Origin of the sequence: Roseibium salinum (assembly GCF_026240905.1) — a bacterium.
GTDB lineage: Bacteria > Pseudomonadota > Alphaproteobacteria > Rhizobiales > Stappiaceae > Roseibium > Roseibium salinum.
Genome location: NZ_JAPEVI010000002.1, coordinates 288,358 through 400,506, shown reverse-complemented (window position 1 = coordinate 400,506; position 112,149 = coordinate 288,358). Strand labels below are relative to the sequence as shown.

Genomic DNA, 112,149 nt, shown 5'->3' with positions numbered 1-112,149 from the left:
TGCGGTGATCTCGCGCACGAGATCGACCTTGCCGGTTCCGTCCTTGAAGCCGATGAGGTTGGGGCAGTCATCGGCGAGCCGCTGGAGCGTCTGCGTTTTGAGGACGCTGTTGTCCCTGTTGTAGACGATGACGCCAAGCCCCGTTGCCTCGCAGACCGCCTTGACATGCCGGTAGAGCCCTTCCTGAGGGCCGGTGATCAGGTAGTGGGGCAGCAGCAACAATCCGTCCGCTCCGGCCTTTTCTGCCCGAGCCGCAATTTCCTTCGCAATCTCGGTGCCGTAGCCGCAGCCGGAAATGATCGGGGTTGTACCGGAAGCCTCTTTCGCCGCCTGGACGACATTGCCGACTTCCTCCGGCAGCAGCGAGAAGAACTCGCCCGTTCCGCCGGCCGCGAACAGGGCCGCGGCGTCGTACTGCGAGAGCCATGCCACGTGCTTCTGATAGCTGGCGCGATTGAACGAGCCGTCCGGATGAAAATGCGTCACCGGAAACGACAGAAGACCCGAGGAGATTACGCCTTTGAGTTGCTCAGGAGTCATACCCACACCCTTGTTGTTGTCCGATGGTGATACGACACCTCATATGATGATGTCAATAATTCATCATACAACTTTTCACTGCCTGTCGGACTGCTGTAACCAGCCGGAAAGCCGCAGAGTGTCGCACACGCTCGCCATTGAGGAGGGTTGCGGAAGTTTGACGGGGGTAAAATGAATCTGCTAGAGATCATACAAATTGTGCCCACGCCAGCAACGTGGGCAGCAGCGTGCAGGGATTGTGAGACCGGGCGTGGAATCAAGCAGGAAGACGTTGGCATCAACCGTGTGCGAGAAACTGCGCACGCAGATCGAAGAGGGCAAATACGCCGTTGGCGACCGGCTTCCCAGCGAAGCGCGCCTGACCGAGGAATTCTCCGTGAGCCGCACCGTGATCCGCGAGGCGGTTGCCACGTTGCGCGCCGACGGTCTGCTGGATTCGCGCCAGGGTGCCGGCGTCTTCGTGCTTGCGCCGGCGGAAAAGACGCCGCTGCCGTTTCAGAACGTCGAGCCGGCCCGCATTTCCTCGATGATCGAGATGCTCGAACTGCGTACGGCCGTGGAAACCGAGGCTGCGGCCCTTGCCGCGCGCAGACGGTCGCCGGCCCAGCTCGAAACCCTCTTCGAGACCTTGCACACGCTGCAGGAGCTGTTTGCAAAGGGCGAATCCAGTCCGCAGGCCGATTTCGATCTGCACATGGCAATTGCCGATGCCACCAACAATCCCCGTTTCCGGGAGTTCCTCGAACTGGTAGGCCCGGGCATTATCCCGCGGCGGGCGCTCGCTACCACGTCCGGAGGCCCTGAACTGAAGGCCTATGTCGCCATACTCGATCGGGAACACGGGGATATCGTGCAGGCGATCGCCGACGGCAATGCGGACGAAGCGCGTGAGGCCATGCGAAACCATCTTCTGGGCAGCCAGGCCCGCTATCGGGCGCTTCTGCGCCGGACGACCGCCGGAGCCGGTAAAGGCAGGGCCGCCATGTCAGGCCCGTCGGGCTGAATGTTCGGAGGCGGACTTCATCCATGCTGTGCAAAAATTTCTGTAGGTGAGGACTGCATTGGCACGCATGCGCGCCAAGCCTACCGGAAAACGCGCTATTTCCTTGCCAAAAAACGTTCCAGTTCGGCTGGAGGTCGTATATAAGCTTCTGAAACTATTTTCATTAGGCGGCGATCATCGGCCGCTTCGGCGCTGCGCGCAATTGCTGTTTGGGAGTTAAGTGATATGCCGCAAAATCGCAAGGTCGGCATCAAGGATGTGGCTCGCAGGGCGGAGGTCGCCAATTCCACGGTATCGCATGTCCTCAATGGCACGGCATCGATTTCGGCGGAAGTCCGGGCGCGCGTTCTGGAAGCGGCCAAGGAACTTGGCTATCTGGCCGATCGCAAGGCCAAGGCGACCATTTCGGCCTTCGGGACGGTCCTGCTGGCGGTGACCGACGATGCCTTGCCGGAGAACGAGACCAACCTGTTCTCATGGACGATACTGAATGCGCTGTCGCGCGACTGCGAGCGCCGCGGCGTCAAGCTCGTGCCCCACTCGGAAACCGGAAACCTAAGCGCTGCAAACGTGATCTCGGCAGCGGAGAAAGCCAGGGCGGACGGCATCATCATCATCAATGACGACCGCGGGGATTTTCTCGCCGGCATCAGCGCGTCGGGGCTTCCGGCGGTCCTTGTCAACGGCGAGGATCAGGAGATGCGCATTGACAGCGTCTCGCCGGGCAACCGCTTCGCGGCGCAATTGGCCACCAATTGGCTGATCTCGCGGGGCCACCGGAAAATCCTGCACCTCACCTGGGACGGGCGAACGACGATCCGCCGGCGCCAGGACGGCTTCTGGGATGCCTTCCGCGCGCATAACTTGCCTCTGGAGGATGCGCCGGTGCTGCATGTTGGTGGCTATGAGCCGCGCTATGGCGAAGAGGCTGTCCGGTTATGGCTCCAACAGAACGGCGGCCTGGGCGGCGTGACGGCGCTGTTCTGCGCGGCGGACAATCTGGCGATCGGCGCCATGCGGGCGCTTGCCGCCGAAGGTCATGCGATTCCCGAGGACGTGTCGGTCATCGGCTTCGACGGCGTCGCTCTCGGCGACCTGGTCAATCCGCCCCTGACGACGGTGAAGGTGCCGCTGGAGCAGATGGGTCCGGCTGCCCTCAGCCTTCTCGAGCAGCGGATCGTGGCCAATGACAGCGAGCGGGTCGCCTATCGGCTCGAACTCGGCTGCGGTGTCGTGGAGCGCGAAAGTGTTTCGACGCTGTCCTGACGGTGCATATGGCCGTCATTTGAAAATATTTTCATTTCTCTCGCGGCTTTATCAAGCTGTGGCAGTCGTATAGTCTCACTTTGAGCGCCGCGATCATGAAAATAAATTCATCATACAGGCGCGAGGGCCGGGAAAAGGCCCTTCCATGCCACGGGACCTGTCATGCGACGTCTGAAGAAACTTGATCATCTGCTGGGTGAACTGCGCGCGCGCATCTTTGAGCCATTGCCGGATCCCGTGTCGCTCGAGTTCCGCCGTGCCCGGCCGGACGAGCGGGCCCAGGTCGTTGCCGAGGCGCGGGGCGATTGGCAGGCTGCCGGCCCCGATCTGCTGTGGGGCGAGCCGGGAGGCTATTTCTGGTTTGCCGGGCCAGCGCTGACGCCGCCCGAGGCGGAGGGCCGGCGTCTCTTTTTGCACATCGACGCCCAGTTCGGCAGCACGATGGGGCGTTCTGACCCGCAATGCTTGGTTCGCGTCGACGGCCGGATCGCGCAGGGCGCCGACGGCAATCACCGCGAACTGCTGCTGTCCGAAAATGCGGTGCCCGGACGGCGCTACGATATCCTGATTGAGGCCGGAACGATTGAAAACCGCCGGCAGGCCGGCTTCGGATGCCGTTTGATGCTGCATGACCCGCTGGCCGAGCACGTCTATTACGATCTTAGAGTGCCGCTCGACGTCGCCCGCCTGCTGCCCGAGGACGATCCCCGCCGGCAGTTCATCGTGAACCGGGTCGATGCGGCGCTGAAGAGCATCGACTTCCGCCCCGGCAATCCGGAGCGGTTCGCCGCCACTTTGCAAGGCGCCGCAACGATCGCGGCCGAAATCTATGCGGCCGAGGATTTTTCCGAAAAGCCGACAATCACGGTCACCGGCCACACGCATATCGATGTCGCCTGGCTGTGGCGCATTCGCGAGACGCGGCAGAAGATGGCCCGCTCCATGGCGACGGCCCTGGCGCTGATGGATCAGTATCCCGACTACCGTTTCATGTACAACCAGGGTGTCCTGCTCGACTATCTGGCCGATGACTATCCCGAGCTCTTCGACCGGTTGCGCGACAAGGTGACGAGCGGCGAATTCGAGATCGAAGGCGCGCTGTGGCTGGAGCCGGATGCCAACATCACCGGCGCGGAATCGCTGGTCCGGCACATACTCCACGGTGTCGCCTATCACGAGGAAACCTTCGGGATCCGGCCGCGCATCCTGTGGTTGCCTGACACGTTCGGCTATTCGGCCGCGCTGCCGCAGCTGATGAAGCTGGCCGGCATCGATGTCTTCGTCACGCACAAGCTCAGCTGGAACGACACCAACCGCATGCCCTACGACACGTTTTTCTGGCAGGGAATCGACGGGACCAAGCTTGCGTCCTATTTCCTCACCACCCAGCCTTACGCGTCAGGCGGTATCGGGACCACCTACTGCCCGGATCTGAAGCCGACCCATGTGATGGGGACCTGGCGCCGCTACGGCCAGCAGGCCCTCAACCGCGACCTGTTCCTGGTCTATGGCCACGGCGACGGCGGCGGCGGGCCGACGCGGGAGATGCTGGAAAACATCCGGCGTATGGAAAAGGGCATTCCGGGCTGTCCGGCGGTCGTTCACGACCACATGCGCCCCTTCTTCGAGCGGCTTTTGGCGCGCATGGAACGGGAGGCGGACCGGTATCCGGTCTGGTCGGGCGAGCTCTACCTGGAATTCCACCGCGGCACGTTGACGTCCGTTGCCAAGAACAAGCGCAACAACCGGCTGGCGGAACAGGCCCTGCGGGAACTGGAAGCGCTGGCCTGCCTTGCCATGACGCGTTGCGGCCATGCCTATCCAGCGGAGCGCCTTCATGAGCTCTGGCGTATCGCCTTGCTCCATCAGTTTCACGACATTCTGCCGGGCACATCGATCGGCGCGGTCTTCGATGACAGCGATCGGGACTATGAGAGGTTCTTCAAAGGGGTGGCAGAGCTGAAGCAGGAGTTGGCGGCCGCAATCGCCGGCGGCAATGGCCGCCTGCTGTTCAATATCCTCGGCCGGCCGCGAAGGGGCCTCGTGAGCCTCGAAGGAAGCGATGCCAAAAACCTTCTCTATCGTGGCGAGGCAATTCCGACGCAGGCCATTTGCCGCGCCGACGGGACGATCGAACAGACCGCACCCGTAAAGGATCTGCCGGCCATGGGCGGATACGTCGTGGCGCTGGAGGACGGCGATGCCGCCATCGGCACCGGTGGTCTGTCCGTTTCCGAAACCCGTCTGGAGAACGGGCTGCTGGCCGTCGCATTCGATGGCAAGGGACGGATCACCTCGATCTTCGACAAGCGCAACGGCCGCGAGGCGGTCGTGCCGGGCGACAAGGCGAACCGGCTGCAGGCTTTTCGCGACATGCCGCCGCAATTCGATGCCTGGGACATCGACGAAGGCTTCGAGGATCAGAGCTGGGACATCGATCGGCTCGTTTCGGCAAGGGTGGTCGAAACCGGCCCTTACCGCGCGGCCGTCCGGTTCGAGTGGCGCTATGAAAGCTCGACGATCGTCCAGGTGATTTCTCTGGAGGCGGAGAGCGCAAGGGTCGAGGTCGACAGTTTCATCGACTGGCGCGAACAACACACCCTGGTCAAGGCTGCCTTTCCGGTCAACGTGCTGGCCCGCGAAACGACCGCGGAAATCCAGTTCGGTCACGTCACGCGCCCGAAACACAGGAATACCTCCTGGGATCAGGCCAGGTTCGAGACCGTGATGCATCGCTGGGTCGACAAGTCGGAGCCAGGGTTCGGCGTCGCCCTGCTGAACGATTGCAAATACGGCTACGACTGGAAGGAAAACGCGCTCCGGCTGACGCTGCTCCGCTCGCCCACTTATCCCTGGCCTGAAGCCGATCAGGGCGAGCACCGTTTCCGCTATGCCATTCTTGTCCATCACGGCCTGCACGAGGGGGAAGGCGTTCCGGCGGCCGCAGAGGAATTCAATCTGCCGCTCCGTCTTCTCGCCGCGGGGGAGAAACCGGATTCGCCGCCCCGGGAGATCGAGCCCCTCGTGTCGCTCGACGGAGAGGGCGTGACGATCGAAGCCGTGAAAAAGGCCGAGACCGGCAACGATGTCATCATCAGGTTGTGGGAGACCCACGGGCGGCAGTCCGAAAGCGTCCTTCGCCTGCCGAGCGGGTTTGAAAGGGCGGAAGAGACCGATCTTCTGGAGCGCAGCCCGGTGGCCCTTTCGGTCACTGACGGGCGACTTCCCTTGACCTTCAAGCCCTTCGAAATTCGCACGATCAGGATCGGAGCCTAAGCCGGAATGTCACAAGCACCCAGGGAATTTCACCACACCATTTCCGAATTTCCGGGAGGGGAGAAATCCTTCGTTGAAATTCCGTTCCAGGCGGGGCCGGATACCGAACGTATTGAGGTGTCGTACCTCTTTCCGGCCGGCAGCGGCGGCAGTGTCATCGACATCGGCCTGGCGCACAAGGGCGTAATGCGCGGCTGGACCGGCGCGGAATATGGTCATGTCACCGTTGCGCGGGACTGGGCGACGCCGGGCTATCATCCGGGGGAATTGGAGGGCAAATGGGACGTCGTCCTCGGCATCGTCAAGATCGGCCCGGACTGCCGGGTCGACGTCACGATCCGCGTCGTTTCCCGCCAGGCACGCTGGCTGAGCGGCGACATTCACAGCCACACGGAACACTCCGACGGCGGCGTCCCCGTGGCCGACGCGGTCCACCGGGCAAGGGTGTCCCGTCTCGACTTCGTGGCGCTGACGGACCACAACACCACCACGCAGAACTGGGTGAAGCTGGACGACCCGGGATTGCTGGTCATTCCAGGCATGGAGCTCACCAGCTACTACGGCCATACAAACTTCCTGGGTCTCAAGGACCCGGTTGCCGACTGGCGCTGCACGTCTCCCGGGGAGGTTGCGACCAAGATGGCAGAGGCCCGGGAAAAGGGCGCGACCATCGTCATAAATCATCCCTTTCAGCGCTCTGCGGGCGGACGCTGGCAGAGCGGTTACGATCTTGCCTTCGATGCGATCGAGATCTGGAACGGAAACTGGTCCGAGCTCAACCAGGATGCGCTGGACATGTGGCAGCGGATGCTCTCGGCCGGACAGGTCGTCCCGGCCACGGGCGGCAGCGATTTCCATTTGAAGAACAGGCGCAGGCACGGCCGGCCGTGCAACCGGCTCTACGCCGCCGGCTACAGCGTTGCCGACGTGCTCTCGGCTCTGAAGGCCGGGCGGAACGTGATCAGCTTCGCGCCGCAGGAAGTGCAGGCCGAGCCTGTGGACCGCGACGGGCCGATATTCGGCGACACGCTCGCCGTAGGCTCGCCCATTGCCGTCCGTTTCGCCGGACTGGGCCCAGGCGACGACATTCGCCTGATCACCGAAAAGGGCGTTGTCGAGACATGGCCGGTCGGAGGGCAGGACACCATGCAGATCGACAAGCGCCTCGAAGGCCGCTTTGCGCGTTTCGAGGTCTGGAACGGCCCCGTGCCGAAGCTGTTCACCAACCCCTTCTACGGCAGGTAGGCGCCGACATCTCCGGGGCAGTCGGAAAGTCTGCTCCTTTTCGGGCTCGGCGGGATTTTTCCGTGCAAATTTTCATGTCCGTCGCCGCCGGTCAGGTGATCCGTTGTGCAATCTATGAAAATATTTTCTTGTTGCACGGCTCTAAAAAATGGCGCATTTGTGTAGCTATTGTGTTTGGTAAGACGAAGGTAATGAAAAGTTTTTCAAAAATGATCGATATTGTGAAGAGTTGGAAGACGATGAAATAATTTCACAAAAGGCATTTACGAGGGGGAGTGGGCGGCTGCCGATAGAAAAGCGGCCGAAGCGCCCGAAGCGAAACGGAGGAGAGAAGAAACATGAAAAAGACATTGCTTGCCGCCCTTGCCCTTGGGCTGATGGCGACGACATCGGCTTACGCCTTCCAGGAAGCGCCGATGCTGGCTGAACTGGTCGAAAAAGGCGAGCTGCCGCCGGTCGATGAACGGCTACCGGACAACCCGACCGTCGTCGAAGCGATCGAAGTCGGTGAATATGGCGGCACCTGGCAGCGCGCATTCAAGGGGCCCGGCGACCGCTGGGGGCCAACCAAGCTCATGGAAGAGCGGGTTCTGAAATTCGCCGCCGGCCCGGATGGCGAAGTGAAGCTGGTTCCGAGCTACATCGAAAGCTATTCGGTCAACGACGACTTTACCGAGTTCACCTTCACGCTCTTGGAGGGGCTGAAATGGTCCGACGGTGAGCCGGTAACCACGGAGGACGTGTCCTTCTGGTACAACGATATCTTCCTCAACGAGGCGCTGACGCCGACCTTCGAAACCACTCTGGCGCCCGGCGGCAACCCGTTGACCGTCGAGGTCAAGGACGAGCGGACCTTCACCGTAAAGTTCGAGCAGCCCTATGTCTATTTCCTGGAGATTCTCGCCCAGGACTCGACGGTCGGCCCGAGCCTGGACCGCCCGTCCTTCATCCAGCCGGCGCATTACCTGAAAAAGTACAACGACCACTATGCGTCCGAAGAAGAGCTGGCAGCGCTTTCCAAGGAGCACGGCGTCGAAAAATGGACGGACCTGTGGGGATCCAAGGGACCGATCGCCGCGTGGTGGCAGAATGAGGAGCTGCCGGTCATCACGGCATGGAAGATCCAGGGCGGCGTGACCGGCAATACCGTGACCATGGTCCGCAACCCCTACTATTTCGCCGTCGACCAGGAAGGCAATCAGCTGCCCTATATCGACAAGATCGAACACCGCCTGTTCGAAGCGCAGGACGCGTTCAACCTGATGATCGTTCAGGGCCAGATCGACATGCAGATGCGTTACGTGACCAGTAACGACTTCACCTTCTACATGGAGAACGCGGAAAAGTCGGGCTACACGGTCAGTAATTGGAAGAGCGCCAACGTCTGGTCGCTGGTTCCCAACCTGAACGTCACCGACGACGTGCTGCGGGGGCTGTTCGAAAACGCCGATGTGCGCAAGGCGCTGTCGATTGCCGTCGACCGCGAGCTTCTCAACGAACTGGCGTTCTCCGGTCTTGGCGAACCGCGCAGCACATCTCCGGTTTCCGGTTCGCCCTATTACAGCGAGGAACTGGAGGCGCACTGGACCGACTACGATCCGGAAGCGGCCAATGCACTGCTGGATTCGGCCGGCCTCGGCGAGCGTGACGGCGACGGCTATCGCCTGCGCCCGGATGGCAAGCGCCTGCAGCTTGTTGTCGAAACCGATCAGGACGCCTATGCCAACCTGCTTGAACTCCTGGCCGACAACTACCGCGACGTCGGCATCGAGCTGCTGCCGCGCGTGATCGACCGGACCCAGTGGGACGACAACCGCGAAAACAACAATTTCGAGGTTCAGCTCATCCCGTTCGACCGTCTGACGGTCATTCCTGCCGACCCGCGCCGCATGATGGGCGAAAACAACTTCGCCGCCCAGTATTACATCTGGCACGAAACCGGGGGTAAATCCGGCATGGAGCCGCCGGCCGATCACCCGATCCGCAAGGTCTGGGCCAGCTGGGGAAAGGCTTCCGTCGCCAAGACGCGTGAAGAAGCCGATGCGGCCACCAACGAAATGATCGCGGAATTCGTCAAGAATGGCTGGGTCATCGGCCTGGTGGGCGAAGTCGCCACGCCGGTCATCGTGAAGAACAACTTCCGCAACTTGCCTGAAGGCCTCGTCGAGGACAACATCACCCGTGGTGTCGGTCTCGCCCGCCCGCAGCAGATGTGGATCAAGCAGTAATTCACGTCGGATACTATCCGGAATGGCGGGCGTCGCCATTCCGGACCCTTTGACCGGTTACGAGTTCAAGCCACATGCTCAACTTCGTTGTCAGGCGTATGTTGTGGGCGATACCCACGCTCGTCGCCGTTTCGTTCATCTCCTTCATCATCATCCAGTTGCCGCCGGGCGACTACGTCACGGCGATGGTTGCGGAAATGCGCAATCAGGGGGAATACGTCACCGCGGCGCAGGAAGCGATCATGCGCGAGGAATTCGGGCTCAATGACCCCATGCTGGTGCAGTATTGGCGCTGGATCTCGAAGATCATTCTCCATGGCGACTTCGGCCATTCGTTCCACTGGAAGGCACCGGTCTCGGACCTGATCTGGGGACGTCTCGGCCTGACGCTGACGCTGTCCATGCTGTCGCTGGTCTTTACCTGGATCATCGCCATCCCGGTAGGGGTCTATTCCGCGACGCGCCAGTATTCGATGTTCGACTACCTGTTCACGGTGTTCGGGTTCCTGGGCAAGGGGATCCCGGATTTCCTCCTGGCGCTCGTCCTGATGTGGATCGGCTTCGCCTGGATGCATATCGATGTCGGTGGTCTGTTTTCGCCGCAATTCGAGGGGCGGCCCTGGTCACTGGCCAAGGTGTGGAACCTCATGACCCATATCTGGATCCCGCTTGTCGTCCTGGCGACGGGCGGTGCCGCCGGCCTGATCCGCGTCATGCGCGCCAACATGCTCGACGAGCTCGGCAAACCCTATGTCGAGACCGCCTATGCACAGGGCCTGAGCGAACGGCAGGTCGTCTGGGGCTATCCCGTTCGGGTCGCTCTCAATCCGTTCATCTCGACCGTGGGCTGGGCGCTGCCGGCGCTCTTTTCGGGCGACATCGTCACCGCCGTGGTGCTCAACCTTCCGACCACCGGTCCGCTTCTGCTTCAGGCGCTGAAGATGCAGGACATGTATCTGGCCGGCAGTTTCATCCTGATCCTGAGCGTGTTCACCGTCGTCGGCACATTGCTGTCCGACCTGCTTCTGGCGTGGTCCGACCCGCGCATCCGCTATTCCTAAGGCCAACTGATGACTGACCAAGTTGCTGAAATCGGCGTTGTCCAGGAGACCAAGGCAGAGGAACTGTACGCGGCCAGGCCCGCGCAGCTGATCTGGTGGCGTTTCAGGAAGCACAAGCTCGCCGTCGTCTCGCTCGCCTTCCTGATCTTCGCCTATACCGTCGCGATTTTCGCCGAAATCGTCGCCCCTTACCGGCCGGATTCCATCGAGCGTCTGCAAACCTTCGTTCCGCCGCGCGGTATCCATTTCATCCATGAGGGCGAGATCCAGCGGCCCTTCATCTATGGGCTGAAGCGCACACGCGACCTGAAGACCGCCCGTGTCACCTATGTAGCCGATACGAGCAAGATCCTGCCCATCCAGTTTTTCGTCCGCGGCGAGAGCTACAAATTCTGGGGCCTTTGGAAGAGCGATCTGCATCTCTTCGGCGTCGATGCGAAGCGCGACAAGATCACCCTGCTCGGAACAGATGCGCTTGGGCGCGATCTCCTGTCCCGGCTCATCTACGGAGCCCGCGTCACCCTCTCGGCCGGTATCGTCGGGGTCGTCTTCGCCTTCGTGCTGGGGCTCTTCTTCGGATCGATTTCCGGCTATTACGGCGGCTATATCGACGTCGCGATACAGCGGCTGATGGAGTTCATCCGATCGGTGCCCACCATCCCGCTCTGGATGGGGCTCGCGGCCGCCCTGCCCATCGCCTGGGATCCGCTGTTCGTCTATGTGCTGATTACCATCATCCTGGCCCTGATCGGCTGGACCCACCTGGCACGCGTCGTCCGCGGCAGGTTCTTCGCCCTCAAGACCGAGGACTATGTTCTGGCCGCCCGTCTTGCCGGGGCCAGTCAGTTTCGGATCATCACCAAGCACATGCTGCCGGCCATGACGAGCTACATCATCGCGGCCATGACGCTGGCCATCCCGGAAATGATCCTCGGCGAAACCGCACTGTCCTTCCTGGGCCTCGGCCTGCGCCCGCCCGTGGTGAGTTGGGGCGTGCTGCTGCAGGACGCCCAAAGCCTGCGCGCCATTTCGCTGGCGCCCTGGCTGCTGCTGCCGGGTGTTGCCGTGGTGATGGTGGTTCTTGCATTCAACTTCCTCGGTGACGGCCTGCGCGATGCAGCCGATCCGTACGGGCATTAAGGGCGGGGTCAGCAATGTTAAACAAGGTTCAGACCATGCCCACCGAGCGCCTCCTGGAGCTACAGGACGTCAATGTGCATTTCGGCATGCGCGAAGGCACGGTGAAGGCCGTCAACGGCGTCTCCTATCACGTGAACCGCGGCGAGGTGCTCGGCATTGTCGGCGAAAGCGGGTCCGGCAAGTCGGTGGCGGTGCGCTCGATCATGCGGCTCCTGCCGAAAAACACGTGCCTGTCCGAAGGCTCGATCCGGTTCAATCCGCAAAAGGGCAGGGAAGTCGAGATTTCCGCGCTGAAGTCCAACAGCCGCAAGATGCGCGAGCTTCGCGGCGACACCATCGGAATGATCTTCCAGGAACCGATGACGGCTCTTTCTCCGGTTCATTCGATCGGCACGCAGATCATGCGCACGGTCATGCTGCACCGCAGATGCGGTAAGGCCGAAGCAAGGGTCCGCGCGATCGAGCTTCTGAAGAAGGTGCACCTGCCGCGGCCGGACGAGATCGTCGACAGCTATCCGCACCAGCTGTCGGGCGGCATGCGACAGCGGGCCATGATCGCACTTGCGCTGTCCTGCGATCCGGAACTCCTGATCGCGGACGAGCCGACGACGGCGCTCGACGTCACCACCGAGGCGCAGATCCTCGACCTGCTTAGGGAGCTTCAGGCCGAGACGGGCATGTCGATCATCTTCATCACCCACAATTTCGGCGTCGTCGCCGATATCGCAGACCGTGTGGCGGTGATGTATCTCGGGCGGATCGTGGAGACCGGGACGGTCGACGAGATCTTCTTCAATCCGCAGCATCCCTATACCCGCGCCCTGCTGCAGTCCGTGCCGCGGCTCGGGCAGGCGCCGGTGCGCCGGCTGCGTGTCATTCCGGGCATGGTGCCCGATCCCTTCAACGTCCCGAAAGGCTGCTCCTTCAATCCACGCTGCTCCTACGCGGTGAGGGGCAGATGCGATGTCGAGACGCCAGACCTCGTGCGCTTTTCCGACGAGCAGACGGCCCGCTGCCTGTTCGCCGGCCAGCTTCCCGGGGAGGGCCTGGTATGACGGTGATGGATATGAGCTCCCCAATGCCGGACGACGTGCTGGTTTCCGTGCGGGAGCTGAAAAAATACTTCCCCATCAGCCGAGGCTGGCTGCAGCGTCAGGTCGGCGAGGTCAAGGCGGTCGATGATCTTTCGTTTGATATCAGAAAGGGTGAGACGTTCGGGCTGGTCGGCGAAAGCGGCTCCGGCAAGTCCACGGTTGCCCGGCTGATCCTGCGCGCCTACACGCTCACCGGCGGTTCCATCCGCTTCCGCCGCGCCGACGGCTCGATCGACGACATTTCGGACCTGGACGAAGCGGCCCTCAGGCCCGTCCGACGCGAAATGCAGATGATCTTCCAGGATCCCTATTCATCGCTTGATCCGCGCATGACGCTACTCGATCTCGTCGGCGAACCGCTGGTGATCCATGGCGTCGGCACCAGGGCGGAGATCCGCGACCGGGTGGCGGAGCTCCTCGGGCTGGTCGGCCTGCGCCCGGAATATGTCATGCGCTACCCGCATGCCTTTTCCGGTGGCCAGCGCCAGCGTATCGGCATCGCAAGGGCGCTGGCGCTCAATCCGAGCTTCATTGCCGCGGACGAGGCCGTCTCGGCCCTCGATGTGTCCGTCGCCGCGCAGAACATCAATCTGCTGCAGGACCTGCAGGAGAAATTCGGCCTGACCTACATGTTCATCACCCACGATCTGGGCATGGTCGAACATATCTCGGACCGCATCGGGGTGATGTATGTCGGGCGCATGGTGGAACTCGGCGAGACCGAGGAAATCTTCCGCAAGCCCTATCACCCCTATACGGAAGCGCTGCTTTCCGCCGTGCCGCAGCCCGATCCGCGCCGCCGGCAGGATGGCAAGCGCATCATCCTGAAGGGCGAGATCGCCGATCCGGCCAATCCGCCGAAGGGCTGCGCCTTTCACCCGCGCTGTCCTTACGCCACCGATATCTGCAGCCAGGAAATCCCGGCGCTGCGCAAGCTCCACGGGCGGCAGGTCCGCTGCCATCATGCGGAAAAGCTCGACCTGAAGGGAGTGGCAGACTGATGTTCGGTGCGACACTTTCCGGCAGGCTGGAAGAACTGCGTTCGGCGGGAGCCGATGCCCATCTGGACCTGGCGCGCCGGCACATGCCCCTCTTGCAGCTGGATGCAGCAGAGCCCTATCCGCCGCTGGCCATGGGCTATACCGTTTTCGAGACGCCGGGCCAGTCTCCGTCCTCGAAATTTCAGGTGATGCCGCGCGGCGGTCCCGCGATCGAATACGCGGTCTGGTACGACTGGGACATCCAGCACATGTACGATCTCGAACATGTCTGGGTCTATCTGGATGCCGCGGGCGAGGTCAGCAGGGTCGAGGCCTCGCGTCACGGAAAACGCCTCGAAATGACGGTCGACGGCGGTCCTTGCCGTCTTCAGGGCGGCCGTCCGGTACTCTTTCCCGAAGCCGGCAAACACGCCCACTGGGCCGACGGCGCGGAAATGAAGCTGAAGGCCGGCACGGTGCTTTCGGCCATGTGCAACGAACTTGCCGCCTTCGAAGGCGTTCATCTCGGCAATTTCTTCTGCGAAAGCGGCCAGATCAGCCCGACGGCGTTCGACCACCGGCTTGCCAAACTGAAGATGAAGGCCGACGCCTTCATTCCGTCCTTCGCATTCGATCGCTCCGGCGACGAAGGCGAGGGGATTGCCCTCGTTCCCTGGCCGCAGCTCGATCGCTGGATTCCGTCGCGGGTCAACCGCCTGATCGCGGAGCTTCCCCTCAAGGTGCCGCATATCCGGGCCGTTCTCTTCGACTGCGGCGACACGATTGCCGATGAGGCGACCGAAATCAAACTGCCGGGCACAGAAGTGGTCGTGGAGGCGGATTTCATCCCGGGGGCCAAGGACATGGTGCAGCGGGTTCACCGTGCCGGATACCGCATGGCGCTCGTCGCCGACGGTCCGCGCGCAACGTTCGAGAACATCCTGAAGCCCGCCGACCTCTGGGACCTCTTCGAGGCGCATGTCATCTCCGGCGAAGTCGGTGAACTGAAACCGTCGCCGAAGATGTTTTCCGCCGCCATGGAAGTTCTCGGTCTTGGCCGCGCCGATGCCGGCCGGGTCGTCATGATCGGCAACAACCTGTCGCGCGACATCAAGGGCGCCAACGATTCCGGTCTCATCAGCGTGTTCTTTGGCTGGTCGCGGCGGCGTACGCACGAGATTGCCGATGCCAGCGAAGTGCCGGACCACGTCATCTACACGCCGTCCGATTTCCTGCCGCTACTGACCGTAATCGAAGAGGAGATGGTCAGGGCGACCCGCATGCGCGAGGGCCTGCCGGGAGACGGCGCATGAGGGCTGATGCCGCCGCATTGAAAAACACCGGTGCCGGCCGTCCGGCCCATCAGGTCAAACGTTTTGAACCCGTTTTAAAAAGAGTGTTGCCATGAAGAACACCGGCGATATTTCCCGGCTCCTGTCCAGCGTGTCCCTCGGCCTTGCGCGCTTGAAAGGCATGAACGAGACCGCGCCGCTTGCCGGCGGACGTTTCACCATTCAATTCGATGAATGGGACTGGGAAGTCGGCGTCGGCCTCTATGGCCTGCTGCGCTACGCCGAGCTTTCCGGAGACGAGGACCTGATCGCCTCGATCGCCGCCTGGTATGACTGGCAGATCGAGCGCGGACTGCCGCCGCGCCAGGTCAATTCAACCTCTCCCATGCTGGCCCTGTCGATCCTCATCGATCATGTCGACCGTCCGGACTGGCAGGCCCTGGTTCAGGATTGGGCGGACTGGCTGGTGAGCGGGCTGGCAAAGACCGAGGACGGCGGGTTCCAGCACGTGGTCAAGGAGCGCATGAATGACGGCGAGCTCTGGGACGACACGCTGTTCATGACCTGCCTCTTTCTGGCCCGCGCCGGCAAGCGGTTCAACCGGGCGGACTGGATCGACGAGGCGGTTCACCAGTTCCTGGTCCATACCCGCTATCTGGGCGATCCCGTCAGCGGGCTTTGGTATCACGGCTGGACCTTCAACGGCCGGCACAATTTCGCAAAGGCTTTCTGGGCGCGCGGAAACTCGTGGATCACGGTCGCGGTTCCCGAACTGATCGCGCTCGTCGGCGACGCCATGCCGCCCTTCGCCAAGCGGTTCCTGCAATCCGTGCTGCGCTCCCAGGTGTCCGCGCTCGAAACGCTCCAGCGCGACGACGGCATCTTCTTCACGCTGCTCGATGACAGCCAGTCGCCGGTGGAGACATCCGCCACGGCCGGCTTTGCCTACGGGATCCTGAGGGCAATCGATATCGGCCTGCTTCCGGAGAAGTATCGCCCGATCGCCGACAAGGCGTTTCAGGCGGTGATCGCGCGGATCGGGGAGGACGGCATCGTGCTCGAGGTCTCCGACGGCACGCCGATGGGACATGACCTCGACTTCTATCGAAGGATCCCCAACGTGCCGGCCCCCTACGGTCAGGCCCTGGTCATGCTGCTCCTGGTCGAGACGCTCTCGGGCCGGAAGAAGATGGAGCGCCTCAGGAGCACAAGGATGGCCGGGGCCGAATAGGCGCGATGCCGTCCGTGGCCGCGGCGATACCTCCGGATACTGGCGACCTGCCGTGCCACAACCGCCCGTCATCCTGGACAAGCGCAGCATCAGCTGCGCGCAGATCCCGGATCCAGACATATTTCGCGTCGCAGACGCGTCTTCTGCTCCTTCTCACCCGGTTAACGGGGCGGGTAGGGGGTGATTGAAAGAAGCGCTCGCGGTCGCTCGCCCTGATTTCTGGATCCCGGATCTGCGTTCGGCTACGCCTCACTTGTCCAGGATGACGGGCGGCGGCTCGGGGCGTCACAAATAGGTCCGCTGCTCGATGGGCGTTTCGCGGATCTTGGTCAGGAGCATGTCCAGGAGCGCGCTTTCCGCACGGTTCGTCTTGGCCTTGGGGTTCCAGACCACGTGCACCGCGATTTCCGGCAGGTTCTCATAGGGCGGCAGTTGCCACAGAAGGCCGTCCCGGACATCCCGCTTGACCACGTGTGCGGGCAGCGGCCCGACGCCGAGCCCGGCGATGATCATGCGCCGGACTTCTTCCAGGTTCGCGGAGGTGCCGACCACGCGGTCTTCCAGATCCGCCTCCGCACGCATCAGTGTCACCGGCCTCAGGGCATCTTCCAGCCGGTCGGTGACGAAACTGACCGCCGACTGTCCGGCAAGATCCGCCTTTGTCAGTCCCGTCCTGCCGAACAGCGGGTGAGGCGGGCCGCAGAACAGGCCGAAGAACTCTCGGAACAGGCGCAGATATTCCAGCTTCGGATTGCGGTCGCGCACCAGGCAGACGGCCATTGAGGCACGGCGGGCCGTCACCGCTTCCAGGGCATCCTTGCTGGCGGAAACGTTGATGGAAAGCGTTGCCGCAGGATGCCGTTCGTGAAATTCGCGCAAGGTGTCGTCGAAGAGCGGACTGACCACGTGGCTGGCCATGGCAATCTCGACATGGCCGCGCACCTCGTCGGTGACGTCGCGCATCAGCGTGCCGAGCCTGAGGATGGCGCCCTGTATCTCGATAGCTTCCCTGAAGAGAAGATCGCCGGCTTCCGTCAGTTCGAACTGCCCGGGCTTGCGGTGGATCAGCTTGCGGCCGAGCCGGTCCTCGAGCCGTTTGAGCGCGCTGGAGACCGTCGGTTGCTTGAGGCGCAGCTTGTCGGCCGCGCGTGTGACACTGCCGGATTGCGCGAGCACGATGAAGGTTCTGAGCAGGTTCCAGTCCAGCTCACGGGCCAGGCGTTCGGCCTGGATCGGGCGGAGCGTCTCGATCATAGGTTTCATCTATACTTACAATTCCGATTATCTATTTGATCAATGAAGGCGCGCCTGTAACTGTGAAGTCAAGCAATTTTGCCAAGGCTTTCGGCGGGGGGAAGTGCATGAGCGTCGAAGCGCGAGAACGACGGCAACCGTGGATCCTGTTGTCACCTGCCTTGACGGCGGTGGGACTGCTGCTCTTCGTGCCGCTGCTGTTCATCGTCGTCTATTCGTTCTGGCTGCGCACCGCATCCGGCGCCGATCAGGTCGGCTTTTATCTCGACAACTGGAATGAAGCGCTGACCGACCCGTTTTACCGGGACATCCTGCTCAGCACGCTCAGGATCGCCGCGATCACCACCTTCGCCTGCGCGCTCATGGGATATCCGGCCGCCTATTTCATCGCCCGTTCGCGCGGCAACAAGGCGCTGCTGCTCCTTCTGCTGATGCTGCCGTTCTGGATCAGCTACATCATCCGTACCATGTCGTGGATCAACATTCTGGGCGTCTCCGGCGTCATCAACTGGGTGCTTCTCAATCTCGGCATCGTCTCCGAGCCGGTGCAGATGCTCTACAATGAGCCGACGGTCATTCTCGGCCTCGTGCACTTCCTGCTGCCCTTCATGGTGCTGAACGTCTATGTCGCCCTTGAAGGCATCGACGTGTCGCTGGAAGATGCCGCCTGCTCGCTTGGCTCGACCCGCTGGCAGGCCTTCCGCGAAGTCACGCTGCCGCTGTCCCTGCCGGGCCTTGCCGCAGGCGGCCTGCTCTGTTTCGTCCTGAGCGCGGGAACCTACATCACGCCGCTGGTGCTTGGCGGTCCGACCGACGCAATGTTCGCCAATCTCGTCTTCGAGGCGATCATCACGCAGCTCAACTGGCCGCTCGGCTCGGCACTCTCCCTCATGCTGCTCGCCGTCCTGGGCACGCTGGTGCTGATCTACAATCACTACCTCGGCATGGGCCAACTGATGAAGGGATTGGGCTGATGGGATGGTCGCTGATCCGGGCTTATACGATGCTCGTCTACCTGTTCATGTTCCTGCCCGTGGCCGTTGTCGTGCTTCTCAGCTTCAACGCAAGTCAGTTCGGCAGCTTTCCGATGACCGGCTTTTCCTTCCGCTGGTTCGTCGAGCTGGCCCAGAACGAAGCGATCCTGAGGGCGTTCCGGACCTCGATCCTGCTCGGCGCACTGACGGCGGTGATCTCCACCACGCTCGGCGTTCTGGCGAGCCTCGCGCTGGTGCGCTACAACGTGCCCGGCCGCAACATGATCTCCACGCTGCTGATCGCGCCCATCCTGGTGCCCGAAGTGGTTCTGGCGGTCGCCCTGCTGCTGTTCCTGAATTTCCTCTCCATCAACAAGAGCTTCTTCCTCCTGCTGATGGGGCACGTGATCTTCACGCTGCCCTTCGTCATCCTCGTGGTTCAGGCCCGCCTCGTCGGCATAAGGCGCGACTATGAGGAAGCCGCCCGCAGTCTCGGGGCCAGCCCGTCCCAGACGTTCCTGCAGATCACCCTGCCGCTTCTGGCGCCGGCCGTCTTCGCGGGAATGCTGTTCGCCTTCACCATCAGCTTCGACGACATTACGGGCACCTTGTTCTGGAAGCCGGGCGGGGTGGAAACCGTGCCGACCCAGATCTTCGCCATGCTGCGCAATTCCATCTCTCCGGAAATCAATGCGCTTGGCACCGTGATGATCTTTCTCACCGTCGGATTGCCGCTTCTGGGACTGGCAATCGCCCGGCGGATGGCCATGCAGCGCGGCGGATAGAACCGCGCGACCAAAGCAAGAAGACCTGAAAAAACAACCAGAGTGGACAGAAAAATGGACAACACGAAACGCTACGAACGCTTGCGCGAACGCTATCTGAACGGCGATCTCGACCGCCGCAAGTTCCTTGGTCTGATCGGGGCCGCCGGCCTCGCCTATGGCGTCCAGACGCCCTTTGCCCGCCAGGCACTGGCGGCGGTGGAGGAAGTCCGGTTCGACGGCTGGGGCGGCGTCGTTTCCGAAGCCTTCCGCAAGCACGCATTCGATCCCTATACGGAAAAGACGGGCATCAAGGTCGTCGACGGTACGTTCGGCGGCGGCGACGAGTATCTGTCGCGCGTGAAGGCCAGCCAGGAAGGCGAATACAACATCGCACACCTTTCCGGCGTTTTCGATTACGCGCGCTACGTCAATCTCGGACTGAATTCCACCCTCAACGAGGAAAACATTCCGAACCTTCAATACGTCATCCCCAAGCTCACCGACGTGTTTCGCAACGTGACCGACGGCAAGCTTTCCTGCGTGCCCTACGACTACGGCACCACGGGCATTGCCTATAACCGGAAGCATATCTCCGACGAGGAAGCCAAGGAGAAGGGGGCAAAGCTCCTGATCGATGAAGCCTACAAGGGCAAGATCGGCGGCTGGTCCGACTGGCGCACCCGCGTCTGGTACGCCTCCCTGCAGACGGATCAGGACCCCAACGGCGCCACCGACATGGATGCAGTCTGGGATGCCGTGCGCACCAACCGCGATCTTCTCCTGAAATACTGGCAGTCGGGCGCCGAACTGATGAGCCTGCTTGCCGAAGAGGAGATCTACGTCACGGAAGGCTGGTCCGGCCGCATCTACGCTCTGCAGGAACAGGGCCACGACATCGGCTATATCGATCCGCCGAATGGCTTCGGCTGGCAGGAATGCCTGTTCGTCATCAAGGGTTCGCCCATGGCGGCCTGCGAGGAACTGCTCAACTTCATGCTTGCCCCTGAAACCTCCATTGCGGTTGCCGAAGGTCAGAACTATCCGCCGGCGCTCGACCCGACCAAGGTGGATCTCGGCGAGAAGATCCCGACGCTGCCGGCCTTCGACCCGACCGGCAAGCTGGACGGCCTGACCTTCGCCGATCCGAAATACTGGAACTCTCACGAACAGGAATGGTCGAAGACCTTCGGCCGGATCCAGAAGGGCTACTGAGCCGGTATGACACCTGACCTGCCGCCGGTGAGCGGCGGCAGGTCCCCCTTCAGGCTATTCGGAGAATTGGCGTGAGCGCAGTTTCCCTCACCAGTATCGTCAAGAAGTTCGGCGGCTTCACCGCCGTTCACCGGATGAACATGGAGATTCCGGACGGCAGTTTCGTGACGCTGCTCGGCCCCTCCGGATGCGGTAAGACGACGACCCTCAGGATGATTGCGGGCCTCATCGACCCTACCGAGGGCGACATCACCATCAAGGGCCAGCGCATCAACGACGTGCCGATCCACAAGCGCAATCTCGGTCTGGTGTTTCAGAACTATGCGCTGTTCCCGCACAAGACGATCGCCGAAAACGTCGCCTTCGGACTGAAATACCGCAACCTTTCGAGGGCGGATGCGGAACAGAAGGTCAAGGACGCGCTGGAACTCGTGCAGCTTCCCGACGTCGGCGGCCGCTACCCGAAGCAGCTTTCCGGCGGCCAGCAGCAGCGCATCGCCCTGGCCCGCGCGATCGTCATCGAGCCGGACGTGCTTCTTCTCGACGAGCCGCTGTCCGCGCTGGATGCCAACCTTCGCGAAGACATGCGGGTGGAACTCAAGCGTATTCAGCACCGGATCGGCATCACCACGGTCTTCGTCACCCACGACCAGTCCGAGGCGCTCGCCATGTCCGACCAGGTTGTCGTCATGTCCAACGGGCGCGTGGAGCAGGTCGGGACACCGGAAGAAGTTTACAACACACCCGCCAGCGAGTTCGTGTCACGGTTCCTCGGGATCTCGAACATCCTCGCCGCCACCTGCAGGAACATCGACGGTAGCGGACTGGAGCTCGAACTTCCCGCCTTCGGCCGGATCACCGTGCCGAAGGAGCGCGCGCCGAATGTCGGCAGTACGGGGCCGGCGCAACTGGTCATCCGTGCCGAAAAACTGCTGCTGACGGAGAAATCCGCGCCGGCGGACGAACGGGTAGCGATGGACGGCGTCGTTGAGGCGGTCGACTATCAGGGCCAGGCTGCGCGGTATTTCGTGCGTATCGGTGATCATCACCTTCAGGTACTCAACATGATCGACCAGTATCCGTTTCAGGAAGGTGCCGAGGTTTCGGTGCGCTTCCGTCCGCGCGACTGCGCGGCCCTGCCGGGAGCAACCGCATGAGCCGGCCGGAAACCTCCCATCTTTTCTACCAGTCCCGGCAGCGCCGGCCGATGCTCGATCAGGCCCGGGGCGTCTATATGTGGGACGTCGACGGCAAGCGGTACCTGGACGGATCGTCCGGCGCCATGGTCTGCAATATCGGCCATTCCAACCCGCGCGTCCTGGGCGCCATGCGCAAGCAGATGGATAAGGCGACCTTCGGCTACCGGCTGCATTTCGAGACCGAGCCGGCCGAGTTTCTGGCCGCCAAGACCGCTTCCCTGGCGCCTGAGGGACTGGATAAGGTCTTCTTCGTTTCCGGCGGGTCCGAGGCGGTCGAAAGCGCCATCAAGCTGGCGCGCCAGAACGCGATCGCGATCGGCGAGGCTGGCCGCTACAAGGTTATTTCCAGGGATCCCAGCTATCACGGCTGCACGCTCGGCGCCCTGGCGCTGACCGGCTATGCGCCGCTGGCCGATCCGTTCGAACCGATGATGCGCGTGATGCCGAAAATCCCGGCGCCGCGCGCCTATCTCGACGGTCTTGACCCGGACGACGAGGCGACCGGCCGCCATTACGCCGACATGCTGGAGCAAAAGATCCTGGCGGAAGACCCCGAAACGGTCCTTGCCTTCATCGTCGAGCCGATCGGCGGCGCCTCCACCGGCGCGCTGGTGCCGCCCAGGGGCTATATGCGGCGCATCCGCGAGATCTGCAGCAGGTACGGCATCCTGCTGATCCACGACGAAGTCATGTCCGGCGGCGGGCGGACCGGCCGGTTCTTTGCCGCCGAGCACTGGGATGTCGATCCCGACATTCTCGTGATCTCCAAGGGTTTTGCCGCCGGTTACGCGCCGCTCGGGGCCATGGTGGCCCACAAGGATATCGTCGCCAACGTCCTGGACGCGGGCGGCTTCCTGCACGGTTTCACCTATGCGGGCAATCCGCTCGCCTGCGCCGCCGGTCTTGCGGTCGTGGAGGAAATCGAGCGGGAGGGACTGATCCGGAACGCCGCCGACACGGGCGCGCTTCTAAAGAGCGAGCTCAACAAGCTGATGGACCGCTATTCCATCATCGGCGACGTGCGCGGCGAAGGCCTGCTTCTGGCCTTCGAACTGGTCGAGGACCGGGCGACACAGCAGCCTCTTGCGAAGGAGCTCAATGCCTTCAACGAGCTGGTCGACATCGCCTATGAAAACGGCCTCATCATCTATTCGCGTCGCACCCGTGGCGGCCACAGCGGCGACCACTTCCTCATCGCGCCGCCGATGATTTCGACCGCGGACCACGTGGGGGAAATCATCGAGGGTCTGGACCTTTCCCTCCGCCAGTTTCTCGACAGGATTTCGCAGCAACGAGCCAGGGCCAGTTAATCAGTTCAAATGTCAGAAAAAATCATCATAACCTGTGCGATCACCGGCTCCATTCACACGCCCACCATGTCGCCCCACCTGCCGGTAACGGCCGCGGAAATCACCGGGCAGTCCATCGGCGCGGCCGAGGCCGGCGCGGCGATCCTGCATCTGCATGCCCGCAACCCGGCAACCGGGCAGCCCTCCGCCAGGGCGGAGGACTTCATGGCGTTTCTCCCGGACATCAAGGCTGGATGTGGCGCGGTGCTCAACCTCACCACCGGCGGCAGCGCCGTCATGAGCCTGGAGGAACGCCTCGACGGGCCGTTGAAGGCGGAACCGGAAATGTGCTCGCTCAACATGGGCACGATGAATTTCGCCCTTTACCCGCTCGCCGACCGCTATGACACCTGGTTGCATGACTGGGAGCGGCCGTTTCTGCAAGATTCCGACGACCTGGTGTTCAAGAACACACCCCGTGACATCGCACAGGTTCTGGTGCGGATGGGCCGGGAACGCGGCGCGCGTTTCGAATTCGAGTGCTACGAAGTCGGCCACCTCTACATGCTGCGCCACTTCGCCGACCGGGGCCTGATCGAGCCGCCTTATTTCATCCAGTTCGTCTTCGGCGTCCTGGGCGGCATCGGCGCCGATCCGGAAAATTTCCATCACATGAAGCGGATGGCCGACAAGTTGTTCGGCGACGATTACCTCTTCTCCGTGCTGGCCGCCGGGCGTCAGCAGATCCCCTTTGCGACCATGGCCGCCAGCATGGGCGGCCATGTGCGGGTGGGACTGGAGGACAATCTCTATATCGCCAAGGGCGAACTGGCCCGGTCGAACGCCGAGCAGGTCGGCAAGATCCGGAGAATTGCGGAAGAACTCGGCCGCCGGATTGCCTCGCCCGACGATGCCCGGCAAATGCTCGGCCTCAAGGGCGCGGACAAGACGGCGTTCTGACGATGAGCGGCATTCGGATCAAACGGGCGGAGCGTGCGGACGCCGAAAGGCTCCACGAGGCCCTGACGCAGCTCTCACGGGAGCTGGGCGACACGCATGTGGCCAGCCTGGACGACATCCTGCGCCACGGCTTTTCGGACAGTCCCGCCTTTTTCGCCCTTGTCGCATCCCGGCAAGGCGACGGCCGGACCCTCGGCGTGTTGCTGGCCTCTCCCGTCTTTTCGACGACACGCGGCGGCGCGGGACTTTATGTGTCGGATCTCTGGGTGGCAGGGGAGGCGCGCGGGGCGAGCCTCGGCGAGCGGCTGCTGGCGGCCGCTCCCGATCATGCCCCGAAGAGCTGGACCGTCACCTTCCTGAAGCTTGCCGTCTATCAGGACAATCCCCGGGCACGCGGGTTCTACGAGCGGCTGGGATTCCGGCCCCGCGAAGGCGAGACCGTCTTCGACCTCGAGGAACCAGAGCTGCAAAATTTGAGGAAACGCTCATGAGAGCCATTCTTGACGATCGCCAGCGGGCGCATGATCCCAAGCACTTCATGGCCAACGGCGCCCGTCTGGCCAATCCGGAACAGCCCCGGCGGATCGAGGTCCTCAAGGCCGGCGCGGAAGCGGCCGGTTGCCGCTTCGAGGCACCGCAGGATCACGGCCTCGGTCCGATCGCGGCGCTGCATTCGGCCGAATACCTGGTCTTCCTGCAGACCATTCACGAACGCTGGAGCCGCATAGAGGGGGCCTCTGACGAGGTCATCCCGAACATTCATCCGGACCGGCGCACGGCAAGCTATCCGCGCTCCGCCGTCGGCCAGGCGGGCTTCCATCAGGCCGATACGAGCTGTCCGATCGCGGCGGGCACCTGGCAGGCCGCCTACTGGTCCGCACAGAGCGCCATCGAGGGCGCGGATCTGCTTTCCTCGGGCGAACAGGCCGCCTACGTGCTTTCCCGGCCGCCCGGCCACCATGCCTTCGCGGACCTCGCCGGTGGGTTCTGCTTCCTGAACAATTCGGGCATTGCGGCGGAGCGGCTGCTGCGGGCCGGAAAACGTCCCGCCATCCTCGATGTCGATGTCCATCACGGCAACGGCACGCAAGGCATCTTCTACGAGCGCGCCGACGTCCTGACGGTCTCGCTGCACGCCGACCCGGAGCGGTTCTATCCGTTCTTCTGGGGACACGGGGCTGAGCGCGGCGAGGGGGCCGGGCGCGGCTGCAATCTCAATCTGCCTTTGGCGAGGGGAACGGGCGACGACGACTATCTGAACACCCTGCGGACCGCCTTCGAGCATATCCGCGCCTTCGGCACCGACGTCCTGATCGTCGCCCTCGGCCTCGACGCATATGAAAAGGATCCTCTGAAGGGCCTGGCCGTCACCACGCCCGGCTTCAACCGGATCGGATCCGCCATCGCGAAACTCGGTCTGCCGACATTGCTTGTTCAGGAAGGCGGCTATCTCTCCGACGAACTCGGCCAGAACCTCACCAGCTTCTTGAGAGGGTTTCAGGACGCATGACCGGGACATCCGACTTCCTGATCGTCGGCGGCGGCATAGCCGGTGCCGGTGCCGCTGCGAGACTGGCGCCGGACGCCAGCGTCACGGTGCTGGAAATGGAGGACGCACTCGGCCGTCACGCCACCGGCCGGTCCGCCGCCATCTATATCCGCAACTACGGCAACGCCACTTTGCGGGCTCTGAATGCGGCCTCCGAACCGGTTCTCACGAGCCCGGAAGGGATCTGCGAGGAAAGCCTGCTGTCGCCGCGCGGCGAAATGCTGATCGCCACCGAGGACGAGCTGGACGACTTCAACAAGTACCTCAACGGCGCGGAAGGCATGGAGATGCTGACGGCAGACCAGGCCGTTGCCCTGTTCCCGCTCTTGAAAAAGGAGGGCATCGCCGCAGCGGCAATCGAGCGGGAGGCCCAGGATATCGATGTCGACCGTCTGCTACAGGGTTTTGCGCGCCTGGCCAGGCGTCACGGAGCCCGCTTCGTGATCAACGCGCCCGCGCAGCGCATCAGCCGGTCCGCCGGGGTCTGGCGCGTCGAAACGCCGAACGGCGTCTTTGAAGCCCCGGTGCTCATCAACGCGGCCGGAGCCTGGGCCGATCAGATCGCCGGGCTTGCGGGGGTGGCGAGGAGCGGCCTGGTTCCCATGCGCCGGTCCGCCGCGATCATTCCGCCTCCCGATGGCGTCGACGTAAGCGGCTGGCCGCTGGTTGCCAGCGCATCGGACGGCTGGTACGCCAAGCCCGACGCGGGCAAGCTGATGGTATCTCCGGCCGATGAAGACCCGGTCGAACCCCATGATGCCTGGGTCGACGACATGGTTCTGGCCGAGGGGCTCCACCGGTTTGAACAGGCCGTCACCATGGCGGTGACGCGGGTGGAGCGCAGTTGGGCGGGGCTTCGCAGCTTTGTGCCGGACCGGACGCCGGTGGTCGGCTATGCACTGGATTCGGATGGCTTTTTCTGGCTTGCCGGGCAAGGCGGCTACGGCGTACAAACGGCGCCGGCCCTGTCCCGGCTCGTTGCGGATCTCTGTTTCGATCGTCCGTCCGAGCTCCCCGAAAACGTGGTCGAAGCCCTCAATCCGGCCCGCCTGTTCTAAGCGGGCCTTCCTCCATTGAAAGGAAACACGAACATGTCCGACATCAAGCGGCTGGAAATCGGTCCGCGCATGAGCCAGGCGGTCATCCATGGCGGTCTCGTCTGGCTTGCCGGTCAGGTCGGCAATGCGGGCGACAGCGTTGCCGATCAGACCCGGACCATCCTGGAGCGGGTCGACGCCTTGCTCGCCCAAGCCGGCAGCGACAAGTCCCGGATCCTCCAGACGACCATCTGGCTGGACGACATGAAGGATTTCGCCGAGATGAACGCCGTCTGGGATGCCTGGGTGGACCCGTCCAACCCGCCGGCCCGTGCCACCGGAGAATCCAAACTGGCGACGCCGGAATACAAGGTCGAGATCATCGTCGTCGCGGCGGTGAGCTGATCCACGGCCGAAATTTTACGACTTCTCGTGAATTTTAACGGGGAATAAACACGCCTGACGTAGGATCAACCGCTGGTTCCGGGGCACTTGTCGTGCTGCCGACCAAACCGGGTTGGGCCTGCCGATGCAGTTGGATATCTTCACCTTGCTTCTGATCCTTGGAACAGGGTGCATCTTTCTCGGCATGGTTCTGCTGCTGGCCTGGCTGCAGAACCGTTCCGAGGACGGGCTGCTGTGGTGGAGCGTCAGCCTGTTCCTGCGCACGCCGGCCTTCGCGCTCATCCTGTTGCGCGAAAGAATTCCGGACTGGCTGTCGATCGACGTCGCGCTTGCCCTGCTGCTTCTGGGAGCGGGGGTCTCCTGGGCTGCCGCGCGGCGCCAATCCTGCCGGCCCGTCAACCTGGTCGCCGTCGCCGCCCCGGCGGTGCTCTGGCTGATGGCAGGCCGGTTTCCCGAAATCCATTCCAGCCTTGGCAACCGCGTAGCATTCGTCTCCGCGGAGCTTTCCGTCTGTGCGCTGGCAATTGCCTGGGAATTCCGCCGCCAGTCCCGCACCATGGGCCGGTTGCGTGCCGCCATGGCGGCGGTGTTTCTCCTCTCCGGCCTCGTTCATGCCGCCCGCGCGGTCTATGCGGCGGTTCACCCGATACCGGAGATGTTGCCGGACATCGGCAACCTTGTGGCCTCCTCCTTGTATGTTTATCTGCTGATCCTTTTCGCCGGCGGCGTCATTGCGGTCAGCTTCTATTGGGAGCAGCTGGTGAGCTCCCTCAAATACGAGGCTGACTACGATTCCCTGACCAATGTGCTCAACCGCCGGGCTTTCGAGGCGCGGGCGGAGAATCTGCTTCGTCCCGGCGCGCGCCGTCAGGCGCCGATCGCCTTGCTGGTGTTCGATCTGGATCACTTCAAGTCGGTCAACGATCGCTTCGGCCATTCAGGCGGCGACACGGTGCTTTGCGGGTTCTGCGCGCTCGTCCAGGGCCAACTGCGCAATGTGGACCTGTTCGCCCGGATCGGCGGCGAGGAATTCGCGGCGCTGCTACCGAACGTCGGTCGTCAGGAATCGGGCCGCGTCGCCGAGCAATTGCGCCGGGCCGTGGCGGAACTTCAAATCGACCGCCCCGGCGGCCCGGTATCGGTCACGGTCAGCATCGGCGTCGCTGTCGCCGATACCGCGGGTGTCCGCCTCGATGAACTGATGACCCGTGCCGACGCAGCCCTCTATGATGCCAAGACCAGGGGGCGGAACCGGGTGCGCAGCGCCGGACAGGCTCGCGCAGATCAGGCATCCTTCCCGCCACCGGGTGCCCGCCGCGCCGAACAACTGGCCGGATGATCCTGAGGTTGGAGGGACGCCAGGTTGATGGTGCGTCAATCCGAACAGACGCCGGCCGCGCATGGTGCCCGGCTTTCCCGGGATCAGTCAGTGTCCGAAAGCCCCATCTCTGAGGCTCACCAGGTAGCTGTCGTTGCCGATCTGGCCGCCTTTCAACGCGATTTCCAGCGGATGTCCTCCAGACCTGTGTGCCGTACAGACAGGCGAGCCCGGCGTCTCGGGGATGGCATGGCGAAGTGTGAGGGCGAATATGTCCAGTTCCTCAAGGGCATGGCTGGACGTATCGCCGCCGGCTACCGCGACTCGTTCCAGGTCGTGTTCGAGCGTCAGTCTCGCGAGCAGGCGTCCAAGGGTCTTGCCGACCCGGTCCGTGGAAAGCGAGCCACTGGCCTGTGATGAATCCGCCGCGCCCTTAGCTGTATAAAGTATCGGGCTTTGACCCGTCTTGAGAGCAGCCGATGCGCGTTCAAGGACGCTTTGGCATTCCTCGTCCAAGCCTATCCCGCCGGCAAGCGCTGCAAAATCCACCTTGATGCCGCAGAAACCATTATTCATCGCATGTTCGATCTGACGGCCGGTCGTTGGCGAACAGCTTCCCGATACGACGGCGATGCGAGGCTGCGAGCCCAGGGGCGCGGCTGGTTGCACTTTAGAAGAAACCAGTCCTTGTTTGCGCCAGGCGCTCAGGAGAGCATATTCCACTCCTGATGAGCCGGCGACAAACGGACCAAGGATTTCTCTTTTCTCGTCAAGCATGTCTCCCGCTGCTTGTTGAGAGCCGGTATCGAATACATCGATCAGGACGCTAGCCTGAGGGTCTGCGAACTTGAGGCACGGTTCTCCCGCCAGATGGTCTGCCATGTCTTCCGGCGTCAGGCAGGTGACGGGTAAACGCGTCTGCCGGCCGAGATGCGAAACGAGATCCGCTTCATCCATGGGCGTCGCCGGATGTCTGCTCATCACCGGATGTTTGTCGATCCGGTAGACGCGATCCTGGTAGGCGGCAAATAAGGTGCCGAAATAGGTGTACCGGCGCAGTTGCGGAGCTCCGACGACAATCGTCCCATGACGTTGATTGAAGGTGGCCAGTCCTATTTCAAGTGCTCTGCCGATCGACCCCTTGTGCGGAGCGCTGTCGAAGGTCGAACAGACCTTGTAGTGGCAGAAACGCGCGTCGAGCGCCCTTAGCCAGGCGAAGATTTCCGGTAGATGGTCCGACATCCACTCCGGCGACTGGCTGCGGCTCGTTCCGGCCAGGCCGATCGCCCTGCACTGCCGGAACTGCCGCCGCTGGTCATCGTTGGGAACGCACGTGAAGAGCACGGTTTCGACACCGCCGGTGGCCAGGGCTTCCATGACGTCGGTCGAGCCGGTGAAATCGTCGCCGTAATAGGAAAGAAGCATATCGGCGGTCATCGTTTTCCCTGCGGTTCGTCCGGCGCGCGGAAGTGCGACAGCGCTTCGGCAAGCTCTTTATGGTCCAGCGCATATTCGTCCGCCGGAATGCCACTTGCGGCAGCCTCCGCGGCCTGCCTGAGACTGGCCACGCCACCGGCCACGCCACCCGGATGACCCATGATCCCGCCGCCGGCGCAATATATGAAATCCGTGTGGCCGATGGCGGCGAGGGACGGCGCCATCTGGACGGCAGTCTGACCGGAGGAAAACACCGGCATTGCCTGATAGCCATGAGTGGCGGATATCGGCTGGCCGAGCGACCTGGCACTCTGCACGACGGTTTCGTCGGTCTCGGTGAACTTGTTCGAAAGTCCGTTGACGTGCAGATGATCGGCACCGGCAAGGCGCCATAATTTCTGCCAGACGGGGAAGTTTATGCCGATGTCGGGCGATCTCGAATAGATCCCCCAGCCATTGCGGTGGCAGTGAAGCGGCAGCCGGACGTGACTGCGTATCGCCGAGAGGCCGGCAAGCCCCAGGGAGAAAAGGCTCACCATGACGCACGTCCCGCCGGCGCTTTCGACGAGGTCGGCGTTGCGCCGCATCTCGTCGAGCTCGCCGGTGATGTTGAAAGCGTACATGACTTTCCTGCCGGTACGCTCGGCGTGCCTGTTGATGACACGCATGACTTCCCGTACCCGTTCCTCGAACGGGCAGTGCGGACCGTTCGCCTGCAGTTCATCGTCCTTGATGAAGTCGATCCCTCCTTCAATCAGTTGGTCGACCAGGGCCGCGGTGTCGTCGGGGGAGAGCCCGACACTCGGCTTGATGATCGTGCCGATCATGGGCCGATCGTTCACGCCGGCGAGCTGCAGAGTGCCGCCCGGCCCGTAAGCGGGACCGGGATAAGTGTCTGCGAAAGCCTCCGGAAGTTGGATGTCCGTGAGACGAAGAGCCGATATCTCGGCCAGTTCAAAAAGGTTGCCCGCAACGGTTGCCAACAGGTTCGGGAGGGATGGTCCGATGTTCTCGATCGGCCAGGACAGAACGATTTCCCCCTCTCGTAGATATCGGCACTGATCCTGCAGGGCAGGGACGGGGTTGGGCTGCGGCCTTTTTCGACGATTCGCTCCACACGGGCACCCGAGCGCTCGCGCAGGAGATCCGTTTCGCCAGGTAATTTCAGAAACGTTCCCGACGACTGTTCACCGGCGATGACTTGTGCGGCCCGTTCAAGCCCGACGGGCGTCTCCACGTCATAGCTCGCCACTATCCTCCCCATTCTGTCCCCTCTATCGGCTGCGGTTCGAGTGAAGTAGTAATATCAGCTTATCATACCAGTTGACAATATGATTTGCATATGAATTTATACCGACAACAAAACCGGAGGACACATGAAAATCGCACTCATCGGCGCGGGAGGAAAAATGGGGGTGCGTCTCTCCCGCAATCTCAAAGGCTCCCGTTATGACGTTGCGCACGTCGAAGTAAGCACCGTCGGCAGAAATCGGCTCAAGTCGGAAGTCGGTGCGGACTGTGTCGACCTGGACGAGGCCTTGAACGGCTCCCGCGCGGTTATTCTGGCGGTCCCGGATACGGCAATCGGCAACGTTTCCCGTGCCATCATCGACAAGCTCGCGCCGGGAACGATCATGATCGCCCTTGACGCGGCTGCACCGTTTGCAGGGCATTTTCCCGAACGGGACGACGTGACGTATTTCGTCACACACCCTTGCCATCCGCCGATCTTCAACGACGAAACCGAACTGCCTTCCAAACGCGATTATTTTGGCGGAATTGCCGCGAAGCAGGCGATCGTCAGCGCGCTGATGCAGGGTCCGGAAGACGATTTTGAAATCGGCGAGGAAATCGCAAAGACCATTTTCCAGCCGATCCTTCGGTCGCACCGCGTCACCGTCGAGCAGATGGCTCTTCTGGAGCCCGGACTGTCCGAGACGGTCTGCGCAACACTGCTCGTGGTCATGAAAGAGGCAATGGACGAAGTCGTGCGCCAGGGCGTCGATCGCCAGGCCGCGCGGGATTTTCTGCTTGGGCATCTGAACATTCTCGGTGCTGTCGTGATGGAAGAGATCGACGGCGTCTTCTCGGATGCCTGCAACAAGGCGATCAGCAACGGAAAAACACGCCTGATGCGTGACGACTGGATCGGAGTGTTCAGCCCGGAGGAAATCAAGGAAAGCATCCGGCAGATCACCTGATCAGACCGCCTGCGTTCGATTTGGCGCGGGCGGAACTGGCGGACCGGGAACTCAGGAGGGGCTTTTCGGTACCGGAAACGGGAACACAGTTAGAACTTGGGAGGACAATATGAAATTTACCCGCAGAATCCTGCTCGCCGGGGCCGCTCTTGCGGTCACCCTCGCCGCGCCTGCATCGGCATCCGCTGCCGACCTGATTGCAATCATCACGCCGTCTCATGACAATCCCTTCTTCAAGGCCGAAGCCGAGGGTGCCCAGAAGCGGGCCGAGGAACTTGGCTATGACACCCTTGTGCTGGTCCACGACGATGATCCGAACAAGCAGAGTGAGCTGTTCGATACGGCGATCGCGCGCGGAGCGAAGGCCATTATTCTCGACAATGCCGGGGCGGATGCCACGGTCGCGCCGGTACGCCGGGCAAAGGAAGCCGGTATCCCGTCATTTCTGATCGATCGGGAAATCAAGGAAACCGGGATTGCGGTGTCTCAGATCGTCTCGAACAACTATCAGGGCGCTCAGCTTGGTGCCGAGGAGTTTGTCCGTCTGATGGGGGAAGAGGGCAAATACGCTGAACTCCTGGGACGCGAGGCCGATACGAATGCCGGTATCCGCTCCGCCGGCTATCACGACGTGATCGACCAGTACCCGGATCTTAAAATGGTTGCCCAACAGTCTGCGAACTGGAGCCAGACAGAAGCCTACGAGAAAATGGAGACCATCCTGCAGGCCAACCCGGAGATCAAGGGAGTCATCTCCGGAAACGACACCATGGCCATGGGAGCCTGGTCCGCTCTGAAAGCCGCGGGACGGACCGATGTCATCGTCGTCGGTTTCGACGGCAGCAACGATGTCCGCGACTCGATCCTCGAGGGCGGCATCAAGGCAACGGTTCTCCAGCCGGCTTACCGTCAGGCTGAACTCGCCGTGGAGCAGGCCGATCAGTACCTGAAGACCGGTTCCACGGGCCAGGAGGAGAAGCAGTTGATGGACTGCATCCTGATAACCTCCGCCAATGCCGGCGATCTGGAAACCTTTTCCCTGAAATAAATGGACTGCCCCGCCGCGCCGGTTCGCCGCCGCGGCGGGGACGCTTCCCTCACATGCCCGGATCCCTGCGGCCCTTCGCCGGCCGCATTGCCGGGGGTGAACGTTATTCAGGAGGTTTCACAGTGATACGCGGCTCCACTCCGCCAATTTGCCTGGCCATGATTGCGGCCGTCGGCCTTGGCGGATGCAAACTGGAAAAGAACGACATCGTTGCGCAGGAGCAGGGACAGAAGGTTGTCTCCAGTCAGCCGGGCGGTGACATGAACACGCTTGTGGCGGAGATCTGGGAGAGCCAGGTCGTGCCCCACCTTGAGCAAACCGCGACGGACATGAAGACGCTCGCCGCCGCGATCAAGAAGGATCTGCAGGCCGCCGGAGAGGCACAAGGGTACCGGCCGACCAGCGAGGGCAGCCCGTGGAACTTTGCCGCAAGGATGAACGGCAGGATCGTGGCCGCAAAGACGGACACCCGGGCAGCCACCGCCGATGTGGATGTGAACGGGGACGGGGAAGCGGATGTGACCTTGCAGCTTGGCCCGGTCATCCGCGGCACCGCGCTCAGGGACATACTGCCATTCGTCGACTTTTCCTCCTTTACCGATCAGATCGAGTTTGCTCACCTGTCGCGCGCCCTGAACGCGCGCGCCTATGAGGCCGCGCTCGAGGACCTTCCGCGCGATAACCTCGTGGGGCAGAAGGTGCGGGCGACAGGAGCCTTCACCGTCCGCGGTGACGGGCCGCCCTTCCTGGTAACGCCCATTTCAGTCGAGGTCGGCGAGCAATGACCGCGCCCAGTCACAAGATCGGATTGTCCGTGCGGGGCGCAACGAAGGTCTATCCCGGCACCCGGGCGCTGAAGGAGGTCGATTTCGATGTCCACCTGGGGGCCGTCAATGTGCTCGTCGGCGAGAATGGTGCAGGCAAATCGACGCTGATGAAGGTGATCGCCGGCGTGGAGCAACTGACATCGGGCGAGATCCTGATGGATGGCCAGAGCGTGTCCTTTCCCGATACCCGCGCCGCAGCAGCCCATGGCATCGGCATCGTGTTTCAGGAACTGAACCTGTTTCCCAACATGACCGTCGCCGACAACATTTTCATTGGCCGGGAGAAAACCCGTGCCAGCATCGACATTGCCGCCCAGGATCAGAAGAAGGAGGCCGCCGACCTGCTGAAGCGGCTGGAACACGATATTTCCCCCGATGCGCTGGTGTCCGACCTGCGCATAGGTGAACAGCAGATCGTCGAGATTGCCAGGGCGCTTGCCCAGGATGCCCGTATCCTGATCATGGACGAGCCGACTTCGGCACTGAGCGCGGCGGAAGTCGAAATACTTTTCAGGGTGATCGACGACTTGAAGAAGCGCGGCGTCGGGATCGTCTACATTTCGCATCGGCTGGAAGAATTGATCCGCATTGGCGACTACATCACGGTCCTGAGGGACGGAATGCGCACGGGTGCGCGGTCGATGGAGGGAGTCGATGTCGCCTGGATCGTGCAGAACATGATCGGCGCGGCGACGAAGGATTTTGCAAAATCGGTCGAGCACGAATTCGGCGACGAGGTCTTCCGAAGCGAAGATGTTTGCCTTGTCGGCAAGACCGGCAAGTTTGTCGTCGATCACGTCTCGCTTTCCCTGCGCGCCGGCGAGATTGTCGGCATTTACGGCCTTATGGGCGCCGGACGTTCCGAATTCTTCGAATGCATCATGGCGCAACATCCTGGTTGCAGCGGCTCGTTCTTTGTCGAGGGCAAGCGTCTCGATGAGCCGGACGTTGCGGGGCGGATTTCCCGGGGGCTTGCGCTCATTCCCGAAGACCGCAAGACGGAAGGGCTCGTGCAGATCCTACCCGTTCGGGAAAACATGTCGCTCTCGAGCCTGACGAAATTCGTGAAAGGCATCCATCTCAGCCTCAGGCAGGAGCGGGAAACGGTCGGCAAGTTCGTGCGGGATCTCACCATCAAGATCGCGAGCATGGAAAACCCCGTCAGTTCCTTGTCCGGAGGCAACCAGCAGAAGGTGGTCATCGGCAAGGCGCTGATGACGTCGCCGAAGGTGCTTCTGATGGACGAACCCAGCCGCGGCATCGATATCGGCGCCAAGGCGGAAGTCTTCCGCACCATGCGCCGGCTGGCGGCCGACGGGCTGGGCATTCTCTTCGTCACCTCGGATCTTGAAGAGGTCATGTCGCTGTCCGACCGAATTATCGTCATGTCCAACGGACGCATCACCGGCGAGTTCGACGGAACCGACGCGACTGAAGAACAAATCATCGCGGCATCGGCGATCGGCCATGCACCGACCGGGAAAACCGGTTACACGAATGGGAGGAAACAAGGATGAGTTCGATCGCCGCCACGCAGAGCCAGACAGTGTCACAAGGACAGCCACTGGTCCTGCTGTTGCTGAAGCTGAGGACCTTCATCGCGTTGATCGCCGTTTTTGCGTTCTTCTCGATCGCTGCGCCAAATTTCCTGAGCACCGCCAATTTCGTGATCATGTCGAAACACGTGGCGCTGAACGCATTTCTGGCCATTGGCATGACATTCGTCATTATCACGGGCGGTATTGACCTGTCGGTGGGCTCGATTGTCGGATTGTGCGGCATGGTCGCCGGCTGGCTGATCCTGAACGGCGTCGATCTGGGGATCGGCTATTCTCTCTACTTCAACATTTTCGAGATCATTCTCATCACGCTGGCGGTCGGTGTTCTCGTCGGAGCGATCAATGGAGCGCTGATCACGCGTCTCAACGTGGCTCCTTTCATTGCGACACTCGGCACGCTCTATGTCGCGCGCGGCCTGGCATTGCTGTCCTCGGAGGGGGCAACCTTTCCAAACCTCGTCGGGAATGAGGCTTACGGGTCCACCGGTTTCTATCTGCTTGGCGCGGGAACCGTTCTGGGCATACCCATTTCCATCTGGCTCCTGATCGCCGTCGGGCTGACAGCCGCCTATATTGCCGGCCGCACTCCCCTTGGGCGACATATCTATGCTGTCGGAGGCAATGAAAGGGCCGCGGCCTTGTCAGGGGTCAAGGTCAAGCGGGTCAAGATGTTCGTCTACATGTTTTCGGGTTTCTGCGCGGCGATTGTCGGTCTCGTGATCTCCTCGCAGCTTGTGGCCTCACATCCGGCCACCGGAGAAACCTTTGAACTGAATGCCATTGCCGCGGCCGTTCTGGGCGGAACATCTATGTCCGGCGGACGCGGACGCATCGGCGGCACGATCATCGGGGCCTTCGTTATCGGTGTTCTGTCGGACGGCCTGGTGATGATGGGTGTGAGCTCATTCTGGCAAACCGTCATAAAAGGGCTCGTGATCATCGCAGCAGTCGTGGTCGACCAGGCACAGCAGCGGCTTCAGGCGCGGGTCGCTCTGCAACAGCAGACTGCGGCCGGTTAAAGTGCTTCAACGGCAAAGGAGACTTGGATGAAAAAGGGAGCGCTGATCGGTTGCGGTTTCTTCGCTCAGAACCACATGCACGCCTGGGCGGCGGTTGAGGGCGCCGACATGATCGCCCTTTGCGACCGGGACGAGGGCCGGCTGAGAGAAACGGCGGAACGCTTCGGCATCGAGCGGACCTATACGGATGCGGCCGAGTTGTTCAAAGCGGAGCAATTGGATTTCGCCGACATCGCGACAACCGTCCAGACCCATCTTCCCCTCGTGGAACTGGCCGCCGCATCCGGGGTGAACATCATTTGCCAAAAGCCGTTTGCGGACACGATGGAAGATGCGCGCGCCATGACCGCTGCGGCACGCGCAGCGGGTGTAACGCTGATGGTGCACGAGAATTTCCGCTGGCAATCACCTGTTCGCAGGGTGAAGGCGGAAGTCGACAGTGGGGCGCTCGGAACGCCTTTCTGGGGACGCGTCAGTTTCCGCTCGGCCTACGACGTCTATTCGGGTCAGCCCTATCTGGCGACGGATGAACGGTTCATCGTTCAGGATCTCGGTATCCACATTCTGGATGTCGCACGATTTCTCTTCGGAGACGTTGCGACCATTTCGGCAAGCACGAAACGCGTTAATCCGGCTATCAGGGCCGAGGACGTGGCGACAATGATGCTCGTTCACAAGGACGGGGCTACCAGCATCGTCGACTGCAGCTATGCGACCCGTCTGCCCCGCGAACATTTCCCCGAAACCCTGATTGAAATCGACGGCAGCGGAGGCACCTTGCGGCTGATGGCCGACTACCAGCTCGTTGTCCACAACGCTGAGGGAACCCACCGGAACGACGTTTCCCCTCCATTGCTGCCCTGGGCCGAACGTCCCTGGCACAACATTCAGGAGAGTGTCCTGAACATCCAGCAGCATTTTGTCGAGTGTCTCAATATCTCGTCCGTTCCCGAAACGTCGGGCGCGGACAACCTGAAAACGCTGGAGCTCGTCGAAGCCGCCTACCGCTCCGCGGCCGAAGGAAGCCGAAGCCTGACGACAGGACACGAGGCGCGATGACCCGCACGGATGCCACACGGCTCTTTGGCACGCAGCAACCTCCCGTCCAGGGCCGGGTTCTCCGCGCCGGTCCGCTGGAGGCGCGGCTGGAGAACGGCAATCTCCGCTACATCAGGTACGACGGCCACGAAGTGCTTCGGGCGATTTCCTATGTGGTCAGAGACAGGAACTGGGGCACGCTGACCCCGAAGATAAGCCGTCTCGGAATCGAGGAAACCCGTTCAGGTTTCCATGTCACCTATCTGGCCGGATATTCGAACGACGGTGCGGATCTGACCGTCGAAACGCGCATTCAAGGCGCAAGTTCCGGCCGCCTGACCTTCACGGCCAGGGCCGTTGCCGGCCAGGACTTCGAAACCAACCGTTGCGGCTTCACGGTGCTTCATCCGATAAACGGCCTTGCGGGAGCTCCGGTCACTGTTGAGCACTGCGATGGATCCGTGGAAGAGACGGTTTTCCCGGAACTGATCGAACCCTGGCAGCCATTCAAGTCCATCCGGGCGCTCACCCATGCACCGGCGGCCCATCTCAAGGCGTGTTGCAGGATGGAAGGCGACGACTTTGAGATGGAGGATCAGCGCAATTGGTCCGACGCGTCCTTCAAGACCTATGTCCGCCCTCTCGAGCTGCCCTGGCCATACGTCGTTCCGGCGTCCAGCGAGCTGACGCAGGCCGTCGATCTTCAGATCGAGGTTACCGGTTCCGCCAGGGCGGCCGGTCGGATCGGACGAAGCGACGCGTTGTCGCCGGTTGACATCACTGTGAACGGGCCGACGGGCGCGACTTTCCCCCGGATTGGCTTGCTTGTAAACCCGGAGGACGTTGCCCAGGCACTTGGCAGCGTCGGGCTGCTGTCCGATATCGGGCCGCAGGCGATCCTGTGCCACTTCGATCCGACCGCGTCCCACGGAGTTGAGGATCTCAGGGCTTTCAGGGAACTCCAGCAAGCATTTCCGGCCGCCTTCGATCTTGAATACGTGGTTGCCTGTGAAGGCGATCTGGACGCGGAGTTCGCACGCCTCGCGGAGATGATCGCGGAGAGCGGCCTGGAACCGGCATCGCTGGCGGTGTGTCCGTCCGTGGATCGCCAGTCGACGCCGCCAGGCAGCAGCTGGCCGGATTGTCCGCCGCTGGAAAACATTTATCAAGCAGCCAGGAAGGCGTTTCCGCGGACGGTGCTGGGTGGGGGCATGTTCAGCTATTTCACCGAGCTCAACCGCAAGCGGCCGCCAACCGGGCTCCTGGATTTCGTGACCCATGCGACGAACCCTATCGTTCACGCGGCGGACGATGAGAGCGTGATGGAGACATTGGAGACCCTGCCGCACATAACCCGCTCCGCCAGGGCGATCATCAGGGCGGACATGCCGTACCGGCTGGGGCCAACGACGATCGGCATGCGCCAGAACCCGTACGGCGCGCGCACTTTCCCCAACCCGAATGAGGAACGGATCTGCATGAGTTCCGACGATCCGCGCCAGCGCGGCCTTTTTGCCGCTGCCTGGACCCTCGGTTATGCAGCGGCAATTGCCCCGGCCGGACTGCAACAGTGGGTGCCGTCTGCCTTTGCCGGGCCGCGCGGCGTTGTGACGAAATCCGGAGATGACCTTTTGCCGATCGGTCGACTCGTCAAATGCCTGGCCCGACTGAGCGGCCTGCCATACCTGACGTGCAGCACCGATGATCCCCGCTCGGTGGCGGCACTGGGCGTGGCAACGGGCGGGCAGCCGACGCTCTTGATGGCAAACCTGACGGGGCGGCCGGTAGAGGTGCGGCACGCGGCGACCGCAACACTCGGGCCTTACGAGATAGTCTGGCCATAAACGGGTTTTCGCCGCCGAGGACTCCGCGATATAAGGACAGCAGCATAACGATAAGACGTACTGGACAGCGGATCATGGACAACTGGAAAGGCCTGGGGGCCGACGAGGACAAGATTGTCCGGCGCAAACTGTCAGATCAGGTTTTTGACCGTCTGCGCGAAATGATCGTGCGCGGCGAGCTTGCGCCCGGGGACCCAATGCCTTCCGAAAGGGAATTGATGGAACGGTTCGGTGTCGGCAGGCCCGCCGTGCGAGAGGCCATGCAGTCCATGCACACCCAGGGTCTCATTACGATATCTCAGGGCGAACGGTCCCGGGTCAGCGAACTCTCCGCAGATCTGGCTTTCCGGCAGATGGACATGGTCGCGCGGATGCTCCTTTCCGCATCGTCCGACAACCTGGAACACCTCAAGGAAGCGCGGCGGCTGTTCGAGGTCGGCATGGTCAAGATCGCCACTGAAAAAGCGGTGCCTGCGGACATACTTGAACTGAAGCAACTTGTTGCCGACCAGGCGACAATGCTCGGCAAGCCCGCCGAGTTCATCAAGGCGGATATTGCGTTCCACAACAAGATCGCCTCGATATCGGGAAACCCGATCTTCGCCGCCGTCAGCGATGCCATGCTGACGTGGTTGTTTACCTATCACACGGACTTGCTGATCTGGTCCGGCCGGGAAAACGTGACCCTCGACGAGCATTCGAAAATCGTCGACTGCATTGCGAGCGGCGTTGCTGCCGACGCCGAAAACGCAATGCGCTCACACCTGAACAGGTCCCAGGATCTTTATCGTCATCAGAACTGACGAAACATCGTCAGGCGCATGGACCGACAGGCGCTTCGGCAGACGTCAGGCAAAGCGCCTGGCGCCCGCCACGCAGAGCACGACGACCAGCGTGCTGGCGATCATCGTCCACGGCACGGCTTCGCTCAGGAGCACGGCCGCCAGCATCAGCCCGAAAAAGGGCTGCAAGAGCTGTAGTTGTCCCACGCCCGCAATCCCGCCGAGCGCAAGGCCGCGGTACCAGAAGACGAAGCCCACAAGCATGCTGAAGACGGCGACATAGCCGAGGCTGATCCAGCCGGTTTCCGATACGTGGCTGAAGCTTTCCGGCCAGGTTGCCGCGGTGAGCAGGGCCATGACGGGCAGGGACAGGGCCAGTGCCCAGGAAATCACCTGCCAACCGCCCAACCGGCGGGACAGGGTCGCGCCTTCGGCATAGCCCAGGCCGCACAGCACGATAGCCGCGAGCATCAGGAGGTCCCCTGTGAGCGATCCGCCGCCGTCTTGCGACAAGGCATATCCAGCGACCGTCGCGGCCCCGAGCATCGAGAACAGCCAGAAAGCAGGTTGCGGTCGCTCGCCGCCCCGGATCACGCCGAAAACTGCTGTCGACAGCGGGAGAAGGCCGATGAACACAATGGAATGCGCCGCCGTGATATGCAGCAGTGCCAGGGCCGTGAGGAGCGGAAAGCCGATCACCACCCCGAGCGCGACTATGGCGAGCGGCAGCAGGTCCCGCCGCTCCGGTTGAGCCTGGCGTAGCGTGAACAGGCACAGGGCCCCGAGCAAGGCCGCGATCGCCGCCCGGGCAGATGTCAGGAAAAGCGGGGTGAAATCCGCTACCGCCAGGCGCGTGGCAGGAAGCGATCCGCTGAAGATCAACACGCCGAGAAATCCGCTGCCCCAACCCGCCAGTCGTTTGTCCATGGTGCCTCTCTTTCCTGGGTTCTCCTTTACAAGGCGGGAACTGGCGCACACAGATACAGTACAATACAATATGACCAAACTGTATGGTCGCGGTGATCCATACAGTCGGAGGCCGAGATGAACGACGTGTCGCTGACGAAGACCGAAATGCTGATGAACAGTCTGCGTGACCGCATCGCCAGCCGTGCGTTGGGGCCCGGCGACCGTATGCCGTCGATCCGGCGTTTCGCCCGGACCATGGGCGTCTCGCCTTCCACCGTTGTCGAGGCTTATGACCGCCTCGCGGCCGAAGGCATCATCCATGCGCGGCGAGGTTCCGGGTTTTACGTCACGGGCAGGAACTTGCCGCCGATGAAAGTGGCGGAGATGGGAGCGACACGTCCGCGCAACGTGGATCCGTTCTGGGTGTCGCGCCAGTCGCTCGACCCCAGACCTGGAGCGCTGCAACCGGGCTGCGGCTGGCTTCCGGAAAACTGGATGCCGCACAACGAACTGCGCAAAGGCCTGCGAGCCTTGGCGAAGTCCGGGGAAGCGGTCCTGACCAACTACGCCGGCGCCCATGGATCGCTTGCCCTCCGCCAGTATCTGCTTGGCCGCTTTGCGGAGGAGAACCTGCCTGCGGCCCCCGAACAGGTCATGCTGACCGCCTCTGCCTCTCAGGCGATGGATCTGATCTGTCGGCTGCTCTTGCAGCCCGGCGACACCGTGCTCGTTGACGATCCGGGATACTTCAATTTCCATGCCCTTCTTCAGGCGCATCGGGTACGGTTGGTCGGTGTCCCCTATACGCCGGACGGGCCGGATCTGGATGCATTTGAGGTCATTCTGACCGACAACACCGCGCGCCTCTACCTCACCAATTCCGCGCTACACAATCCGACCGGCGCAACAATCTCGCCGCAGGTCGCCTATCGGCTGCTCACTCTGGCCGGGGCGCATGATCTGACGATCGTCGAGGACGACACATTTGCCGATCTCGAGCCCGATCCCTCGCCGCGGCTTGCCGTGCTCGACGGTCTGAACCGGGTCCTCAAGATCGGTGGGTTCTCCAAGACGCTCTCTGCCTCAATTCGGTGCGGGTATATTGCCGGCGGTGCCGATTGGATAGACGCCCTGGTCGATCTCCAGGTAGCGACCAGTTTCGGCGGACCCAGCCCGGTGGCGGCCGAATTGCTCGCCGGCGTGCTGTCGGGCGGCAGCTACCGCAAGCATCTCGTCGAGATACGAGGGCGGTTGTCCTCAGCCCGGAAAAGCGCAGCCGCAAGGCTTGCGCCACTGGGCATCACGCCCTGGACGCAGCCACGCGGCGGTTTTTATCTCTGGTGCCGGTTTCCCGAGGGGATCGATACCGGGGAGGTCGCGAAACATTGCGCGCAGGAGAATGTCATCCTAGCGCCGGGCAACGTTTTCAGCCCTTCGCAATCCGCGGCGTCCTTCATGCGCTTCAACGTTGCGCAGATGGCCGACAAGCGGGTACTTCACGTCCTGGAAAATGCCATGGCAGCACGATAACGGGCCGAATGGGCTCTCCGAGCCCCGGTCACGCCTTGAGGTGAATCGTGACGAGAACGGTCGCCTCCGATCCGTCGGCGAAATCTGCCGAGACCCTCAGCCAACCACCGAACTGCGTGAGGCGTGCGGCTGCCAGGCCGTCTTTTGCCGAGGGCATCTGGACCTCGGTGCCTTCCGCGATCCAGTGCATGCCGTCCGGCGAGATTTCGACACGGAGTTTCGGTTGCTCGCCCACGGGGTCCTTGACGGCCCGCACGAAAATGACCGCTTCGCGGGCCCAGCCGGCCTCGTATGGTTCGCTCGCGGCATGACCCGTCCAGCGCTCGTTGCGTGCGACGATGGCGGAGATGTTCTCCGGAAGCATCAGAAGTCTCCTGAAATGCAGACGGAATCGACATAGAGAAACGCCCGCTTGTCCGTATCGGTCTCCGCAAACAGAGCGAAGTTCAGCATGCACCACAGGTTCTTCATCGCTGGCATCCGGATCGAGTCGAAGTCGGACATGTCAAAGATCCTGTCGTTGCACTGGAATGCCAGCGCCTGCATGGACGCAAGGTCGAAATCGAAGCGCAGATAGGTCCAGTTCACCTTTGTCGGGATCTCGTTGTAGCAGAGCCGCTGGTTGCCTCCGGGCAGGTCTTCCCAGCCGTCCGGCGAAAGATGATAGTGGCTGAGCGTCTTGTCGCTCGTTCCCAGTGGCCTGAACTCGGTACTCTGGCGCTTGAACTGCCATTTCTGGACGTGCTCGCCATCAAGGGCGTTCAAAAAGCGCAAGTGCGGCATGACGCGCTGCGCATGCGCGTCGCTGTCGCCGCCCTGCAGGTCGAACAGCAGCCCGACCGAGCGCACATCGGTCTCGCCGAGTTTGAGGTCCGTGGCTTCGGGCTTGAAGGTGAAATAGGTCTCGAAGCGGATCGGACAGCGTTTGCGGAAGGTCAGGCGCTTGATGGCAACATTCTGCGCGCCTTTCCTGGGCCGTGTCGCGATCTTGAGCGCATAGGAACTGTCATAGCCGCCATGCGAGCCGGCCTCCCAATGGGCGAGGGTGGAGAGCATCGGGCTTGTGTGCTGGGCGTAGCCGGGCAGCATCGAGTCGAGATCGTCCTCGTAGTTTCCCACGAGTTGGGACCAGCCGCCATGGCCGGTGGAAAAACGGTTATGGCTGATGATGCGTGCAAGCGGGTCGAAGCGGCTAAGGTCCGGATCCGCCCGCAGCGTCGCCAATCGCATCGCTTCGGCAAGGCCGCTCATGTTGGAAGTGTCGGTCAATGTCGTCTCCTCTGAGCAGCGCCTACCCGGCGCGCAGGCTGGCTACCGCGTCCCAATCGACTTCGATGCCGAGGCCCGGGCCAGTGGGGACGGGCAACATGCCGTTGGTCTGCCGGTCGGCGCCCGGAAGCGCGCCGGTGATTGCCGTCTTGAACGGACTTTCGTCGGTCTCGCACTCCATGGCGCGCAGGTTCGGCATTGCCGCCGCCAGATGAACGCTGGCCGTTTCGCAGACGATGCCCGACATGCCGATATGCGGGGCGTAGGCAACGTCATGGGCGGCGGCGAATTCCGCCATGCGGCGCGTTTCGGTGATGCCGCCAGAACGCGCAACGTCGGGCTGCAGGTACGAAAGCGTGCGGTTGGAGACGAGGCGCATCGCCTGGTCGAGGCTGTAGTTGCTCTCGCCCGCGGCGAGCGGTGTTTCGCACCGGCGGTGCAGCTCTTCATAGCCCTGCTCGTCCTCGGGACGCAGCGGTTCCTCGAACCAGAAATAGCCGTTCGCCGTCAATGCGCGGCCGACTTCGACCGCCTCTTCCAGCGAGTAGGCCCAGTTCGCGTCGACACACAGTTCGATATCGTCGCCGGCACGCTTGCGGAGGCGTTCAATGCGCCGGCATGCGTCGCGCACAGGGTTGGCGACCTTCACCTTGACCCGCGGAAAGCCCTTGGCGAGGTAGCGATCGAACTCGCTGTCCATGAACTCGTCGCTGCCCCAGTTGACCGACGCCGCATAGACGGGCACCTCGGTGCGGCCGACGCCGCCCAGGAGCTGATAGATCGGCAGACCGGCGATTTTTCCCAGAATGTCCCATAGCGCGATGTCCACCCCGGCGATGGCCTCGATCAGCATGCCGCCGGCGCGGCCAGAGAGCGCGCGGCGCATGGAGCGCCAGTGCCGAGTGATATCCGTGGGGTTCTGTCCGACCAGGCGCGGCTTGAGCGAGGTCTCGATGAGCTCCGCATAGGCCTTCGGGGAGAAGCGGGCCAGCGTTTCCCCGACGCCGACCAGCCCGGCATCGGTTCGGATTTCGACCAGGACGATCGAGACTTCCGAGTATTTGCCCCACGAAGTGACCGTGGGCCGGGGCAGGGTCTGTGTCAGCGGATGAGCGATGACATCAGTGATCCTGACGTCCGCGCCGGCGACAGTGTCGTTGGACAAGGTTCGTCTCCCGTTTGGCTGAGGCTTTCCCTCTTTTAGACAACAACAAGACAACTTGGCAACTAGAAAACTTAGTTGCTAAGTTTGCGAGCAATGTGATAGGTCTGTTTTTAAAAGGAGCCACGATGATCGATCTGACCGAGAAGAAGCCGCTGTTTTCCGCCAAGCCCGCCACGTCGTCGCGGCTCGCCGATTTTGTTTCGGATTCGATAGCGGCCGCGCTCTTCGATGGGCGGATCGCGCCGGGCGAGCCGTTGCCTGCGGAAGGGGAAATCGCGCGCGAATTCGGCGTAAGCAAGCCGATTGCTCGTGAAGCGTTGCGCCAGCTGACCGCCGCCGGCCTGGTTTCGACCCAGCAGGGCAAGGTGGCCCGTGCCAGGAAAATGAACGGGGAGCCGCTCGAGAAGATCTACGGATATGCGGTCCGCTACAGTCTGAAGAGGCTGCAGGAAGCGAACGAGATGCGCCGTGTCATCGAAACGGGAATTGCAAGGCTTGCCGCGCAGCGCCGGCAACAGGCGGGCCTTGCGACCATGGAGCGTGCGCTCGCCGACATGCGCGAGGGGCTCGGCAATCCGGCTGCCTTCACGGAGGCGGACATCCTCTTCCACATGGGAATGGCGACTACGACGGGCAATTCCATGATCCAGCTTCAGATGGAAGGCATGCGTTCCGTCCAGCGTGAGGTTTCCGAACTGTTTTCGCGGCGGGCGAACCGCAGCCGCGAGGACTGGGATGCCACGATCGGCCGCCACAGGGCGCTGTACGAGGCCATCGCAGCGGGCGACGCGGATCTGGCGGAAGAAAAGATCGTGATCCATTTCGAAGCCGCCGACATTGCATCGCTTGAGGTCGCCGGCAAACTTGAGGCAAGGGGCAGCGACACGTGAGCGATCTTTTCTCCCTGTCTGGTCGCAGAGCGCTCGTCACCGGCGCCAATACCGGTATGGGCCGGGCGATCGCGCTTGGCCTCGCCAGTCACGGTGCCGACCTCGTTCTGCATCACAAGGGCGATGAAGACGGCGCCGGCCGTGTCCGCGACGAAATCAGGAGCCAGGGCCGGGAGGCCTCGGTCCTGGAGGCCGATTTTAACGATGGCGCCGCCGTCGAGGCCCTTGCGGAGGACGCGCTGCGGCGCGGTGCGGTCGATATCCTCATCGCCAACGCGGCCATTGAGAAGCGCACTGCGTGGACCGATGTCACGCCCGACCTTCTGGACACGCATTTCGCCGTCAATTTCAAGGCCCTGATCATGCTGACGCAGAAACTGGTGCCGGCGATGGCAGAGCGCGGCTGGGGCCGCGTCGTTGCGACCGGCAGTGTGATGGCCTCCCGGCCGCGCGCCGAAGCGCTGGTTTATGCGTCGCTGAAAGCCGCCCAGCTCACCGCGATCCGGGCCCTTGCGCGCGAGGTCGCCCGCAAGGGCGTGACGATGAACGTCCTCTCGCCGGGGGCGATCGAAACGGAGGCAAACGCGGCCAGGTATTCCGATCCGGAATTCCTGAAAGCCGTTGTGGCCAAGATCCCGGCGGGGCGGCAGGGCCGGCCGGACGACTGTGTCGGGCCGGTACTGATGCTGTGCAGCGAGGCCGGTGCCTATGTGACCGGGGCGAACATCCCGGTCGACGGAGGCTGGACCATCGGCGACGCGCCGGGAGCTCTCCCGGGGGAGACGTCATGACGTCAGCCGGGGGAATACGGATTGGGGGCGAACTGCTTGTGGCGGTTGATGTGGGGTCTGCGGCCTGAAGATGCCGAACGCCGATGAACCGCTGACGCGGGCCGGCTTCACGCCTGTGAGTCCGGGCCAAATACGAAGGGAGGAAACTGATGAGATACCTGAAATTGAAAGTCGCGGTGTCCACGCTGGCACTGTCAATCGCGTCTTCCGGCGCCCTGGCGCAGGACTTGCGCTTTACCGTGTGGACGGGCAACGAAGCCCACCTGAAGATGCTGAACGACATCGCTGACGGCTTCGAGGCCACGCACGAGGACGTGTCGGTTACCTTCGAGACGATTCCGGCGGGTGACTACGTTCAGAAGCTGACGTTCCAGCTCGCCGGCGGCAATCCGCCGGATCTGGGATGGATGTTCGAGGACACCATGCCCGCTTTCGTGGCTGCCAATGTGGTTGCGCCGCTGTCCGACACGCTGGAGAACGCCGAAGGCTACGACCTTGCCGACTTTTCCGAGCCGGCCATGGCCCTGTGGAAGAGGGACGGCGAGATTTACGGCGTTCCGTTCTCCACCTCGCCCTTCATGATCTACTACAACAAGGACATGTTCGATGCAGCCGGTCTCGAGGACCCGCTGACGCTCGCCGAAAAGGGCGAATGGACACTCGAGACGTTCCGGGAAGCCTCCAAGGCTCTCACCAAGCCGGATGAGCGTATCTGGGGTTTCGAATTCAAGGACGGCCAGGGCTATGACACGCGGATCATGCACGCGGTGATGCCGCCGATCCGTGCCTACGGTGGAGACGCATGGGCAAACGGCGAATGCGGCTTCGATGATCCTGAAGCGGTCAGTGCTGTCCAGATGCTCCACGACATGGTCTTCAAGGACAAGTCGATCGTTCCGCCGGGCGAGCAGGGCGACTTTTTCTCCGGATCTTCTGCGATGACGATCAATCAGATCTCGCGCGCATCGAAGATGCCGGAAGCCGGCTTTGAATGGGGCATCGCGCCTCTTCCGTCCGGTCCGGCAGGCGAAGCGCCGGTGATCGGTCAGGCAGGTCTCGTCGTGTTCGCGAAGTCGCCGCACGTGGATCTCGCCAAGGAGTTCATCGCATGGATGACCAACAAGGAGAACGTTGCCGTCATGGCGCAGTTCTTCCCGCCGGCGCGCGCCTCGGTGCTTGAAAGCGATACCTTCATCGAGGCGAATGCCCTCATACCCGAAGAGCAGATGAAGCATGTTGCGGCGGCGATCAAGCAGGGCAGCGTCCTGCCCAGCCATGAGAAGGCCCCGCAGATCATGGCGGCCCAGAAGCCGAAATTCGACGCGCTTTGGCGCGCGGACGCCGACGTTGAGGCTTCCCTCAAGGCGGTCTGTGCGGCGATCGAGCCTCAACTCTGAGGGCGGCAGGCGTGACCGGATCCACCGATCAAACCAGGGCCCGCGGTTTCCGTGTGCCCTGGCTGACACTGAAACGGCGCGAGGCGATCGAGGCATGGCTCTTCGTCAGTCCGACACTCGCCGGGTTCCTGATTTTCTTTCTCGGGCCGTTGATCGCCGTCATCCTCTATTCGATGTCGGAGTGGAACCTCCTGTCAGGCGAACAGATCTTCGTCGGTCTCGCGAACTACGAACACGCCCTTCAGGAAAACCCGGAATTCTGGCACGTCATCCGTAACTCCATTGTCTTTGCAATCGGTCTGGTGCCCATGAATATGGCGCTCGCCCTGATGCTGGCACTTGCGCTCGCGCGTCCGCGTCGGGGCGTGATCTTTTTTCGCACCGTGTTCTTCGCGCCGGTCGTCACATCGGCGGTTGCCTGGGCGATCGTCTGGAAGTTTCTTCTGCAGGGCGAAGGCGGAACCGTGAACCAGATGCTCGCGATAATCGGCATCGACGGCCCGAACTGGTTGCGCGAACCCGACTGGGCGATGGCGGCGGTCATTGTGACCCGCGTGATCAAGATGGTCGGCCTGAACATGATCCTTTACATAGCCGCGCTGCAGACCATTCCGCGCGACTATGAGGAAGCCGCGCGTCTCGAGGGAGCCTCGGGCTGGCAGGTGTTCCGAATGGTGACCTGGCCGTTGCTGGCGCCGACGACGCTGATCATCATGGTGATCACTTCCATCGGCTCGTTCAAGGTCTTCGACCATATCTACCTGATGACCGGCGGCGGCCCGGAAAACGGCACGCTCGTCCTGGCGTTCTACATCTACGAGCAGGCCTTCGAATTCTTCAACATCGGCTATGCGTCCGCGCTCGCGATGATCATGTTCATGCTCGTCCTGGCGCTGACCATCGTCCAGCTGATCCTTCGCCGGAAAGGGGCAACATGACCCAACGCCAACTCGACCGGCTCAAGCAGGCAATGTGGCTGGTTTCGCTTTCCATCCTGGCGGTACCTTTCGTGTTCCCGTTTCTCTGGATGGTTTCGTCGGGCTTCAAGAGCGCAACCGAGATCTTCGGGCAGCCGACGCTGATCCCGCACGTGTGGCGCTGGACGAATTTCGTCGAAGTGTTCGAGTATCAGCCCTTCGCGCAGCAGTATTTCAACTCGCTTTATATCGCCTCCCTGGTCACGATCCTGACACTGATACTGTCGTCGCTCGCCGGCTACGCACTGGCACGGATGCGGTTCGCGGGCGCGGGGCTGCTGATGCTTTTTCTGATTTCGGCCCTGATGGTACCGGAGGAGGTGACGATCATTCCGAATTTCTTCCTGATGCGCTGGCTCGGCCTGATGGATACACATGCTCCCCTGGTCCTCCTTCCGGTCTTCGGGCCGCATGGTGTCATGGCGACCTTCCTCATGCGCCAGTACTTCGTCGCGCTGCCGAAAGAGCTGGAGGAGGCCGGAAAGATGGACGGCCTGTCGCGCCTGGGCATCTGGTGGAAGATCGCCCTGCCCATGTCGCGGCCGGCGCTGGCCGCCGTGGCCATTATCACCTTCCTGTTTTCATGGAATCTTTTCCTTGAGCCGCTGGTCTTCCTGTCCAGCCTCGACAAGTTCACCCTGCCGCTGGCGCTTTCCAACTTCACGGATGCCTACGGACTGCCGCTCTGGCATCTGCAACTGGCCGCCACGTCGCTGGCGGTGGTGCCGATCCTGATCGTCTACCTGATCGCGCAGCGGCAAATCATCGAGAGTTTCGCAATGTCGGGAGTGAAGGGATGATCTCCTGCAAGCCCCAGAGACCGAGCAGACCATGACCAGCCTCACCCTTGCAGACATCCGCAAGTCCTTCGGTTCGATCGAGATCATCAAGGGCATCGATCTTGAGATCAGCGATGGCGAATTCGTCGTTTTCGTCGGCCCGTCCGGCTGCGGCAAGTCCACCCTGCTGCGCATGATCTCGGGTCTGGAATACATCAGTTCCGGCGATCTGTTTATCGGGGGCCGAAGGGTGAACGAGGTACAGGCGTCGAAACGCGGTGTCGCGATGGTGTTTCAGAGCTATGCGCTCTATCCGCACCTGACGGTGCGCGAGAACATGGGTTTCGGCCTGAAGGTGCGCAAGGTGCCGACCGCGGAGCGGGCGCGGCGCGTCGCGGAAGCATCCGCGACCCTGAAGCTTGACGGTTTGCTCGATCGCTATCCTCGCGAACTTTCCGGCGGACAGCGCCAGCGTGTCGCCATCGGCCGAGCCATCGTCGGCGATCCTGAGATTTTTCTTTTCGACGAGCCGCTGTCGAACCTCGACGCGGAACTTCGGGTCCACATGCGATCGGAGATTGCCGCGCTGCATGCGCGGCTCGGCAACACGATGGTCTATGTCACCCACGATCAGATCGAGGCGATGACGCTGGCCGACAGGATCGTGGTGCTGCGCGACGGGCTCATCGAGCAGATCGGCTCCCCGCGCGAGCTTTACACCTGCCCTGACAACCTGTTCGTCGCCCAGTTCATCGGCAGCCCGCGCATGAACATCCTGCCGGTCGAACGCGTGGCCGGACAGATTGCCGACAGTGTTCCACGTAAGGCGACGCAGGTCGGCATGCGTCCCGAGCACCTGCAGGTCGTTGCCCCGGATGCGGGTCTCGTTACCGGCAAGGTCGCCGTGAGCGAGTATACGGGCGCTGCGACCATGCTGCACGTGACGCTGGAGGGTGGCGAAATCGTCCTGGCCGTCGAGAACGGCGATACGCCGGTTTCCGGTGAACGCATCGGATTGACGATGGATTTCAAGGATCTGCACTTCTTCGACCAGGCCGGGCAGCGGTGCATCAAATAGATGCGCTGCAGCGCGTCGGGTGCTTCTATCGGCGCCGCGGCAGCGGCCCGGCCATCGCATGCATGGCAGGCTTGAACACAAGCCGGCCCGACACCATTTCGCTCAGTGGAGATGCTGATGCGTCACCGATTTTGCTGGTTTTCGAGTGAAAACAGGACAATAGGAGGAATGTAATGGACGATATTGCATTTTCAGAACCTGTCGTTCTGGATTTGCCCGACACGGGCGCACGGATGGTTACATCCAGTTTCGAAGCGCTCGAATGTCTCGAAAACGACTGGCCGGCAGCGGCCCGCGACAGGAACTGGCGGCGTGCCCGGGTGATCTGCCGGGATGCGCTGGACGGCTGGCGGGCGCCTGGCGAGGCGCGGCGAAGCCTTGCAAAGGCGGCGGCAAGCGCCGGTTTGATCCTCCCCCGACACCGGCGGCGTTCTGCGCCGTGGCTCCCGCAGTCCCCGCAGGCGGGTCTGGCGGGCGCGACTTTGGCACGCTGATCAGGTCCACAGACGTATTTTGGTCTTAAATTTCCGGCCTGATGGCCGCGTAATGGATCTGATCGCCATCGCAGACGTTGTTGTCCCACGGCAGGAAGTCGGGCATGAGCGCCATGTCCTTTGCTGCCAGGGAACACAAGGAAAGGGACATCGTCATGTATCGTTTCAAGCAGCCAGTGCCTGTACTCGTGGGGATAGGATTCCCCACGCGGATCAATAGCGTGAACGAGGCCTATGCGCTTCTGGAAGACTGGCCCTGCGCTCAGCGGGACAAAAGCTACGAGGCCGCGCGAAACGCCTGCAGGGCCTGTATCTCGGGGAACGCTGACGCAGAATCGGTTTATGGCGCATTCTGCGCCTTTGCAGAACGGCACGAACTCCTGATCGCTGAAGCGCAGAGTGCACCGTCGGCTCTTGACGGAGGCGTTGAAACCGCACCGGTCACCGGCAGCCTGCAGGCATCACTGCGGTCCGGGCGAGCGGCGGGATCGACGCGCTGAGCCGGAACGCGAGGCATGGCGATCGACCGCGTGGGCCGGACCTGGAAAAGCTCGTATGCCGCTGCGTCGAGCTTCAATACCAGGCATCCGCCATTGCCCCCTTGCGGCCGTTCACAAAGTCCTGAAGTGCCTCGTCCGTCGCTTCCTCCAGGGGCGGCGCTTCGTATTCGGCGAGCATCTTCTTCCAACGGTAATTGGCGCGGCCGGCAGTGTCCTCACAGCCGGCCGCTTCCCATTTTTCGAATGAATCGTTGTCGGAGATCTGCGAGTCCCAGAAGGCGGACTGGTAGTTGGCCATGGTGTGCGCGCAGCCGAAGAAGTGATTGCCGGGTCCGACTTCCCTGAAGGCATCGAGGGCGAGTTGGTCGTCGTCCACCTTTACCCCGTCCAGATAGGTGTGCAGCGCGCCGCAAAAGTCGGTGTCCATGACGAATTTCTCGTAGGACATGGACAGGAGCCCGTCCAGGAAGCCGGCCGAATGCAGGATGAAATTCGCACCGCAATGAACAGCGGCCAGCATCGACATCGTTGCCTCGTTCATCGACTGGGCATCGGGGAGCTTCGAGGTCGTGAAGTTGCCCGAGCAGCGCAGCGGAAGATTGAGCCGCCGGGCGAGTTGACCGATCACCATCGAACCGATGGCCGGCTCCGGCGTGCCGAATGTCGGCGATCCGGAACGCAGGGACATGGACGACAGGAAGTTGCCGAAGATGACCGGCGCACCGGGTCGCTCGAGCTGGGTCAGCGCGCAGCCGGCCATTGTCTCCGCCAGTGACTGCGCGATCGCGCCGGCATTTGTCACCGGACCCATGGCGCCTCCAAGAATGAACGGCACGACGACGGCCGCCTGGTTGGCACGGGCATAGGCCCTGAGGACCGCAGTCATGGTGCCGTCCCAGACCAGCGGCGAGTTGACGTTGACGTTGCCGAGGATGACGCAGTTCTCGTCGACGAATGCACGGCCAAAGACGAGCCGGGCCATTTCGATGGAATCCTCGGCCCGGCTTTCCGCCGTCACCGATCCCATGAACGGGCGATCCGAGTAGCGGATGTGGCTGTAGACCATGTCCAGATGGCGCTTGTTGACCGGAACGTCCACGGGCTCGCAAATCGTGCCGCCGGAATGATGCAGCCAGGGTGAAGATTGCGCGAGTTTCACGAAATTGCGGAAATCCTCGATCGTGCCGTAACGGCGGCCCTGGTCGAGATCCATCACGAAGGGCGAGCCGTAGGCGGGCGCGAAGACGACGTTCGGTCCGCCGATGCGAACCAAATTCGCGGGATTGCGGGCATGCTGGGTGAATTCCGCCGGTGCACTCTTCAGGATTTCCCGCAGCATGCCGGGCGCGAATCTGACGCGCACGCCATCGACGCGCGCTCCGGCCTTCTTCCAGTGCTCGACGGCGACGGGATCGTCGCGAAACTCGATGCCGACTTCCTCGAGAATCCGGTCCGCCGTCGCCTCGATGCGCTCCAGATTTTCTTCGGACAGGATATCGTAGGTCGGAATGTTGCGGACGATGTAGGGGCGGTGGAGCCCCTGCGGTCCGCGGCTGCGGCTTTCCTGCCGCGCTTGACGGCCTGATCTGCGCCCTGCCGCCGGGGAAATCTCCACTGACTGGTTGGTCATTCCATAAGCTCCTTCTACAGAAGGGAAAGAGTACGGTCGCCGGAATACCGTGTAACTCTGGAAAAAACTGATGAAATTGATAAGCTGGGTTTATGGAAACACTTCGTCGGCTCTTACCCTCCATCAACAGCCTCGTGGTTTATGAGGCCGCCGGGCGGCTGGAGAGTTTCAGCGCGGCAGCACGTGAACTCGGCATGACACAGGCGGCGGTGTCCTACGCGATCGGCAGGCTGGAGACGCATCTCGGCACGGCGCTTTTTCTGCGCGAGCACAGGCGGGTGCGCCTGACCGAGGCGGGGCAGCGCTTTTACGCGGATGTGTCGCTCGGCCTGTCCCACATCTACAGGTCGGCGCAGAACCTGCGGGCGGCTGCAACCGGACCGCATGTGACCCTGTCAGCTTCGACGGCCTTTGCCGCCTACTGGATGGTCCCGCGGCTGCACCAGTTGCATGAAGACCTGCCGCATATCGAACTGCGCATCCAGACGGCGGACCGAGATCTCGATCTTGTCGGCGAGGGCATTCCGCTCGGCATCCGCGCCGGTGTTCCGGCAAACTGGCCTCAGTACGAATGCGCGATTCTGGCGCCCGAAGAGATCTATCCGGTCTGCGGCGCGAGCTACTCGGGTCGTTTCGAGGATACCGCCGACATGGAGGAGTTGCTGTCGCATCCGCTCATCCATCTGGAGGAGCCCTTCCGCGCCTCGGTGACCTGGACGGACTGGTTCGTGTCGGCCGGCCTCACAGACCGCCGCGTACCGAAGGGATTGCAGATCAATGACTATGTCCTGGTGATTCAGTCGGTCATCGAGGGCCAGGGAATCGCGCTCGGGTGGGGGCATCTGACGGACGGACTTGTGGCAAAGGGCGTCCTGCGAAGACTGACCGGACACACGCTGCGCACCGGCAAGACCTACTATGTGACATGGCCGAAGGACATGCCCCTGTCGCCCGCCGCCCGGGACGTGCGCGACTGGCTGACCGACCAGCGCAACAGGCAGGTGGTCTGATCTTGGGATCCGGATCAATCTGCATCCGTGCAAGTGACTGACGGCGCAAGACTTCCTTTGGACGCACGATGGGCCTTTCGATCCGGCACTCATAAGCAGCCGGATTTTCGCTCCGCGTGTTCGAATTCCTGTTGTCAGCGTGAGAATGTTCAGCTACATCAACGATTGCGTTATGTAATAACATAACTAACCGACCAGATTCACACCCCCCGTTCAATAACCAGGAAAAGGCAGAAACATGCAAAAGGCGATCATGCACAAGGCGGTCACCACGTCCGTTGGCGCGTTGATGATAGGGTCAACGCTGCTGTTCGCGGCGCAGGTGCGGGCAGAAGGAGGCCAAATTGCCGATAAAGCGGTGGCGCATTCGCACGACCATGACAGCGCGCACGAGCAATCCGAGATTTACAAAGGATACTTCGACGACGAACAGGTCGAGGCGCGTGAGCTCTCTGACTGGGAGGGGGATTGGCAGTCTGTCTATCCACTTTTGATGAGTGGCACCCTGGACCCGGTCATGGAGCACAAGGCGGAGCATGGCGGCAAGAGCGCGCAAGAGTACCGTGCCTATTACGAAACAGGATACCGCACCGATGTCGACCGCATCACCATCAGCGGCGACCTCGTCACCTTCTACGCGGAAGGTGGGGCCGTCGCGGGGCACTACGCTGCCGACGGGTACGAGCTCCTGACATATGAAGCGGGCAATCGTGGCGTGCGCTACATCTTCGAAAAGACGGAAGGAGATGATGAGGCTCCTGGGTTCATTCAGTTCAGCGACCACCGCATCGCACCCGAAGGGGCGTCTCACTACCACCTCTATTGGGGCGACGAACGCGCCAACCTGCTGAAGGAAGTGACCAACTGGCCGACCTATTATCCCTCCTCGCTGAGCGGTGAGCAGATTGCCGGCGAGATGATGGCGCATTGATCCTGAGCTGAGCGCCGCATCGCTTGAAGGCCCGGACAGCCTCGAGCGATGCGGTATTCGGCGCCACTACTCAGCAGATCCGCCGCTTCGAGTGCTGATCCGGCCGCTGCGCTCCAATCGCGCTTCCTCGACGGAATCCAGCCCGGGCAACCCCGACTCCCGCGCGGATTCGTCGATATCGCCGACGCTCACGGCGGCTCCGCGCATCGCCTTGGCCTTGAGCCGTCCATGTTCCACCAAAGGGATGGGATGACCCTTGATGAGGTTCGAGAAACGGGAGAACCGGGCGGTGGCATGCCTCACGATCCAATACAGGATCGCAAGCACCATGGTCGCCGCGAGGGTGGGACCAAAGGGCGCGTTCCCGGTGATTGCCCGGCCCAGATTGGAACCTACGATAATTGCCAGAAAGATATCCAGTGCCGTCTGCTGACCAAAGGCGCGCCGGCCGAACAGCCTGATCAGGACGAGCCCGAACACAAAGACGAGCACGGCGCGGATGCTCATCTGCCACCAGGAAATTCCGCCGGGATCGCTGCCGATCAGATAGTGAAAGTCGTCAAGCCAGTCCATGTCTCGCCTAGCGTTTTCGGGGAATGATGCTGAGATTGCCGCCGATTTCGAGCACCGCGAATTCGACCTCGTCCAGCCTGCCGAGCCCGTGCTGCTGGCGTGCGCTCTCCAGGACGTCGTCCAGGCTGACGCGTGCCCGGCGCAAGGCAGCAAAGTCGGGTTCCCCGCGGCTGATGAGGACCGTAGGCACACCGTTCAGAAGGTAGGCGCTGCGCGGCGACAATTGCTTGATGTATGAGAACGCGATGTCGGAGCCGAACAGCGTCACGATGACGATGACGGCATTGGTAATCGAATAATCGAATCCGAGCAGGGCCTGTTGAGTGGTCTCGGCGACGATCAGGAGAAGCACGAAATCGAAGGGTGTGATCTGCGCCATGGTCCGGCGGCCCGATAGCCGCGTGACGACCAGAAGCACGACGTAAACCGCAAGGCCGCGCAATACCGATTCCATGATTTCCTCCTATGGCAGCACCATGGTGCGGACGGTCCGGGTCGCCGTGCCGATCGAAATCTCAAACGAGGTCAGACCGATCCGGGAGGCGATCAGGTCGATAGCGATTTCCTTTGAGCCCTTGCCGGCAAGAGCAAAGCGCAACCGCAGTCCCGTATCGGTCGCCTCGCTGTGGTCCGGCTGCGGATATATCTGCTTGATCGTGTAGTAGCGGGCGAAGTCGGAGCTCAGCAGAACGTCGACGGTCGGAGCGTCGGACACGATCAGCCTCATCTCGTCAGTTGCCTCACGGCGCGAGATCCGCGGCAGGACCACGGTCGCGTCACCGATCTCCACTTTCTGATTGCTGAAATAACCACCCCCGCCGGTGAAGCCGGCGAGCGCAATGAGCAGCAACACGATGAACCCGATCCAGGCGCTCCGCTGGATCGTCCAGAGCCGGTTCTGAAACGCGCGATCCTCGGCAAGCTGAAGGCCGTCGTCCCTGACCGGTGGTGGCTGGTCCTTGTTTGACATGATTGTCGATCAAACGCACGGGCACGGTTCCGGTTCCCTCAACCGGCAGGTCCTCCGTCAGCGCGCTCCAACGGGAAACGGGGAACCAATCGGCGCCACGGCTGTTGGACTGACATCAAGCTGCAACGCGAGGAACACCGACATGGCCGATATCAACGAGACCTTGAACCAGTGGCTGCGCGATGCCCACGCGATGGAAGAACAGGCGGAACAGGTGCTGAAAGCACAGGCGGACCGGATCGAGAACTTTCCCGAACTGAAGGCGCGCATTCAGCAGCACATCTCGGAAACCCAGTCGCAGCGCGAACGCCTTGAGGATTGCCTAAAGGCCCGCGGTACCAGCACGTCGGGTATGAAGGACGCTGCCGGCAAGTTTACCGCCGGTCTGCAGACCTTCAGCGGCATGTTCGTCTCCGATGAGGTCGTCAAGAGCGCACTGGCAAGCTACACGTTCGAGCATATGGAGATCGCAGCCTACAAGATCCTTGCAGCTGCCGCCCGGGTGGCCGGTGACGCAAAAACCGCCAAAGTGTGCGAGGACATACAGCGCGAAGAAGAAACCATGGCGGCGTGGCTTATCGAAAACCTCACTGAAGTCACGACAACCTATCTCCAGCGCGAGGCTGTCTGAAGCTGGCGCGAGCGAGCCTCATTCCGAGCGGCGAGTGTGCGAAGAGATGAGGCGAGCCACGCCACGTTTCGACACTTCGCCGGACACGGCGGTTTTTCATGGACAGCGCGCAGAGACGCTACATCTGCGCGGCCAGTCGTCCACACGCCTCCAGATCGCGGACGAACTGCCGGTACGCGCTTTCGCGGTTGTCGCGAATGCGCAGCAGGAATGAGGGATGCACCGTGACAAACACGGGAACCTCGCAGACGTCGTCCAGGACGCGGCCGCGCAAGTCGGAAATCCTGCCCGGTCGTCCCGCAACGCCGCGAAAAGCCGTCGCACCGAGCGCCACCGCCAGTTTCGGCCGGACCAGCCGCAGCTCCAGGCCCAGCCACCAGCGACACTGGTCGATCTCGCCGGCATTCGGCCTCTTGTGCAGACGGCGCTTGCCGCGCTGCTCATGCTTGAAATGCTTCACGCTATTGGTGAGGAAGATTTCCTCGCGCGATAGGCCCGCGTCGGCCATCGCCTTGTTGAGGATAGCCCCTGCCGGGCCGACGAACGGTTCGCCGGCAAGATCTTCCTTGTCGCCCGGCTGTTCGCCGATCAGCATCAGCCGCGCATTCCGTCGGCCGGCTCCTGGCACAGCCTGCGTGGCGTCGCGCCACAGTGGGCAGCGGCGGCATTCGGCTTCCGCTTCCGCCAGTTCCTTCAGGGAGCTTGCCTCCGACATGGGACTACGGCTCGTCCTTGTAAAGGTGCCGAACACCGCGCTTCTGGCGCTCGCGCTCGCTCCTCGTGAGCCGTCTGCGCCTGAAGATCGCGTAGATTATGGCGGCTGCGAGTGCCAGCGGCCCCAGCGCAACAGCCGCAAACCAGAGAATGTCGGATATAATCATCTTGGCCTCGCTGGTTGTTCAGCCCGAATTGGGGTGTTTAGGAAAACAACCGCTGGCGCGCGCATAGGTTCCTCGCCGGTGCCTTCGGACCGTCTTTTGCTGGACAACCTGTCTCACCGGCCTTGCACGCAGGCGGCCACCAATCCCACCGTTGCGCCGCTCCACAGAACTGCGATCAGCGACAGGATGGCGAGCAGGCGGGCAGTACGGCGGGTGGTCCTGTTCGCATCTTCGCCGGTCAGGAGCCCCATCACCCGCTCCCAACTCGCAATCCGGAACACGAACGCGCCAAGGATCAACACGGCTGCGGCCGTGATTGTCAGAACATAGACGTCGGCCACGCCGGCCAGCTCGCCGCGCAGGCACAGGAGCGTGTGCCCGCCATAAACGATGGTAAGGTGGCCGGCCCACACCAAGGGTCCGAACATCAGGAAAACCAGTGTTCCGGCGGTGGAAGGTTCGCGCCCGGATCGAAAGAAGTTGCCGTCCTTTGCCATCTATGCCGCGCCCCTTGGAAACCCGTGGATCAGAAGCAGCCCGAACAGAAGCTGGGCTGCGGCGTAGTAGTAGAGCACCGCGCAATTGTCGAAGCTGACCCGGCGGACCCGGTCCAGCCTGCCGGTCAGCATGCGCGCGATCGCAAAGCCGCTCATGATCAGGATCACGAAGGCGACTTGTCCGTTGAGAGCACTCTGCATGTAGACGAGGGCGCCATAGGCGTTTTCGGTCGGGCGCAACCCGGTCTGCCAATGGCCGTAAACCTCAAGAACCACGGCTCCCGCCAGCGCAAGGGCGCCAACGCAATTGAGCAGGGGTGCCGTTGCACCGCCCGTGCCGGGCTCCGGCAGCAGTCTTCCTGCGGCTTTCATGGCCGCTGCGCCGCCACACGCAAGAACGGCTCCGGCCACCGGCCAGAAGAGCGGCGGCAGGGATGGTGAGCCCTGCGGCGCCCAGATGTCCGGGGAGACGACCCACAGGTAGAGATAGGAAAAGATGAAGGCGACATAGAGAGAGCCTGCCACGAAGACCAGCACCACCATCGCCCACCAGGAATGTGAAGAGGGGCCGCTGGCATAGGTTGGCACGGTCAGTCCCCCGCCGATCTCCACCGACCCCTTGGATGGCCCGGGGTCGAGCCCCCAGACCCACACCAGGCATGCGGCAACGGCGATCACGCCGCAGACAATGGCGGGCACGACGATCTTGACGGTCAGAAGCAGGAAGAACGCCGCGGTGAACACGGCGGCGACGAGGTGTTCCCATCCGGGACCGGGCATCTGGATGATGTATTGCGGTCTCGCCTCGATCGCCGAGGTGACGATCGTTTCCCGCCCGCCTGTCGGCGCATTGGGCAGGAAGTGCTGGCCTGAACGCACCTGGCGCGGCAGGTCCGGCTGGTCCCACAGCGGCTCGCGGCTGGTGATAAGGGGAATGCTGCGCGTCGAATAGACGTCGTTCGGAAGCCATTCGAGCGTTCCCGCGTTCCACGGATTGTCCGGCGCATCGGCCGGGCGGCGCAGGCTTCGCGCGACATCGACGACGAAGACCGCGACACCGGCCGCAAGCACATAGGCGCCGATCGTGGAGACCATGTTGAGCCAGTCCCAGCCGACCCCCTCCGGATAGGTCCACACGCGGCGCGGCATGCCTTTCAGCCCGGTAAGGTGCATGGGGAAAAAGGAGATGTTGAAGCCGGCGAACATCAGCCAGAACACCCATCGCCCGGCTCTCTCGGACAGCAGCCTGCCGGTCGCCATCGGCATCCAGTAGTAGAAGGTGGCAAAGAGCGGAAAGACCATGCCGCCGATCAGCACGTAGTGAAAATGGGCGACGACGAAGTAGGAATCGTGCACCTGAAAATCGAGCGGAACGATGGCCACCATCACGCCGGTCAGCCCGCCGATAGTGAAAATCGCCAGAAAACCGAGCACGAAGAGTGATGGTGTCGTGATGCGGAAACGTCCCTTGCTGGCCGCCATGGTGGCGATCCAGGAAAACACCTGGATGCCGGAGGGAACCGCGACCGCCATGCTGGCCGCCGAGAAGAAGGCCAGGCTCAGCGACGGGATGCCTGTGGTGAACATGTGGTGCACCCACAGGCCGAAGGAAAAGAAGCCGGTGCCGACCAGCGCCACGACGATCAGCCTGTAGCCGATCAGCGGGCGCTGTGCCATCGCCGGGACGATCATCGACACAAGGCCGGCGGCGGGAAGGAAAATGATGTAGACCTCGGGATGGCCGAAGAACCAGAAGAGATGCTGCCACAGAAGCGGGTCGCCGCCCTTTGCGGCGGTGAAGAACGGCCAGCCGAAGGAGCGCTCGATCTCGAGCAGCATGGTGCCGAGAATGACCGCCGGAAAGGCGAACATGATCATCGCCGCGAAGATCAGCATCGACCAGGCGAAGATCGGCATCTTGGTCAGCGACATGCCGGGCGGGCGCGTGCGCAGCGTGCCGACCACGATCTCGATCGCCCCGGCAATGGCGGAGATTTCGATGAAACCGATTCCGAGCAGCCAGAAATCGGCATTGTCGCCGGGAGAGAACTCCTTGAGCGTCAGCGGCGTGTACATGAACCAGCCGCCCTTGGGCGCGAGGTCGTAGAAGATGGTGGAAAAGAACACCAGCCCGCCCACAACATAGGCCCAGATGGCGAATGCGCTGAGGCGGGGGAAGGGAAGGTCGCGGGCGGCAAGCATCTGTGGCAGGAGCATCACGCCCAGGGCCTCCACGGCCGGCACGGCGAACAGGAACATCATCGTCGTGCCGTGCACCGTGAACATCTGGTTGTAGAGGTCCTGGCCGATGAAATCGTTCTCCGGCACCGCGAGCTGCGTGCGCATCAGCAGCGCCAGCCCGCCGGCCAGAAGGAACATCAGGAAGGCGGTGCCGATGTAAAGGAGGCCGATCACCGTGTTGTTCACGGCGGTGACGAGCTTGAAGCCGCCGGGCGTTGCCCAGATACGGCGAAGCTCTTCCACCTCCGCTTCGGAGCGGGGCTCGGGATTGGGAAGCGTGTCTTCCGTCCGGCTCATGTCAGTCCAGCCCCTCCAGATAGATTGCGATTGCCGAAAGCTCGTCGCGCTCCAGGTTCCGGTAACCGGGCATGAGGTTGTCCGGCTTGATGCGCTGGTTGTTCCGGATCCAGTTCGCGAAGGCTTCCGCGTCATTGGCCAGCGTGGCTGCGCCAAGCGAGTGGCGACCGCCGACATGCGTCAGGTCCGGGCCGATCGTGCCTTTCGCTTGCGTTCCGCGGATCGCGTGGCAACCACCGCAGCCGTTTTCCATGAACAGTGTCTTGCCCTCGCGGGCCTCGGCACCGCCGGGCTCTTGGGCCGGCGCGGCCTCCGCCGCCAGCCAGTCCTCGTAGGCGTCCGGCGGCATCGCCACCACGTAGAACGACATCAGTGCATGGGCGCCGCCGCAATATTCCGCGCATTGGCCGCGGCTGATGCCGGGCTCGTCCGCCTCGATCGTCAGCGTGTTTGTGCGGCCCGGGATCATGTCTAGCTTGCCGGCCAGCTGCGGCACCCAGAAGCTGTGGATCACGTCCTCGGTCTCGAGCCTGAGCGCGACCGGCCTGTCGATCGGTATCCTGAGTTCGTTGGCGCTGACGACACGCTGCCCGTCTTCAGTGGTATAGACGACCTTCCACCACCATTGTTTGCCGATCACGGTTATGCCCGGCCCCTCGGCGCGCGAGGCGCGCGAAGCACCGATGTTCATGATGATGAGGCCGTAGGCGAGCAGGCCCGAGAGGACCAGCACCGGCAGGACGATGCCGCCGCCGATGATCGGCCATTCGCGCCCGAGCCGGCTGCGCCAGCCGTCGGACCCCCACAGCGCGACGGCGATCGCCGCCAGCACGAGCAGCGTAATGGCGACACTCAACCAGGTGACGACCATAAACAGGAGCTCCACGTCGGCCGCTTCCCGGCCGGTCGGCTGGAGGGCCGACTGGATACCGCCACAGCCGCTGGCGAGCGACGCTGAACCGAGCGTGAGTGCCTTCCGTGCGAGACCGGTCATTGGCCGCCTCCCGCTGCCGGGGTGGTAGCGGTGGAGGCAAAGTAGGCGGCGGCAGCGTCCATCTGCTCACGGTTCAGCCGGCGTGCAACGGTCGCCATCACTGCGCCATAGGCCGTCTGGTCGCGCACGCCCGCCTTGAACAGGGACAACTGGCGGGTGATATAGGTGCGCGACAGGCCGTTCAGCCTGGGGAACTTGTCGGAGGCATTTGTCCCGTGGCAAGACAGGCAGGCCGGTATTGCGTTCTGCGGGTCGCCGGATGTTGCGATCCGTTGTCCCAGAGCGATGTTGCCATCCACCGCAGGAGCGTCCTGTGGCGCACGGGACTCCCCGGCAAAGGTATTAGCGAGCTTTTGGATCGCCGCATCATCCAGTTTCGCCGCTATCGGTTCCATCATCCCGCTCTGGCGTGTGCCGGACCGGTACTCCGTCAACGCACGCTGGAGATAGGTGGCACTCTGGCCCGACAGAGAAGGCACCATGGGCGCCACCGGCGGCCGGTTTTTCCCGCCGTGGCACGAATTGCACGAGGAAAGTTCGCTCGAAGGGACTTCTTTGACGGCGCCGGCATATTGGGAATATTCCCGCAGTCCCATATCCGGCAATTGATGCAGGAAGGCGACCAGCGGCCAGACTTCGTCTTTCCTGCCGTGCCCGGGCCAGGAGGGCATGCCGGTGTATTTCAGTCCGTTCTCGATGATCCAGGCCAGTTCCCCAGGCGTGAATTTGTCCACCGCGCGCGTCAGGTCGGGAGGGGTTGGATACATCGATTGCATCACGACGCTCGCAGGCGTGCCGGGGGCGCCGTGACATGGCGCACAGCCGAGATCGAAATGCCGGGCGCCCAGCCGGGCGAGGTTCTGGTCCTTCAGGTCGACCGGTACCTCGTCGTCGCTGTGGAACGAGATCGAGCGGTGAAGTGTGATCTGGATCAGCTTCTCCGTGATTTGAAAATGCTTGACCGCGGCCGAGACGTTGTAGAGCCCGGACATGGCAAAGACGAGAGCAACAATGCCGATCAGGAAGGCCCCGAGAAGGCCGGCGACGGCCAGCCAGAGGAAACCATTCTGCGGGGTCAGTCGACGCGGAAGATTCACCGTTACCGCTCCGGTCGTTCTGATGCCGGTTCACGGCGGCTTGTCCCGGTCTGACCGCCTGTTCGGGTCGTTCGGCCGGGCGCACTGCACCGCGCGACCTGCCTGGCCGGCAGCCCGATATGGGTTGCCGGATCAGTCATGATCACCGTGAACGGATACCGGGCGCCATCCGCCGGCAATCTCGTCCACCACCATCCAGCGGCGGACTATGAGGATGCTGCCGAGCACATAGGTTACGGGACAGGCGATGATCATCAGGAGCCCGGCCATCTGCTGGTCCGCGAGAACGCCGGCAATAGATCCCAGGGGCGCTTGGGCGGACGCATAGAGGGGCCGGGGGGCGAAGACGAGCAGAATTCCCAGAAGACAGAAGAACTTGCCCGTGAGGAGCAGTGCCGCGAGTGACCGCCACGGAGCCCGGTCCATCTCCTGGAACACCGCTCCCCAGAACAGCAATGCCGAAAGAAACAAGGAGGCATGCATGGCAGCGGCGAGCGCCGGATGGGAGGCGGCTGACCGCATGGCCTCCGGCATGTGCCAGCCCCACATGAGCGCAAGCTGCAGACCGGCTGCCGCGACAACGCCGTAGGAGAGTGCCGCGGTCCGTCTGCGCACCACGGGCCACAGCCACACCGCAAGAGGCGCGACGACGTTCATCGCAAGAATATGCGTGGTCATTTGTATTGAGAGCGCTCCACTCATGGACGTTGAACCACGGAGGCGCCCTTAAGTTCCCTCTGATGAAGCCTGCGACGCCGGATTTTTTGACTGGCCGCCGGCATCCGGGGCCGGGAACCAAATCTCCGCCCTCGGCTTTTAACGGCATCACCGCGTTCCTTTTTCCAACGATGTCGGAAGCCATGGATATAAGTCCAGCCGCGAATACCGTTCCGTTCCTGACAGATCTTCAGGATGATCCGCAGCTTGTGCATGTGTGCGATACCGATGCCGGGATCGTCCGGCGCAGGGCGGGCAGGGGCTTCACCTACAAGCGGCCCGACGGCTCGCGGGTGAAGGATCCTGAAGTACTCAAACGCATCCGTTCCCTGGCGATACCGCCGGCCTGGACGGATGTCTGGATCTGTCCGCTCGCCAACGGGCATATCCAGGCAACCGGACGTGACCAGCGCGGACGGAAACAGTACCGCTATCATCCGGATTGGACTGCCTTTCGCGACGCGGTCAAGTTCGCCAGCCTGGTCGACTTTGCCGAGCGCCTGCCGGCGCTGCGTGCGCGCGTCGACACGGATCTCTCCCGCCCGGGCCTCCCGCGGGAGAAGGTGTTGGCGGTGGTCGTGCGGCTCCTCGACAAGACCCTGATCCGCGTCGGCAACGACAGCTACCGGCGGGAGAACCGGAGTTTCGGGCTGACCACGCTCCGTTCGCAACACGTGGCCACGAGCAGTTCGTCTGTCCGCTTTGCCTTCCGGGGCAAGTCCGGCCGTGAGTGGAAGCTGAAACTCGTGGACCGCCGCATCGCCCGGATCATCGCCACGATCGAGGATCTGCCGGGGCAGCACCTGTTTCAGTATGTCGACGGCAAGACCCGTGTTCCCATCCACTCCCATGACGTGAACGATTACATTCGCGAGGCCGCCGGAGAGGAGTTCACCTCCAAACACTTCCGCACCTGGGCAGCGACATCGCTGGCGACCGTTCTGCTGGCCGACGCCGAGTGCCCGTCGGCAAAGCGCAGGCGGACCATCGCGGCCAATCGGATAATCGACCGTGTTGCGCAGGAGTTGCGGAACACGCGGACGGTCTGCCGAAAGGGCTACATACACCCGGCAGTCCTGGACGCCTGGGAAGCGGGGACCCTGGGCGACGAAATCAACGAACTTCGCCGCCGCTACCGCAAGCCCTTGAGCGGGCTGGACAAGGAGGAGTCGCTGGTTCTGCGGTGGTTGAGGGCAACAATCCGGCCGGAAGGTTAGCCGTCATTGAGGTCAATACCCTGCCAAAAAAGGAACCGGCCTTGGGGGCCGGTTCCTTGCGGCTTTGCACCGCGTCCTCGCGAACGGACAGGGGGAGGATGGGGAGGAGAGGGGTGTCCGTTGGCGGGAATTCCTGATGTGCGCTGCCCGGGCGGGCTAGTCCTTCGAGTCGTGTTTCGGCTTGCCCTTGCGTTTGGTCGAGGCAAGTTCCTCGAGTTCCTTCTTCGACATCGACTCTTCCATGCTCTTCGATGCGCCTTGCAGTTCGCTTTTCTTTTTCTCGCCGCGTTTTGCGGCAAGCGCTGCGCCGGCTGCCATCTGCTGGGACTTTGATTTGGCTGGCATGATGTTTTCCTCACTCTCGACTGTGGCCGCGCGACGGGGCGGTGCTACGCCCGCTGCCCGCGCGCCGGTTCCTCGATCTGCAAATTGTTCTGGGTGTGGCGGACGCCGCTCACCATGTCGGCACAGTCCTCTGCGCGCCGCTTCTCGAAGCGGTCGGTGACCGAGCCGCTCAGCGTGACTTCGCCATCCTTGACGGACACTTCAATTTCACTTGCGTCGACACCGCCGTCTTCCATGAGGCGGTCGTTCACGTCCTCGAGGATACGATTGTCCGAACGGGCATAGCCCTTCGGCCCCTTGCCGCGATGCCTGTCCCGCCAGCGGCGGCGTTCGGCGTCATCGTCGCCGAACCAGGAGGAAACCTCGTCGGCCGCTCGGTCTACCAAACCGCGTCCTTCGCGGTCACGGAAGTCCTGGTCCCGGTAGTCTGGATCCCGATACCCCCGGTCCCGGTATTCGCTCTCTTCAAAATAGCGATCTCCGGCGAATGCGGAGGGCAGCGGCCATGCGTAGAGCCAGTAGGGCATGGATTGCATGTAGTGGCGGCCCCACGGATCGCGGTAATCGGGTCCGTATTCGCGTTTCGGGCCGCCATAGGGATCGCGGTCCCACCAGCGATCTTCGGTCGGCCAGTCGCGCCGGCGATCATCGCCGTATCCCGAAGAGACCCGTTCCCACCATTCCGGATATTCCTGACGCTGTCTTGGGCGTGCCATCGGCTGCTCCCTGAATTGGTTCGTTTGCTGTTCCAACGATTGATGTGCCGATTTTGTTCGCGGCACAGGCGAAAAAATTGTTTCCGGCTTTCAGGCGCGTTTCAGCCTTTTTGCAGCGAGCCGACGGTAAAGGCGTCGTCATGTTCCACGCTCGAAGCGGGGCTGTCCTCGCCAAGTTCCTCGAGCAGTTTCCAGCGGGCCCGGTTGAGGCGGCTTTTCACGGTGCCTATGGCGCATCCGAGGATTACGGCGGCATCTTCATAGCTCACGCCCATCACGCCGATAAGAACAAGAACCTCACGCTGCAGGGGGGACAGCCGGTGCAGGGCGCGAGACAGTTCCTTGCCCTTCATCGACCATTCCTGCGTGGAATCCACCGCCACTCTCAGTGAAGCGCAGTCGGCGCTTGCCGGCGTTTCCCGCTTCTGCACCCTGATCTTGGTGTAGAAGGTGTTGCGCATGATGGTGAAGAGCCACGACTTCATGTTTGTGCCGGGCGTAAACTGGTGGATTCTCGCAATCGCTTTGGTCAGTGTCTCCTGGACGAGGTCGTCGGCGTCGTTGGTGTCGTAGTAGAAGGTGCGCGCAAAAGCGCGCAACGCCGGGATCAACTCGACGATTTCGTCGTTGGGCCGGTAGATGGTTTGCTGGTGGCGAGCATGTCTGTCGTCCACACGGGGAAGAGGTGCCATGCAGTCCTCCCGGACAATTTTGTGTTGAGGTTGATTTTTCTCTGTTGCACAACGCTTCAATGCGGCGCCGGCGATTGAGTTCCCACATTAAAAGGGCGTCGAGAGATAAATTTTCCCCGGGCGATTACCGCCGGATACCGCATCGCTGCTTCGCCCATCGTGAGTTTTACCAGCCTCGTCGGCCCGCTTCCCTCACCGCCACCGGCCGGCGGGTCTGAAGGCGGGAAAGCCAGGGGGCACGGCGCGCTGATGGAGCCGCCCGGCTCCACCCGTCATGGAACGAATTACCGCTTTTCTCCGTTCGCTTGAAAACGGAGGTTTTCCATGAATGTCAGAGATGAGACGGCCGCCGCCGCGCACGCCATCGCCACATGGCTGGCGGGCAAGACCATGAACGGGTGAGGCAGATATGGCCACGCGTCCCGTATGGAAAGGTCAGCTGCGGCTTTCGCTGGTGGCTATCCCCGTCGAAATGTATTCGGCCACCGAGCGGAGCGCCCAGATTTCGTTCCGCCAGATTCACAAACCCACCGGCAAGCGCGTGCGCTATCAGAAGGTGGTGCCCGGCGTCGGGCCGGTGGAAAGCGAGGATATCTGGAAGGGATACGAGCTCGACAAAGACGAATATGTGCTGATCAATCCCGACGAGATCGAGGAAATCAAGCTGGAATCGAAAAAGACGTTTGAGCTCGTTCAGTTTGTCGACGTGACCGAAATCCCGCCCATCTATTTCGACAAGCCCTATTTCCTCAGCCCGCGCGACGAACTGGCGGAAGACGCCTTCCGCGTGGTGCGCGATGCGCTCAAGGAAACCGGCAAGGCCGGCATCGGCCAACTCGCCATGCGCGGACAGGAGCACCTGGCGGCCGTTCGGCCCTGCGGCACGGGCCTGCTTCTGGAGACGCTCCATTATGAAAACGAGATCCGCAAGACGGACCCCTTCTTTGCATCCATTTCCGACAAGAAAGCTGAGAAGGATCTGCTTTCGGTCGCCAAGGAGCTCATCGAACGCAAAACGGCACCCTTCGACGCCGCGGCCTTCAAGGACCGCTATTCGGAGGCAATCCATGCCCTGGTCGAGGAAAAGATCGGCAAGCGCAAGAAAGGCACCACCCGCGTGAAGACCGACAAGGAAGCCGAGGGAGCCGGAAACGTCGTGGACCTGATGGCGGCGCTGCAAAAGAGCGTCAAGTCGTCTGGCGGCAAATCCAGGTCGAAGTCGTCGGCAAGCAGCAAGTCGGGCAGCCGAAAGAAGAGCGCATAAAGACCGATGGCCAGCGGCTCCAAAAAGGCATCGACCAAGGCGAAGGAGAACCGCGCGGAAGGCGGCCGGTCCTCGAAGGCTGCGCGCAAGCTGCCCAAGTGGCGCGAGCCGCAGCTTGCCACGCTGGTTGACACGGCGCCGGAGGGCGGGCAGTGGCTGTCCGAGATGAAATATGACGGCTACCGCGCACTGATCGCCATCGGCGACGGCACCGCCCGGGTCTACACGCGCGGCGGGAAGGACTGGACGGATCGGTTCGCTCAAATCGCCGCCGCGGCAGCAGAGTTGCCCACCAGCGGTACGCTCATGGACGGAGAGATCGTCGCCTTCAATTCCAATGGCAGAACCGATTTCTCGTCACTTCAAAAATCGCTTTCCTCCGGAGGCGACATGTCGTGCTTCGTCTTCGACCTTCTCGAAGAGGACGGCAAGGACCTGGCCGGCGAGCCGCTGACGGAGCGCAAGCGCCGCCTGAAAAAGCTGCTGAAAAGCAAGAATGGTCCTCTTCTGTATTCAGAGCACGTCGAGGGGGACGCGGACAAGGTACTGCAGGAACTCTGCTCCGCCGGCCACGAGGGCATCATCGCCAAGCGTGACGACCGCTACCGCTCCGGGCGCGGAAAAAGCTGGTTGAAGGTGAAATGTTCGAAGCGGCAGGAACTCGTCATCGGCGGCTACAGCCTTTCCGACAAGCCGGCCCGGCCCTTCGCCTCGCTCCTGCTCGGGGCGTATGAAGGCGACGAATTGATCTACCGCGGACGCGTCGGCACGGGCTTCGATGAAGATACGATGGACAAGTTGGCGAAGTTGTTAGAAAGGCGCGCCCGCAAGACCTCGCCCTTTGCCGAGGTGCCGGCCAATATCGCGCGTTCGGTGCGCTATGTGACGCCCGATCTGGTCGCCGAGATCGAATTCACCGAATTTACGGCCGGCGGCAGCGTCCGTCATGGGGTCTACAAGGGCCTGCGAGAGGACAAGGAGGCGAAAAACGTGGTGCTGGAGAAGCCGCGCGGCGGCTGACAACAGCCCTCATCTCAAGCTGCGCGGAGGAGCTTTCGGAACCAGACGGCTCCCGACGCTGTTTAAGGAAGAAGACAAAGTGCGTACCGGCACATCATGATGAGAGGGAAGCAAGGGAACGATGAATCTTCAAGTTGTGACCTGGGTCGTCGGGCTCGTGGCGGCCCTGCTCACCGTCGCTGCCCTTCACGCCACCAGCCTCGTATCCTCCACCCTCGCTCTCGCATTTTTCATCACCATGGCGGTGTGGCCCGTTGATGCGCTGTTTCGCCAGCGCCTGCCCCACGGGTTACGCTGGCTCGGCCATCTCGCCGCAGTGATCGTGATCCTGATCGTGTTTTCCATCTTTATCGGTGGCTTGCTCCTGGCCGCGCGTCAGATCACCATCAAGCTGCCCGACTATGAAGATGCCATTGCCGCCTACGCGACCAGGTTGTCGAATTGGATCGATTTTTCGAACCTGATGAAGGACGGCGGGGAAGAGGCGCTGTCTGCCCGGCTCATCGACCCGGTGCTCAGCCTCGTCACGCTCACTCTCCAGTCGGCCACCACGCTCGCAGGAATTCTCTCGCTGATCCTCTTTCTCGTGGTGTTGATGCTGGTCGAAACGCCGGCGCTCTCGGCCAAGCTGCAGTCCGCATCCGGGTACGCCAACGGCAAGGAATATCGCGACGCGATTTTCTCCATCGCGGGGCGCGTGCGCTGGTATCTTGTCGTCCGCACGGTGATCGGCGTGGCCACGGGTGCGCTTTATGCCCTGTGGAGCTGGATGTGGGATCTCGACTTCGTGCTCGTATGGGGACTGCTCGCGGTCCTTCTGAACTATGTGCCCACCGTCGGCTCTCTGGTAGCAGGGCTATTGCCCGCAGCCTTCGCCTTCCTGCAACTGCCTCCCTGGTGGGCGTCGATCTACGGGATCGGACTCCTGGTGATCGAGCAGATCATGGGCAACTACATCGATCCCAAGTTTCAGGGGCGGGAGTTGTCGCTGTCTCCGCTCGTCGTGCTGATCGCGCTAATGTTCTGGACCTGGGTGTGGGGCATGGCCGGCGCCCTTGTGGCGGTACCCATGTCGCTGGTGATGATGATTTTTTGCGCAAAGATCCCGGCCCTGCAGCCCCTGGCTCTGTTCCTGTCCGACTGTAGGGATTTTGACGCACTCAAGAAGGCGACCAGCACTTGAGGCTGCTACCCCGGACATGCAACTGCCACTTTCAGGATTGAATGCCGGGGTAGCGGTCTTTCTTGAGAAGATCGGCCAGGTGAACCGCGTTGGAGGCCGCCGTCTCGATTGTCGAGCGGACCGGGTCGGGGATCTTGTCGAGATCCTTGTAGTCTGTGGCCTGCATGGCCTCGCCCACCCAGTAACAGCCGCCGCCGGCCGGAATGGTGAAGCCGACGTCGTTGAGAGCCTGGAAGCAGGCGGCATGGCAGTGATGTGCGCCGTCCTCGTTGCCGACGACCGCCACGAGAGCCACCTTGCCGGTGGCGGGCATGCGGCCACGGTCGTCCGTTTCGCCGAGAAAGGCATCGAGCCGTTCGAGCACCCGCTGGGCGACGCTGGACGGATGTCCGAGCCAGATGGGTGTGCCGAGCACGAAGATGTCCGCGTCGACGATCTTGCCGCGCAGCCGCGGCCAGTCATCGCCGTCGCCCATATCCGAGAGCACACCCGGCTTCAGGTTTTCATCAACCGCACGCACGACCTCCGATTTGACGCCGAACCTGGCAAGCGCCGAAAGCAGGTCGTCCAGCATCTTGTCGGTTGACGAGCGCTCGTTGTCGGAAGCGGATTTGAGCGAGCAGTTCAATGCGAATGCGGAAAGCGCCTGGGCCATGATGTTTCCTTTCGTCTGCCGGACCTCAAGCGGCGAACGGCGATTTTGGAAGAAGGTTCCGGCACGTGCCGGATTTCCGTTGCCGCGGGGAACTGCCAGCGATGGTATCGGCCCTTATTCGCGCCGCTCAGAACCTGACCACCTGATGCGGACCGACATATTCGATCTTCAGGCCACTCTCACGCGCGCTGCAAATCAGAAGGTTGAGGCTGGCAAGCTCCGTGATCATCAGCTTTCCGGCATCGGAAGCCAAAGGCGGTTCGGTTCTCCTGCGGACCCAATCGCACGCCTTGGCCGATAAGAGCTTGACCTGCCATCTGGCATTGTCGAGCGCAACCACGCGGAAATCCGGCCACCAGAGGGTTTCAGCTTGCTCATCCGAGACGGCCGGTTCATGAACCTTCGCAGCCCCTTTTATCATCTTTCTCCTCCTCCCAACGGGCCTGGCCCGCATTTTCAAACTCTCCGGTGTGCGTTCCGTTTCGGTGGGGCAGACGGTAAAACCGCCGGTGCCGGGCCGAAACGAAACTCCTCAGGCGCACGCGGCAAAGAGTTCGAGAAATACCGGCTAGCCGCAAATGACCTGACTGTCGTTGACTGTGGTCAATGCACCGGCCTTCTATTGGTGCAAGTTCTCGCCTTTGGGATCCCGAGCCCGCTTTCCACGGATCGATGGGAGCGGCAGCGGAATAAGGTGACGTTTTGTCATGAAGGCCATGGTACTCAACGCGCCGCGAACGCGTTTGGTTCTCCAAGAGCGCCCGGATCCGGTTCCAGGCGCCGGTCAAATCTGCGTCCGGGTCGAAGCCTGTGCCGTTTGCCGGACGGACCTGCATGTGGTCGATGGCGACCTGCCCGACACCAGGCTGCCGGTCATTCCCGGCCACGAAATCGTCGGCCGCGTTGTGGCGCGGGGCGAAGGCGTATCGACACTCGACTTGGATCAGCGCGTCGGCATCCCGTGGCTGGGCCACACTTGCGGTCATTGCGAATACTGCGCCGGCGGACGTGAAAATCTTTGCGATAAACCCTTGTTTACCGGCTATACGCGCGATGGCGGCTTTGCGACCCATGTGATAGCGGATGCGGAATTCGCATTTCCCTTGGACGGTTTTGACGATCCGGTGGCCGCCGCGCCGCTGATGTGCGCGGGTCTTATCGGCTGGCGCTCGTTGAAGATGGCGGGCGACGGCGGGCGGATCGGGCTTTACGGCTTCGGCGCGGCCGCGCATATTCTGATCCAGATACTGACCTGGCAGGGACGTGCGGTTTATGCCTTTACCCGCAAGGGCGATGAGGCGGCCCAGAGCCATGCCCGCTCGCTCGGCGCCGTTTGGGCAGGAGCATCCGAGGACAGCCCGCCCGACGAACTCGACGCCGCAATCCTGTTCGCGCCTGTGGGTGACCTGGTTCCCCTGGCGCTGAAGGCGGTGAAGAAAGGCGGCCGCGTCGTCTGCGGCGGCATCCACATGAGCGACATTCCCTCCTTTCCCTACCGCATTCTGTGGGAGGAGCGACAGGTCGTCTCGGTAGCCAACCTGACGCGCGCCGATGCGGCCGAGTTCCTGAAGATCGCACCGCGCGCCCGTGTGAAGACGGTGACTACGCCCTATTTACTGGAAAGAGCCAACGAGGCGCTGGACGACCTGCGGGAGGGACGCTTTCAAGGGGCCGCAGTCCTGGTTCCCTGACGCGCACCGGAGGACTGTAAGCGCCGTCTGCGGATGCATCAGGATCAGACGGCTTCCAGGCGGAACCACGCGACGGTGGAAGGATTATCCGCACAAGGCGATGCTTAAAGGAAGGAACTGATATGTTCGGCAGGGGGTTTCATCTCTTCACGCTCTTCGGGTTCAGGGTCAGTGTCGATCCGAGCTGGTTCCTGCTTGCCGTGCTGATCGTGTGGAGTCTGGCACGGGGCTACTTTCCCGCCGTGATCGAAGGGCTGGCCACCGACACGGCCATCTGGCTTGCCATTGCCGGGGCGATCGGGCTTTTCGCATCCATCATCTTCCATGAATTCGCACATGCCCTCGTCGCACGGCGCTTCGACATGCCGATTTCCGGAATCACGCTGTTTCTCTTCGGTGGTGTCGCGCATCTTCGCGACGAGCCGCCGAGCGCCCGGGCCGAGTTTCTCGTGGCCATTGCCGGACCCATTTCAAGCTACATCCTTGCCGCCGGGTTCTACCTCCTGCTCGCAGTCACGTCGGCCGGGGACGGAATTACGCCGCTCGCCGCGCTGTTTTCCTATCTCACGCTGATCAACGCCGTGCTCGCCACGTTCAATCTGCTGCCGGCCTTTCCTCTCGATGGCGGGCGGGTGCTTAGAGCCGCGGTCTGGGGCTGGACCGGGAGCCTGCGCCGCGCGACGCAGGTCAGCGCGGCTCTCGGCCGCGGTCTCGGCGTGGCGCTGATGGCCCTCGGGGTCATCAACATCGTGTCGGGCGACTTCGTGGGCGGTCTGTGGATCGGACTGATCGGCTTCTTCATCCTCACGGCCGCCGGCAGCACGGCGATGCAGGTCGAACTCAAGCAGACCCTCAAGGATATTCGCGTACGCGACATCATGAATTCGCAAGTGATCGCGGTTCCGGCCGACATCACCGTGGCCGAGCTCGTGGACGACTACTTCTACCGCCACTTCCACAAGGCCTTTCCCGTGGTTCGCGGCGAGCAGGTGCTCGGCTCCGTCCGCCTGAAGGATGTCGGACAGGTGCCGCGCGAGAATTGGGGAACGACCAGCGTTGCCGAAATCCTTTCCAGCGGGAACGGCAGCCACGTCGTGGAACCCGGCGCTCTCGTCTGGGACGCGCTTACGCTGATGAAGGAAAACAACGTCAGCCGCCTCATGGTGGTCGAGCGCGGCGACCTGAAGGGTATGCTTACGATGCGCGACCTGATGCACTTCCTCGCCGTCCACCGCGAGCTTTCGGGCGGACCTGGCGCCAGTGAGCCGGAACTCCGCCAGGTTGCGGAGGATCGTGCCTGACTTCAGGCCGGTTGGGAATCGCTCCCGCGCGGGACCTCGGATGTGGATCCCCGGCGCTCAGCCAAAGGACAATTGAACCTTGACGGAGCGGCTGCGGTCACCGGCCGCCTCGAAGGCCTCGACAGCCCGGTCCAGCGGATAGCTGCCAGTGATGATGGGTTTCACGTCGATCGCGCCGCTGTCGATCAGGCGTGCTGCTTCGGCAAATTCCGCATGGAAGCGGTGGGTGCCGATCAGGTTGATTTCCTTGCCGACCAGCAGGCTGAGCGGGACGGGGACGTCCGCCGCAATGCCCACCTGCACGATGGTTGCCAGCGGGCGCGCCGTGTTGATGGCACTCCGCAGCGCAACGGGTGCGCCGGAACACTCGAACACCACATCGAAATAGCCCTTATTTTCGGCATAGACATCCAGGGCGTCGGGCCGGGTCCTGACGTTGATCCGTGTCGTGGCGCCCATGTCGGCAGCAACCGAGAGCACCCGGTCCTCAAGGTCGCTCACGACGATTTCCGCGGCACCGCGCTGGCGGGCTACCGCCGTGCACAAGGCGCCGATGGGGCCGGCACCGGTCACCAGAACCCGTTTCCCGCCGAGGTTCCCCGCCCGGTTCGCGGCATGAAGACAGACGGCAAGCGGTTCCGCGCAGGCCGCTTCGGCCAGCGACGTATGCGCGCCGACCCGTTCACACTGAAACGCCTTCGCCACGATCCGTTCCCGGAAGGCACCCTGTTCGTGGGGGAAGCGAAGCGCAGACCCGTAGAACCGCATCTGAAGGCAGTGGTTGAACGCGCCCTCCCTGCAATAGGTGCAAGTGCCGCACGGGCGGCTGGGATTGACGGCGACGCGGTCCCCGGCCTTGAGAGTGTTCACGCCGGGACCGACCGCTTCCACGGTTCCCGCCACTTCGTGGCCGAGGATAATCGGCTCCCTGACCCGGATCGGGCCGAAGCCGCCGTCGTGATAATAATGCAGGTCCGAGCCGCAAATGCCGCCGGCCCCGATCGCGACGAGCACCTCCTCCTCGCCCGGCGCATCGAGCGGGGCGATCTCTATGCGGATGTCGTGCTTGTCGTGAAGACGGCAGACGCGTGTCTCGTTCGTCATTTTCTTAATCCATGAGAAGGGCTGGCAGCCAGGTGGAGAACGCCGGCACGTAGGAGACCAGGAGAAGAACGATAATGTTGGTCAGCAGGAAGGGCAAGAGCGCCCGGACCACCGGTCCGAGCGGCAGTTTGGCGATATTGGCGCAGATGAACAGGCACACCCCGACCGGTGGCGTGGTCAGTCCGATCATCAGGTTGAGCACCGCGAATGTCGCGAAATGCAGCGGATCGATGCCGACGCCCGTGGCGAGCGTCAGCAGCGGCACGAACAGGATGATCAGCGCCGCGATGGTTTCCATGAACATGCCGACGAAAAGCAACAGCACGTTGATCAGCAGGATGACCAGGTACTTGTTGTCCGTTATCGACAGGACGCCCGAGGCGATCGCCTGGGGAATGCCTTCGGACACCAGGATCCAGCCGAACACGTTGGCAAAGCCCACGAGCGCCAGGATCGCGGCGGAAGAGATCGCGCTGTCGACGACGATGCGCGGGACCGCGCGCAGCGGCAACTCCTTGTAGACGAAGCAGCCGACGGCGAAGGCATAGACGCTGGCGACCACCGCCGTTTCCGTCGGCGTGGATAGTCCGCTCATCAGGCCGCCGATGATCAGCGCGGTCATCGCAATGGCCCAGATCGCTCCCAGAAAGGATCCGCCGAGCTCGCCCCATCCCTGCCAGGGCTGGCGCGGGAAGCCCTTGCGCACTGCGATGATGTAGACGGTGACCATCATCGCAAGGCCCAGCATGATGCCCGGAACCGCTCCGGCAAGGAACATCCGGCCGACGGAAATGCCGGAAAGCGCCCCGACGATGATCATTGGAACGGACGGGGGAATGATCGGTCCGACCGTTGACGAGGCGGCGGTGACCGCGGCCGAGAAGTCGGCCGGATAACCGGCTCTCTTCATGCCCGGGATCATCATCCCGCCGATCGAGGCGGCATCGGCGACCGCGGTGCCGGAAATCCCGCCGAACAGCATGGATCCGGCGACATTTGTCAGCCCCAAACCGCCCCGCGCCCAGCCGACAAGCGCGTTGGCGAAGCGGATGATGCGCTCGGTGATGCCGCCGGAATTCATCAGGTTGCCGGCCAGAATGAAGCCGGGGATGCACAGCAGCACGAAGACATCGATGCCCGCATACATTTTTTGCGGCATGACCACGAGGGGAATGCCCGCAGCCAGCAGGTAGGCGGCGGACGCCAGGCCCAATGTTACGGCCACGGGGATGCCGACGATCAGCCCCCCGACAAAGACGGCAATGAGAATGGCAAGGTTCATGCGACGTCATCCGCTGGATTTGGTGGCAGGCCTTCGGAACGCCCGAGGAGCATCTCGATCGTGCGCACGATCGAGAAGACGGCGAGGGAAGCGAGCAGGACCAGGACGCTGGCGTGGATGAAATCCATGCGCCAGGTAAGGGCCGGCGAGGTCTGCATGGCGCCGATCGAGGTGTATTTCCAGGCGGGCGGGATCAGGACCAGGCAGAGCAGCGCGGTGGTGACCGCCGACAACAGGCGCAGGCGCCGCGGCCATTTACCCGGCAGCGACTCCGATACCAGATCGACATTCACGAGATCGCCGCTGCGATAGGACAGTCCCGCGCCGAACGCGGCCAGGAACAGCAATGCGAAGCGGGTCAATTCCTCGGTCCAGACCGGGGAGTCGCCGGTGAGCCTGCCGGCGATCTGGAGCAGCACGGCGGCCATGAGCACGGCGAAGGCCGTTCCGGTGGCAAACCGGCTGAACGTGATGATCAACGAAATGAGGCGGTCCATGATCTCAACTGCTGGCTGGATCAACCTGCATCCGGGTTGATCCGCCCGGGTGCTGAATTGTCGATCGCTTTCAAAGGTGCCGAAGCCTGTCGTCTGCGGCTTGAGACCGCGGGAGCTCCGGAGTTGCTGAAACCATCGCGAGGCCGGGCCGGATGAGGCGGCCCGGCCTCGCTGTGGCGGACTGTCAGTTCGAGAACAGGTCCTCAACGATCGGCTTGATCTCGTCATTGACGTTCTGCAGCACCGCATCCTTGGCCGCCGCCTGGAATGCCGGACCGTCGACCTCGACAAAGGTCATGCCTTTGCTTTCGAGGAACTCGCGGTCCTCCTGAAGCGAGGCGTTGAACAGCTCACGCTCATGGGCCTGGGCGATCCTGGCTGCTTCCATGACGGCGTCCTGGTCCTCCTTGGAGAGCTTGTTCCAGGTGGATTCGGCAATCGTCAGGTAGATCCAGGAACGTACGTGTTCGGTCAGGTTCACGTATTTCTGGACTTCATGGAAATTCGCCGAGCGGATCAGGGCCAGCGGGTTCTCCTGCGCCTCGATGGTGCCGTTCTGCAGTGAGGTGAAGACTTCCGAGAAGGCCATCGGACCCGGATTGGCGCCGAGCGCTTTCCAGACGTCGACAAAGAGTGGCACGTTCGGCACGCGCATCTTCAGGCCTTCCAGGTCGTCTGGCGACTCGATCGGGCGGTTGGAGGTCAGATTGCGTGGACCGCGCGCAAAATACGCTATGGGGCGGATCTGGGCTTTCTCGATGATCTGCTGTTCGATCTGATCGCCGATTTCGCCCGAAGCGACCTCGTCCATGTGCTCGGTGGAGCTATAGGCGTAGGGCACAGCCAGCAGCGCGGCCTTGGGCGCCCAGTTCTGCAGGCTCTCGCCGGTGATCGTCATGTCCGCCGTACCGAGTTGCATGCCGTTGATCAGGTCGATTTCCTTACCCAGCGACTCGTTGGCAAACACCTGCACCTCGATGCGGCCATCCGTCAGGCGCGCCAGTTCCTCGCCGAATTTCACGGAAGCCTGATGCCAGGAATTCTGTTCATTGGCCGGATGGCCGAGCTTCAACGTCACGTCGGCGGCATAGGCCGATCCGGCCAGCAGTCCGCTTGCGAGGGCAACAAGAAAGCCCTTTCCTATTTTGGAACCTGTCAGCATGTTTTCCTCCTCTTGCTGAATTCGTCTTTACGGCCGGTCTTTGCGGACCCGTCATTCACCGAAGAATTCGGGCCTGCTCTGCGCGACCACCGGCAGGTCGTTCAGAATCTCGCGCAGGTGCCCGCGAATGGCAGCTTCCGCCGCCCGAACATCCTGCGCCTCGATCGCATCCACGATGGCTTCGTGCTGCGAGATGAGCTTTTCCATCGGGAAGCGAAGAGCTGAGAGATGGCGCACCCGGTCCATCTGTGCCTTGACGTTTTCAACGATCTCCCAGGCGTAGTTCTGGCGGGCAGCAGTGGCGAGCGTCCTGTGAAAGGTGTCGTCCAGCTCCACAAAGCGGGAGTAGGGCTCCTTGCGCTCTGCAACGCTCATTTGCCTGCGCAACTGGGCCCGCAATTCCTCCACCAGCCCGAGCACGGTTTCACTTGCCAGGAGCTTGATGACGTCGGCTTCGATGGCTTCGCGCACGAAACGTGCGCCGGTGACTTCCGAGATGACGATCCTGCGCACGAAAGTGCCGCGCTGGGGGCGTATCTCAAGAAGGCCTTCTTCCGAGAGTTTGATAAATGCTTCGCGAACCGGCTGGCGGCTGACGCCATAGTTGCCGGCAATTTCGGACTCGGACATCCGCACGCCCGGCACCAGGTCGTTGCGGATGATGCGACGGCGCAGGATGCGGTAGAGTTGCGGGCCCACCGCGGTTCCCATGTCCAACGGGTGCGTCTCGAGTTCGCGTTTTTCCAGCGCGCCTGACGGCATCTTCGGAACCACCATCGAGAGTTCCTTCTCCTGAAGCTTACCTAACGTAGCACACTACCATACTAGTCTACAATAGGGGTTGCGATAGAAAGCTGGCGATGGCCCTGACGGCCATTTCTTGTAGGTCTGCGGCTTTCTGCGGCGGACATCCGCGGCGGCAGGCCCTGCGAGTGCCGGGGGCGCTCTGGCTGTCGGTCAGTTGAACCGCTTCATGCTGCATGGTCACTGCTGCCGGAATGCGTCCCTTCGCAATTGCGAACCTTCGGGCCGGGATAGTCTGGTGAAGTGAAGTCGTGCCGGGAGCCGCCGGTTGCCGGCGTGGGGCAGGCTCTGAACAAACGGGTCTGGAAAAGAAAGTCCCGCGGAGCAGGTTCGGCGGATTTGTTTTTATTCCGTTGCCGAATCCTGCCCTCGCGGGAAAGGTATGGTCGAGGGGAGACGTGCTTATTAGCTGCGACCATTTTTTACACACAAAGTGTAACATACCACAAAGGGCATTGGAAGCATCTTTTGCCTGTTTCTCGCGATTTCAGGATAACTCACTGTTTTGAATGGGAAATATGAGACGAATAATGTTTGCTGGATATCGGGCGCGTGAATAATCACGCTTAAATTGTAAAAGTAATATCCGGGCCTGATGCATGGAACACATTTCGGGATGCGGCCCTGCTTGGCACCTGCAGGCTTTTCGTCAGCTTGTGATTTCGATGTTTCCGCCGAGCGCCACTGTGAGCGAATTGTCGATATGGCGCTTGAGGGCGCGCTCGGTTTCCTCACGGTCGCGGGCTGCCAGGGGTTCCAGAATGGTCAGGTGCTCGCCAAAAATGCGTTCCGCGTTTTCCGCGGTCACCTTCAGCCGTGACTGCGCCACCATTCGGATCTTGATCGCCGTGACCCGGTAGATGTTGTCGATCAGCACGTTCCGCATGGTGTGCACGAAGGTGGCGTGCATGGTCCAGTCGTCGCGCTGGATCCGGTCGAGCAACGGCTGCGGTGCGCTTCCCTTGTGGGTCTTGAGCTCTTTCAGGAGCGATTTCTGCTTGTCGATGAAGCCTGCAATCGTCTCGTCATCTAGTCTGCGGACCATGTCGGACACGGCCGAGCATTCGATCATCCGGCGCACCTGGTAGGCGTCGCGCACGAAGGTGACATCGAGGCTGGGCACCTTCAGGCCCTTCTTGGGAACCGTGACCAGCAGGCCTTCCGCTTCAAAACGCGGAATTGCCTCGCGAATCGAGCTTAGCGTCGCGCCCGTGAGTTCCACGAGCTCGCGTTGTGAAATGAGCTGGCCAGGCTTCAGGCGGCTCGTGTTGAGCAGGTCCTCGATCTGGTCATAAGCGAATTTGCGCAAGCTCCCCTTGCCGGATCCGGTCTCGTCCCGAAGACGTCCCGCTTCCGGGTTCGTCGCGCGCTGTGAACTCTGCTCGGCCATGGCCTCTCCACGAAAAATCATTGCTAACATCTTACTGACATGTTAGTTCGATGTCTAGGCTGAACCTCGCCTTCGTCAGATGTCGGAGGCGGCATGTGGCCGAAAGCAATGCACTGGAGCATCCTGCGTTTCGAAAGAACGTGCGCGAGATGCTCCGGCATTATGAAAGAGACCAGCATTTCCGCATTCAGGTGTTTCGGCCCGAATGCGGGTTGGTCTCCTTGCAGTAGTCTGGGAGGAAACCACAATGACACTGACCCGCCGCAAGTTTTCCGTCTGCGCCCTTGCGCTCACCTGCTTGACCTCGATCATTCCCGCCGCATACGCGCAGGACAAGGTGACCCTGCGCATGTCCACCCCGGCCTCCGACACCGACCAGCGCAGCATTGCCCTGGCCGAAGTCTTCGGGCCGGCCGTCGCGGAGTTTGCGACCTACCAGCCCCATTACAACGCGTCGCTGATCGCGCAGGGCTCGGAACTGGAATCGATCGCGACCGGCGATCTGGAAATGTCGATCGCGTCCGCGCAGGAGCTTGCCACCTTCTTCCCCGAATTCTCGATCTTCACGGCCGGCTACGTGCATCAGAGCGCGGAGCATCAGGTCGCGGTCTTCAACGACGCGGTCATGGATCCGTTCAAGAAGAAGGTCGAGGACGAGCTGGGCGTGAAGCTTCTGGCAGTCATGTACCTGGGCAAGCGGCACGTGAACCTGCGCTTCCCGCGCTCCGAGCTTGACGTCAAGACGCCGGCTGACCTCAATGGTGTGAACCTTCGCATGCCGGGCAGCGACGCCTGGCAGTTCCTGGGCCGCGCACTCGGCGCGAACCCGACGCCGATGGCCTTCACGGAGGTCTATACCGCGCTTCAGACCGGCTCCGTCGACGGACAGGACAACCCGCTTCCCACGGTGGTGGATGCGAAATTCTACGAAGTCACCAAACAGATCGCACTCACCCAGCACCTCGTGGACCTGAACTACATCGCGTTCTCGAAAGCCGTCTGGGACGGGCTGAGCCCGGAACAGCAGGCGACCGTTGAGGAGGCTGCCGTCAACGCGGCCGAGTCCGCCCGCCAGGCTCAGCTCACGAAGGAGGAGGAACTCGGTACCTTCCTGAAAGAGCAGGGTCTTGAGCTTTATGAGCCCGATCTTGCCGCCTTCCGCGAGCACGTGCAGGCCGAATATCTGGCTTCCGATCTTGCGGCCTCCTGGCCCGAGGGCGTGCTGGAACGCATCAACGAGCTTGGTCAGTAACACCGGCCGTTTTCCAAAGCGGAGGGCGGCATGCCGCCCTCCGCGATGCCTGCCAGTCCAAAGGGAAGCAGCATGTCCGACATCATCCGCCTGCTGTACCGGCTGTGCGAAGCGGTGGTAGCCCTGTTCATGTTCCTGATGTTTGCGACCTTTATCGTTCAGGTCGCCATCCGCTACGGCGCGCGGCTTGACGCTCTGACCGGAGCCCTGCCGTTTCTGGACCCGGGCTATTATGGCTGGACGCTCGAATTCTGCCTTGCGCTCTGGGTCTGGCTGATCTTCTGGGGCAATGCATTCGTGGTTCGCCGGCACGAGCATGTGACCTTCGATCTTCTGGCGCAAAGCGTGCCTTTCCCCGTGGCGCGTGCCTTCCTGGTGATAACGGGCCTCGTCATCGGCATCGGTCTTCTGGCGTCGGTCGAGCCCACCTGGAGCCGTTTCAAGATCCTGCGCATCAAACAGACCGCAACCCTGGGCGATGTTTTCGGCGACTGGATCCGGATGCGCGATGTCTACGTCATCTACATCGTCTTTCTGGTCGCTGTTGGACTGCGCGCCCTCTGGTCGGCGGTGCGGGCCCTGCGGGGCGATGGCGCCGGACTGACGACGGGCTCCGGCGAGCGGGGGCCGGAATGACGTTTGAATTCTTTCTCTGCCTCGCGACGCTCTTCGTGATCGCGGGCATGGGCGCGCCCATCGCCCATGCCATCCTCATCAGTTCGTTCGTCTATCTGCTTGCCGCGGGCCAGAACATCGGCGTGGCCGGCAAGGTGCTGATGGACGGTCTCTACCAGAGCTACATCCTCCTTGCCGTGCCGCTGTTCATCGTGGCCGCGAACATCATGAACGCCGGCACCGTGTCGGACCGGCTGCTGCGGTTCTGCATCGCGCTGGTCGGCCGCTTCCGCGGCGGGCTGGGCCACGTGAATGTCGTCGCGTCGCTGGTGTTTTCCGGCATGTCCGGCTCGGCGGTGGCCGATGCAGCGGGAATCGGCAAGATCATCATCGAAATGATGACCAAGTCGGGCCACTACACGCGCGGCTATGCCGCCGCGATCACCGCCGCATCGGCGACCATCGGCCCGATCATACCGCCCTCTATCCCGATGGTGCTATACGCGCTCGTGTCGAACACCTCGATCGGGTACCTGTTCCTGGCGGGCATCCTGCCGGGCCTGCTGATGGGCCTCGTGCTCATGACGATGAACCTGTGGATCTCGCACCGGCGCGGTTTCTCCAAGGAGGAACCGGTTCCGCTGAGCGAATTTCCGCTGGTGACCTTCCGCGCCTTTCCCGCGCTGCTCATGCCGGCGATCCTGCTTTACGGCATCTATGGCGGCGTGACGACGCCGACGGAAGCCGCCGCGGTCGCGGCCCTCTACGCGCTGCTGCTGGCGGCGCTGTTCTACCGCTCCCTCAGCCTCAAGACCTTCTACGAGATCCTCGTCTCCAGCGGGCGCTCTTCGGCGGCCGTCGGCCTGGTGATCGGCGGGGCCCTGATCCTGAATTACATCGTCGCCTCGGAGAACATTCCCGGCCGCGTCGCGGGTGCCCTTGTCGGCCTGGACGTGAGCCCGATTGTCTTCCTGCTGGGCGTCAACGTGCTGATCCTGCTTCTGGGCTGCCTTCTCGATGCGTCCACCATCATCCTGGTGATCATTCCGCTCTTCGTGCCGGCCTGCCGGGAACTCGGCATCGATCTCGTGCATTTCGGCGTGGTGGCGATCGTCAATTGCATGATCGGGCTGATCACGCCGCCCTACGGCATCCTGCTCTTTGTCATCAACGCGGTGACGCGCATCCCCCTCGGCGAAATCATCCGCGAGATCTGGTTGTTTCTCGCGGTGCTGGTCTTCGCCCTTCTGCTCCTGATCCTGTTCCCCGACATCACCTTATGGCTGCCCCGCCTGATGGGCTATGCGGGCTAGGATCTTCTTTCAACGGAATAAACATGCAGCACACACTCTCAGGCATCTATCCGGTCGTTCTCACCCCGTTCGATGCGGAAAACCACATCGACTGGGACGGTTATGCCCGGCTTCTCGACTGGTATATCGAACACGGCTCGAGCGGCCTGTTCGCCGTCTGCCAGTCCTCCGAGATGCAGTTCCTCAGCCTGGAGGAGCGTCGCGACCTGTCGCGCTTTGCGGTCGATCATGTGAACGGCCGCGTGCCGGTCGTCGCCTCCGGCCACGTCTCGGAGAGCGTGGAAGACCAGAAGGCGGAACTGCGGGCGATTGCCGACACCGGTGTGGACGCGGTCGTGTTCGTCACCAACCGGTTCGCAGGCGCGGGTGATCCGGAGGGGACACTGCTGGCGCGGATGCAGGACATGATTTCGGCGCTGCCGGGCGATATGCCCCTCGGCCTCTACGAGTGTCCCGCGCCCTACCGCCGGCTCCTGAGCGACGCGGAGGTCAAATGGTGCGCCGACAGCGGCCGGTTCGCGTTCCTCAAGGACGTGGCCTGCGACCTGGACACCGTTAAGCGGCGGATCGACATGACGCGGGGAACGCCGCTTGCCATCATCAATGCCAACGCGGCCATCGCCTGGCCGGTGATGCAGGCTGGCGGCCTGGGGTTTTCAGGCGTGATGAACAATTTCCATCCGGATCTCTACCGCTGGCTCTACGACCATGGCGCCGACCACCCGGAGATGGCGGAGGAGCTTCAGACGTTTCTCGTCCTCTCCGCGCTCAGCGAAGCCTTCGGCTATCCGAAACTCGCCAAGCGCTTCCACAAGCGGATCGGTACCTTTGCCAGCGATCACTCCCGCACTGTGGCCTACGACCTGCCCGAGCGGCATTGGGCCATCGACGTCGTTGTCGATCGGATCTTGGAAGGGGCCGAGCAGCAGCGCGGGCGCATTGCATCGCTCAAGAGCGCACCGGCATCTTGAAATCTGATTGAGACCAGAGCGTCAGGGGCATCTGTGTTCATCTGAAACGCAGGACGCTTCAGGCTGCCGAGAAGCCGGTCAGCAGGCGCGCGCATTCCGTTGCGAATTTTTCGTTCGGCAGGCGGCCTTCGGCATCGCGCGACAGCTCCGGTCTGATCCGGTTGAGGAAGAACATCTCGAGCTGGCGGCCGTGCTTCGTCCTGATTGCGTCCCGCGGCTCGAGTTCAAAGAGGGTTCTGACGTAGCTGGCCACGGTTTCCGAGGCGTTGATGCGGCCCGGTGCACCGTTCTCCTCCATAAGGGCTGCAGTGTTTACGGCGTCGCCCCAGATGTCGAAGGTGAATCTCCGGCGGCCGACAACGCCCGAGATGACAGGCCCGGTGTGAAGCCCGATGCGCAGTTCGAGCGACGGCAGATGCAGCTTCTGCCGCTGCGCCCCAATCCGGGCCATCGTCGCCTCGATGTCGAGTGCCGCGAGGCAGGCATCGAACGGATGATGCCGGCTGGTTGCGGGGACGCCCGCAACAGCCATGTAGGCATCGCCGATGGTCTTGATCTTCTCAAGGCCATGGCGCGCAATGATTTCATCAAAGGCAGTGAAGTACTGGTCAAGCGTGCCGACGAGTGCGGCAGGTTCCACGCGCTCGGCAAGGAGCGAGAAATTCTTGAAATCGGCAAAGAGAATGGTGGCAGACGAAGCATATTTCGGCTGCACCTTGCCGCTTCGCTTGAGTTCGTCGGCAATCGCCGCGGGCAGAATATTCGCTAGCAGCTCGTCGGTGCGCCTCTTTTCGGCGACAACCTCGGTGCGGGCCTCGTCCAGTTCCCTGACCGCTGTATCGAACTCGATGAGCTTCCGGCGCAATTCAAGCTGCGTCAGCACCTGGTGGGACAGCCTGCGTACCGCCTCGATCTGTTCGAATGCGAGTTTATGCGGCTCAAAATCCATGACGCAAAGCGTGCCGAGCGCATATCCCTCGTCGTTGATGAGAGGCATGCCGCAATAGAATTTCAGATAGGGTTCGCCGGTCACGAACGGAAGCTGATTGAATCGCTGATCCTCGCGCAAGTCGGGCGAGACGACCAACTCGGTACCGCATACGGTCGTGGTGCAGAAAGCAATCTCGCGGGGGCAGGAGTTGAAGTCGGGCGGCAAACCGTATTTTGACTTCAACCACATGCGATCGTCGTCCATGAAGCCGATGTAAGCGACCGGGCAACCGCAGATTTGCGCCGCGAGTTCGGCGATTTCGTCATAGCCAAGGTCAGGTGCCGTGTCGAGGATGTTGAGCGCGAGAAGGGCGCCGAGCCGTTCCGTCTCATGGGCCGGGATTGGATAGGACGTGACAGCCTCCCTGCAGATCAGCGGGCGTTCACTCGCAATCGCAAGAATGCCCGACAGCAGATAGATCCTGATGAACTGGACCGTCTTGCCTGCGTTCGCCTGAATGCAGGATGCGCCGGTCTCGCATGTGCTTAGTCATGAATTATAGCAGATGCCGCTCGGCTCACCCACTGGTGCTTTTGCGGAAATCAGGGCGCCACCGGGCCCGGTTACAGCCGGCTCAGCCATTTCTGCAGATCGCGTTCCGCGCTTTCCAGGCTCTCCGCGTTGATGGCCCTGAGATTGAGCGCGCGCGTGATGGCGCGGGTGCGCTTGTTGATCGCAAGGTCTGCGGTGCCAGATTCGAAAATGTCGACGCCCAGTTTGTCGTAGAGCGACAGCAGACGGTTCTGGACCGTTCGAAGCGACAGGCCCTGCCGTTTGGCGATGAGCTTGTCCGACAGGCCCAGGGCCATGTCCATCAGGACCGCATATTCGCTGTCGGTCAGGGCATCATGCGTCCGGATGTGGCGCTGCTGGACGCGGTGAATTTCCTGGTCGACGACAATCTGCGATTCCAGGAGAACGGCCCGAAGGGCAAGATGAAGCCGGTCCCGCGTTGCAGTTTTCAGGACGTAGCCATAGGACGACTCGTGCGGCACGATCCTCGCGATGCCGCGCATATAGGCTTCATCGGCGTAATTGGACCAGAAGAGGATCCGGGTCTGCGGTCTTTCGCGCCAGATCGTGCGCGCCGCGTCGATGCCGTTGCGCTCCTTCATCTGCAGGTCCATCACCACCGCCTGGACGGAGTGCTGCCGCGCCAGTGTTTCTCCTTCCAGCCCGTTCACCGCATGGAGAATTTCGTCGACTTCCGGCAAGGCCTGACGCAACGCCTCGGTCAGGTATCCGGCATGAAACTGGTCGTCCTCGACAAGAAGAACCTTCATGCTTCCCACTCCGCCGGCTCGGTCGGGCAGGCGTCCTCATCGGGTTCGCCGGACATCGGCAGCTTCACCGTGATCCGTGTTCCGTCCTTGCCGGACACACTGAAGTCGGCGGTGATCAGCCGCGCCCGCGTGCGCATATGCGCAATGCCGCCCGTTGCTTTCCCGCCGTGGCGTCCCGATTTGCCGCCGGGCAGACCAAGACCGTTATCCTCTATAACCATCTTCAACTGGCCCTTCCGGCATCTGACCGTAACGCTGATCCTGTCTGCGCCCGAATGCCGTGCGGCATTGTTGATCCCTTCCTGGGCGATCCGGTAGAGCGCAATTCGCGTCACCGGGTCCAGCCGGTCGATCCGTCCGTCCGTTTCGTCGCAAACCTGCAGGATCGTGGCATCCGCATCCTCGACGGCCCGTTCCAGGTGGATGCGCAGGGCATGGGCGAAGCCGAAGAGGTCCAGGAGCGTCGGCACCGCGGTATCGATGATCCGGCGCAAATCCTGGATGCAGTCCTGGATGCTGCCGATCACGTGGGCCTTGTCGTCCGGCGTTTCGGCCTTTTCCAGATCGCGCATGATGCGGGTCAGGTCGGCCAGCGTCTGGTCGTGCAGATCCATGCCGATCCGCTGGCGTTCCTGTTCCAGCACCCGCGTCAGTTCGAGGGCGCCCTGGCGCAGTCCTTCTTCCCGCGCCTGGGCTTCGGCCCGCACGATCGCCGCCTGCTTGGCCTTTTCGTTGGCCTTCAGGGAATAGAAATAAGGGGCAAGCACGTCGGCGATCTGCCGGACCCTTTCGACGGTCTTCTCGTCATAGAGGCCGGGCGTGCGGGAAGAGCAGTTCAGCGCGCCGACGGTGCGTCCCAGCACCTTCATGGCGACGTTCACGCGGCTGCGCAGCTTGTGCTTGATGATCGGCTGGGCAAGCGCGCCCTCGTAGGTGTAGCGCTCGTCCTCCATCGCGTTGTCGGTGAGCATGTAGTCGGTTTCGCCGAAAAGGATGCTGCGCACCGGCGAGATCGCGACCGGCGTTCGCGACAGGCTCCAGCGGGTGCGGATGCCGACCTCGTAGCTGGTGTTCCAGGTGACGTTGTCGTCGACCAGGCAGACATCCAGGTGATCGATCGGCAGAAGGTTCTCGATTTCGGTCTTGACGGAGCGCAGCGCCGCGCGAATTTCGACCTGGCCGGCCAGATGGCTGGATATTCTGAGCAGGGAGACGAGTGGATTTGGCTCCAGCATCTCCGGGTTTGTGACCGTCTCCTGCCGCATGGGCACAACAAGCTCCTCGCGTTGTTACCATCAGTGTGCGGCACCTACCTTAAGTCGGCAAGACGTCATGTGGGCGAGCAACTGCATCGCAGTTGCGGGTTCCCGCAACTGCGATGCGCGAGCACGGCTTTACCGGGACCGCCGACCTCTTCAATCTGGTACGGACACGTTGGGAGAACCGTGTCCTGATTGGAGGCGCACATGCGCCAGGGAGGAACTATGAATACCAAAGCCAAGCTCTTGGGTGCCGTCGCGCTGATTTCGGCGGCCCTGCCGGGCTATGCCCTTGCAGATACCTCAGACAAGCGGATAGCACTTTCAAACAACTATGCCGGGAATTCCTGGCGTCAGGCCATGCTGCAAAGCTGGGCCAAGGTCGGGGACAAGGCTGTGGAAGACGGGATCGTCGCCGCTGCCGACGCCTTTACCACTTCTGAAAACCAGGCCACCGAGCAGGCGGCGCAGATCCAGAACCTGATCCTGCAGGGCTATGACGCCATCGTGCTGAACGCGGCCTCGCCCACGGCGCTCAACGGCGCCGTGAAGGAAGCCTGCGATGCCGGGATCGTCGTCGTCTCCTTCGACGGCATCGTGACCGAGCCATGCGCCTGGCGGATCGCCGTCGACTTCAAGGAAATGGGCCGCCAGCAGGTCGAATACCTGGCCTCGAGGCTTCCCGACGGCGGCAACCTGCTGGAAATCCGGGGTCTTGCCGGGGTTTTCGTGGACGATGAGATCCACGCCGGCATCGAACAGGGCGTGGAGGAATTCCCGCAGTTCGAGATCGTCGGTTCCGTCCACGGCGATTGGGCACAGGACGTTGCGCAAAAGGCGGTCGCGGGCATCCTGCCGAGCCTGCCGGAGATCGACGGCGTGGTCACGCAGGGCGGTGACGGCTACGGCGCCGCGCAGGCCATCAAGGCGGCCGGACGGGACACACCGATCATTGTCATGGGCAACCGCCAGGACGAAATGAAATGGTGGGCCGAAGCACGCGATGCCAGCGGCTATGAAACGCTGTCCCTGTCGATCGCTCCCGGCGTCGGCACGCTTGCCTTCTGGGTTGCCCAGCAGGTCCTTGACGGGGCGGAAGTGCCCAAGGACCTGACCGTGCCCTTCCTGACGGTGACTCAGGACACGCTCGATGAAACCCTTGCTTCGACGCCCGAGGGCTCGGTGGCGAATGTCGAATACAGCCTGGAAGACGCCAAGGCCGTGATCGCTGACGCCAAGTAAAGGGAGACGTCGCATTGCAACTGGCAACCGGCACCGGTGATCCAGATCCGGATGTCCCGTTGGTTGCCCTCTCGGACGCGCGCGTGCACTTCGGTGCAGTGCGCGCGCTCGACGGGGTGAGTCTGACCGTCAGACCCGGCGAATGTGTCGGGCTCGTCGGTCACAACGGCGCGGGAAAATCCACTGCGGTCAATGTCATCAACGGGGGACTGACACCCACCGCAGGAAGCGTTCAATACACGATGTCTGACGGCAGCACCGGCACCGGAGCGCAGATGGCGCGGGCCGCCGGCATCCGCAGCGTTTTCCAGGAACTGTCGCTCTGCCCCAATCTCACGGTTCTGGAAAACCTGAGAATTCCGCATCGTGACCTTTCGGGACCCGGCTGGCGGAAGCGGGCGGCACGGAGGATTTCCAGGACCCTCGACCGAATCTTTCCCGGCCACCGCATCGAACCCGGCATGACGGTCGGAGATCTCACGCTCGCCGAACGGCAGATGGTCGAGATCGCCGCCGGATTTGCCGAAGGCAAGAACTCCGCCCGCCTCGTCATCCTGGACGAGCCGACATCCTCGCTCGATGCGTCGATCGCACGGCAGTTGCTGGACCAGGTGCGCAGGTTCTGCGCGGAAGGCGGAGCAGTCATCTTTATTTCCCACATGCTGGGCGAGGTTTTCGATGTCGCGACCCGCATCGACGTTATGAAGGACGGCAAGATCATCGCCAGCAGGCCGGCCGGCGAATTCACCCAGCAGGGGCTGATTGACGCCATGGGCCATGTGGCCAGCGAAAAGACGGAGGCCCTGGTCGCCGTGCAAAAGGCCGAAAGTTTCGGCGAAGAGGTTCTGAGAACCCCTGAGGGTCTTTCTGCCCGCCGCGGCGAAATCGTCGGGCTGGCGGGTCTTGCCGGCCACGGCCAGGCCGAGACGCTGGCGCGGTTCTTCATGTCCCGCTCCGGCGGCTACGGCCAGATCAAGGAGCCGGAGGTCGCTTTTGTCGCGGGGGACCGCACCCGGGACGGCATAATGCCGCTCTGGTCCATCCTGCGCAATCTCACCCTGACCCATTTGCCGGGCCTGACGCGCCGTACGCTCGTCGACCGCGACGAAGAGCGCGCGCTTGCCGACGACTGGAAGGCGAAGATCGGCATTCGTACTGGCAACATGGACAATCCGATCCTGTCCCTTTCCGGCGGCAACCAGCAGAAGGTCCTGTTCGCCCGGGCGCTCGCCTCGTCCGCACCCATCGTGGTGATGGACGATCCCATGCGCGGCGTCGATGTCGGCACCAAGCAGGAAGCCTACGACCGGATCCGCCGGGAAGCCGCTGCGGGCCGCACCTTCCTGTGGTACTCGACCGAAACCGAAGAAGTCTGCCGGTGTGACCGGGTCTTCGTCTTCCGCACCGGACGGATTTCCGCCGAACTGAGCGGCGACGCCATCAACGAGGAGAATATCCTGGCCGCCTCTTTCGAAATGCAGGAGGCGGCGGAATGAACAACAATTTCAGGATCCTTCTTCCCATCCTTTCATTGGCCGTTCTGCTTGGAGCGGTCTTTTATCTCCAGCCGAGGGCGATGAGCTATTTCGGCCTCAACCTGCTGTTCAATCTGGCCGTCCCGATCGCGCTGGCGACCATTGCCCAGATGATGATCATGATGGTCAACGACATCGACCTGTCGATCGGAACGTTCGTCAGCTTCGTCGCCTGCGTGACCGCGACGTACCTGAACGATACACCGCTTCTGGGCGCCGCGATCCTGGCCGCCGCGATCCTGGCCTATGCCGGCCTCGGCGCGCTCATCCACGTGCGGCAGCTGCCGGCGATCGTCGTGACACTCGGCATGTCGTTCGTCTGGGGCGGGCTCGCTGTTCTGCTGCTGCCTTCTCCGGGCGGGGCGGCACCCGGCTGGATCCGCACGCTTATGACCGTCAAGCCGCCTTTTGTTCCCATGGCGGTGGTCGCCTGCGTGATCATTGCCGGGGCAACGCATCTGCTCATCATGCGCTCTGCCACCGGCACGCTGCTGAGGGCCGTCGGCGGCAACATGCAGGCTGTGGCACGCTCGGGATGGTCCGTCACCCGGCTGAAGGCCGGCGCCTATGGCCTGGCGGGCCTCTTCGGGGTGCTGTCGGGCATGTGCCTTGTCGGCCTGACCACTTCGGCGGACGCCAACATCGCCCTGCGCTACACTTTGCTGTCGATTGCCGGCGTCATCCTGGGTGGCGGCGAATTCGTCGGCGGCAGGGTGTCGCCAGTCGGCGCGGTCATCGGGGCACTGACACTGGCGCTTGCCGGCAGTTTTCTGTCGTTCATGCGCCTGTCCCCGGACTGGCAGATCGGTGCCCAGGGCGCAATCCTGATCCTGGTGCTGGCGGTCCGGCTGGTCTTCTCCCGGCGCGGAAGAAAATGGCGGGAGGCGAAAAATGGATAACACCGTGGTTACAACGATCACCTCACTGCCGAAGCGCCCGTGGTTCTGGGCCTTTGCCGCCAGCGCGCTCGCGTTCATCGCCACGCTGTCTCTGACCGAGGGCGGGGGCGGCGGCGAGCTTCTGGCCGCCGCGCTCACCTTTGCCTCGTTTTCGGCCATTGTCGGCATCGGGCAGATGTTCGTCATCACGCTGGGACCGGGCAATGTCGACCTGTCGATCCCCTCGACGATGACGCTGGCTGGGACGCTGTCGCTGAAATTCATGCACGGCGCTGCGGGTCTTGTTCTTCCGGGTCTGGGCATTGCGCTTGCGGTCGGCCTCGGGGCCGGCATCTTCAATTATCTTCTGATCCGGCTCCTGCGCATTCCGCCGATCATCGCCACCCTGTCGGCATCGTTCCTCTATCAGTCCCTGGCGATCTGGTCGAACCGGGGCCTGAGGGTCAAGCCGCCCCAGATCCTTGCGGACTTCACCACCGGGTCCGTTGCCGGCGTCCCGAACCTGACGATCCTCGGTATTCTTCTGGCGGTGATAAGCTGGATCGTTCTCGAGCGTTCGATCTTCGGCCGCTGGATTTCCGCATTCGGCCAGAACACCAGGGCCGCAAGGCTGAGCGGTGTACCGGTCGAAGCCGTCCGGGCGATCACCTATGTGTCCTCGGCGGTTTTCGCCTCGCTCACCGGCTATCTATTGGCCAGTTTCTCCGGCGGGGCGGCGCTCAACATGGGCACCGAATACCTTTTGATCTCCATCGCCGTCGTCGTGATAGGCGGTTGCTCCATCGCCGGCGGGAACTCGAACGTACCGGGCATATGGGGCGGTGCGCTGCTGATGTTCCTGATCGTTTCGATGCTGAACTCCTATGGCCTCGGCGCCGGCGTGCGTCTCATCATGACCGGAACGATCATCATCGCGATTGTCGCCGCCGCATCCGGAAAGGACCGATCCGCATGAACCAGAACAACTCCTGCTACCGGCTCGACGATCCGCGGTTCCGGGCGCTGATCCAGCCCAATGCACGTCTTCATCAGATCGCAACGGGTTTTGAATGGACGGAAGGACCCGTCTGGTTCGCCGACCACAACATATTGCTGTTCTCCGACATTCCGGCCGACCGGATGATACGGTTGACGCCCGACGGCCAGGTCAGCGTATTCCGCACGCCGTCCGACTACAGCAACGGCAACACGCGGGACCGGCAGGGCCGGCTCGTCACCTGCCAGCACGGCACCCGCTCCGTGACGCGGACCGAGGTGGACGGCACGCGCACCGTGCTTGCGGACCGGTACGAGGGCAAACGGCTGAATTCTCCGAACGACGTCATCGTCCAGTCCAACGGTGCGATCTGGTTCACCGATCCGACCTACGGAATCCTGAGCGACTATGAAGGCTATGCGGCCGAGCCGGAGCAGGACAGGCACAATGTCTTCCGCATCGATCCCCGGACCGGCAGCGTGAAGGCGATGATCACCGATTTCGTCCAGCCGAACGGCCTCGCCTTCTCGCCGGACGAAAGGACGCTCTACGTGGCCGAATCGGGCTCCAGCCACGACGCGGACGTTCCGTCGGTGATCCGGGCTTTCGAGATCGGCGAGGACGGCGAAATTATCTCGGACAGGGTCTTTGCAACGATCGACAAGGGGCTTCCGGACGGCATGCGGGTCGATTCGTCGGGCCACCTGTGGAGTTCCGCCGCGGACGGCATTCACTGCTTCCATCCGGACGGAACGCGGCTCGGAAAGATCCTCGTGCCGGAAGTCGTCGCCAATCTTTGCTTCGGTGGCCCGAGGGGAAACCGGCTGTACATCACGGCGACCACGTCGATCTACCTCATCGCGGTGAACGCCAAATCCGCTGTTTAAAGTTTTCCGACGGCGCGGACGTCGCCGGCCGTGGAGGGGTCGTGTGGACCAATTCAGCTGGCACCGGTTATCGTGACTCGTTACCGGGATTGCAAGCCCGCCTCGTTCGGCATTAACGCGTCTTCCTGCTGAGGAACAGCCCCATCTCCTTCCGGGTTTCAAGGGTGCCGTTGCCTAACTGGAAGGCGCGGTCAGTGGCCTTGCGGAAGGCCTTTTGCTGCGCCTCGTCGGCGTTTTCGCCGGGAGGATAGGAGGTGAGGGCAAGAAAGACGTCTTCGGGATCGGTGATCCGCAACACCGCCGGATGCCGGGAGCCGGTGACATTGCCGAACTGCGCCTGCATCAGCCGTTCGGCCGTGTCGAAGCCGAAGACGGCGGCAACGGGCTCTGTCGGGGTGCCGCCAAAGACGGTGGTCAGTTCGTAGAGCTCGCGCAGATTGCCGGCACCGTTTGTGGTGACCGCAAGCGTGCCGCCGGGCTTGAGGACACGGTAGATTTCGGCGATGCCGGCGGCCGGGTCAGCCGCGTGATAGAGCATGTGCATCGCAATGACGGCGTCAAAACTGCCGTCGTCAAAAGGCAACTCCGAGACGTCCGCCTGCCGGCCCGCAACGGAACCGAACGGCAGGGGCCTGCAGCGTTCAAGGGCTTCCTCGACCATGCCATCCGAGGTATCGGCGAGCGTCAGGTCAAGACCTTCCGGCAGTGTTGCGGCGACCGCCTGCCAGAACCAGCCCGGACCACAGCCGATGTCGAGAACACGGTCCCCTGGCTTGAGCGGCAACTGACCGGCTATCCATGGAAACCAGGGCGTCTCGGCAACCGTGTATTCGCCGTGCAGGCGCGCCCGTGCAGCGAGCTTCCGGCTGTCCTGATACTGCTTGACACCTTCGGTTGCCGATGACATGCCGGAGCCTTCCCGCAAGGAGCTTTTGCACACTATGCGAGCAAGGCTATGCCAGCTTCGCGTTCCTGGCAATTGCCCGCGCCGCGGCCCAATACCATTGAGCGTCCCGAACGTGCGGTCCCCTGCCCAACAGGATCAGATGCTCTGCAGCAACGAGCCGAGAAGGGCGGCGGGGGCGTCCTCGTGGACGAAGTGGGCGGCATTCTCGATCGGCGTGAAGCTCTTTGCCCGCAACAGCTCCTGCAATTGCCGCCCGCGTTCGGGCGGAATGAATGTGTCGCGCATGCCCCATGTCAGGTGAATGTCGAAATCGGTCGGCGCATACCGTTTCTGGGCCGCTTCGATGTTGGCCGTGTCGGCATGGGCTATCTGCCGGTAGAAGGCCGCCTTGCCGGCATCGCCGGACCACGGTTCGAAATAGATCCGGATCGCTTCCTCGCGCAGCGGGTAGTGTGCGGCAGCCTGAATGTAGGCGCGAAAGAGTGCTTCATGGGCGTAGTCAGGCAAGCCGGCGAAGGCGGCCTCGTGCCGGGCGACATGCGCGTAGAAGGGTGAGCCTGACGGCAGGACCGCGACGGGATCGATCAGGTGGAGCTTGCCGTAGTCGATGCCGTTGACGAAATGGCCGCGCAGGGCGGCAAGCCCGCCGAAATCGTGACCGACGACCTGCGGGCGCTCCAGGCCCCAGTGGCCGACGAGCGCTTCCAGAAGATCGCTCTGTACCGACTCCGTGACGTTCTGTCCCTCGTTCTTCTCCGACAGTCCGCAGCCGATCATGTCGAAATAGTAGACCTTGTGCGTCCTTGCGAGCCAGGGAGCGATCGAGCGCCAGGCCTGCGCGGACCAGGGAAAGCCGTGTATCAGAATGATGGGGTCGCCTTCGCCCAGGGAGCCCCAGGCGACCGACTGGCCGTCGTAGGAAAATCGTTCGTTCAGTTCCAGCATCATGCTTTCCCGCTTTTAGATAGACAATTAGCAAATTTGCTATATAACGATAGACATGGCGAACAGAGAAGATCAAGTCAAGGCATTGGCCAACGAAACCCGGATAGAAATTTTGCGTCTGCTCGACGAGCCGATAAAGCATTTTGGCGGACAGAAGTCGGCGGACCCGGTGACGACGGGTGTGTGTGTGCAGCTCATCGCCGAACATTTCGGCGTCAGTCAGCCGACCATGAGCCGGCATATCGAGCTGCTCAGGCGGGCGGGGCTGATCACGACGAAGCGTCAGCAGAAATGGACCTATTGTTCGCGCAACGAAGCAGCGCTTGCCGACTATGCAAGCTGGCTGAGACAGTCGCTCAACATCAAGGACGCTGATGTAACGGATATCTCGGCCAGGAAATGACGGCGGTTTGCCGTGCACCCTTCACGAAGACAGCCTCGACAGCACGCTTGCCGCGTTCAACCCGACGGCGGCTCCAGGCGTGCGGCCTCTCTGCCCTGACAGGCGGGTCAGGATGAAGGCTTCGGCAATCTCCGCCGGCGCGGTGCGCACGAGGACCGATGCGGTGAGAAGCAGGGCCGTATGTTCGATGAAGGCACGCGCCAGGCTCTCATCGGGCAAACGGGGCCAGGCCTGCCGGTAGTTCTCCAATGCGGCCCTGTATCCGGGATAGAACTCGGCGCCGGCCTCCAGCTCCTCGGTCAGGCCGTCGTTTGAAAGCGGCTGCTTTGCCAGCGTCCTGAGCGCATCCAGGCATATGATGTTGCCCGAGCCCTCCCATATGCCGTTCAGCGGCGCCTCGCGATAGAGGAGGGGCAGGGTGCTTTCCTCCACATAGCCGCTCCCGCCGAGAACCTCCATTGCCTCCACCACAACCTGGGGACAGAGCTTGTTGGAGAGATACTTCGCCAAGGCGACACCGATGCGCGCGAACGCCCGGTCTTCGGGCCGCTTGCCGTCGGTCGCCCGCGCCATATGCAGCCCGAGCGCGAGGCTGCCTTCCAGGTCGAGGGCGAGATCCGCCAGCACTGTGCGCATCAGCGGCTGATCGATCAGCCGCTTCTGGAAGGCCGTCCGGTGCGTCACCCAGTGGTGCGCCTCGGACAGGGCCGCGCGCATGAGGCCGGCCGGCGCCATCGCCGTGTCCAGCCGCGTGTGGTGGACCATTTCGATGATCGTCGCCACGCCCCGCCCTTCTTCGCCGATCTGGAAGGCCAGCGCGCGCTCGTATTCGATTTCCGCAGAGGCGTTCGAACGGTTTCCCAGCTTGTCCTTGAGGCGCACGAGACGAATGGCGTTGCGCTCCCCCTCCAACCAGCGGGGCACGAGGAAGCAGGTCAGCCCCTTGGCGGTCTGGGCCAGCGTCAGGAAGCCGTCCGACATCGGCGCGGAGCAGAACCACTTGTGTCCCGTCAGCCGCCAGTGATCGCCGTCCCGTTCGGCCCGGGTGGTGTTGGCCCTGACATCCGAGCCGCCCTGTTTTTCGGTGAGCGCCATGCCGAGCGTCGCGCCGGTCTTCTCCGCGACCGGGCGCACGGACGGGTCGTAGCTGCGCGAGAGCAGCTTTTCCCGCCATGCGCCGATCACCGGATCGCTCGTCACCGCCAGTGCGGGAATGGCGGCATAGGTCATCGTCAACGGACAGCAGTGGCCGGGTTCGACCTGGCTTGCCAGATAGACCATGGCGGCATGTGCCAGATGGCCGTGCGGCCGCTCTTCCCACGCAACTGCCGAATAGCCCGCCGCACAGGAAACCGCCATGAAGCGATGATAGGCGGGGTGAAAACGGACCTCGTCCAGCCGCCGTCCACCACGGTCGAACTGCTGGAGTTCCGGCAGGTAGCGGTTCGCCTCGCGCGCCGCGCCGCGCATCTCTTGTGTGCCGATCAACCGGGCATATTCCGCCAGCTCATGCCGTTCGGTGTCGCCCAGGCCGATGAGATGATCCCGAAGCACGGGGTCACTGCCAAACAGATCGATATCGCCGCGCAGGGGAGGCTGGTTCTCGACCCGGTGGGTGCCAAGATCGGTTTCCGCTTCGCTCGGAGCCATTTGTGCATCTCCCCTGTGTGAGGCATATGTCGAACACTTGTCAGGCTACCGTATCATTGGACCTGCTTCCGAGTCCCCGGTCGGGCCGCTTGGGGAGGCTTCGTAATTGAAATAGCGATCTCCCGCGGCCCGGCCACTGCGCCGCTCACTCGGCAAAGCGAACGGTACTGCTCCTGGGGGGCCTCAGGCCGATGGCCGCGATCGCCGACAGGCCGACGAGAACCAGCGCCGTGATCCGGTAGGTCTCGACGTATCCAAGGGTTTCCACCAGGGGCTGGACGGCGATCGGGGAGGCAAACTGGCCGAGAAAGATGCTCGTGGTAATGGCACCGCTGGCGAGACCGCGCCGGCCGGCCGGTGCCACGTCCAGGGCCGAAGTGATGAAACCCGGCATGACCCATCCGAAACCGCCGCCGATCAATCCGACCGCGACAGTGAGGGCCGGAAGCGTCATCGCGCTCTGCAACAGCCAGAAACCGGCCGCCATGACGAGAAACCCCAGGGCCGGTGCGCCGCCCCGTCCCAAGCGCTTGCGCAGGGGCCCGAACACGAATGCCGCGCAGCCGGCGGCCAGCGGGACGGCGGCGATGACGGCACCTGACGCGGCGGGATCGGTATGGCCGATCTGGTTCAGATAGAACGGGACCTGCGTCGGCACCATGTAGAAAATCACGAAGGTGCCACCGGCCAGTGCCGCGAGGAATGTCAGCTGCGGGATCCACGTGTCGGCACCTCCGTCGTCGCTGGTTAGCCCTTCCGCCGGGTTGTCGGCGGCCGGCCGCTCCGCAGGAAAGGCGCGCCACAGGAAGGGCAGGTAGAGGAGCCCGACGGCATAGAGCGCGAAGACCAGAAAGACGTCGAACCCCGCCAGCCAGCCGGCAAAGGCGACAAAAACGAAACCGCCGAAATTCGTTGCCGCCATCTGGTAGCCCATGAAGCGGCCACGCGCCGCGCCTTGGAAGAGATCGCCGACCAGTGCGGCCTGGGACGTCATCACGAACGCCACGGCGATGCCGAGGACCAGGCGGCTGGCCAATATCAGATGCAGGTCGGGCAGCACCATTCCCGCGCTTCCCGCCAGGGAGAACAGCAACACGCCGGCAAGCAGAAGGCGCCGGCGCCCGAAGCGATCAGCCGCCATACCGGCGATGGGCGCGCAGAGCGCGACCATCAGGGCCGGAGCGGTGACCAGCAGCCGGGTGAGCAGCGCGGCGTCAGGGGTGCCCGAAAAACGCGCCTCGATGCCCGGCAGGGCGGGACTGATCGTGGCGTTCGACAGGATCGTCAGCGACGCCGCCAGCAAGAGAGCGACAGCCCTCCGGTCGCGTAAGAGGTCCATCATGCGGCCCTCCGGCCATAGGGCCGTTCGTTGCGTGCCGTCTGCAGGGCCTGCGCCCACCAGGCAAGGCTGTTGCCGAAGGTCACCATGGCGGCATCGGCGCGCTTCGCGTCGGCCGGATCCTTCAATTCGCCGTTTTCGTCGAACTTGTTGAAGGGCATGGCGAAGCTGACCGTGTCGCGCAGCGTCATGGCGTGAAGCTCGGCGAAGACAGGCCGCAGGGTCTCGGCGGCGCGGAGACCGCCCGAGATGCCGCCATAGGAGATCAGCCCCACGGGGCGGGCCTCCCATTCCGCCTTGGCCGCATCGATCAGGCTCTTCAATGGACCGGGCGCTGCGTGATTGTATTCCGGCGTGACGACCACAAACCCGTCCATGCCATCAAGCGCTTCGCACAACCGGGCCTCGGCCGCAGGATCACCAACCTGGAGCGGCAACAGCGCCGGATCGCGGGGGTCGATGATACGCACGTCGAAGCCCTGTTGTCGAAGGCGCTTCGCCGCCCAGTTGGTGATCGTGTCATTGAAACGTCCGTCGCGAATGCTGCCCTGAATCAGGCCGATCCGAAGTGAGGTGTGCATAGCAGTCTCCTTGCAATCGAAGTGAATGCCAGGAACCCTAATTGCTCAGGTTAAGTTGAGGTCAAGGAAAAAATATCGTTTAGAATCAACGAGAAAAAAATTATTTAAATTCTCTTTTCCGCGTTGGTGTCCAGGAGGCTGACCCAGGCTTGACGGCGGCGCGTTCGGGTGAGGGCGGGGGGCACGACGCCCTGGCGGTGTGCGTTCGCGCATGCAAAATTCATCATGACAATCTTTGTCATTAGATTTGACAATCTTTGCCATGAATTGATATCCTGAAAGAATGATGGAGGAAAGCACCATGGCGACTATGAACGTATCTCTTCCCGATCCGATGAAGGACTGGGTGGAAACTCGATTGAAAGATGGAAAGTTCAGCAACACAAGCGACTATGTGCGCCATCTGATCTCGCCGTGATCAGGAGCGCATCGAAGCGACCGCTGACATTCAACAGACAATAGACGAAGGGCTCTCAAGCGGCGAACCTCGCCCGTTCGATTTCAAGGAGTTCAAGGCACGCATGCGGGAGCGTCATGGCAAGCCGTAAACTCACGTATTACCTTCTTACCCCGGCAGCACAAAGCGATTTGGAAGATATCTGGCGCTATACGGCTCATGGCTGGTCCATGGAGCAGGCGGACCGTTACACAGAGGCATTGGAAGATGCCTTTGATACCATTCTGGCAATGCCCGAAATCGCGCGCGAGCGGTTGGAGTTTACCCCACCCGTCCGCATACACCCCAGCGCTCAACATACAGTTATTTACCGAATTGAAGACGATCATATCGCCATTATCCGCGTACTGGGCGGGACGCAAAACTGGACAGTGCTTCTTGAAGAATAGCGAGCCTGCCATCGCACCCGAATTTGCGCCGCCATCGCAGACAGAGAGGGCTGATCTGGACCGTCGATCGTGAATGGATGCCACACCTCTTTGTGCGCTGAACACGAGGCTGATGGTAAAATTGTCACCCGATTGGAGACGCTGGAAGATCTCGATGCCTATAGTGGTTCCGAATAGCGACGGCTCAGGGCCAATAGCGGATGGGCACAATTGCCGGCTGTCGATCGGTAGAAGGGATTTTCATGGCTGTCGATGCGCGCGCCGTGGTCGCGGCGAACAACAATGCCGATCTTTACGAAGCCGTGTTCAAATCGCACGGGGTCGGCTTTGAGCGGCTGCCTTACGCCTTTGTCGGCAAGGACGAGCCTCCGCCCTACTATTCCAATCTGACCGTGCAGTCTCCAGATCGCGCCGACGACGTTCTGTCGCTGCTCGGCGGATTGGCGGCACGGTTCAACGGAGCGCTCGGTCTGAAGGACAGTTTCTGCGAGTTGGAGCTGCACGACAAGGGCTTTGAGGTGCTGTTCGAGGCGTCCTGGATCTGGCGGGAACCGGGGAATACGCCCGGCCAGAGGGATTGGCAGCGGATTGACAATCCGCATGACCTGGAGATCTGGGAGGAGGCGTGGAACGAAACCGGGTCGCCCACCGAGCGCCGGATGTTCAACGAAGCGATGTTGAATATGCCGGACATCTGTTTCTTCGGCCTGAAGAATGACGGCAGGTTCGAAGCCGGATGCATTGGCAACAAATCCGCGGACTGTATCGGCCTTTCGAACGTTTTCTCACGCTCTTCGTCCGAAGGGGTCTTTGCCGACGCCGCGGCCATTGTCGCGACGATCGACGAGAGCCTTCCGATTGCCGGTTACGAATCCGGAATGGATCTGGAACACGCGCGCCGGGCCGGCTTTGAAACGGTCGGCGACCTGCGCATCCTTGTCGCGAAAGCTGCGGAGTTTTAGCTCCAGTCCGGCAATTGGTGTTCCGCGGTTGGACCGTCCAGAGGATCACGCCTGCAACCTCCACACTGCCCGGCTCACGCTTCCCATATTGACCCGCGTCAATGAACGGCGATGACGAGCTGCTATCTGTCATGCGGATTGCGGAGGAATGCCGAATGGTTGTCGACCGGGGCAAAGCGATGCTGTCGGTGTTTGGATTGTGGGCCGTCTGGACGCTGGTCACCTGGATATTCGAAGGGCGCGTTGACACGCTGCTCCGGCCGGATGCCGTGCTGGACCGGCTCGTTTACACGGGTGTTGCGAATATCCTTGTCGGGATACTCGGCTCCGCGTTGCTGCTGGGCCTTCTGGTCCGCAGAAGCCGGCTACGAAGAGATCGCATGGGATTCGGATCGCCGGTTCGAACGCTGGTTTGGCTGCCCATCGGGATTGCACTCGGTCTCGCGCTCTACGTCGGGCAAGGGGCTCCGACGGCGCATCCCACCGTCATTCTCAACGCCTATGCCCAGGTTCTGGTCGTCTCGATGGCCGAGGTGCTTGTGTGCTGGGCTGTTGTAGCAGGTACGCTCTGCCAGTCGACAGGGCTTGGGGGCAGGCTGGCGATACCACTCGCGGCCATTGTCGCGAGTGTTCTGTTCGGCCTCTATCACTTCGCACACAGCCCACCGTTCAACACGGTTGCGATGGTCGGTTTCCTTGCGGGCATCGGATTGCTGACGAGCGCTTTTTTCTTTCTCTCCCGCGATGTCTACGCGACCATCGCCTTTCACAATTTCCTTGGCGTCTTCGGCGTTCTGCAGGCCCTGATCGCGCAGGAAAAGCTGGCCGCCTATGAGACGCTTCAGGGTCCGTTGCTCGCAACGGCACTTGCCGCACTCAGCGTTCTGGTGCTCGCCGATGTCTTTTTCGTCCGGCGAAACATCGCGGCTCACTTGTCATCCGCATAGCCCCGCAGAACGTTGTATTTCCGGATTTGCTCCTGTGTGAGCAGACCCGGCGTTGCAAGGTGCCGGGACAGATGGATGAAGCGCAGGTCGGTACGGGCTGATCCGGCTGCCTCCAGCAGGCGCTGCAGAAGCTCCGGCTTGATATCGCCGGATTCGAAGGCGCCGCTGAGCGCGGCTTCGGCGGCGATCAGCCGCTCGCCCGCGGCAATGGCCTTAACTCGCATGTCCTCGTAGAGGGCCTCGACTTTTTCCACTTGTTCCGCTGTCAGGCCGATCTCTTCCTTGAGGGTCAAGAGATGTGCGGGCCCGGGAAGGCCGTTCAGTTCGGCCGGAAGCGCCAGTCCCCAGCCGCCGCCGCGGCGCAGTTCTTCAATATCCTCCGGCGACAGGCTCTTGATATCGCGCGTCTGAAGCCCGGAATAGGGTGCACCGGCATTCTTGTGGCTGTGCTCGTGACCATGGCCCTGCGCCAGGGCCCCACCCGCGGGGAGAAGCGAGAGGGCGCAGGACAAAGCGGCGGCTGTCAGTGTCGGTCTCATGATGCGAGCTCCCGTTGGTTTCGGTGCGAAGGTGATGGCATATCGCCGCGACCGATCATATGATTGCAATCATGTCGGCTGATTTTTCCGAACTCTTCGAAGGCGGTGTTGACCTAGCGCTGGCAAAAGACCGGGCCGTGTTCCGCTCAGGCGATCCTGTCCGGAGCGCCTACCTGGTGGTGGCCGGGCAGATCGACCTGGTGCGCCATTCCGGCGAGGGCGCGCGCATGATCCTGCACAGAAGCCGATCGGGGCAGGTCGTCGCCGAGGCGTCTGTTTACGAGAGGAGCTATCACTGCGACGGGTTTGCAAAGGAAACGGCGAGTTTGCTGGCGATCCCGGTTACCGTCTTCCGGGACCGTCTCGGCGCGAATGCGGACCTCTCCGAGAGATGGGCCGCGCACCTGGCCCACAGCCTGCAAGGCGCGCGGATGCAGGCGGAGATCAGGACGCTGCGCACCGTGAGCGAGCGGCTCGATGCCTGGCTGGCGGATGCGCGGGATCTGCCGCCGAAGGGAGAATGGCAGGATCTCGCCCAGCTTCTTGGCGTTACCCGGGAAGCGCTCTATCGGGAACTCGCAAGACGGAGGCCGTGATGGGGTGCTCGTTGGGATTTCCAGTGAGCACCTCCTGCAGCGTCCGATTCTACTCGGCAGGTTCGACGCATTTGTGCCGCGCCTTCGCAATCGGTTCCTGGCTGTCGAGGTGGAGCGCAAAGCCGGTCGCTCCAGGCGGAGCCAGTTCTGGCCGCAGGCGCATGCTGGGGATCAGATAGTCGCCGCCATTCTGACGTCGATACGGGATCGGCGAGGTCGTCGCCAGCGTTTGCAGCCGCTTGCGCAGCCGTGAAGCGACCTCATCGAAGCCGCGTTGGTCCAGGCGGTCGACCTTGTAGGCCACGAAGGGAGGAAGCACATCATATCCGGGATAATAGAGTATGCCGTGATTAATCGGGAACAGCAGGTCGTCGATCGGGCCGTTGATCCCCCGGTCGGAATAATGCTCCTCCCAGCCGCCGGCCGTCACGATCAGCATGGCGCGCTTGCCGGCAAGAACGCCTTCACCATAGCGGTCACCCCACCGCTGATCGCTGTGTTCTCCGACGCCATAGCCGAATCCGTAGGCATAGACGCGGTCTACCCAGCCCTTGAGGATTGCCGGCATCGAGAACCACCAGAGTGGAAACTGAAGGATGAGGACGTCGGCCCAGAGCATTTTCTCCTGCTCGGCTTTGACGTCCTCGGTCAGGGCGCCTGCCGCAAACGCTTCGCTTGATGCCTGGGCCACCATCAGCTGCGCATCCGGCGCCAAGGGTGGAAAGTCGGCCCGATCGACCTCGGATTTCCAGCCCATGGCATAGAGGTCCGACATCTGCACCTCGTGGCCCAGGGCTTCGAGTTCTTTCAAGGCCTCGTCACGGAGTGCGCCGTTCAGGGAGCGGGGTTCGGGATGAGCATAGACAAGCAGAACCTTCATCGGGTCAGTCTCCTTTGATGAGCATCTGCCCTATAGCTAGCCAGGGTTTCGGCAATCCGGTAGAGATGAGGAATGTATATGATTGTGCCGAAAAATGGATAAGACCGGAGTTTCGCTGGAGCGAATGCTGTCCTTCGTCCGCGTGGCGGAGCGGGGCAGTCTGTCGGCAGTTGCGCGCGAATTCGGCGTCGGCCAGTCGACTGTCTCCCGGCACCTGCGCGAGCTTGAGGACGCGGTCGGCGTCCCGCTCCTCAGCCGGACCACCCGGCGCGTGACGCTGACCGATGAGGGCAGAAGTTATTATGCCAAATGCGTGCAGATACTGCGCCTTGTGGACCAGGCCGGTGAAGAGGCGAACAGCACGCGCGGCGCTCCGGCCGGAACGGTGCGGGTCTCCTGTACAGCGGCATTCGGCGTCATGCATCTCACCCGGCTGATCTTCGCATTTCAGGATCGGTATCCGGATATCGGCACCGACCTCAGTCTCACAGACGAGCGTATCGACCTGGTCGGGGAGGGGGTGGATATCGCACTTCGCCTTGGCCCGCTCACGGACAGTTCCATGAAGCTGAAGTCACTGGGGCAATCGCGGCGTCTGCTGGTGGCCGCCCCGGCTTACCTTGACAAACGGACGCGGCCGACCGTCCCGCAGGATCTTGCCGCTCACGAGAGTGTCCGGATGTCGAATGTCGCGGGAAGCAGCAGGTTCGTTTTGCAAGGACCGGAGGGAGAGCCTCACGACGTGCAAATCGCCGGACGATTTCGCGTCGATCACGGGCTCGCCGCGCGCGAAGCTCTGCTTGCCGGGCGCGGCATCGGCGTTGCCCATCAGTGGCTGGTCGACGACCTGCTGACGGCCGGCAGGCTGGAGCAGATCCTGCCGGACTATTCGCTGCCGACTGTGCCGCTCAGCATGCTGATCGTGCCGGGACGCGCCGATATCGGCAGGGTCCGCCTGCTGATCGATTTCCTTGCCGAGCAAATTGCCGCCATTTCGGGAATGTCCCAGCTCAGATGATGGATTGGCTTGCGCCACGCCGCCCGACTTTGGCTTCAGTTGGATTGTCCGAGCGAGCGATCCGGCCTCAGGTTCCCGCAATCCGCAGGCCGTCATCGCCGAAGAGATGCAGATCCTTCGCTTCGAAGGTGAGGTGGACCTCGTCGCCATAGGCGAGCGCATGCTGGCCCTGCAGGACGGCCAGCAGCAGCTCTCCGGTCCGGGTCCGGGCCCGGATGACGGTTTCCGACCCCAGGGCCTCGATGAGATCGATGGTCACGGTGATGCTTTCTTCGCCTTCGCCCGCAAGGCGGATGTGCTGCGGCCGGACGCCGATGGTGATCTCCTGGCCGCCTTCGGCGTCTTCCGCCGTGCGGGGGACCGTCAGGGTCTCCTCGCCAAGCACCGTCACCGTGGTTCCCTCACCGGAAACCGCGGTGATCCTGCCGGGAAGGAAATTCATGCTCGGCGCACCGATGAAGCCGGCGACAAACCGGTTGGCGGGCCTGTTGTAAAGCTCCAGCGGTGTGCCGACCTGCTCGATCCTGCCGCCGCGCAGCACCACGATGCGGTTGGCGAGGGTCATCGCCTCCACCTGGTCGTGGGTCACGTAGATCATCGTGGTCTTCAGCCGCTGATGCAGCGCGGAAAGCTCGGCGCGCATGGAGATGCGCAATTCGGCATCGAGATTGGAGAGCGGCTCGTCGAGGAGGAAGGCGGTCGGGTTGCGCACGATCGCCCGGCCGATCGCCACCCGCTGGCGCTGGCCGCCGGAGAGCTGGCCGGGCCGGCGGTGCAGATAGTCGCCGATCTCCAGCATGCGCGCCGCTTCGGCGATCCGGTTCTCGATCTCGGCCTTGGGCATGCGCGCGTTTTCCAGCCCGAAGGCCAGGTTCTGCTTCACGCTCATATGCGGATAGAGCGCATAGGACTGGAAGACCATGGCAAGGCCCCGGTCCGCGGCCGGCACGTCGTTGACCCGTTTGCCGTCGATCGCGATTTCGCCGCTGTTCGGTTTGTCGAGACCGGCGATCTGGCGCAGCAGGGTGGACTTGCCGCAGCCGGAGGGGCCGACGAAAACGACGAACTCTCCGTCCTGAATGTCCAGGTCGATGCCATGCAGCACGTGGACCGAACCGAAGGATTTGGTGACTTTATCAAGTGTTATCCGGCCCATGCCGAACTCCTTACTTCAATCCGGATGTAGCGATTCCGCGCGTGATGAAGCGCTGCAGAAAGACGAAGACGAGAATGACGGGAATCATGGTGACGACCGTCATGGCCAGGATGTAGTGCCACTGCACATTGAGCTGGCCGGCATAGACATTAAGGCCCACCTGCAGGGTGTAGAGCGAGGAGCGGCTGAGGACGATCAGCGGCCAGAGGAAATCGTTCCAGCGCCAGACGACCGAGAAGATCGCCAGGACGGCCAGGGCAGGGGCGGCCAGCGGCAGGACGATCCGCCAGTAGATCTGCCATTCCGACGCCTTGTCCATGCGCGCGGCATCGATCAGCTCGTCGGGAATGGTCAGCATGTACTGGCGCAGCAGGAAGACGCCGGTCGGTGTCGCCACGGTTGGAAGGATGACGCCCCACAGGCTGTTGAAGAGGCCGAGCGTGGAAATGATCGAATAGAGCGGCACCATGATCACGCCGAGCGGCACCATCAGGGTTCCGACGATGATGATCAGGATGAGGCTCTGGCCCCTGAACTGGTATTTGGACAGCGCGAAGGCGGCCATGGAGTTGATGGCGAGCGTGATGACCGTGGCCATCACCGTCACGAAGACCGAGTTCCACAGGTAGCGCAGGAAATCGAACTGCATGAAGGGCTTTGAGTAGTTCGACGTGGCGAATTCCACCATCTCGACCGGTTCTCGGTCCTGGATATTGACCTTCACCACGGTCTCGGGGTCTTCCGGGTCGATCATCTGTGCAATGATGCCGATCCGGCGTTTTTCGGCCATGACGGCGGTCGACCCGTCGGGCAGGGTCACTTCGTAGAGCGGCAGGGGCTTGTCGAAGCCGTCGACCTGGACTTCCTGGGTCACGTAGGGCAGCAGCGAGGGCGGGAACTTCGACAGGGCCGCGGGCGACTTGAACGAGGACAGCGCCAGCCAGACCGCTGGCCCGAACATAATGATCAGCCCACCGATCAGCCACACCCAGGTGACGATGTCGGTCCAGTGCCAGCGGTCGCCGCCGCGTCGGCGGGTCAGAAACCTGATGACGCCGGGCATCAGTTCGCTCCCTTCTTCTCGTTGCGGCGCGCGGCCGCCATCTGCAGCAGGGTGAGCACGATCAGCACGGCGCCCATGAGAATGGAGGCTGCCGCCGCCAGGCCCGGATTGCGCAGCTCGGATGCAAAGCCCATCTCGTAGATATACTGGACGATATACATGGTGCTCGTGCCCGGCCCGCCGCCGGTCAGCACGAAGACCTCGTCGAAGACCTGAACGGCGCGAATGAGAGCCAGCACCAGCACCACCAGAAGGTTCGGCATCAGGAGCGGCATCGTGATCCGCCAGAACACGCGGGAGCGGGGCGTACCGTCCATTTCCGCGGCTTCGTAGAGATCTTTCGGAATGGCCTGGAGGCCTGCCAGCAGGATGAGGGTGTAGAACCCCATATGCGCCCAGATGGACACGCCGATCGTTGCGGCGAAGGCCGCGGTCCGGTCGACCAGCCAGTTGAACTGGTCGGCACCGAAGAGTTCAAAGAGAATGGCGTTCAGGAGCCCGTCGCGCTGCAGGATCCAGCGCCAGATGAGACCGACGACGACCGGTGACAGCAGGACCGGGAAGAAGAACACCGCCCGCCAGAAGCTGCGGCCGATGATTTCGCGGTTGAGGATCACGGCGGTGATCAGCGACACGGCGATGAGTAGCGCCACCTGAAGGACAACGAACATTGCCGTGTTCTGCGCTGCGGTCCAGAAGCCGTCCTGCTTGCACGTGGCCGGCTCCAGATAGTCGGCGCAGGAGAAGATCTCCTTGTACTGATAGGCGCCGACGAAATCGCGTTGATTGAGGAAGATCTCGATGCCGCCGGTCATCGAGTAGACGAAGTTGATGACGAAGGGCACCAGCACGAAGATGGTGAACACCGCCATGTTCGGCAGAATGAAGAACGCTGCCATGCCGGTCTGGCCGCCCACCCGCTGCAGGGCGCGCAAGGGAATGTCGATCAGCCCCATGACCGGACGGATCACGGCAAAGGACAAACCGCTTAGCGTGTATCGTTGCCTGCTTGAGTCTGCGCTCATACGGCCCCCTTCCCAGATCAACCGGAATGCAGAAAAGTTGATCACCATCAAAGCTCTGGAATATCTCGTCCGCAGACTGCCGGACGCGACATGTTCCGGGAAACCGGCGCTTCGGGCGCCGGTTTCCGCCGTTCCTTGTCAGGCGTTGGTTATTGCGCCTGCTTGACCTTGTCGGCCATGTCGGAGTCGATGCGCGCGTAGGCATCCTCAAGCGTCAACTCGCCGGCGATGACCTGGCTGACACGCGAGACGAGGGCACTGTAGTAGGGGCCGGCCCACTTCCAGGCCGGAAGGGCCTGGGCTTCCGGAGCCGTCGTCTCCGTTGCGGCAACGAATGTGTTGAGCACGTCCTTGACCGCCTGGCTGTCAGTATCGAAGTCCAGGCCGCCGGCAATCACTTCCTTGTTCGCCGGCAGGAACAGCGTGCGTTCGGCGAATTCCTTGGCGACCGGAGTGGAGGCCAGATATTCCATTACCTTGGCGACTTCTTCCGGGTTCTTGGTGTCCTTGATGGCGACGACAGCGGCACCGCCGGGCATGCCCGTGCAGGCTTCCGGACCGCAGGGGCTGCCGGTCGCCACCCAGTCGAACGCACCGTCGATCTTGGTGTCGAGGTTCGCAACCTGCCACGAGCCGGAATAGTAGAACGCAGTCTGGGCGTTGATGAAATCGTCCGTCGCCGGACGGTAGGTCGTGCCGGCGGCCGAAACCCAGACGTCCTTTGCGTGCGAACCGTCTTCGTTCCACTTGACGAAATCGGCGATGAAAGCCTTCATGCCGTCGTCGACCGGGTTGGGCATGCCGTCTTCACCGATGAACTTCGCGCCATAGGAAATGGCAGGTCCCGCGATCCGGTGCCCGGACCGGTCGATTGCGAAGGCGAAGGGAAGCTGCTGGCTCTCGGCAACCTTGCTGGAGGCTTCCACCCACTCCGCCCAGGTTGCGTCATTGCCGGGAAGCTCGACGCCGGCCTGTTCGAACAGGGTCTTGTTGGCAAAGCCGCCTGTCAGCGTGATCTGGGTCATGAAGCCGGTGATGGCATCGGACCCATCCACCCGCATCCAGTCCGCCTGAGCGCCGTAATTCTTCTTCCAGGTTTCCGGATCGGAAAGATAGGGGGTCAGGTCCAGCCAGTATTCGGCCAGGTTCTTGATGTCGGTGACACGGGCGATATCCGGACCGTTGCCGCCGGCAAGCTGAACCGGAAGCTGTTCCTTGATCACCGAATAGGCCACTTCGTCGACGATGACGTTGATGCCGGGATTTTCTTCCGAAAAGCGGCTGAGCAGGTCCTTGAGGACTTCGCCCTCGACCCCGTCGGAATACCACATGATGCGGACATCGCCGGCCAGGGCCGTTGTCGTGGTCAGCAGCGCCAGACCGGCGGCCGCGAGAATCGTCTTGCTGTTCATTGTCAATCTCCTCCTCTTTCGTTGGACGGTTCCCCGTCACTCAAAGCCGGCACGGACCTCTTCCCATTCCGTGCCGCAAACCTATCCGCGGCGACCGAGCGGCCCGAGCGGAAGCTCGGCCGCATGGCCTTCGACGCTCCACTGAGACGGATCGATGACGCGTCCTTCTGCGGCAACTCTGCCGTCACCATAAAGCGTTACCGGGCCATAGTCAGGATCAACCAGGACAAATGTATCCGCGTCCCCTTCGGTGACGGTCAAGCCGCTGAACCTGGATGCAAATTCCTCATCCGAACCCTCGTTTTGTGTAGCGCCCAGCCGGACGATCCACATACCCTTGCGCCCGGCAAGCCGGATCTCGTTTCCGGCGGTCGGTCCCTCTTCGACCAGCGTCAGCGGACCGCTGCCCTTCAGCATCAGCAGCCCCTTGCCGGAACGGGCAATCGCCAGATCTCCCTCGACGCTGGACGCATCGAACACCTGGCGCGGGAACCATGCATGGGTGAAGTCCGGCTGTTCCTCGCCGCAGGCGAACATCATCACCGCCAGGCCGCGATAGTGCCACAGGCGCGGCAGGCTGCCGGATCCGCCCCAGTAGGACGGGCGGCCATAGCCGGAATGGATCGTTTCGCCCGGATGGTTGACCCAGACCTGCGCGTCCGGGTCGGTCCCGAGCCGGAGATGCAGAACCGTCTCCTGGTAACCCCACTCGTTCCAGCGGTAATGCGCGGCCGTGCCGATGGAATAGGCGCCGGTCTTGTAGTGATAGAGCCGCGCAATCCGGTCCTGGCCCTGGGCAAAGCACCACTCCTGTGCGGTGTCCTTCTGCCAGTCGGCGATGTCCGCGAGATCGGCCGGAATGTCCAGCCCGTGATCGCGCAGGCAGAGCGCCATCTGCGGCAGGGCGTGAACCCGCCGGCCGAAATTGCCATTGCCCCAGATCAGCCGGGCGATGCCCGACAGTTCCAGCGATCCGGCAGCGCGCAGCGTATGCTCGTAGGAGCGGCCCTGGGCGCCGGTCAGGATGCCGTGATGGGCGGAGCGGGCAACGATCGTTATCAGGCGCCGGATTGCCGTGGTTGCCCGTGTCCGGACGTCCTGGTCCGGTGCCAGCGCGGAAAGCGCGGTCAGACCCTTGAGGTCGATGGGGAAATAGGGCGCGGAGTTGAACTCCGCCATTTCCCATTTCTCGAAATGGTCGAGCCAGGCGCGCACCCGCTCAAGGCCCGTGGCCGACTGTTCCTTGCCAAGCCGGCCGGAACGTACGAACCGGGCTTCGGGATGAAGGGCCCCGGCGAGATAGGCGGCGGTGTGGAACAGGAGCGCATGGTTTTCCGAGAAGTACCACTGCACGTCATTGCCCGGTTCATCCATCCAGTAGCGGTAGGAGAGAATGGCCTCGTCGATCTTCGCGACGACCTCGGGTGCGATGTCGTCCTTGTAGATCCACCGGCACCAGAGCAGCGGCACCAGCGCGAAATCCGCACAGTCGTGGCAGTCCATGATCGTCGGCAGGGTGTCCGCGATCATCCTGTCGGTCTCGGCGCCGAAGCGGCCGGACCCCAGGCGGGCGAGGGCGGTGACGTTGTCCGGCTCGCCATAATCGGAAATCTCGTCGAGCGCTTCGCGGATGCGGTCCTTTAGAGCCTCGGGGGCCTTGCCCTGACGCTCCGCATGGCAGATTTCGACGCCGAAAACCCGCGAGGCCGTGAAGTCTCCGACGCTGAGATCGACATGGAAATGGCGGAAATCGGAGGGCAGGGCTTCGGTCTTCCCGACCATCACCCGCGTCTCGCCCGCTTCCAGGCGGCGCTCAACCCGCATGGGTTCTTCCCGGGACATGAAATCGCCGGCGATCGTGACGCGAGCCGTGGCGCCGGCGGAGATCGGTGCGGATGTGGTCAGCGCCACTTCGCCCGACCGGTAGGCCGGCTTTTCGAAATGCATGCGGTCGAGGGCGGCTTCCAGTTCCGCCGCCGTTTTCGCCTCAACCGGCACGGGCAGGGCCTGC

109 protein-coding genes and 1 pseudogene (2 of these 110 cut by a window edge) are annotated in these 112,149 nt (G+C 62.5%); 64 read left to right on the top strand and 46 right to left on the bottom strand.

Translation table 11 applies throughout. The features are described from left to right. Positions 1 to 540, bottom strand: partial view of a 5-dehydro-4-deoxyglucarate dehydratase gene (gene kdgD, locus ON753_RS04190; RefSeq protein ID WP_265961300.1) — the 5' portion only. The gene continues 402 nt to the left of window position 1, outside the view; 540 of the gene's 942 nt are visible here — the first part of the coding sequence; it begins with the start codon at positions 538 to 540; the stop codon falls past the left edge of the window. Between the two features lie 271 nt (positions 541 to 811). Between kdgD and ON753_RS04185 the strand changes: the two genes are divergently transcribed. The 11 genes from ON753_RS04185 (at position 812) to bglB (ending at position 16,356) form a co-directional block, all read left to right on the top strand. Next, on the top strand, positions 812 to 1,543 hold the full coding sequence (locus ON753_RS04185; protein ID WP_265961299.1) for a FadR/GntR family transcriptional regulator: 732 nt from the start codon (positions 812 to 814) through the stop codon (positions 1,541 to 1,543). Between the two features lie 225 nt (positions 1,544 to 1,768). Beyond that, on the top strand, positions 1,769 to 2,809 hold the full coding sequence (locus tag ON753_RS04180; protein ID WP_265961298.1) for a LacI family DNA-binding transcriptional regulator: 1,041 nt from the start codon (positions 1,769 to 1,771) through the stop codon (positions 2,807 to 2,809). Positions 2,810 to 2,971: 162 nt separating this feature from the next. Beyond that, positions 2,972 to 6,085, top strand: coding sequence for an alpha-mannosidase (locus ON753_RS04175; protein WP_265961297.1), 3,114 nt, complete (start codon positions 2,972 to 2,974; stop codon positions 6,083 to 6,085). Between the two features lie 6 nt (positions 6,086 to 6,091). Continuing rightward, positions 6,092 to 7,330 (top strand): CehA/McbA family metallohydrolase, encoded by a 1,239-nt coding sequence (locus ON753_RS04170; RefSeq protein WP_265961296.1) that lies wholly within the window; start codon positions 6,092 to 6,094, stop codon positions 7,328 to 7,330. A 338-nt stretch (positions 7,331 to 7,668) separates the two neighbouring features. Then, positions 7,669 to 9,558, top strand: coding sequence for an ABC transporter substrate-binding protein (locus ON753_RS04165; protein WP_265961295.1), 1,890 nt, complete (start codon positions 7,669 to 7,671; stop codon positions 9,556 to 9,558). 74 nt (positions 9,559 to 9,632) lie between these two features. Next, on the top strand, positions 9,633 to 10,619 hold the full coding sequence (locus ON753_RS04160) for an ABC transporter permease (protein WP_265961294.1): 987 nt from the start codon (positions 9,633 to 9,635) through the stop codon (positions 10,617 to 10,619). 9 nt (positions 10,620 to 10,628) lie between these two features. Continuing rightward, the gene (locus ON753_RS04155; RefSeq protein ID WP_265961293.1) at positions 10,629 to 11,759 is read left to right on the top strand and encodes an ABC transporter permease; all 1,131 of its coding nucleotides are present in this window, start codon (positions 10,629 to 10,631) and stop codon (positions 11,757 to 11,759) included. 14 nt (positions 11,760 to 11,773) lie between these two features. Next, a complete protein-coding gene (locus tag ON753_RS04150; protein ID WP_265961292.1) occupies positions 11,774 to 12,814 on the top strand; it encodes an ABC transporter ATP-binding protein in 1,041 nt (346 codons plus the stop codon). Further along, the gene (locus tag ON753_RS04145; RefSeq protein WP_377046874.1) at positions 12,811 to 13,854 is read left to right on the top strand and encodes an ABC transporter ATP-binding protein; all 1,044 of its coding nucleotides are present in this window, start codon (positions 12,811 to 12,813) and stop codon (positions 13,852 to 13,854) included. Before ON753_RS04150 ends, ON753_RS04145 begins: the two co-directional genes overlap by 4 nt. Next, on the top strand, positions 13,854 to 15,146 hold the full coding sequence (locus ON753_RS04140; RefSeq protein ID WP_265961291.1) for an HAD family hydrolase: 1,293 nt from the start codon (positions 13,854 to 13,856) through the stop codon (positions 15,144 to 15,146). Before ON753_RS04145 ends, ON753_RS04140 begins: the two co-directional genes overlap by 1 nt. A 91-nt stretch (positions 15,147 to 15,237) precedes the next feature. Then, a complete protein-coding gene (bglB, locus tag ON753_RS04135) occupies positions 15,238 to 16,356 on the top strand; it encodes a beta-galactosidase BglB (protein ID WP_265961290.1) in 1,119 nt (372 codons plus the stop codon). A gap of 285 nt (positions 16,357 to 16,641) precedes the next feature. Here the strand turns inward: bglB and ON753_RS04130 are convergent, their stop codons facing one another. After that, complete coding sequence (locus ON753_RS04130) at positions 16,642 to 17,619, bottom strand: LysR family transcriptional regulator (protein ID WP_323054673.1); 978 nt, start codon at positions 17,617 to 17,619, stop codon at positions 16,642 to 16,644. Positions 17,620 to 17,717: 98 nt separating this feature from the next. Here ON753_RS04130 and ON753_RS04125 point away from each other — a divergent pair, with 98 nt between their 5' ends. From ON753_RS04125 to ON753_RS04075, 11 genes are all read left to right on the top strand, one after another. Continuing rightward, the gene (locus ON753_RS04125; protein WP_265961289.1) at positions 17,718 to 18,584 is read left to right on the top strand and encodes an ABC transporter permease; all 867 of its coding nucleotides are present in this window, start codon (positions 17,718 to 17,720) and stop codon (positions 18,582 to 18,584) included. Further along, positions 18,584 to 19,369, top strand: coding sequence for an ABC transporter permease (locus ON753_RS04120; RefSeq protein ID WP_265961288.1), 786 nt, complete (start codon positions 18,584 to 18,586; stop codon positions 19,367 to 19,369). Before ON753_RS04125 ends, ON753_RS04120 begins: the two co-directional genes overlap by 1 nt. Before the next feature lie 54 nt (positions 19,370 to 19,423). Continuing rightward, the gene (locus tag ON753_RS04115) at positions 19,424 to 20,563 is read left to right on the top strand and encodes an extracellular solute-binding protein (RefSeq protein ID WP_265961287.1); all 1,140 of its coding nucleotides are present in this window, start codon (positions 19,424 to 19,426) and stop codon (positions 20,561 to 20,563) included. Between the two features lie 71 nt (positions 20,564 to 20,634). Further along, on the top strand, positions 20,635 to 21,720 hold the full coding sequence (locus tag ON753_RS04110; protein ID WP_265961286.1) for an ABC transporter ATP-binding protein: 1,086 nt from the start codon (positions 20,635 to 20,637) through the stop codon (positions 21,718 to 21,720). Then, a complete protein-coding gene (locus ON753_RS04105; RefSeq protein WP_265961285.1) occupies positions 21,717 to 23,072 on the top strand; it encodes an aminotransferase family protein in 1,356 nt (451 codons plus the stop codon). The genes ON753_RS04110 and ON753_RS04105 overlap by 4 nt, the downstream gene beginning before the upstream one ends. Before the next feature lie 9 nt (positions 23,073 to 23,081). Further along, on the top strand, positions 23,082 to 24,011 hold the full coding sequence (kce, locus tag ON753_RS04100; protein WP_265961284.1) for a 3,5-dioxohexanoate:acetyl-CoA acetone transferase: 930 nt from the start codon (positions 23,082 to 23,084) through the stop codon (positions 24,009 to 24,011). Between the two features lie 2 nt (positions 24,012 to 24,013). Continuing rightward, a complete protein-coding gene (locus ON753_RS04095; RefSeq protein ID WP_265961283.1) occupies positions 24,014 to 24,502 on the top strand; it encodes a GNAT family N-acetyltransferase in 489 nt (162 codons plus the stop codon). After that, positions 24,499 to 25,521: a histone deacetylase family protein gene (locus ON753_RS04090; protein WP_265961282.1), complete on the top strand. Its 1,023-nt coding sequence runs from the start codon at positions 24,499 to 24,501 to the stop codon at positions 25,519 to 25,521. The genes ON753_RS04095 and ON753_RS04090 overlap by 4 nt, the downstream gene beginning before the upstream one ends. Then, positions 25,518 to 26,618, top strand: coding sequence for an NAD(P)/FAD-dependent oxidoreductase (locus tag ON753_RS04085; protein WP_265961281.1), 1,101 nt, complete (start codon positions 25,518 to 25,520; stop codon positions 26,616 to 26,618). The genes ON753_RS04090 and ON753_RS04085 overlap by 4 nt, the downstream gene beginning before the upstream one ends. Positions 26,619 to 26,651: 33 nt before the next feature. Continuing rightward, a complete protein-coding gene (locus tag ON753_RS04080) occupies positions 26,652 to 27,002 on the top strand; it encodes a RidA family protein (RefSeq protein WP_265961280.1) in 351 nt (116 codons plus the stop codon). Between the two features lie 124 nt (positions 27,003 to 27,126). After that, positions 27,127 to 28,341, top strand: coding sequence for a GGDEF domain-containing protein (locus ON753_RS04075; protein WP_265961279.1), 1,215 nt, complete (start codon positions 27,127 to 27,129; stop codon positions 28,339 to 28,341). A gap of 87 nt (positions 28,342 to 28,428) precedes the next feature. On the opposite strand, the gene ON753_RS04070 is transcribed toward ON753_RS04075, so the two are convergent. Continuing rightward, on the bottom strand, positions 28,429 to 29,757 hold the full coding sequence (locus tag ON753_RS04070) for a four-carbon acid sugar kinase family protein (RefSeq protein WP_265961278.1): 1,329 nt from the start codon (positions 29,755 to 29,757) through the stop codon (positions 28,429 to 28,431). Next, the gene (locus ON753_RS04065; RefSeq protein WP_323054672.1) at positions 29,754 to 30,740 is read right to left on the bottom strand and encodes a RuBisCO large subunit C-terminal-like domain-containing protein; all 987 of its coding nucleotides are present in this window, start codon (positions 30,738 to 30,740) and stop codon (positions 29,754 to 29,756) included. The genes ON753_RS04070 and ON753_RS04065 overlap by 4 nt, the downstream gene beginning before the upstream one ends. 393 nt (positions 30,741 to 31,133) lie before the next feature. Between ON753_RS04065 and ON753_RS04060 the strand changes: the two genes are divergently transcribed. The 8 genes from ON753_RS04060 to ON753_RS04025 all read left to right on the top strand — a co-directional run bounded on the left by ON753_RS04060 (position 31,134) and on the right by ON753_RS04025 (position 40,096). Then, the gene (locus ON753_RS04060; RefSeq protein ID WP_265961277.1) at positions 31,134 to 31,958 is read left to right on the top strand and encodes a phosphogluconate dehydrogenase C-terminal domain-containing protein; all 825 of its coding nucleotides are present in this window, start codon (positions 31,134 to 31,136) and stop codon (positions 31,956 to 31,958) included. Between the two features lie 109 nt (positions 31,959 to 32,067). Then, positions 32,068 to 33,006 (top strand): D-ribose ABC transporter substrate-binding protein, encoded by a 939-nt coding sequence (locus ON753_RS04055; protein ID WP_265961276.1) that lies wholly within the window; start codon positions 32,068 to 32,070, stop codon positions 33,004 to 33,006. Positions 33,007 to 33,128: 122 nt separating this feature from the next. Next, a complete protein-coding gene (locus ON753_RS04050; protein WP_265961275.1) occupies positions 33,129 to 33,791 on the top strand; it encodes a DUF2291 family protein in 663 nt (220 codons plus the stop codon). After that, positions 33,788 to 35,350 (top strand): sugar ABC transporter ATP-binding protein, encoded by a 1,563-nt coding sequence (locus tag ON753_RS04045; protein ID WP_265961274.1) that lies wholly within the window; start codon positions 33,788 to 33,790, stop codon positions 35,348 to 35,350. Before ON753_RS04050 ends, ON753_RS04045 begins: the two co-directional genes overlap by 4 nt. Continuing rightward, positions 35,347 to 36,411, top strand: coding sequence for an ABC transporter permease (locus tag ON753_RS04040; protein ID WP_265961273.1), 1,065 nt, complete (start codon positions 35,347 to 35,349; stop codon positions 36,409 to 36,411). The genes ON753_RS04045 and ON753_RS04040 overlap by 4 nt, the downstream gene beginning before the upstream one ends. A gap of 27 nt (positions 36,412 to 36,438) precedes the next feature. Further along, positions 36,439 to 37,470 (top strand): Gfo/Idh/MocA family protein, encoded by a 1,032-nt coding sequence (locus ON753_RS04035; RefSeq protein WP_265961272.1) that lies wholly within the window; start codon positions 36,439 to 36,441, stop codon positions 37,468 to 37,470. Beyond that, positions 37,467 to 39,293 (top strand): D-apionate lactonase, encoded by a 1,827-nt coding sequence (gene apnL / locus ON753_RS04030; RefSeq protein WP_265961271.1) that lies wholly within the window; start codon positions 37,467 to 37,469, stop codon positions 39,291 to 39,293. Before ON753_RS04035 ends, apnL begins: the two co-directional genes overlap by 4 nt. Positions 39,294 to 39,367: 74 nt before the next feature. After that, a complete protein-coding gene (locus tag ON753_RS04025; protein WP_265961270.1) occupies positions 39,368 to 40,096 on the top strand; it encodes a transcriptional regulator NanR in 729 nt (242 codons plus the stop codon). A 45-nt stretch (positions 40,097 to 40,141) separates the two neighbouring features. On the opposite strand, the gene ON753_RS04020 is transcribed toward ON753_RS04025, so the two are convergent. Beyond that, the gene (locus ON753_RS04020; RefSeq protein ID WP_265961269.1) at positions 40,142 to 41,002 is read right to left on the bottom strand and encodes a DMT family transporter; all 861 of its coding nucleotides are present in this window, start codon (positions 41,000 to 41,002) and stop codon (positions 40,142 to 40,144) included. Positions 41,003 to 41,119: 117 nt separating this feature from the next. On the opposite strand from ON753_RS04020, the gene ON753_RS04015 reads away from it, so the two are divergent. Next, the gene (locus ON753_RS04015; RefSeq protein ID WP_265961268.1) at positions 41,120 to 42,514 is read left to right on the top strand and encodes an aminotransferase-like domain-containing protein; all 1,395 of its coding nucleotides are present in this window, start codon (positions 41,120 to 41,122) and stop codon (positions 42,512 to 42,514) included. A gap of 28 nt (positions 42,515 to 42,542) precedes the next feature. Here ON753_RS04015 and ON753_RS04010 read toward each other — a convergent pair whose 3' ends face one another. From ON753_RS04010 to ON753_RS04000, 3 genes are all read right to left on the bottom strand, one after another. Beyond that, positions 42,543 to 42,878, bottom strand: coding sequence for a hypothetical protein (locus ON753_RS04010; RefSeq protein WP_265961267.1), 336 nt, complete (start codon positions 42,876 to 42,878; stop codon positions 42,543 to 42,545). Further along, a complete protein-coding gene (locus tag ON753_RS04005) occupies positions 42,878 to 43,744 on the bottom strand; it encodes a DUF6772 family protein (RefSeq protein ID WP_265961349.1) in 867 nt (288 codons plus the stop codon). Before ON753_RS04005 ends, ON753_RS04010 begins: the two co-directional genes overlap by 1 nt. 61 nt (positions 43,745 to 43,805) lie before the next feature. Continuing rightward, complete coding sequence (locus tag ON753_RS04000; protein ID WP_265961266.1) at positions 43,806 to 44,948, bottom strand: mandelate racemase/muconate lactonizing enzyme family protein; 1,143 nt, start codon at positions 44,946 to 44,948, stop codon at positions 43,806 to 43,808. A 125-nt stretch (positions 44,949 to 45,073) separates the two neighbouring features. Between ON753_RS04000 and ON753_RS03995 the strand changes: the two genes are divergently transcribed. The 8 genes from ON753_RS03995 (at position 45,074) to ON753_RS03960 (ending at position 51,854) form a co-directional block, all read left to right on the top strand. Beyond that, positions 45,074 to 45,838 (top strand): FadR/GntR family transcriptional regulator, encoded by a 765-nt coding sequence (locus tag ON753_RS03995; RefSeq protein WP_265961265.1) that lies wholly within the window; start codon positions 45,074 to 45,076, stop codon positions 45,836 to 45,838. Then, positions 45,835 to 46,629 (top strand): SDR family NAD(P)-dependent oxidoreductase, encoded by a 795-nt coding sequence (locus ON753_RS03990; protein ID WP_265961264.1) that lies wholly within the window; start codon positions 45,835 to 45,837, stop codon positions 46,627 to 46,629. Before ON753_RS03995 ends, ON753_RS03990 begins: the two co-directional genes overlap by 4 nt. A gap of 149 nt (positions 46,630 to 46,778) precedes the next feature. Continuing rightward, positions 46,779 to 48,026: an ABC transporter substrate-binding protein gene (locus ON753_RS03985; RefSeq protein ID WP_265961263.1), complete on the top strand. Its 1,248-nt coding sequence runs from the start codon at positions 46,779 to 46,781 to the stop codon at positions 48,024 to 48,026. Positions 48,027 to 48,037: 11 nt separating this feature from the next. Continuing rightward, positions 48,038 to 48,964 (top strand): carbohydrate ABC transporter permease, encoded by a 927-nt coding sequence (locus ON753_RS03980; protein ID WP_265961262.1) that lies wholly within the window; start codon positions 48,038 to 48,040, stop codon positions 48,962 to 48,964. Next, on the top strand, positions 48,961 to 49,803 hold the full coding sequence (locus ON753_RS03975) for a carbohydrate ABC transporter permease (protein ID WP_265961261.1): 843 nt from the start codon (positions 48,961 to 48,963) through the stop codon (positions 49,801 to 49,803). Before ON753_RS03980 ends, ON753_RS03975 begins: the two co-directional genes overlap by 4 nt. A gap of 31 nt (positions 49,804 to 49,834) precedes the next feature. Further along, complete coding sequence (locus tag ON753_RS03970) at positions 49,835 to 50,860, top strand: ABC transporter ATP-binding protein (RefSeq protein WP_265961260.1); 1,026 nt, start codon at positions 49,835 to 49,837, stop codon at positions 50,858 to 50,860. 173 nt (positions 50,861 to 51,033) lie between these two features. Continuing rightward, positions 51,034 to 51,354 (top strand): DUF982 domain-containing protein, encoded by a 321-nt coding sequence (locus tag ON753_RS03965; protein ID WP_265961259.1) that lies wholly within the window; start codon positions 51,034 to 51,036, stop codon positions 51,352 to 51,354. A 104-nt stretch (positions 51,355 to 51,458) separates the two neighbouring features. Then, the gene (locus ON753_RS03960) at positions 51,459 to 51,854 is read left to right on the top strand and encodes a DUF982 domain-containing protein (RefSeq protein WP_265961258.1); all 396 of its coding nucleotides are present in this window, start codon (positions 51,459 to 51,461) and stop codon (positions 51,852 to 51,854) included. Positions 51,855 to 51,927: 73 nt separating this feature from the next. On the opposite strand, the gene ON753_RS03955 is transcribed toward ON753_RS03960, so the two are convergent. Then, a complete protein-coding gene (locus ON753_RS03955; RefSeq protein ID WP_265961257.1) occupies positions 51,928 to 53,484 on the bottom strand; it encodes a trimethylamine methyltransferase family protein in 1,557 nt (518 codons plus the stop codon). Positions 53,485 to 53,576: 92 nt separating this feature from the next. On the opposite strand from ON753_RS03955, the gene ON753_RS03950 reads away from it, so the two are divergent. Together ON753_RS03950 and ON753_RS03945 are read left to right on the top strand one after the other, a co-directional pair. Then, complete coding sequence (locus tag ON753_RS03950; protein ID WP_265961256.1) at positions 53,577 to 54,494, top strand: LysR substrate-binding domain-containing protein; 918 nt, start codon at positions 53,577 to 53,579, stop codon at positions 54,492 to 54,494. Between the two features lie 253 nt (positions 54,495 to 54,747). Then, positions 54,748 to 55,425: a ZinT family metal-binding protein gene (locus ON753_RS03945; protein WP_265961348.1), complete on the top strand. Its 678-nt coding sequence runs from the start codon at positions 54,748 to 54,750 to the stop codon at positions 55,423 to 55,425. A gap of 66 nt (positions 55,426 to 55,491) precedes the next feature. Here the strand turns inward: ON753_RS03945 and ON753_RS03940 are convergent, their stop codons facing one another. From ON753_RS03940 to ON753_RS03930, 3 genes are read right to left on the bottom strand one after another with little or no spacing between them, the layout of a single operon-like run. Further along, positions 55,492 to 55,998, bottom strand: a complete 507-nt coding sequence (locus ON753_RS03940) for a DUF421 domain-containing protein (protein ID WP_265961255.1) — start codon at positions 55,996 to 55,998, stop codon at positions 55,492 to 55,494. A 7-nt stretch (positions 55,999 to 56,005) separates the two neighbouring features. Continuing rightward, positions 56,006 to 56,452, bottom strand: coding sequence for a DUF421 domain-containing protein (locus ON753_RS03935; RefSeq protein ID WP_265961254.1), 447 nt, complete (start codon positions 56,450 to 56,452; stop codon positions 56,006 to 56,008). A 9-nt stretch (positions 56,453 to 56,461) separates the two neighbouring features. Next, a complete protein-coding gene (locus ON753_RS03930) occupies positions 56,462 to 56,968 on the bottom strand; it encodes a hypothetical protein (RefSeq protein ID WP_265961253.1) in 507 nt (168 codons plus the stop codon). A gap of 142 nt (positions 56,969 to 57,110) precedes the next feature. On the opposite strand from ON753_RS03930, the gene ON753_RS03925 reads away from it, so the two are divergent. Beyond that, positions 57,111 to 57,599 carry a ferritin-like domain-containing protein gene (locus ON753_RS03925; protein ID WP_265961252.1) on the top strand — a complete coding sequence of 163 codons (489 nt, stop codon included), beginning with the start codon at positions 57,111 to 57,113 and terminating at the stop codon, positions 57,597 to 57,599. Between the two features lie 118 nt (positions 57,600 to 57,717). Here ON753_RS03925 and ON753_RS03920 read toward each other — a convergent pair whose 3' ends face one another. From ON753_RS03920 to ON753_RS03890, 7 genes are all read right to left on the bottom strand, one after another. Next, positions 57,718 to 58,314, bottom strand: a complete 597-nt coding sequence (locus ON753_RS03920; protein ID WP_265961251.1) for a UdgX family uracil-DNA binding protein — start codon at positions 58,312 to 58,314, stop codon at positions 57,718 to 57,720. A gap of 4 nt (positions 58,315 to 58,318) precedes the next feature. Then, positions 58,319 to 58,480, bottom strand: a complete 162-nt coding sequence (locus ON753_RS03915) for a hypothetical protein (protein ID WP_265961250.1) — start codon at positions 58,478 to 58,480, stop codon at positions 58,319 to 58,321. A 113-nt stretch (positions 58,481 to 58,593) separates the two neighbouring features. Further along, positions 58,594 to 58,977, bottom strand: a complete 384-nt coding sequence (locus ON753_RS03910; RefSeq protein ID WP_265961249.1) for a hypothetical protein — start codon at positions 58,975 to 58,977, stop codon at positions 58,594 to 58,596. Continuing rightward, on the bottom strand, positions 58,978 to 61,515 hold the full coding sequence (gene ctaD, locus ON753_RS03905) for a cytochrome c oxidase subunit I (protein WP_265961248.1): 2,538 nt from the start codon (positions 61,513 to 61,515) through the stop codon (positions 58,978 to 58,980). It lies immediately after the preceding gene. 1 nt (position 61,516) lies between these two features. Further along, positions 61,517 to 62,509: a cytochrome c oxidase subunit II gene (gene coxB / locus ON753_RS03900; protein WP_265961247.1), complete on the bottom strand. Its 993-nt coding sequence runs from the start codon at positions 62,507 to 62,509 to the stop codon at positions 61,517 to 61,519. Next, the gene (locus ON753_RS03895; protein WP_265961246.1) at positions 62,506 to 63,606 is read right to left on the bottom strand and encodes a c-type cytochrome; all 1,101 of its coding nucleotides are present in this window, start codon (positions 63,604 to 63,606) and stop codon (positions 62,506 to 62,508) included. Before ON753_RS03895 ends, coxB begins: the two co-directional genes overlap by 4 nt. Positions 63,607 to 63,738: 132 nt before the next feature. Next, entirely contained in the window at positions 63,739 to 64,284 is a 546-nt protein-coding gene (locus ON753_RS03890; protein ID WP_265961245.1) for a cytochrome c oxidase assembly protein, read from the bottom strand. 182 nt (positions 64,285 to 64,466) lie between these two features. Here ON753_RS03890 and ON753_RS03885 point away from each other — a divergent pair, with 182 nt between their 5' ends. Next, positions 64,467 to 65,540: a DNA topoisomerase IB gene (locus tag ON753_RS03885; RefSeq protein ID WP_265961244.1), complete on the top strand. Its 1,074-nt coding sequence runs from the start codon at positions 64,467 to 64,469 to the stop codon at positions 65,538 to 65,540. A gap of 156 nt (positions 65,541 to 65,696) precedes the next feature. Here ON753_RS03885 and ON753_RS03880 read toward each other — a convergent pair whose 3' ends face one another. From ON753_RS03880 to ON753_RS03870, 3 genes are all read right to left on the bottom strand, one after another. After that, positions 65,697 to 65,885 carry a DUF3008 family protein gene (locus tag ON753_RS03880; RefSeq protein ID WP_265961243.1) on the bottom strand — a complete coding sequence of 63 codons (189 nt, stop codon included), beginning with the start codon at positions 65,883 to 65,885 and terminating at the stop codon, positions 65,697 to 65,699. A gap of 44 nt (positions 65,886 to 65,929) precedes the next feature. Beyond that, a complete protein-coding gene (locus ON753_RS03875) occupies positions 65,930 to 66,601 on the bottom strand; it encodes a BON domain-containing protein (protein ID WP_265961242.1) in 672 nt (223 codons plus the stop codon). A gap of 101 nt (positions 66,602 to 66,702) precedes the next feature. Continuing rightward, positions 66,703 to 67,293: a sigma-70 family RNA polymerase sigma factor gene (locus tag ON753_RS03870; RefSeq protein WP_265961241.1), complete on the bottom strand. Its 591-nt coding sequence runs from the start codon at positions 67,291 to 67,293 to the stop codon at positions 66,703 to 66,705. Positions 67,294 to 67,702: 409 nt separating this feature from the next. On the opposite strand from ON753_RS03870, the gene ku reads away from it, so the two are divergent. The 3 genes from ku to ON753_RS03855 all read left to right on the top strand — a co-directional run bounded on the left by ku (position 67,703) and on the right by ON753_RS03855 (position 70,760). Further along, positions 67,703 to 68,557, top strand: coding sequence for a non-homologous end joining protein Ku (gene ku, locus ON753_RS03865; RefSeq protein WP_265961240.1), 855 nt, complete (start codon positions 67,703 to 67,705; stop codon positions 68,555 to 68,557). A gap of 6 nt (positions 68,558 to 68,563) precedes the next feature. Then, a complete protein-coding gene (ligD, locus tag ON753_RS03860) occupies positions 68,564 to 69,577 on the top strand; it encodes a non-homologous end-joining DNA ligase (protein ID WP_265961239.1) in 1,014 nt (337 codons plus the stop codon). Between the two features lie 121 nt (positions 69,578 to 69,698). After that, entirely contained in the window at positions 69,699 to 70,760 is a 1,062-nt protein-coding gene (locus ON753_RS03855) for an AI-2E family transporter (RefSeq protein ID WP_265961238.1), read from the top strand. A gap of 31 nt (positions 70,761 to 70,791) precedes the next feature. Here ON753_RS03855 and ON753_RS03850 read toward each other — a convergent pair whose 3' ends face one another. Together ON753_RS03850 and ON753_RS03845 are read right to left on the bottom strand one after the other, a co-directional pair. Beyond that, a complete protein-coding gene (locus ON753_RS03850; RefSeq protein ID WP_265961237.1) occupies positions 70,792 to 71,415 on the bottom strand; it encodes a flavodoxin family protein in 624 nt (207 codons plus the stop codon). A gap of 127 nt (positions 71,416 to 71,542) precedes the next feature. Further along, complete coding sequence (locus tag ON753_RS03845) at positions 71,543 to 71,836, bottom strand: hypothetical protein (protein ID WP_265961236.1); 294 nt, start codon at positions 71,834 to 71,836, stop codon at positions 71,543 to 71,545. 286 nt (positions 71,837 to 72,122) lie between these two features. Between ON753_RS03845 and ON753_RS03840 the strand changes: the two genes are divergently transcribed. Continuing rightward, positions 72,123 to 73,106 carry a zinc-dependent alcohol dehydrogenase family protein gene (locus ON753_RS03840; RefSeq protein ID WP_265961235.1) on the top strand — a complete coding sequence of 328 codons (984 nt, stop codon included), beginning with the start codon at positions 72,123 to 72,125 and terminating at the stop codon, positions 73,104 to 73,106. 122 nt (positions 73,107 to 73,228) lie between these two features. Next, positions 73,229 to 74,407 (top strand): site-2 protease family protein, encoded by a 1,179-nt coding sequence (locus ON753_RS03835; protein WP_265961234.1) that lies wholly within the window; start codon positions 73,229 to 73,231, stop codon positions 74,405 to 74,407. 57 nt (positions 74,408 to 74,464) lie between these two features. Here the strand turns inward: ON753_RS03835 and ON753_RS03830 are convergent, their stop codons facing one another. The 6 genes from ON753_RS03830 to ON753_RS03805 form a co-directional block, all read right to left on the bottom strand. Beyond that, entirely contained in the window at positions 74,465 to 75,511 is a 1,047-nt protein-coding gene (locus ON753_RS03830; protein WP_265961233.1) for an L-idonate 5-dehydrogenase, read from the bottom strand. A 4-nt stretch (positions 75,512 to 75,515) separates the two neighbouring features. Then, positions 75,516 to 76,793 (bottom strand): TRAP transporter large permease, encoded by a 1,278-nt coding sequence (locus tag ON753_RS03825; RefSeq protein ID WP_265961232.1) that lies wholly within the window; start codon positions 76,791 to 76,793, stop codon positions 75,516 to 75,518. Continuing rightward, complete coding sequence (locus tag ON753_RS03820; protein ID WP_265961231.1) at positions 76,790 to 77,290, bottom strand: TRAP transporter small permease; 501 nt, start codon at positions 77,288 to 77,290, stop codon at positions 76,790 to 76,792. Before ON753_RS03820 ends, ON753_RS03825 begins: the two co-directional genes overlap by 4 nt. A 184-nt stretch (positions 77,291 to 77,474) precedes the next feature. Then, positions 77,475 to 78,452 (bottom strand): TRAP transporter substrate-binding protein, encoded by a 978-nt coding sequence (locus tag ON753_RS03815; protein ID WP_265961230.1) that lies wholly within the window; start codon positions 78,450 to 78,452, stop codon positions 77,475 to 77,477. Positions 78,453 to 78,503: 51 nt separating this feature from the next. Beyond that, positions 78,504 to 79,163: a GntR family transcriptional regulator gene (locus ON753_RS03810; RefSeq protein ID WP_265961347.1), complete on the bottom strand. Its 660-nt coding sequence runs from the start codon at positions 79,161 to 79,163 to the stop codon at positions 78,504 to 78,506. 742 nt (positions 79,164 to 79,905) lie between these two features. Next, on the bottom strand, positions 79,906 to 80,646 hold the full coding sequence (locus ON753_RS03805) for a GntR family transcriptional regulator (RefSeq protein WP_265961229.1): 741 nt from the start codon (positions 80,644 to 80,646) through the stop codon (positions 79,906 to 79,908). A gap of 247 nt (positions 80,647 to 80,893) precedes the next feature. On the opposite strand from ON753_RS03805, the gene dctP reads away from it, so the two are divergent. The 4 genes from dctP (at position 80,894) to ON753_RS03785 (ending at position 84,797) form a co-directional block, all read left to right on the top strand. Beyond that, a complete protein-coding gene (gene dctP, locus ON753_RS03800) occupies positions 80,894 to 81,898 on the top strand; it encodes a TRAP transporter substrate-binding protein DctP (protein ID WP_265961228.1) in 1,005 nt (334 codons plus the stop codon). 72 nt (positions 81,899 to 81,970) lie between these two features. After that, positions 81,971 to 82,534, top strand: a complete 564-nt coding sequence (locus ON753_RS03795) for a TRAP transporter small permease (RefSeq protein WP_265961227.1) — start codon at positions 81,971 to 81,973, stop codon at positions 82,532 to 82,534. Beyond that, on the top strand, positions 82,531 to 83,826 hold the full coding sequence (locus tag ON753_RS03790) for a TRAP transporter large permease (RefSeq protein ID WP_265961226.1): 1,296 nt from the start codon (positions 82,531 to 82,533) through the stop codon (positions 83,824 to 83,826). The genes ON753_RS03795 and ON753_RS03790 overlap by 4 nt, the downstream gene beginning before the upstream one ends. A gap of 23 nt (positions 83,827 to 83,849) precedes the next feature. Continuing rightward, entirely contained in the window at positions 83,850 to 84,797 is a 948-nt protein-coding gene (locus ON753_RS03785; protein WP_265961225.1) for a dihydrodipicolinate synthase family protein, read from the top strand. A 58-nt stretch (positions 84,798 to 84,855) separates the two neighbouring features. Here ON753_RS03785 and ON753_RS03780 read toward each other — a convergent pair whose 3' ends face one another. The 3 genes from ON753_RS03780 to ON753_RS03770 form a co-directional block, all read right to left on the bottom strand. Continuing rightward, a complete protein-coding gene (locus tag ON753_RS03780; RefSeq protein WP_323054679.1) occupies positions 84,856 to 86,046 on the bottom strand; it encodes an adenylate/guanylate cyclase domain-containing protein in 1,191 nt (396 codons plus the stop codon). A gap of 305 nt (positions 86,047 to 86,351) precedes the next feature. Next, positions 86,352 to 87,071 carry a response regulator transcription factor gene (locus ON753_RS03775; RefSeq protein WP_265961223.1) on the bottom strand — a complete coding sequence of 240 codons (720 nt, stop codon included), beginning with the start codon at positions 87,069 to 87,071 and terminating at the stop codon, positions 86,352 to 86,354. After that, positions 87,068 to 88,336 carry a GAF domain-containing sensor histidine kinase gene (locus tag ON753_RS03770; protein WP_265961222.1) on the bottom strand — a complete coding sequence of 423 codons (1,269 nt, stop codon included), beginning with the start codon at positions 88,334 to 88,336 and terminating at the stop codon, positions 87,068 to 87,070. Before ON753_RS03770 ends, ON753_RS03775 begins: the two co-directional genes overlap by 4 nt. Positions 88,337 to 88,555: 219 nt before the next feature. Here ON753_RS03770 and ON753_RS03765 point away from each other — a divergent pair, with 219 nt between their 5' ends. The 5 genes from ON753_RS03765 to ON753_RS03745 are packed head-to-tail and all read left to right on the top strand — an operon-like array spanning position 88,556 to position 93,869. Continuing rightward, positions 88,556 to 89,572: an ABC transporter substrate-binding protein gene (locus ON753_RS03765; RefSeq protein WP_265961221.1), complete on the top strand. Its 1,017-nt coding sequence runs from the start codon at positions 88,556 to 88,558 to the stop codon at positions 89,570 to 89,572. 20 nt (positions 89,573 to 89,592) lie between these two features. Continuing rightward, complete coding sequence (locus ON753_RS03760) at positions 89,593 to 91,068, top strand: sugar ABC transporter ATP-binding protein (RefSeq protein ID WP_377046881.1); 1,476 nt, start codon at positions 89,593 to 89,595, stop codon at positions 91,066 to 91,068. Continuing rightward, positions 91,065 to 92,006 (top strand): ABC transporter permease, encoded by a 942-nt coding sequence (locus ON753_RS03755; protein WP_265961219.1) that lies wholly within the window; start codon positions 91,065 to 91,067, stop codon positions 92,004 to 92,006. Before ON753_RS03760 ends, ON753_RS03755 begins: the two co-directional genes overlap by 4 nt. Beyond that, positions 91,999 to 92,961 (top strand): ABC transporter permease, encoded by a 963-nt coding sequence (locus tag ON753_RS03750; RefSeq protein WP_265961218.1) that lies wholly within the window; start codon positions 91,999 to 92,001, stop codon positions 92,959 to 92,961. The genes ON753_RS03755 and ON753_RS03750 overlap by 8 nt, the downstream gene beginning before the upstream one ends. Further along, a complete protein-coding gene (locus ON753_RS03745) occupies positions 92,958 to 93,869 on the top strand; it encodes an SMP-30/gluconolactonase/LRE family protein (RefSeq protein ID WP_265961217.1) in 912 nt (303 codons plus the stop codon). Before ON753_RS03750 ends, ON753_RS03745 begins: the two co-directional genes overlap by 4 nt. Before the next feature lie 112 nt (positions 93,870 to 93,981). Here the strand turns inward: ON753_RS03745 and ON753_RS03740 are convergent, their stop codons facing one another. Both ON753_RS03740 and ON753_RS03735 read right to left on the bottom strand, forming a co-directional pair. Further along, positions 93,982 to 94,776: a class I SAM-dependent methyltransferase gene (locus tag ON753_RS03740; RefSeq protein ID WP_265961216.1), complete on the bottom strand. Its 795-nt coding sequence runs from the start codon at positions 94,774 to 94,776 to the stop codon at positions 93,982 to 93,984. A gap of 135 nt (positions 94,777 to 94,911) precedes the next feature. Next, on the bottom strand, positions 94,912 to 95,721 hold the full coding sequence (locus ON753_RS03735; RefSeq protein ID WP_265961215.1) for an alpha/beta fold hydrolase: 810 nt from the start codon (positions 95,719 to 95,721) through the stop codon (positions 94,912 to 94,914). Between the two features lie 55 nt (positions 95,722 to 95,776). Here ON753_RS03735 and ON753_RS03730 point away from each other — a divergent pair, with 55 nt between their 5' ends. Continuing rightward, the gene (locus ON753_RS03730; RefSeq protein WP_265961214.1) at positions 95,777 to 96,124 is read left to right on the top strand and encodes an ArsR/SmtB family transcription factor; all 348 of its coding nucleotides are present in this window, start codon (positions 95,777 to 95,779) and stop codon (positions 96,122 to 96,124) included. Positions 96,125 to 96,145: 21 nt separating this feature from the next. Here the strand turns inward: ON753_RS03730 and ON753_RS03725 are convergent, their stop codons facing one another. The 4 genes from ON753_RS03725 to ON753_RS03710 all read right to left on the bottom strand — a co-directional run bounded on the left by ON753_RS03725 (position 96,146) and on the right by ON753_RS03710 (position 99,958). After that, complete coding sequence (locus ON753_RS03725) at positions 96,146 to 97,774, bottom strand: acyl-CoA dehydrogenase family protein (protein ID WP_265961213.1); 1,629 nt, start codon at positions 97,772 to 97,774, stop codon at positions 96,146 to 96,148. 145 nt (positions 97,775 to 97,919) lie between these two features. Beyond that, positions 97,920 to 99,116 carry an MFS transporter gene (locus tag ON753_RS03720; protein ID WP_265961212.1) on the bottom strand — a complete coding sequence of 399 codons (1,197 nt, stop codon included), beginning with the start codon at positions 99,114 to 99,116 and terminating at the stop codon, positions 97,920 to 97,922. After that, positions 99,113 to 99,694 (bottom strand): NADPH-dependent FMN reductase, encoded by a 582-nt coding sequence (locus tag ON753_RS03715; RefSeq protein ID WP_265961211.1) that lies wholly within the window; start codon positions 99,692 to 99,694, stop codon positions 99,113 to 99,115. Before ON753_RS03715 ends, ON753_RS03720 begins: the two co-directional genes overlap by 4 nt. 45 nt (positions 99,695 to 99,739) lie before the next feature. After that, positions 99,740 to 99,958 (bottom strand): hypothetical protein, encoded by a 219-nt coding sequence (locus ON753_RS03710; protein ID WP_265961210.1) that lies wholly within the window; start codon positions 99,956 to 99,958, stop codon positions 99,740 to 99,742. 37 nt (positions 99,959 to 99,995) lie between these two features. Here ON753_RS03710 and ON753_RS03705 point away from each other — a divergent pair. From ON753_RS03705 to ON753_RS03690, 4 genes and pseudogenes are all read left to right on the top strand, one after another. Beyond that, a pseudogene (locus tag ON753_RS03705) lies at positions 99,996 to 100,242 on the top strand (type II toxin-antitoxin system ParD family antitoxin). Beyond that, complete coding sequence (locus tag ON753_RS03700) at positions 100,229 to 100,540, top strand: type II toxin-antitoxin system RelE/ParE family toxin (protein WP_265961209.1); 312 nt, start codon at positions 100,229 to 100,231, stop codon at positions 100,538 to 100,540. Before ON753_RS03705 ends, ON753_RS03700 begins: the two are co-directional and overlap by 14 nt. 242 nt (positions 100,541 to 100,782) lie before the next feature. After that, on the top strand, positions 100,783 to 101,502 hold the full coding sequence (locus ON753_RS03695) for a hypothetical protein (RefSeq protein ID WP_265961208.1): 720 nt from the start codon (positions 100,783 to 100,785) through the stop codon (positions 101,500 to 101,502). Positions 101,503 to 101,657: 155 nt separating this feature from the next. Further along, positions 101,658 to 102,449 (top strand): hypothetical protein, encoded by a 792-nt coding sequence (locus ON753_RS03690; protein ID WP_265961207.1) that lies wholly within the window; start codon positions 101,658 to 101,660, stop codon positions 102,447 to 102,449. Here ON753_RS03690 and ON753_RS03685 read toward each other — a convergent pair. Further along, positions 102,431 to 102,988, bottom strand: coding sequence for a hypothetical protein (locus ON753_RS03685; protein WP_265961206.1), 558 nt, complete (start codon positions 102,986 to 102,988; stop codon positions 102,431 to 102,433). The genes ON753_RS03690 and ON753_RS03685 overlap by 19 nt on opposite strands. A gap of 71 nt (positions 102,989 to 103,059) precedes the next feature. On the opposite strand from ON753_RS03685, the gene ON753_RS03680 reads away from it, so the two are divergent. Continuing rightward, positions 103,060 to 103,584, top strand: a complete 525-nt coding sequence (locus ON753_RS03680; protein WP_265961205.1) for a Crp/Fnr family transcriptional regulator — start codon at positions 103,060 to 103,062, stop codon at positions 103,582 to 103,584. A gap of 49 nt (positions 103,585 to 103,633) precedes the next feature. Here ON753_RS03680 and ON753_RS03675 read toward each other — a convergent pair whose 3' ends face one another. Continuing rightward, entirely contained in the window at positions 103,634 to 104,464 is an 831-nt protein-coding gene (locus ON753_RS03675) for an NAD(P)H-dependent oxidoreductase (protein ID WP_265961204.1), read from the bottom strand. Positions 104,465 to 104,558: 94 nt separating this feature from the next. On the opposite strand from ON753_RS03675, the gene ON753_RS03670 reads away from it, so the two are divergent. Next, entirely contained in the window at positions 104,559 to 105,482 is a 924-nt protein-coding gene (locus ON753_RS03670) for a LysR family transcriptional regulator (protein WP_265961203.1), read from the top strand. 67 nt (positions 105,483 to 105,549) lie between these two features. Here the strand turns inward: ON753_RS03670 and ON753_RS03665 are convergent, their stop codons facing one another. The 5 genes from ON753_RS03665 to ON753_RS03645 all read right to left on the bottom strand — a co-directional run. Further along, on the bottom strand, positions 105,550 to 106,638 hold the full coding sequence (locus ON753_RS03665; RefSeq protein ID WP_265961202.1) for an ABC transporter ATP-binding protein: 1,089 nt from the start codon (positions 106,636 to 106,638) through the stop codon (positions 105,550 to 105,552). Positions 106,639 to 106,648: 10 nt separating this feature from the next. Further along, complete coding sequence (locus tag ON753_RS03660) at positions 106,649 to 107,701, bottom strand: carbohydrate ABC transporter permease (RefSeq protein WP_265961201.1); 1,053 nt, start codon at positions 107,699 to 107,701, stop codon at positions 106,649 to 106,651. Next, a complete protein-coding gene (locus ON753_RS03655; protein ID WP_265961200.1) occupies positions 107,701 to 108,726 on the bottom strand; it encodes a carbohydrate ABC transporter permease in 1,026 nt (341 codons plus the stop codon). The genes ON753_RS03660 and ON753_RS03655 overlap by 1 nt, the downstream gene beginning before the upstream one ends. Positions 108,727 to 108,875: 149 nt before the next feature. Continuing rightward, on the bottom strand, positions 108,876 to 110,138 hold the full coding sequence (locus ON753_RS03650) for an ABC transporter substrate-binding protein (protein WP_265961199.1): 1,263 nt from the start codon (positions 110,136 to 110,138) through the stop codon (positions 108,876 to 108,878). A gap of 81 nt (positions 110,139 to 110,219) precedes the next feature. Next, positions 110,220 to 112,149 carry the 3' portion of a hypothetical protein gene (locus tag ON753_RS03645; RefSeq protein ID WP_265961198.1) on the bottom strand. Its footprint extends 596 nt past the window's final position, so only the last 1,930 of its 2,526 coding nucleotides appear in the window; its start codon lies off the right edge, out of view; the stop codon is at positions 110,220 to 110,222.

What these genes read in the sequence shown, in the direction of transcription:
- ON753_RS04105 (WP_265961285.1), top strand. Translation starts at nt 21,717, where the DNA reads ATGAGCCGGCCGGAAACCTCCCATCTTTTCTACCAGTCCCGGCAGCGC.
- ON753_RS03715 (WP_265961211.1), bottom strand. Translation starts at nt 99,694, where the DNA reads ATGCACACCTCACTTCGGATCGGCCTGATTCAGGGCAGCATTCGCGAC.
- ON753_RS03845 (WP_265961236.1), bottom strand. Translation starts at nt 71,836, where the DNA reads ATGATAAAAGGGGCTGCGAAGGTTCATGAACCGGCCGTCTCGGATGAG.
- ON753_RS04150 (WP_265961292.1), top strand. Translation starts at nt 11,774, where the DNA reads ATGTTAAACAAGGTTCAGACCATGCCCACCGAGCGCCTCCTGGAGCTA.
- ON753_RS04175 (WP_265961297.1), top strand. Translation starts at nt 2,972, where the DNA reads ATGCGACGTCTGAAGAAACTTGATCATCTGCTGGGTGAACTGCGCGCG.
- ku (WP_265961240.1), top strand. Translation starts at nt 67,703, where the DNA reads ATGGCCACGCGTCCCGTATGGAAAGGTCAGCTGCGGCTTTCGCTGGTG.
- ON753_RS03835 (WP_265961234.1), top strand. Translation starts at nt 73,229, where the DNA reads ATGTTCGGCAGGGGGTTTCATCTCTTCACGCTCTTCGGGTTCAGGGTC.
- ON753_RS04115 (WP_265961287.1), top strand. Translation starts at nt 19,424, where the DNA reads ATGGACAACACGAAACGCTACGAACGCTTGCGCGAACGCTATCTGAAC.
- ON753_RS04010 (WP_265961267.1), bottom strand. Translation starts at nt 42,878, where the DNA reads ATGCTTCCGGAGAACATCTCCGCCATCGTCGCACGCAACGAGCGCTGG.
- ON753_RS03960 (WP_265961258.1), top strand. Translation starts at nt 51,459, where the DNA reads ATGAGCGCCATGTCCTTTGCTGCCAGGGAACACAAGGAAAGGGACATC.
- ON753_RS04040 (WP_265961273.1), top strand. Translation starts at nt 35,347, where the DNA reads ATGAGTTCGATCGCCGCCACGCAGAGCCAGACAGTGTCACAAGGACAG.
- ON753_RS04120 (WP_265961288.1), top strand. Translation starts at nt 18,584, where the DNA reads ATGGGATGGTCGCTGATCCGGGCTTATACGATGCTCGTCTACCTGTTC.
- ON753_RS03810 (WP_265961347.1), bottom strand. Translation starts at nt 79,163, where the DNA reads ATGGGAACCGCGGTGGGCCCGCAACTCTACCGCATCCTGCGCCGTCGC.
- kce (WP_265961284.1), top strand. Translation starts at nt 23,082, where the DNA reads ATGTCAGAAAAAATCATCATAACCTGTGCGATCACCGGCTCCATTCAC.
- ON753_RS03985 (WP_265961263.1), top strand. Translation starts at nt 46,779, where the DNA reads ATGAGATACCTGAAATTGAAAGTCGCGGTGTCCACGCTGGCACTGTCA.
- ON753_RS03885 (WP_265961244.1), top strand. Translation starts at nt 64,467, where the DNA reads ATGGATATAAGTCCAGCCGCGAATACCGTTCCGTTCCTGACAGATCTT.
- ON753_RS03875 (WP_265961242.1), bottom strand. Translation starts at nt 66,601, where the DNA reads ATGGCACGCCCAAGACAGCGTCAGGAATATCCGGAATGGTGGGAACGG.
- ON753_RS03995 (WP_265961265.1), top strand. Translation starts at nt 45,074, where the DNA reads ATGATCGATCTGACCGAGAAGAAGCCGCTGTTTTCCGCCAAGCCCGCC.
- ON753_RS04055 (WP_265961276.1), top strand. Translation starts at nt 32,068, where the DNA reads ATGAAATTTACCCGCAGAATCCTGCTCGCCGGGGCCGCTCTTGCGGTC.
- ON753_RS03915 (WP_265961250.1), bottom strand. Translation starts at nt 58,480, where the DNA reads ATGATTATATCCGACATTCTCTGGTTTGCGGCTGTTGCGCTGGGGCCG.
- apnL (WP_265961271.1), top strand. Translation starts at nt 37,467, where the DNA reads ATGACCCGCACGGATGCCACACGGCTCTTTGGCACGCAGCAACCTCCC.
- ON753_RS04035 (WP_265961272.1), top strand. Translation starts at nt 36,439, where the DNA reads ATGAAAAAGGGAGCGCTGATCGGTTGCGGTTTCTTCGCTCAGAACCAC.
- ON753_RS03765 (WP_265961221.1), top strand. Translation starts at nt 88,556, where the DNA reads ATGAATACCAAAGCCAAGCTCTTGGGTGCCGTCGCGCTGATTTCGGCG.
- ON753_RS03815 (WP_265961230.1), bottom strand. Translation starts at nt 78,452, where the DNA reads ATGCTGACAGGTTCCAAAATAGGAAAGGGCTTTCTTGTTGCCCTCGCA.
- ON753_RS04155 (WP_265961293.1), top strand. Translation starts at nt 10,629, where the DNA reads ATGACTGACCAAGTTGCTGAAATCGGCGTTGTCCAGGAGACCAAGGCA.
- ON753_RS03965 (WP_265961259.1), top strand. Translation starts at nt 51,034, where the DNA reads ATGGACGATATTGCATTTTCAGAACCTGTCGTTCTGGATTTGCCCGAC.
- ON753_RS03855 (WP_265961238.1), top strand. Translation starts at nt 69,699, where the DNA reads ATGAATCTTCAAGTTGTGACCTGGGTCGTCGGGCTCGTGGCGGCCCTG.
- ON753_RS03665 (WP_265961202.1), bottom strand. Translation starts at nt 106,638, where the DNA reads ATGGGCCGGATAACACTTGATAAAGTCACCAAATCCTTCGGTTCGGTC.
- ON753_RS03955 (WP_265961257.1), bottom strand. Translation starts at nt 53,484, where the DNA reads ATGACCAACCAGTCAGTGGAGATTTCCCCGGCGGCAGGGCGCAGATCA.
- ON753_RS04075 (WP_265961279.1), top strand. Translation starts at nt 27,127, where the DNA reads ATGCAGTTGGATATCTTCACCTTGCTTCTGATCCTTGGAACAGGGTGC.
- ON753_RS03720 (WP_265961212.1), bottom strand. Translation starts at nt 99,116, where the DNA reads ATGATGGACCTCTTACGCGACCGGAGGGCTGTCGCTCTCTTGCTGGCG.
- bglB (WP_265961290.1), top strand. Translation starts at nt 15,238, where the DNA reads ATGAAGAACACCGGCGATATTTCCCGGCTCCTGTCCAGCGTGTCCCTC.
- ON753_RS03675 (WP_265961204.1), bottom strand. Translation starts at nt 104,464, where the DNA reads ATGAAGGTTCTGCTTGTCTATGCTCATCCCGAACCCCGCTCCCTGAAC.
- ON753_RS03805 (WP_265961229.1), bottom strand. Translation starts at nt 80,646, where the DNA reads ATGGCCGAGCAGAGTTCACAGCGCGCGACGAACCCGGAAGCGGGACGT.
- ON753_RS04095 (WP_265961283.1), top strand. Translation starts at nt 24,014, where the DNA reads ATGAGCGGCATTCGGATCAAACGGGCGGAGCGTGCGGACGCCGAAAGG.
- ON753_RS03945 (WP_265961348.1), top strand. Translation starts at nt 54,748, where the DNA reads ATGCACAAGGCGGTCACCACGTCCGTTGGCGCGTTGATGATAGGGTCA.
- ON753_RS03950 (WP_265961256.1), top strand. Translation starts at nt 53,577, where the DNA reads ATGGAAACACTTCGTCGGCTCTTACCCTCCATCAACAGCCTCGTGGTT.
- ON753_RS03650 (WP_265961199.1), bottom strand. Translation starts at nt 110,138, where the DNA reads ATGAACAGCAAGACGATTCTCGCGGCCGCCGGTCTGGCGCTGCTGACC.
- ON753_RS03770 (WP_265961222.1), bottom strand. Translation starts at nt 88,336, where the DNA reads ATGCGGCAGGAGACGGTCACAAACCCGGAGATGCTGGAGCCAAATCCA.
- ON753_RS03880 (WP_265961243.1), bottom strand. Translation starts at nt 65,885, where the DNA reads ATGCCAGCCAAATCAAAGTCCCAGCAGATGGCAGCCGGCGCAGCGCTT.
- ON753_RS03825 (WP_265961232.1), bottom strand. Translation starts at nt 76,793, where the DNA reads ATGAACCTTGCCATTCTCATTGCCGTCTTTGTCGGGGGGCTGATCGTC.
- ON753_RS04130 (WP_323054673.1), bottom strand. Translation starts at nt 17,619, where the DNA reads ATGAAACCTATGATCGAGACGCTCCGCCCGATCCAGGCCGAACGCCTG.
- ON753_RS03690 (WP_265961207.1), top strand. Translation starts at nt 101,658, where the DNA reads ATGGTTGTCGACCGGGGCAAAGCGATGCTGTCGGTGTTTGGATTGTGG.
- ON753_RS03695 (WP_265961208.1), top strand. Translation starts at nt 100,783, where the DNA reads ATGGCTGTCGATGCGCGCGCCGTGGTCGCGGCGAACAACAATGCCGAT.
- ON753_RS04145 (WP_377046874.1), top strand. Translation starts at nt 12,811, where the DNA reads ATGACGGTGATGGATATGAGCTCCCCAATGCCGGACGACGTGCTGGTT.
- ON753_RS04045 (WP_265961274.1), top strand. Translation starts at nt 33,788, where the DNA reads ATGACCGCGCCCAGTCACAAGATCGGATTGTCCGTGCGGGGCGCAACG.
- ON753_RS04070 (WP_265961278.1), bottom strand. Translation starts at nt 29,757, where the DNA reads ATGACCGCCGATATGCTTCTTTCCTATTACGGCGACGATTTCACCGGC.
- ON753_RS04140 (WP_265961291.1), top strand. Translation starts at nt 13,854, where the DNA reads ATGTTCGGTGCGACACTTTCCGGCAGGCTGGAAGAACTGCGTTCGGCG.
- ON753_RS03670 (WP_265961203.1), top strand. Translation starts at nt 104,559, where the DNA reads ATGGATAAGACCGGAGTTTCGCTGGAGCGAATGCTGTCCTTCGTCCGC.
- ON753_RS03830 (WP_265961233.1), bottom strand. Translation starts at nt 75,511, where the DNA reads ATGACGAACGAGACACGCGTCTGCCGTCTTCACGACAAGCACGACATC.
- ON753_RS03935 (WP_265961254.1), bottom strand. Translation starts at nt 56,452, where the DNA reads ATGGAATCGGTATTGCGCGGCCTTGCGGTTTACGTCGTGCTTCTGGTC.
- ON753_RS03785 (WP_265961225.1), top strand. Translation starts at nt 83,850, where the DNA reads ATGCAGCACACACTCTCAGGCATCTATCCGGTCGTTCTCACCCCGTTC.
- ON753_RS04165 (WP_265961295.1), top strand. Translation starts at nt 7,669, where the DNA reads ATGAAAAAGACATTGCTTGCCGCCCTTGCCCTTGGGCTGATGGCGACG.
- ON753_RS03750 (WP_265961218.1), top strand. Translation starts at nt 91,999, where the DNA reads ATGGATAACACCGTGGTTACAACGATCACCTCACTGCCGAAGCGCCCG.
- ON753_RS03975 (WP_265961261.1), top strand. Translation starts at nt 48,961, where the DNA reads ATGACCCAACGCCAACTCGACCGGCTCAAGCAGGCAATGTGGCTGGTT.
- coxB (WP_265961247.1), bottom strand. Translation starts at nt 62,509, where the DNA reads ATGACCGGTCTCGCACGGAAGGCACTCACGCTCGGTTCAGCGTCGCTC.
- ON753_RS03940 (WP_265961255.1), bottom strand. Translation starts at nt 55,998, where the DNA reads ATGGACTGGCTTGACGACTTTCACTATCTGATCGGCAGCGATCCCGGC.
- ON753_RS03970 (WP_265961260.1), top strand. Translation starts at nt 49,835, where the DNA reads ATGACCAGCCTCACCCTTGCAGACATCCGCAAGTCCTTCGGTTCGATC.
- ON753_RS03735 (WP_265961215.1), bottom strand. Translation starts at nt 95,721, where the DNA reads ATGCTGGAACTGAACGAACGATTTTCCTACGACGGCCAGTCGGTCGCC.
- ON753_RS03820 (WP_265961231.1), bottom strand. Translation starts at nt 77,290, where the DNA reads ATGGACCGCCTCATTTCGTTGATCATCACGTTCAGCCGGTTTGCCACC.
- ON753_RS03890 (WP_265961245.1), bottom strand. Translation starts at nt 64,284, where the DNA reads ATGACCACGCATATTCTTGCGATGAACGTCGTCGCGCCTCTTGCGGTG.
- ON753_RS03740 (WP_265961216.1), bottom strand. Translation starts at nt 94,776, where the DNA reads ATGTCATCGGCAACCGAAGGTGTCAAGCAGTATCAGGACAGCCGGAAG.
- ON753_RS03755 (WP_265961219.1), top strand. Translation starts at nt 91,065, where the DNA reads ATGAACAACAATTTCAGGATCCTTCTTCCCATCCTTTCATTGGCCGTT.
- ON753_RS04080 (WP_265961280.1), top strand. Translation starts at nt 26,652, where the DNA reads ATGTCCGACATCAAGCGGCTGGAAATCGGTCCGCGCATGAGCCAGGCG.
- ON753_RS04060 (WP_265961277.1), top strand. Translation starts at nt 31,134, where the DNA reads ATGAAAATCGCACTCATCGGCGCGGGAGGAAAAATGGGGGTGCGTCTC.
- ON753_RS03930 (WP_265961253.1), bottom strand. Translation starts at nt 56,968, where the DNA reads ATGTCAAACAAGGACCAGCCACCACCGGTCAGGGACGACGGCCTTCAG.
- ON753_RS03925 (WP_265961252.1), top strand. Translation starts at nt 57,111, where the DNA reads ATGGCCGATATCAACGAGACCTTGAACCAGTGGCTGCGCGATGCCCAC.
- ON753_RS04025 (WP_265961270.1), top strand. Translation starts at nt 39,368, where the DNA reads ATGGACAACTGGAAAGGCCTGGGGGCCGACGAGGACAAGATTGTCCGG.
- ON753_RS03840 (WP_265961235.1), top strand. Translation starts at nt 72,123, where the DNA reads ATGAAGGCCATGGTACTCAACGCGCCGCGAACGCGTTTGGTTCTCCAA.
- ON753_RS03700 (WP_265961209.1), top strand. Translation starts at nt 100,229, where the DNA reads ATGGCAAGCCGTAAACTCACGTATTACCTTCTTACCCCGGCAGCACAA.
- ON753_RS04180 (WP_265961298.1), top strand. Translation starts at nt 1,769, where the DNA reads ATGCCGCAAAATCGCAAGGTCGGCATCAAGGATGTGGCTCGCAGGGCG.
- ON753_RS03680 (WP_265961205.1), top strand. Translation starts at nt 103,060, where the DNA reads ATGTCGGCTGATTTTTCCGAACTCTTCGAAGGCGGTGTTGACCTAGCG.
- ON753_RS04125 (WP_265961289.1), top strand. Translation starts at nt 17,718, where the DNA reads ATGAGCGTCGAAGCGCGAGAACGACGGCAACCGTGGATCCTGTTGTCA.
- ON753_RS03920 (WP_265961251.1), bottom strand. Translation starts at nt 58,314, where the DNA reads ATGTCGGAGGCAAGCTCCCTGAAGGAACTGGCGGAAGCGGAAGCCGAA.
- ON753_RS03790 (WP_265961226.1), top strand. Translation starts at nt 82,531, where the DNA reads ATGACGTTTGAATTCTTTCTCTGCCTCGCGACGCTCTTCGTGATCGCG.
- ON753_RS03710 (WP_265961210.1), bottom strand. Translation starts at nt 99,958, where the DNA reads ATGGCAAAGATTGTCAAATCTAATGACAAAGATTGTCATGATGAATTT.
- ON753_RS03795 (WP_265961227.1), top strand. Translation starts at nt 81,971, where the DNA reads ATGTCCGACATCATCCGCCTGCTGTACCGGCTGTGCGAAGCGGTGGTA.
- ON753_RS04160 (WP_265961294.1), top strand. Translation starts at nt 9,633, where the DNA reads ATGCTCAACTTCGTTGTCAGGCGTATGTTGTGGGCGATACCCACGCTC.
- ctaD (WP_265961248.1), bottom strand. Translation starts at nt 61,515, where the DNA reads ATGAGCCGGACGGAAGACACGCTTCCCAATCCCGAGCCCCGCTCCGAA.
- ON753_RS03910 (WP_265961249.1), bottom strand. Translation starts at nt 58,977, where the DNA reads ATGGCAAAGGACGGCAACTTCTTTCGATCCGGGCGCGAACCTTCCACC.
- ligD (WP_265961239.1), top strand. Translation starts at nt 68,564, where the DNA reads ATGGCCAGCGGCTCCAAAAAGGCATCGACCAAGGCGAAGGAGAACCGC.
- ON753_RS04015 (WP_265961268.1), top strand. Translation starts at nt 41,120, where the DNA reads ATGAACGACGTGTCGCTGACGAAGACCGAAATGCTGATGAACAGTCTG.
- dctP (WP_265961228.1), top strand. Translation starts at nt 80,894, where the DNA reads ATGACACTGACCCGCCGCAAGTTTTCCGTCTGCGCCCTTGCGCTCACC.
- ON753_RS04085 (WP_265961281.1), top strand. Translation starts at nt 25,518, where the DNA reads ATGACCGGGACATCCGACTTCCTGATCGTCGGCGGCGGCATAGCCGGT.
- ON753_RS03685 (WP_265961206.1), bottom strand. Translation starts at nt 102,988, where the DNA reads ATGAGACCGACACTGACAGCCGCCGCTTTGTCCTGCGCCCTCTCGCTT.
- ON753_RS03725 (WP_265961213.1), bottom strand. Translation starts at nt 97,774, where the DNA reads ATGGCTCCGAGCGAAGCGGAAACCGATCTTGGCACCCACCGGGTCGAG.
- ON753_RS04090 (WP_265961282.1), top strand. Translation starts at nt 24,499, where the DNA reads ATGAGAGCCATTCTTGACGATCGCCAGCGGGCGCATGATCCCAAGCAC.
- ON753_RS03660 (WP_265961201.1), bottom strand. Translation starts at nt 107,701, where the DNA reads ATGCCCGGCGTCATCAGGTTTCTGACCCGCCGACGCGGCGGCGACCGC.
- ON753_RS04170 (WP_265961296.1), top strand. Translation starts at nt 6,092, where the DNA reads ATGTCACAAGCACCCAGGGAATTTCACCACACCATTTCCGAATTTCCG.
- ON753_RS03775 (WP_265961223.1), bottom strand. Translation starts at nt 87,071, where the DNA reads ATGAAGGTTCTTCTTGTCGAGGACGACCAGTTTCATGCCGGATACCTG.
- ON753_RS04005 (WP_265961349.1), bottom strand. Translation starts at nt 43,744, where the DNA reads ATGCGATTGGCGACGCTGCGGGCGGATCCGGACCTTAGCCGCTTCGAC.
- ON753_RS03655 (WP_265961200.1), bottom strand. Translation starts at nt 108,726, where the DNA reads ATGAGCGCAGACTCAAGCAGGCAACGATACACGCTAAGCGGTTTGTCC.
- ON753_RS04020 (WP_265961269.1), bottom strand. Translation starts at nt 41,002, where the DNA reads ATGGACAAACGACTGGCGGGTTGGGGCAGCGGATTTCTCGGCGTGTTG.
- ON753_RS03870 (WP_265961241.1), bottom strand. Translation starts at nt 67,293, where the DNA reads ATGGCACCTCTTCCCCGTGTGGACGACAGACATGCTCGCCACCAGCAA.
- ON753_RS03745 (WP_265961217.1), top strand. Translation starts at nt 92,958, where the DNA reads ATGAACCAGAACAACTCCTGCTACCGGCTCGACGATCCGCGGTTCCGG.
- ON753_RS03850 (WP_265961237.1), bottom strand. Translation starts at nt 71,415, where the DNA reads ATGGCCCAGGCGCTTTCCGCATTCGCATTGAACTGCTCGCTCAAATCC.
- ON753_RS03730 (WP_265961214.1), top strand. Translation starts at nt 95,777, where the DNA reads ATGGCGAACAGAGAAGATCAAGTCAAGGCATTGGCCAACGAAACCCGG.